Genomic DNA, 113,537 nt, shown 5'->3' with positions numbered 1-113,537 from the left:
ACTATCTCATGACACAACGTAAAGGCATTATTTTGGCCGGTGGCTCGGGCACACGCCTGTATCCGATCACCAAAGGCGTGAGTAAGCAGCTGCTGCCGGTGTACGACAAGCCGATGATCTATTACCCGCTGAGCGTCCTGATGCTTGCAGGCATTCGCGATATTTTGATCATCAATACGCCGCATGAGCAAGCGCTGTTTCAATCCTTGTTGGGTGACGGCTCTCAGTGGGGAATTAACATTCAATACGCCGTGCAACCCAGCCCGGACGGGTTGGCGCAGGCGTATTTGATCGGTCGCGATTTTGTCGATGGCAAGCCGAGTTGCCTGGTGTTGGGCGACAATATTTTTCATGGTCACGGTTTGACCGAGACGCTACGCCGCGCCGATGCGCGTGAGCAGGGTGCAACCGTCTTCGGCTATTGGGTCAACGATCCTGAGCGCTATGGCGTGGCCGAATTCGATCAGCAAGGCAAAGTCATCGATATCGCCGAAAAGCCTGAGAAGCCGCGCTCCAACTATGCGGTCACCGGTCTGTATTTCTACGATGGAAAAGCCAGCGATTATGCGGCCGCCTTGAAACCCTCGCCGCGCGGCGAGCTGGAGATTACCGATCTCAATCGCTGCTACCTCGATGCAGGCGATTTGCATCTTGAGCCCCTGGGGCGCGGGTATGCATGGCTGGATACCGGGACGCACCAGTCGCTCCACGAAGCGGCCAATTTCATCGAGACCATCCAGATGCGTCAGGGCCTGCAGGTGTGCTGCCCCGAGGAAATCGCATTTGGTCAAGGCTGGATCGATGCTGAGCAACTGGAGCGTCTGGCCGCTCCGTTGCTGAAAAATGACTATGGCAAATATTTGCACGAATTGGCTGTGCGAGGAGTCGTACCTTGAAAATCGTCGAAACGCGTTTACCAGGTTGTGTCGTCATCGAGCCGGCAGTGTTCGGCGATGAACGCGGGTACTTCTTTGAAACGTGGAATGCCGAGCGCTTCGGGCAACATGGTCTGCCGACGCGGTTCGTGCAAAGCAATGTCTCCACGTCGGCCAAAGGTGTCTTGCGTGGTCTGCATTACCAGTGGCCGCGTCCTCAGGGCAAGCTGGTCAGCGTGCTTGAGGGTGAGGTCTACGATGTGGCGGTCGATGTCCGCCATGGCTCGCCCAACTTCGGGCAGTGGGCAGCGGTGGTGTTGAGCGCAGAAAACAAGAAGCAGTTCTGGATACCGGAAGGGTTTGCGCATGGCTTCGCGGTGCTGTCAGAGCGGGCAGTGTTCAGTTACCTTTGCACCGACGTGTATGTGAAGGAGGCCGATGCCGGCGTGCGCTGGGATGATGCGGGGATTGGCATCGATTGGCCGATCAGCGATCCGTTGCTCTCTGCAAAGGACTCGGCTGCGCCGTTCCTGAGCGATGTGCCAGCCGAACGCTTGCCGGTGTATGCACCGTGACCACGCTGGTCCTAGGTGCAAATGGGCAGGTGGGTACGGAATTGCTGCGTGCGCTGGCAGTCGATGGCGCAGTACTGGCCACCACGCGTAGTGGCCAATTGCCTGACGGCAGCGCGTGCGAAACAGCAGACTTCGATGCGCCTGAGACGCTGACCGCTTTGCTGGATCGGATCACGCCATCGTGTGTGGTCAATGCCGCCGCTTACACGGCGGTGGACCGTGCCGAGCAGGATCGGGACAGCGCGACACGTGCCAACGCAACGGCGCCCGGCGTTATCGCGGCATGGTGCGCATCCAATCGCGTACCGCTCGTGCATTACTCCACCGATTATGTCTTCGACGGGCAGGGCGTAGCGCCATATCGCGAGGACGCACAGACCTCGCCGCTCGGCGTTTACGGGGAAACCAAGCTTGCCGGCGAGCAGGCCATCCGTACTTCCGGCGCGCAGCATCTGATCCTGCGTACTGCCTGGGTGTACGCCTCGCATGGCGCGAACTTCTTGCGCACGATGTTGCGGGTGGGGGCGGAGCGCGACGAGCTGCGTGTGGTGGCCGATCAGATCGGAACACCGACGCCGGCGGCATTGATCGCCGATGTCACTGCACAGCTGCTGCGTCAGCGCACGCCCGAGACATCGGGTACCTGGCATCTCACCGCGGCTGGCCAGACCAGCTGGCATGGATTTGCCGAGGCGATCTTCGAAGAGGCGGTCAGTGCCGGTCTGCTGGAGCGTGCGCCGCGTGTGGTGCCGATCACCACTGCGGACTATCCGACACCAGCGAAGCGTCCGGCGTATTCGCGGTTGTGCATCGACAAATTGCAGCGTGATTTCGGTATCGCGTTGCCCGAGTGGCGCGTTGGCTTGCAGCGTGTGATTGCCGAGTTGTCTGCGGCGAAGAAATAGTTCGATGGCATGTAGATGACGACAGCATTCGTCGCTGTCGCCTGATCTGCGAAACGCAAATAGCCGGGAATTCCCGGCTGTTTGCTTGTGCGGCGCACCTTTTTACGAGCAACCCATCACGCCCGCCCGTAGGTATCTTCGAAGCGCACGATATCGTCTTCGCCCAGATAGCTACCGGACTGCACTTCGATCAATTCCAGCGGCAGCTTGCCCGGATTGCGCAGGCGATGGGTCACGCCCAGCGGGATGTAGGTACTCTGGTTTTCGGTCAGCAGCAGGACTTCTTCGCCACGCGTCACTTCGGCAGTGCCACTCACCACGATCCAATGCTCGGCGCGGTGGTGATGCATCTGCAAGCTGAGCACCGCACCGGGTTTGACGGTGATGCGCTTGACCTGGTGGCGCTGGCCCATGTCGATGGAGTCGTAAGCGCCCCACGGACGATAGACCTTACGGTGCCAGGTGGCCTCGGAGCGGCCGGCCGTCTTGATCTGGCTGACCACGTCCTTGACCTCTTGGATACGGTCGCGGTGACCGACCAGCACGGCATCCGGCGTCTCGACGACCACCACATCCTCCAGCCCCACCATGGCGATCAGGCGTGAACCGTACGCATAGGTGTTCTGGCAATCGATTTGGATCACATCGCCATGGTGCGCGTTGCCTTGCGCATCCTGCTTGGAGACGTCCAACAGCGAGGACCACGAACCGACATCGTTCCAACCGGCATCCAATGGCACCACAACCGCGTCGGCGGTCTTTTCCATCACTGCATAGTCGATCGAATCCGACGGGCTGGCGGCGAAGGCGTCCTTGTCCAGACGGGTGAAGTCGGCGTCGCGCTTGCCGCCTTCCCACGCCTTCTGGCACGCATCGGCGATGGCCGGATGGAACTTGCGCAGTTCTTCCAGATAACGCGACGCGCGGAACAGGAACATGCCGCTGTTCCAGTAATACTCGCCGCTCGCCAGATAGCTTTGTGCGGTCGCCAGATCGGGCTTCTCGACGAAGCGCTCGACCGCGCTCACGCCAGCGCCTGCACCGGCCTTGATGTAGCCATAACCGGTTTCCGGTGCAGTCGGCTTGATACCGAAGGTGACCAGCTTGCCCTGCTCGGCAGCAGTGGCTGCCAGCGTCACTGCCGTCTGGAATGCAGCCTCATTCTGGATGACGTGATCGGAAGGCAGCACCAGCAATAGCGGATCGGCACCGTCGCGGGTCGCTTCGAGTGCGGCAACCGCAATCGCCGGCGCCGTGTTGCGCCCCTTCGGCTCCAACAGGATGGCCGATGGCTTCACGCCCAACTGTTGCAACTGCTCGGCCGCCATGAAGCGGTGCTCTTCATTGGCGACCACGATGGGGGCGTGACCTGCGACCGGAGCTGCGCGCAGCCAGGTGGACTGCAGCATGCTCTTGTCGCCGACCAGCGGCAGGAACTGCTTGGGATAGGATTCGCGCGACAGCGGCCATAGGCGCGTGCCGGAGCCGCCAGACAAAATAATGGGTAGGACGTCGCTCATGGGCGGGGGAAACTCCAAAGTGCGTCTAAGGTGGGAGAGGGGTCAATCAGCCGCGCAGCAGGTTGGAAATTTCCTGCGTACGCGTTTCCAGCAGTGCGGCATCGCCGCGCGTTTCCACGTTCAGGCGCAGCAGCGGCTCTGTGTTGGAGCTGCGCAGGTTGAAACGCCATTCGCCAAAATCGGCGCTGATGCCGTCGGTGTAGTCGAGCTCCGGCGACAGCGACGCGTAATGCTCCATTACGCGGGCAACTGATGCCTTGGCATCGGCCACCTTGAAGTTGATCTCGCCGCTGCAGGGGAATTTCTGCATGCGCGCTTCGACCAGATCGGCCAGCGAACGGCCCGACTGCGACACCAGCTCTGCGATCAGCAGCCACGGAATCATGCCGGAGTCGGCGTAGGCGAACTCACGGAAATAGTGGTGCGCGCTCATTTCGCCACCATAGACGGCGTTTTCGCTGCGCATCTTTTCCTTGATGAAGGCGTGGCCGCTCTTGCACAGCACCGGAATGCCGCCGGCTTCTTCGACCTGCTCGACCGTATTCCAGGTCAGGCGCGGGTCGTGCACGACCTTGCCGCCCGGTTGCTTGGCAAGGATGGCCTGTGCCAGAAGGCCGACCAGATAATAGCCTTCGATGAAGCGACCGGTGTGATCGAAGAAGAAGCAACGATCGAAGTCGCCGTCCCACGCGATGCCGAAATCGGCGCCATTGTCCTTGACCGCCTTGGCGGTGGCGTCGCGGTTTTCCGGCAGCAGCGGGTTGGGGATGCCGTTGGGGAAGTTGCCATCGGGTTCATGGAAGACGCGCACGAACTCGAACGGCAGATGCGGCGCGAGCAGATCGACGATCAGGCCGGCGCCGCCGTTGCCGGCATTGACCACCAGCTTGAGCGGCTTGAGCGTACTGCGGTCCACGTAGCTGAGCAGGTGCTCCAGGTACGCGGTCTTGTCGGTGCGGCTCTGCTCACTGGCAGTGGGCTCGCCCGGCGCAGCGGTATCGGCCGCGACCGTGTCGCGGATGGCGAACAGGCCGGTGTCCGAGCTGATCGGCCGGGCTTGCTCGCGGACCAGCTTCATGCCGTTGTAGTCCATCGGGTTGTGACTGGCGGTGACCATCACGCCGCCAGCGGCCTTGAGGTAATCGGTCTGGAAATAGACCTCCTCGGTGCCGCACAGGCCGATATCGATCACGTCACGGCCGCTGGCGCGCAGGCCGGCCGAAAGCGCTTCCTGCAACGCCGGGCTCGCCAGGCGCACATCGTGACCCAGGACCACGGGCCCCTGATCCAGCTGCGCCGCCAGCGCCACACCGATGCGGCGGGCCAAGTCCTCGTTGAGTTCATCCGGCACGCGGCCGCGAATGTCATAGGCCTTGAAGGCGGGTAGCGTCATGGGCAAATCCTGAAATGGGGGACACCCGAGTTTAGCGGCTGCGCCGTGTCTTGGGTGTGGCGGAATTGCGACCGGGGACAGGGAACAGTCAGCGGATAGAATGGGCGCTTCACATCAGCGGGTGAGGGCGGTGATGCGCAATGAAGTGAGCGGTGCGGCAAGCGGTAAACGCTATGCCGATGCCAAGGCAGCGCTGGAGGGGGTGTTGGCCGATGGTCAGACCCTGGCGGTGGGCGGCTTTGGGTTGTGTGGCATTCCGGAGGCATTGATTGCAGCCGTGCGCGACAGCGGGACCGGCGGGTTGACCGTGATTTCGAACAACGCTGGCGTCGACGGTTTCGGGCTTGGTCAATTATTGGCCACCCGGCAGATCCGCAAGATGATTTCGTCCTACGTGGGCGAAAACAAGGAATTCGAACGCCAATACCTGGCGGGCGAACTTGAGCTGGAGTTCAATCCGCAAGGCACCCTGGCCGAGCGTTTGCGTGCGGGTGGGGCGGGAATTCCTGCGTTTTACACTGCTACCGGCTACGGCACGATCGTGGCCGAGGGCAAGCAAACGCGCGAATTCGACGGCAAGCACTACGTGCTGGAAACCGCGCTGCACGCCGATGTAGCGCTGGTCAAGGCATGGCGCGCCGATACCGCGGGCAACCTGGTGTTCCGCAAGACCGCGCGCAATTTCAATCCGGCCTGCGCCATGGCCGGGCGCGTGTGCATCGCTGAGGTCGAGGAAATCGTGGAACTGGGCGTTATCGACCCGGATCAGGTGCATCTGCCCGGTATTTACGTGGACCGCCTGGTCCTCAACGCTACGCCGGAAAAACGCATCGAACAGCGCACCGTGCGCGGAGGACAGCAGTAATGGCCTGGACCAGAGACCAGATGGCCGCACGTGCGGCACGCGAGCTGACTGATGGCGCTTATGTGAACCTGGGTATCGGTTTGCCGACGCTGGTAGCCAACCATATCCCCGATGGTGTGGATGTCTGGCTGCAGTCGGAGAACGGTCTGCTTGGCATCGGCCCGTTTCCTACCGAAGACGACGTGGACGCAGACCTGATCAACGCAGGCAAACAGACCGTGACCGCGCGCGCCGGTGCCAGTTATTTCGGTAGCCACGATTCGTTCGCGATGATCCGTGGCGGCCACATCGACCTGGCGATTCTCGGTGCGATGCAGGTCACCGAGCGTGGCGACCTGGCCAACTGGATGGTGCCCGGCAAGATGGTCAAGGGCATGGGCGGCGCGATGGATCTGGTGGCCGGCGTCAAGCGCGTGGTGGTGTTGATGGAGCACGTCGCCAAAGACGGCAGCCACAAGATCCTGCGCGAATGCGACCTGCCGTTGACCGGTGTCGGTGTGGTGGATCGCATCATTACCGATCTCGCCGTGTTCGATGTCACTGCAGAGGGGTTGGTGTTGGTGGAGGCCGCAGAGGGTGTGGCGTTGGAGGAGTTGCGCCAGAAGACCGGCGTTGAATTCGCGACCTAACCGAAGGGCGCGATCTAGGCAGCGACTCGCTCATGGGCAGCTAGCGGCACGCACGGCGCCTCAGGGCGCCTTGCGTGCATAGCGGTAAGGCTCGGCTCTTGCAGGTTGAGGTATTCCCAACAGGTGTTCGATCGTTTCGACATGATGTCCGGAGTGGGCGACCGCAACAGCCAGGAAGCGCTCGATCGCATGAGCCAACGTGCCATCGATCTGACCCTGCTCGTTTTCAAATTCACTCGGATGCAAGTGCGCATCCAACAACGGCCGCAGCGCTTCCAGCTTGACCCAGAACATGCTGCCGGACGCGAACATGCTGTGCGCGTTTATTGCATCCGTGCCTGTGCGGACAGCGAGGTAATCGAGCGCATCGGCATTGCCGCCGATAAAGTCGGTGACCGGTAACAAGTGTTGCGCGGGCGCTACAAGGCCGAGTAGCGGATCCTGGGCGAATACACGCACGATTGCATCGACGTGCTGTGGCGCGAGCAATGCAGAGAACATTTCGCGCCGCCACGTGTCTCCGTCCTCGCGATGGGTCGATTTTTTTGTATGCAGTTTCAAGACCACCTGCACGCCTTCGTCGAGCAATTGGTTGGCAACCCGCAGGAACGGAAGAATATCGCGGCCACGATTTTCGAAGCCTTCCACCTGCGCCTGCAAGCCGCGTTGCTGCAGGCGTTGGCGAACCTGCGGCACCATCGTGATATCGGTGGTGACGACAAGCCGTGGCGATAGTCCACAGTGCGCAATTGCGTCTAGCGCTTCGTCCAGCACATCGAGGTACCAGGCGTGCAAGACCACGCAGACATCGTGTTGAGTAGATCGGGTGACGACTTCCGCGGTGTGTAACAGCGCTTGCCGTGTCGCATCCAACCATGCGTATCCAAGGCGAGTATCGGGTTCCAGTACAGCGCCCTCGGCCCACTCGTTCCATGCGTTGATGAACACCATGCGGTGCGCAGGCGTCGTACTTTTCAGACGATTCCGCACGGTAAGCATGAGCCAGTCGCGATAACGGCGCGGGGAAGCATGCAGATAGATGCGCCCCTTTCCCGAGCGCCGCGGTTCGTTGTCCCAGCCAGGGTTTACGCCGGGGTACAAGGTGTACTCGCGCAGCGGTCGCTGTTGCATGTCGCGGGCAAGCTCTCGCCAGTCGAGTACATCGCCATTGAATTGTGGATTGATCAAGCGCTGTCGGGCAGCCACTGACGGTGGTGTGCTCATGTTCGGCGGAAATTCGACGGCAGCATCGAATCCGATGTCACGGGGATCGGGCCGTTCGAAACCCTGCACATACGCAAGGTGGATCTCGCCGATTCCGTGATCGCGACACCAACCACGCCAGCGATCGGCCGTCTGTGCGGGCTCGGGCAGCAAATGGGGTCGATACACCAACAGCACCGGGCGCCCCTCGACGCGCAGGTACTTGGGATTGCGCATGTAAGTCGCGACATGCGCGATAAAGGCCAGATCGTCGTCCGCGTCGTGCGCCTGATCGATCAGGATATCGTCGCCACGGCCATCCCAGCGGCGTGCCCACTTTTCATTGGCCCAGCAGAGACAGAACGGCAGAGTGATCGTGGCATCTTCGTGCCACCGGGTGATCGGCATTTCCAGCAGGGTCTTGCCGGCGAACCAGTAGAAATAAAAACAAAAAGCGCCCAGACCGTACTCTTGTGCAAGGCGTGCTTGCTCGCGCATGACATGGGGATTGCGAAGATCGTAGAAGCCCAGATCCGCCGGTAACCTGGGTTGTTGATGGCCCTCGAACTGCGGGAGCGCCCGGCTGACGTTGCGCCATTCGGTGAAGCCCTTGCCCCACCACGCATCGTTTTCAGGAATCGGATGAAATTGCGGCAGGTAAAACGCGATCAGCTTCGCAGGAAGCGTTTCGGGCAGGGTGGCAGTGCTGTAGGGGACATAGCCAATTGCCGCTTCGTCGCTGCGAACTGCCGGCCGTCGCGAACTGCCATGGCGTACGCGGCCGCGCGCAGGTTCCGGCACCCAGCCTGCATGTTTATCCAGAAACCAGCCGCGCCAGCGGTCGCGCGTTGCGTCACTCAGCGGTATCGCACGGAATCCTGCACGCAGCAGTCCAAAGACATATGTGCGCAGGCGCGACTGCATCGGGCGACCGGGCGCACTCACAGATTCTGGTAGTTCGGGCCCGAACCACCCTCCGGTGTGACCCAGGTGATGATTTCGTACGGGTCCTTGATGTCGCAGGTCTTGCAATGCACGCAGTTGGCGGCGTTGATCTGCAGGCGTTTGCCGGAGGGGCTGGCGGTGTCTGCGACCATTTCGTAGACGTTGGCCGGGCAGAAGCGCGTGCAGGGGTTGTCGTATTCCTCCACGCAGCGGGTGGCGCACACGTCGGTGTCCAGCACCTTCAGATGCACCGGTTGGTCTTCGTCGTGCTCGGTGGCGGCGAAATACACCGCTTGCAGGCGATCGCGCGGTGCGAGGTCGCGGGTGACGTAGTCACGCTTGGGTTGCTCGTACTCGCCGAGCTTGTGCAGCGCCGACCAGTCGGGTTTGTTCTTCAGCGTCCACGGCGAGGCGCCCTTGAGCGCGGTTTCCCAGGCCGCGTTGAGCAGGCCAAACCACAGGCCCTTCTTGAAACCGGGCTTGATGTTGCGGACTTCCTTCAGCTCGGCCATTACCTCAGAGGCGCGCAATTTGGCATCGAAGCCTTGCGGCGCCAGCTGCGATTGCACCAGGTGTTCGGCAGCCAGCATGCCGCTGCGAATGGCCTGGTGTGTGCCCTTGATCTTGGGCACGTTGAGCAGGCCGGCGGTGTCGCCGATCAGCAGGGCGCCGGGCATGTCCACTTTCGGCAGCGATTGCCAGCCGCCGCTGACCAGTGCGCGTGCGCCGGCCGACAGAATGGTGCCGCCTTCCAGCAGCGGCTTGATCATCGGGTGGTTCTTCCATTGCTGGAAGGCTTCCCACGGCTGGTATGCCGGGTCGCTGTAGTCCAGCCCGCTCACGTAACCAAGCGCGATCTGGTTGTTGTCCAGGTGATACACAAAGCTGCCGCCGTAGGTGCGGTTGTCGGCTGGCCAGCCGATGGTGTGCACGATCTTGCCGGGCGTGACCCGGCCTTCGGGCACCTGCCAGAGCTCCTTGATGCCGATCGAATAACCTTGCGGGTCGCTGTCGGCGGTGAGGTCGAAGCGCTTCAGCAAACGCTTGGTCAGGTGACCACGTGCACCTTCGGCAAGCACGGTGACCTTGGCGCGAATGTCGATGCCGGCGGTGTAACCGGGCTTGTGCGCGCCGTCTTTTGCAATGCCCATGTCGCCGATACGCACGCCCACCACCTGGCCGCTGTCGTCGTGCAGCGTTTCGGCGGCGGCGAAGCCGGGGTAGATTTCGACGCCCAGCGCTTCTGCCTGCGGCGCCAGCCAGGCGCACATCGCGCCCAGGCTGACGATGAAGTTGCCATGGTTACGCATACCCGGCGGCACCACTGGAAACTTGCGCGCGCTGTCCTTGCCGAGGAACCAGAACTCGTCGTCGGTAGCCGCGACGCAAATCGGTGGCGGGTTGTTGCGCCAGCCTGGCAGCAATGCATCCAGCGGGCCGGGTTCGATCACCGCGCCGGACAGAATATGTGCACCGATGGTGCTGGATTTTTCGATCACGCAGACGCTGATGCTCGGATCGAGCTGCTTGAGCCGGATCGCGAACGACAGCCCGGCCGGACCGGCACCGACGGTGACGACGTCGTATTCCATGACGTCACGCTCGACCGCCTCTGACGCGTGTGCGCCCACTCCCGCTTCCGACATTGCTCCGCTCCCGTTGGCTCGATGGCTGGTGCGTATTTTCCGGGATTGCATGTGATGGCGGCAAATCGGCTCGATTCATCGGCCGCTGCCGGTGCGCCCCGACGCGCGCGTGCTAGCGTTTGCGCATGAAGATACGCGTTGGGCTGCCGCACGCTCGGATCCATTGGTGTCGCGGCTGGTTACAGGCCGCGGACGCCGATGCGCTGATGCAGGCCCTGCTGGACCAGGTGCAGTGGGAGGTGCATCGCATCCGCATGTTTGGGCGGGTGGTGGATTCGCCGCGTCTGAGCAGCTGGATCGGCGATCCGGACGCCAGCTATCGCTACTCGGGCACGCAATTTGCGCCGCAGCCGTGGCTGGAGGTGCTGCAGCCAGTACGCGCGCGTCTGCAGGATGAAACCGGCTGCCCGTTCAATAGCGTGCTGGTCAATCGCTACCGCAGCGGAGCCGATGCGATGGGCTGGCATAGCGACGATGAGCCGGAGCTGGGCGCGCAGCCGATGATTGCATCGCTGAGCCTGGGCGCGGCGCGGCGGTTCGCCTTCAGGCATTGCAACGATGCGGCGTTGAAGCAGACGCTGGAACTCGGTCACGGCGATCTATTGCTGATGGCCGGGGAGACCCAGCAGCACTACAAACATGCGTTGCCGCGCACTGCGCGCCCGGTGGGGGAGCGGATCAATTTGACTTTTCGACAGATTGCGGCAGGTGTGGGGCGTTAGCTGCGGCAGTTGGGTGGGGGCTGCGTATGCGGCCGCTGTGCCGGTGCTGCTGAGGTCGAGCGTGCGTTGCACGTCGCCAGACGCGCCGGGTGGGTCGGTCGCGTTGGCCCTCATCCGGCGCTGCGCGCCACCTTCTCCCGCGCGCGGGAGAAGGACAGTGCATGCGCGCTGCGGCGGTGCTGTCAGCTACGTTGTCTGTTGTCTGTTGTCTGTTGTCTGCCATCCGCCATTCGCCATCCGTTATCGGCTGCCAGCTGTCAGTGGAGACGCTTGCTCCCGGCGGCACACGGCTTGGTTGGCCTACGGTGTGCGCGGCAGGCTCTGGCTATCCTGCTGGCCGGTGACCAAGGTCCAGCCGACCAGTTCGGTGGTGACCTGTGTCATCGCCTGTTCGAATGCCGCTGCCACCGCAGCCGTGTCGGTACCGCTGGACGGGCGTGCGACCAGGAAGGTGCGCGAGGCGACCACGCGTTGATCGGCCGAATGCAGCAGCTTGGCGTTGAGCTCGATCGTGGCCGAAGGCAGCGACTGGCCGGCGTAATCGGATTCGAAGCGGCGCAGGTCGATCGCCAGCTTGTAGTCCGAGCGGATGCCGGTACCGATATGGGCCACCGCGGCGATCTTGCCGGAGTCTTCGAAGGCGCGCACCACGCTGTCTTCCAACATGTCGGTGGCTGGCTGCGCCCAGCCGGCGCCTTGATAGACCTGCAGTTCGCCAGGGGTCGGGCGCACATTGATGCGCGGGCTGTCGATGATGCGTGCGGCGCTGGGCTTGGCCACCACCAGCTGCCAGGTCACCTGTGGCCACGCCGGATTCGGCGTCACTCGCACGGTGGGCGAATAGATCGTGGCCGGCTTCTTGTCGCCGCCGGTCAGGACCGAGCAGCCACCCAGCGCCAGCAACGAGACGCACAACAGGGGACGCAACAGGCGCATGGCAGTCATTTCGGTTCGAACTCCTTGGGTGCGTCGCGGCCGAGCAGGTAGCGCGCAGGGTTGTTGTCCAGTTTGTCGCTGACCCGGCGCAGATCGCGGATCAGACCGCGCAATTCGGTCAGTGTCGGGCCGAGCTGGCCCAGCCCGTCGTTGGCGAAGCTGTTGATGGCCGCACGGTTCTCGCCAAGGATGTTGTCGGCGTTGCCGGCGGCCGAGTCCAGCTTGACCAGGGTGGCATCGAGCTTTTCCAGAATGCCTGGCAGCTGTTGCACCAGGTTCTGATCCAGCCGCTTGATGGTGCCGTTGGTGGTGGTCAGGGTGGTGTCCAGATTGCGCGCGGCATCGCGTGCGCTGACGATCAGCGCCTGCATGCCGTCGTCGCGATCGGCAATGCCGCCGCTGATCTTTTCCAGGTTCTGCAAGGTGGCCGAAATGCTGGCCACGTTCTTGTCCGAGAGCATCTGGTCCATACGCTCGACGATGCGGTTGGCGGTGTCGGTGATGTTCTGCAGCGCCGACGGGGTGGTCTGGATGATCGGCGCGTCGCTCTTGTCGATGGTGGTCAGCGCCGGCGCTTCGGGCGTGCCGCCGGAGAGCTGGATGATCGACGGGCCGGTCAGGCTGGTGATGGCCAGCTTGGCGCGGGTGTCGCTCTTGATCGGCGTGGTGGAGTTCACCCGCACGTGCGCGACCACCTGGCGCGGGTCGTTCGGCGCCAGGGTCAGCTCGGTGATCGAGCCCACCGCGATGCCGTTGTATTGCACCGGGCTGCCGACCGACAGGCCGGTCACCGCCTCGCGGAACACCACCCGGTATTGCTGCCAGGTACGGTCGGAGGAGTACTTGGCGGCCCACAGCCCGAACAGCAGCAGGGCCAGGCCGGCCACGATGGTGAAGGCGCCGATCAGGACGTAATTGGCTTTGGTTTCCATGCTCAGGCGGTCTCGGTGGAGTCGGTCTTGGCCGCGCGCGCGGCGCGGGCGCGCGGACCGTGGAAATATTCCTGGATCCAGGGGTGATCGATCTGCTCGACCTCGGCCAGCGGCGCGTTGGCGATCACCTTGCGATCGGCCAGCACCGCGATGCGGTCGCAGATGGCGTACAGCGTATCCAGGTCGTGGGTGATCAGGAACACGGTCAGGCCCAGGGCTTGCTGCAACGTGCGGATCAGGCGGTCGAAGGCGGCCGCGCCGATCGGGTCCAGCCCGGCGGTGGGTTCGTCCAGGAACAGCAGCGGCGGATCCAGCGCCAGCGCCCGCGCCAGTCCGGCACGCTTGCGCATGCCGCCGGACAGTTGCGACGGTAGCTTGTCCAGCGCATCGGCCGGCAGGCCGGCCAGCTTGATCTTCAGCAGCGCCAGCTCGAAATACCAGCGCTCGGGGAACTCGCTGTGATGTTCCTTCAACGGCACCTGCACGTTTTCGCCCACGGTCATCGACGAAAACAGCGCGCCGTCCTGGAACAGCACGCCGGTATTGCGGGTGATGTGCTGGCGGTCGGCGAACCGGCCCGAGCGCGCATCCGCGCCCAGTACCTGGATGCTGCCGGCGTCCGGCTCGCGCAGGCCCAGGATGCTGCGCATCAGCACCGACTTGCCGGTGCCCGAGCCGCCGACCACACCGAGAATCTCGCCGCGGCGTACGTCCAGATCGAGGTCTTCGTGCACGGTCTGGCTACCGAAACGGTTGGTGAGCCCGCGCACGGAAATGGCCAACTGCTCGTCGTCGGTCTCTGTGACGGGAGTGGGGAGTGGGGAGTGGGGATTGGTCACCGCACAGCTCTCCAAAATGTCAGGGCGCCAGCTGCGCTTGTGCCTTGCACGAATCCCGAATCCCGCATGTCGAATCCCGGCCGCATCACCACCCCATCTTCATGAACCACAACGCCGCAATCGCGTCGAGGATGATGACCAAGGAAATCGTCTGCACCACCGAGGAGGTCGTGCGCTCGCCAACCGATTGCGCGGTGCCGCTGACCTTCAGCCCTTCCAGACAGCCGATCAGGCCGATCACCAGCGCAAACAGCGGCGCCTTCGATAGCCCGACCAAAAAATGCCGCAGCTGGATGGTGTCGTGCATGCGCGCCAGATACATCTGCGGCGGGATATCCAGATCGAACGCGCCCACGGTGACGCCACCGGCCAGACCGGCGATCATCGCGATGAAGGTCAGCAGCGGCAGGGTGAAGATCAGCGCGAGCAGGCGCGGAATCACCAGCAGATCGATAGGGTCCAGGCCCAGGGTGCGGATGGCATCGACCTCTTCGCGCGATTTCATCGCACCGATCTGCGCGGTAAACGCGCTGGCGGTGCGCCCGGCCAGGACGATGGCGGTCAGCAGCACCGCGAACTCGCGCAGGAAAGCGATGGACACCAGCTCCACCACGTAAATCTCCGCGCCGAAGTCGCGCAGGATGGTCGAGCCCAAGAAGGCGATCACCGCGCCGACCAGATACGACAGCAGCACCACCAGCGGCACCGCATCCAGGCCGACCTGCTCCATGTGGTGCACGGTGGAGGTCAGGCGGAAGCGCCGCGGCTCGTGGATCAGCCGCGCGATCTTGACCAGGTTCTCGCCCAGAAAGCTGTTCAGCTCCAGAATGCCCTGGCCGACGCCGTGGGTAGTGCGGCCCAGACGGTCCAGCGCGGCGACGAAGCCGTAATCCCGTTTGGGCTTGGGGCGTTCGTCGTTGAGTTCCTCAATGGTGCACACCAGCGCCTGGTGCTCATCGCGGAAATCGATCGCGTCTTCCTTCAGGCCCATGCGGCTGGCGAAGCGCAGCAGCTGCAGCACGCCGGCCGAATCCAGTTGCCCGATGCCGCGTGCGTCGATACGGCGCACCCCGTCGGGCACGGCCTGCAGCAATTCTGCCTGGGGCAGGGCGGTCGCCAGGACCCAACTGCCAGCGAGGCGGAGCTGTGCCTGATCCTGCGAGTCTTGTTCGATGCGTGGAGGTTGCGGTTTGATCATGGGTGGCCTGTCCGTGGCGCCAGCATACAGGGCCGGTGTGAGCGACGGATGGGGGCGCGGCGGCAGTGGTGTGCCTGCGGCCATCAATGAGAACGCCGGCCACGCGCGCTGCGGCATACACTGACGGCCTCGCCGGACACGGCGTTTCTCCGATCCGACCTGCCACGCATGTCCGCTGCCACCGTTGTCCTCCCGTCCGCCAGCGCAACCTACGCCCAGCGCGTAGCCTTCGTGTCCGAAATTGCCGGTCGCCTGCATTCTTATGGAACCACTGCGCAGCGGCTGGAGGCGGCGGTGGTCGGGCTGTCACAGAAGCTGGGTCTGGATTGCGAGCCCTGGTCCAACCCCACCGGCATCATCCTGAGCTTCAGCGACCCGACCAAGGCGATCGGCTCCAGCGACATCACCCGGGTGATTCGCCTGGCCCCGGGCGAGAATGATCTGTACAAGCTCAGCGTGGCCGACTACGTGGCCGACAGCGTGGCCAACGGGCGCATGAGCATCGCGCAGGGCCACACCGCATTGCGCCGCCTGGACCGCGAAGTGGACCGGCGCGGCAAGACCATGCAGGTGCTGGCGTTCGGGCTGGCCGCAGCGGGTGTCGCCGGGCTGTGGAAGCTGCCATGGCTGGATATCGCCACGGCGGGGGCGATTGGCATGTCGATCGGCCTGCTCACCCAGTACACCGACAAACGCGCTGCCACCAAGGAAGCCGGCGAAGCGCTGGCCGGCTTGCTGGCCGGGGTGGTGGCGGCGCTGGTGGCCGCGTTGTTGGGGCCGCTGAACCTCAATACGGTGATCATCGCCTCGCTGGTGGTGTTGCTGCCCGGGATGTCATTGACCAATGCATTCAACGAGCTGGCCAGCCAGCACTGGGTTTCCGGCACAGCGCGCCTGGCCGGTGCGGTCACCACGGTGCTCAAGCTGACGGTGGGTGCGGTCATCGCCGTGACGCTAACCCAGCTGGTTGGGCTGCATCCCCAGGTGGCCGCGTTGCGGCCGCAGGCCGGCTGGGTGGAATGGGCGTCGTTAGTGGTGGCCGCTTATGCGTTTGCGGTGTTGTTCAAAGCCAATCGACGCGATTATTTATGGATCATGGCGGCGGCCATGTTCGGGTATGTCATTGCGCGTTATGCGGGGCATGCCTGGGGCGGCCCTGCCGGGGTATTTGCCTCGGCCATGACATTGACCGCTGCGGGAAATCTTTTCGGGCGAGTGGTCCACAAACCCGGTGCACTGATCCGCTTGCCGGGCATCATCATGCTGGTTCCAGGGAGTGTCAGTTTGCGTGGATTTTTGACCCTGGTGCAACAACAGGATGTCAGCGTGGGACAAGCTGCGCTATTGGCGGTGACCAATATCGTGATGGCATTGATGGCCGGATTGCTGTTCGGCAATCTGTTGATTCCGGCCCGCAAGAATTTATGAGCGGGGAAAACAGCGCACAATAAAAACGCCGGCATTGCCGGCGTTTTTATTGGTTTGAATCACGCGGCCTTGGACTTCTTGGTGGCGCGCTTGGTGACTGCCTTACGCGGCGAAGCCTTCTTTGCTGCAGCCTTCTTCGCACCGCCAACCTTGCTGATCAGGAAGTCTTCGACTTTCTTGCCAGCGGCGGTCAACTCTGCCAGCCAGCGCGGCTGCTTGCCACGGCCGGTCCAGGTTTCCTGGGTGTTGGCGGGGTTGCGATATTTCGGTGCCACCTTGCCCAGCTTGCGACCGGCACGCGGACCCGGCTTGCCGGCACCAGCCGGACGACCCGGGCCAGCACTGGCGGAAGCGCCAAACAATTCTTCAATGGAATAACCCTGAGCTTTTGCAGCGCGGGCCAGTTGAGCACGGACCTTGGCGATCGGCGCGCGCTTGGCAACCACGGTCTGCTGCTTCTTTGCATTTTTGATCAGGGCGCTCAACTGCTTGGCCGACAGGCCACTAAGATCGATCGACATCAACTGCTCCGGGAAATGTAGAGAGAAAGAATGCCGGTCCATGGCACCAGTGACCATCATAATGTCAGAAAACCGATGTGACAAATGCGCCGAAATGATTCGACGCTTTGTGTTCATCCATTTGAAGCCGGTACAGGTGTTTGATCAATGCCCCAGACGGGAGAATAATCCGGCTTTATCCAGGTTTTCAGCTGCATCGGCGGTACGGGCGCGATATTCAAATGTGCCGGCCGCCAATCCCCGTTCCGAGACCACAACCCGATGCGGAATGCCTAGCAGTTCCATATCGGCGAACATCGCGCCCGGGCGCAGTCCGCGGTCGTCCAGGGCCGCATCCAGGCCGGCAGTCATCAATTCGTCCAGCAGGGCCTGGGCGGCAGCGAGCACCTGCGGGTCCTGCTTGGGATTGATCACGCAGACCACCACCTGCCACGGTGCCATCGGCGCGGGCCAGATGATGCCGGCCTCGTCATGGTTTTGTTCGATCGCCGCCGCCACGATGCGCGAAATGCCGATGCCATAGCAGCCCATCTTCATCACCGCGGCCTTGCCGCCTTCGTCGATGACGGTGGCTTGCAGCGCCTGCGCGTACTGGCTGCCAAGCTGGAACACATGCCCCACCTCGATGCCGCGGGCCAGGCGCAGTTCGCCGCCATCGGCTGCGCGCTCGCCTTCGACCACGTTGCGTACATCGGCCACGGTCTCCGGTTCGGGCAGGTCGCGGCCCCAGTTGACGCCGACCAGATGCGCGCCGGACGCATTCGCACCGATCACAAAATCGGCCAGTGCCGCAACATCGCGGTCGGCCACCACGCGCACTGGGCGCGCGGTGTTCACCGGTCCCAGGAAGCCCGGCTCGCAGCCGAGGTGCTCGCGGATTTCGGTTTCATTGGCCAGGCGGTAGCCGGCCAGCCCGGGCACCTTGGCTAGCTTGATCTCGTTGACCGCGTGGTCGCCACGCACCAGCACCAGCACGAAGCCGGCCTGCGTCATCACCGCCACCGACTTGACCGTGCGCTGCAGCGCGATGCCGAGCAACTGGGCAACGTCCTCACAGGTTTTCTGGGTGGGCGTTGCCACCTGCTGCATCGCTTCGCTTGCAGGCGCGCGCGGCGCAGGCAGGGCGGCGCTGGCGGCTTCCACGTTGGCGGCGTAATCGGAGCCGGTCGAGAACGCCAGCGAGTCTTCGCCGGAGTCGGCGATGACATGGAATTCCTGTGAGGCATCGCCGCCGATGGCGCCGGAATCGGCCTGCACGGCGCGGAAATCCAGTCCCAGGCGGGTGAAGATGCGGGTGTAGGCGGCGCGCATGTTGTCGTATTCGCGCGCCATGTCGGCATCGGTGAGATGGAACGAATATGCGTCCTTCATCAGGAATTCGCGCGCGCGCATCACGCCGAAGCGCGGGCGGATTTCATCGCGGAATTTGGTCTGGATCTGGTAGAAATTCAGCGGCAGCTGCTTGTAGCTGTTGATTTCCTGACGCGCGAATTCGGCAGCCGCCTCTTCGGCGGTCGGGCTGTAGCAGAACTCCTGCTCCTTGCGGTCCTTGATCTTGAGCAACTGCCCGCCGAACTTTTCCCAACGGCCGGTGGCGTCCCACAGCTCGCGCGGCTGGATGGTGGGGAACAGCACCTCCACGGCGCCGGCGCGGTTCATTTCCTCGCGCACGATGGCTTCGACCTTGCGCAGCACGCGCAGGCCCAGCGGCGACCAGGTGTACAGCCCGGAGGCCAGCTTGCGGATCATGCCCGCGCGCAGCATCAGACGGTGGCTGACCAGCTCGGCGTCGGCCGGGGTTTCCTTGGTGGTGTGCAGGTGGAACTGGGAAAGACGCATCGGGCTTCGCTTGGGCGGAAAGCCGCTAGTTTGCCAGTCTCGCGCCCTGCCGGTCATCGTCGGGCGCGCTTCGCCAGTCGTCGCTGGCCAGGGCGGGCCGCTCTCAGGTGGCTGGCCGGCAGTGACGTGTGCGTGGCCAAAGGTGGCATACCACGCAGAAATCTATGCGGGACGGGTGATCCGAGACCAGGTCACGGGAATATGGCGCTTGCCCAGCGACTGCGTATGCGTCGGGGTCCTTATGTCGATACCGCGCTACGCAGTTCAGGCCCGTGGGCGCGGCCGCGGCTGGCAGCATGAGGCGTTGCGCGGACTCCATCCTGACACCAGGAGGGTATGTCCCCTCAGGTGATGTCGCAGCCCGGCTCAGGTGCCTGGGCGGCCCGTGGCTGCCGGCTTGCAGTAAGCCTTGACGGCGGCGTCGGCCAGGTTTCGCTGGGTGGCGCGGGTTTCCTGGTCCAATACGGCGCCAGGCTTGCCATCGGCACCGGCAGCCATGGAGACGTCTCCCTTGCCACTGAGCAATTCCAGGTTGCGGCGTGCGGTAAGGCAGTCGGCCGATTCGGGCGCGGCCGTCTCTGCTGCCGCGATGGCGGCGGTGCCGCTGCGCGCATCGATGCGGCGCGCTTCATAGCGCTGGCCGGTCGGTGGCGGGGTCTCGGTGTAGTGGGTCACGCCCTTGGCGTCCTTCCACTTATATAGCTCGGTCGCGCCGGCGGCGGCACTGACCAGCATCAACAGGGCACAAAGCCCGGACGACAGGTGCATATGGCTTCCCCTGGATGATTCCCGCTGCGATTGCAGCATCCACGGCCGGCGCTGGCAAGTGATCGGGCGCGCAGGGGGCTGAACCAGCAAGCGCGCTACCGCCGGATGGACCTCAGGCCCTACACTTGGCGGATGGATGAGATGAGACCGCCCCCGCGCTCGCGCACGATTTACCTGTTGCCGAACCTGTTCACCACCGCCGGGCTGTTTTCCGGTTTTTACGCCATCATCGCCGCCGCCAATGGGCAGTTCGTCCAGGCCGCCATGGCGGTGTTCGTGGCTGCGGTGATGGACGGGCTGGATGGCCGGGTTGCGCGCCTGACCAATACCAGTAGCGAATTCGGTGTGCAGTACGATTCGTTGGCCGATCTGGTCAGCTTCGGCATGGCCCCGGCGCTGGTGATGTATCACTGGTCGCTGTCGGCGCTGAAATACGACAGCAACGTGATGGGCCGGGTGGGTTGGTCTGCTGCGTTTCTGTATGCGGCCTGCGCGGCGCTGCGGCTGGCGCGCTTCAATACCCAGGTCGGGGTGGTCGACAAACGCTGGTTCATCGGTTTGGCCAGCCCGGCGGCGGCTGGGTTGATGATGTCGTTCGTTTGGGCCTTCGCCGACGACAGCCTGGGGTTCGATGGCGAGCAGCTGCGCTATGTGGCGCTGGCGGTCACGGTGGTGTCGGCATTGCTGATGGTCAGCCGGATCCGCTTCTGGAGCTTCAAGGGTGGTGCGCGTGGGCCGCGTGCCGACCGCGTGCCGTTCCTGGCGCTGGCAATCGCCACGGTGGTGATCGCGCTGTTGGTGATCGATCTGGCGCGCTCGTTGCTGGTGATCGGCGTGCTGTACGCCTTGTCCGGACCGCTGATGTGGCTGTGGCGACGTTGGCGGCGCGTGCCCGAGCTGCCATGAGCGCGGTTTCGTGAGCGACGCGGCGTCCGAGCCGATGTGGTCCGATCTGCAGGTGTCGTATCTGCAGGCGTTGGGGCACACCGTATATCTGGATCGCGATGCGGTCGATGCGTTGCCTGCACCTGTCGACGTTGCCGAGCGCGCAGAGATGGCCGCACCGGCGCGCGTGGAGCGTGTGCCGCAGTCTGCAACGGTGAGTGCGCCCTCCGCGCGGCGCAGCGCGCCGGCTGCACCAGCCGAAGCACCAGATGTGCCCCGCACCGCGCCAGCATCGGCGCCGCAACGACGTAGCCGTGTCGGCATGCCGGATCGTCTGCAGATGGCCTTGTTGCGCGCGTCCGGCTGCAATCCGGGCGATCCTGCGACACAGGCCTTGATGGCGTCCTGGCCGCTGGCAGAGCTGCGCGGCAATCCGAGTGCCAAGCGTGCGCTGTGGCCACAGCTGCGCGCGCTGCGGCGGCGTCGGGACCCTGCGTGAGCGCATTGAACGCGCCGCAACCCACCTCGTTGCGCGCAATGCGCGAGAGCGACTTGGATGTGGTGATGGAGATCGAGCTCCGCGCCTATCCGTTTCCGTGGACGCGCAACATCTTTCGCGACTGTCTGCAGGCCGGCTATCCCGGCTGGGTAATGGAGCAGGGCGGCCGGGTCATCGGCTATGGCGTGATCAGCATCGCCGCCGACGAGGCACACGTGCTCAACGTCTGCATCGCACCGGAAGCGCAATCGCAAGGCCACGGTCGCGTGTTGCTACGCGCGCTGATCAAGGGCGCCTGCGATCGCGGCGCGCGGCGCGCGTTTCTGGAAGTGCGCCCGTCCAATCCATCCGCGATTGCGCTGTATCACTCCGAAGGCTTCAACGAAATCGGCCGCCGCCCGCGCTACTACCCCTCCCACACCGGGCGCGAAGATGCGTTGGTGATGGCGATCGAGTTGTTCTTCGAAGGATTCTCCTGAGCGCGCGCGGTAGTCGTTGAGGATGCGCCTGGTTGCTGTTGCCGCGATACGAGCGCTTGGTTCGCTGGCTGCCGATGATGATTGTTGTGGATGACTGGTAGTGAATGCTGTCGCCAGTGTTGGCTGGCGTCTGTACGATCAGCTTACTTGTCTGGCGCGACTAACTAGTGCGCGACGCCGATGTAACCGCCGCGCCCGCTGTTGCAGTGCTGCTATCGGCCTAGAGGGCTCTGGCGATAAGTCAGCGTGGTCCGCAATGGCATGCACGCAGGTACTGGTGGAGCGCGGCCTCACAGCCGAGATGCTCTGCCCCGCGCCCTCCCCCGTGATGCGATGCCGACCCAATAGACGCCATTGCGGTGCGCTGACGAAGAGAGACTGCACTGGATGAGCGTTGGGCCACTTCCGCCGACAGATCCGATGCTTGCGCCGAGTGGTCGCATTCCCCACCTGCGCCTGGGGCGTTCGGTGCGCCATGCTTGCCTGGTGAGGTGTTTTTTTGCTCTACCGACGAGCGCGGTGAGTTCCGCAGCGAACAGTGGCGGGGATCGATTGATGGCGGGTTGAAGCATTCGCATGGGAACGCGCGGTGTCAGAACGATACTGCGCATCTGCAATCGATCCCAACGCAGTCGTGTGTCGTACTGGCAATACTCCAGCAAATCTGTTTGTCGCTTGCGCAAGACCTGGCGCGACACGTTCGTCTCCGAGGTGGCGAATGTTCCGCTATATCCGAATGGGCGATTTCTCAGGTGCTCTGATCATAAATCGCATAGCGTTTTGCCCTAAATGCCGCGGCGCGGCAATGCGTGGCAACGATTAGCGTCTCGGAAAATGCAGGCATTTGAATGGTAGTACGTATTCTCGAATGATATTTCATCAGGTTGCGATAAGAATCTTGCTGCGTTGCAGTGTCCTCGTCATGTCTCTGCGTGTCTTGATCGCAGCGTTTTGTCTCTTCTGATGTGTCTCGCAAGCGTTTGCGTGATTACGCGAGCACATCCGCAAACGGGCTAGATACAAGGGTTTTCAATGCTCCTAGTATCGGTTTCGCGGAATCGAATATTCCATGGCTGAATAGTACGTTCCGCTTCTGCTAGACCGGGGGTGCGCCGCCGCGCGGAGCATCGAAACCATTCGAGGGAGACACCAAGATGAAGTCGAAATTTTCGACAGCGGCCGCTGCGTCGCTGTTTGTCGGGTCGTTCCTGCTCGCCGGCGTTGCTTATGCCGATGCCGCGCTGGACGTTGCAACTACTGGTTGGGCGACGCAGAACGGCGGAACCAAGGGCGGCTCCAAAGCCGCGGCCGCCAACATCTACACCGTCAAGACTGCCGCCGAGTTGAAAGCTGCATTGAGCGCCAGCGTGGGGAGCAACGGGCGCATCATCAAGGTCAGCGGCATCATCGATATCAGCGAAGGCAAGCCTTACACCAAGACCTCTGACATGAAGACGCGTGCGCGTCTGGACGTGCCGACCAAGACCACGATGATCGGCATCACCAGCAATGCAGAAATCCGCGAAGGCTATTTTTATGTCAAGGCCAACGATGTCATCATCCGCAATATCACCATCGAAAATCCATGGGATCCGGAACCGGTCTGGGACCCGAATGATGGCAGTACCGGCAACTGGAATTCAGAGTACGACGGCCTGACCGTGGAAGGTGCCAGTAACGTGTGGGTGGACCATGTCACCTTTACCGATGGTCGCCGTACCGACGATCAGAACGGCACCGAAAATGGGCGCCCCAAACAGCACCACGATGGCGCGATGGACATCAAGAAGGGCGCCAATTTCGTCACTGTCTCGTATTCGGTCTTCAAGTCGCACGAGAAGAACAACCTGATCGGTTCCAGCGATAGTGCGTCCAGCATCGACAGCGGCAAGCTCAAGGTCACCATCCACAACACCTTGTTCGAAAACATTTCCGCGCGCGCCCCACGTGTGCGCTTCGGTCAGGTGCATATGTACAACAACTACCACGTCGGTAGCACCAGCAATAGCGTGTATCCGTTCTCCTACGCGCATGGGGTCGGCAAGGAATCGAAGATCTTCTCCGAGCGCAATGTGTTCGAGATCAGCGGTGTGAGCAGCTGCGACAAGATTGCCGCCGACTACGGCGGCAGCGTGTATCGCGATCAGGGCTCGCTGCTCAATGGCAAGGCGCTGTCGTGCTCGTGGAATAGCAATATCGGGTGGACGCCGCCTTACACCTACAACTTGCTCTCTGTGGATAAGGTCGCTGCAGACGTCAGGGCGAAAGCCGGCGCAGGCAAGCTGTAACTGCCGGCTCGTTGCAGCGTTTCAATCGCAGTGCCGCACAGGGCCGCACAACGCCCGCAGTGATGCGGGCGTTGTGCGTTTCGCGTACCAGCCAATCTGTGCTCGTGGCGGTCGTGGCTGTGCGTCATGCCGTTGGGCAGTTGGGCAGTTGCTTGCAAGGCCCTTGCTCTGGCGCTATCGGCGAGCATGCTGCCCGGGAGTGTTCAGGGACAACCTGGCCTCAGCATCTCAGCACACCGAAGACATCACCCGCGCACAGGTGCATCGCCAGCGATGTAGTAATCGGCGGTGCTGCGCGGCAACGGGGTGCGGCCGCGCATGCGGTCGGCGATTTTCTCGGCAATCATGATGGTGGTGGCGTTGAGGTTGCCGGTGATGATGCGCGGCATGATCGAGGCGTCGATCACCCGCAGGCCCTCCATGCCGTGCACGCGGCCCTGACCGTCCACCACCGCCATGTCGTCGGTGCCCATCGCGCAGGAGCAGGAGGGGTGATAGGCGGTCTCTGCGCGAGCGCGCACGAACGCGTCCAGCTCCGCATCGGTCTTGCAGTCCGCGCTGGGGCTGATCTCGCGGCCGCGATAAGCGTCTAGGGCCGGTTGCGCAATGATTTCGCGGGTGATGCGGATGGCATCGCGAAATTCCTGCCAGTCCTGGTCGGTGGATTGGTAGTTGAACAGGATCGACGGATGCTGGCGCGGGTCGCGCGACTTGGCGTGTACACGCCCGCGGCTGGGTGTGCGCATCGAGCCGACATGCGCTTGAAAGCCGTGCTCCTTTACCGCGTTGCTGCCGTTGTAATTGATGGCGACGGGGAGGAAGTGGTACTGGATGTTGGGCCAGTCGAATTCCTCGCGCGTGCGGATGAAACCACCGGCTTCGAACTGATTGCTGGCACCGGTGCCGGTGCCGGCGAACAGCCATTGCGCGCCAATCGCCGGTTGGTTCCACCACTGCAATGCCGGATACAAGGACACCGGCTTGGTGCACGCGTATTGGATGTAGACCTCCAGATGATCCTGCAGGTTCTGGCCGACGCCGGGCAGGTCGTGTACCAGTTGCACATCGAGTGCGCGCAACAGATCGGGCGCACCCACGCCGGAGCGTTGCAGCAGCTGCGGCGTGGCGATCGCACCCGCGCACACCAGCACTTCTCTGCGTGCATGCGCATCGATCCCGTCGCTACTGTTGCCCACCAGGTAATGCACGCCGATGGCGCGCTTGCCTGCAAACAGAATGCGGTCGGTGGTGGCATGGGTGACGATATGCAGCCCATCGCGCGGCTTGGCCATGTCCAGGTAACCGCGCGCGGTGCTGGCGCGGCGCCCGCGCGGTGTCACCGTACGGTCCATCGGTCCGAAGCCTTCCTGCTGATAGCCGTTGAGATCGTCGGTGCGCGGGTAGCCGGCCTGCACGCCGGCATCGACCATGGCATGGAACAACACGTTGTTGTCGTTTTTCGGCGTCGCCACGCTTACCGGGCCATCGCCGCCGTGATAGTCGTTGGCGCCGATGTCACGCGTCTCTGCCTTGCGGAAGTACGGCAGGACATCGCGGTAGCTCCAGTCCTCCAGGCCAGGCCGCTTGGCCCAATGGTCGAAGTCCAGTGCATTGCCGCGGATGTAGCACATGCCATTGATCAGCGATGAGCCGCCCAGGCCTTTGCCACGTCCGCACTCCATGCGCCGGTTATCCATATGCGGTTCCGGCTCGGTTTCGTAGGCCCAGTTGTAGCGACGTCCCTGCAGCGGGAACGCCAGCGCAGCCGGCATCTGCGTGCGGAAATCCAGCCGGTAATCCGGTCCGCCGGCTTCGAGCAACAGCACAGTGACGCCGGGGTCTTCGGTGAGCCGTGCGGCCAGCACATTCCCTGCCGAGCCAGCGCCGATGATGATGTAGTCGTATTCGCGTTGCATGGTGTACTCCTGATGCGAGGAAGGTGCGATGGCGATCGAGGCGCTTGGCAGAGGCGGAGGAGCGCGCCCAGTCACGTGAAGGCGGCGTCCATCTGTTTGCCGCTGTCGTGGTGCACCTCCGGCGCTTGCCTGCGCCGGCTAGCCGAGCCGCCTTCAGAACACCGACGCGTAACGTTCCAGTTCAACCTGGATCGATTTGGTGCGTGTGTAGGCTTGCAACGTCGCCAGACCGTTCTCGCGGCCCACGCCCGATTGCTTGTAGCCGCCCACTGGCATCGGTGCCGGCGACTCGCCCCAGGTGTTGATCCAGCAGATGCCAGCCTCCAGCCGATGGATCAGCCGATGCGCGCGCGCCAGATCCGGCGTGACCACGCCTGCAGCTAGCCCATACGTGGTGGCATTGGCGCGCGTGACCGCTTCGTCTTCCTCGTCATAGGTGAGCAGGCTCAAGACCGGTCCGAAGATTTCTTCGCGCACGATGGTCATTACATCGGTACAGTCGCTGAAGATGGTTGGCGCCACGTAGTAGCCCTGCGCCAGCGCACCATCGCCCAGCCGCTCGCCGCCGCACAGCAAGCGCGCGCCTTCGGCCTTGCCCTGTTCGATATGGTCCAGTACGCGCTGCATATGCGCGGCGCTGACTAACGGGCCAAAGGTGGTGCGCTCATCAAGCGGATCGCCAATGTGGATGCGCTGCACGCGTGCCAGCAGGCGCGCTTCGAATGCGTTGCGCAATGCGCGCGGCACGAACACGCGGGTGCCGTTGGTGCACACCTGGCCGGAGCTGTAGAAGTTGGCCATCATCGCGATGTCCGCGGCCAGATCCAGATCGGCGTCGGCGCAGACGATCAACGGCGACTTGCCGCCCAGCTCCATGGTCACGTCCTTCAGCGACGAACTCGATGCGCTGGCCATCACCTTGCGTCCGGTGGCGGTGCCGCCGGTGAAGCTGATCTTTTCGATCTGCGGATGTTCGGTCAGCGCAGTACCCACGCTGGCACCATCGCCGGGCAATACGTTGAACACGCCATCCGGCAGACCGGCTTCGGTAAATATCTCGGCCAATTTCAGCGCGGTAAGCGGGGTGACTTCGCTGGGCTTGAAGATCATCGCGTTACCGGCGGCCAGGGCGGGCGCGGCTTTCCACAATGCAATCTGGATGGGGTAATTCCACGCGCCGATCGCACCTACAACGCCCAGTGGCTCGTGGCGCGTGTAGAAGAAACTGCCTTCGCGCAGCGGTACCTGCACGCCCTGCAGCGCCTGCGCAACGCCAGCGTAATACTCCAATACATCGGCGCCGGTGACGACGTCGACGCTGCGTGTTTCGCTCAGCGGCTTGCCGGTATTGAGTGTTTCCAGCTCGGCCAACGCATCATTGCGCTCGCGCAGCAAGGCCACTGCACGCAACAAAATGCGCGAACGCTCTACCGTGGTCAGCGCTGCCCACTGCTGCTGACCGGTCTTTGCGCTATCGACGGCCGCATCCAGGTCGTCGGCGCCGGCGTTGTGCACGTTGGCCAGCACTTCACCGGTGGCGGGGTTGACCACTTCAAAGGTGTGGCCGCCGCGGGCGGGAACATAACGGCCGCCGATGTAGAGCAGCTGGTCGGGGAAACGTGGCATGACAAACCTCCTGTGGACGGTCGCTGCAGCGACGCACCTTTAGCGGGTGAGGTGCAGAAACTGCAGGTGACGCTCGTATTGATCGATGATGTCGTTGATGATCTGTTCGCGGCTGTAGCCGACCAAGTCGTAGTCCTGGCTGCCTTCGTACAGGTACACCTCGGCGCGGTAATAGCGCTGGTTGCGGAAGCGCTGCGCGGCAAACGATGGGGTGAGATAGCCGCGCATCACGATCTGATAGCGGAAGCCCTGCTGTTCGCCGTGGTCGACGCTGATTTCCATGTCGCTGTCGTCGATACGGCTGCTGACCTTCCAGCCTTCCTCTTGCAGCTGCGTGGTGACTGCTTCGATGGCCGGGCGCACCTGGTCGTGCATGAAGCGATACACCTCATCGCGTGCCGGGAAATGCATTGCCTGGCCTAAGCGCTGACGCCAGCCGCCGTGATGGCGCGATTGCCCGATCAACGGGCTGGGGCTGTAGAGCTGCGCGCGTTTGCGCTGCGATTCTTCGCTGAGTGCGCGCGACAGGCCCCAGGCCATCAGCAACAGCACTGCAGAGAATGGCAGCGAGGCCAGCACCACCGCCGATTTCAGCGCGTCCATGCTGCCGGCGAGCAGCAAGCCTGCAGTGACCACGGCGGTGAGTACGCCCCAGAACACGCGCAGCCAGCGCGGGCCGTCGTCGTGCGGTTCGCCGCCGTGCGAGGACAGCGTGGACAGCACCACGGTGCCGGAGTCGGCTGAGGTGACAAAGAACACGAAGCTGATTACCACTGTCACCGTGATCACCGTGCGGCTCCACGGATAGCTTTGCAGCAGCGAGTACAGCACCGTCTGTGGCGCATCGATGGCCTGTTGCGCCAACGCGCCCTGGCCATGATGAAGCAACTGATCCAGCGCGCTGTTGCCGAAGATCGACAGCCACGCCAGCGTGAAGCCGAGCGGGATCAGCAACACGCCCAATACGAATTCGCGAATGGTACGACCGCGCGAGATGCGTGCAATGAACAGACCGACGAACGGCGCCCAGCCGATCCACCAGGCCCAATAGAACACCGTCCAGTTGCCGAGCCAATCGGCACGGCCGCCATAGGCGTAGACGTCGAAACTTTTGTTGACCACGCTGCCCAGATAGTCGCCCAGGTTCTGCATCAGCGCGTTGAGCAGGTACTGCGTGGGACCGGCGAACAGCATGAACAACAACAGCGCAATCGCCAGCAGCATGTTGATGTCCGACATCCAGCGCACGCCTTTTTCGACGCCGGACACCGCCACCACAATGGCGGCGCCCATCATTGCCACGATCAGCGCGACTTGCACCCAGTGCGTATGCGGCACATCGAACAAGGTGCTCAGTCCTGCATTGAGATGCAGCACGCCAAAGCCCATGTCCGCACCGATGCCGAACACGGTAGCCACGATGCCCAGCGCATCCACGGTGTAGCCGATCGGCCCGTTGATGCGTTTGCCGATCAGCGGATACAACGCCGAGCGCAACGCCAGTGGCAGGTTGTGGCGGAAAGCGAAATACGCCAAGGCCATGGCCGCCAGCGCGAACACGCCCCAACCATGCAGGCCCCAATGCAGGAACAGCACCTGCATCGCCTGACGCGCGGACGCCTCGCCATTGCCGGTACCGCCCTGCGGCGGCTGCAGATAATGCGTCAGTGGTTCGGAAACGCAAAAGAAGAACAGCGTGATGCTGATGCCGGCGGCGAACAGCATGCCGGCCCAGGAAAGGTAGCTGAATTCCGGTTCGTCGTGATCAGCGCCGAGCTTGATGTTGCCGTGGCTGGACAAGGCTGTGGCAAGCACGAACACCAGATACAACGTCATCGCCAGCAGGTAGTACCAGCCGACATTGCGCGACGCCCAGGTCTGCGCATCCAGCAGGACACGTCCTGATTCAAGCGGAAATACCGACACCAGCAAGGCAAACGTGCAAACGACAGTGGCAGCCAGCACGAACACCGGGCGCAGGGTGCGTACCGGCAAGGTGTGTGGCGCCGTCGCACTCATGGCGACGCACTCATACAATGCGTATCACGTGCTGTGCTCCCAACGAAAAACCGCCTGCGTTATCGCACAGGCGGTGTCGAGGGGACGTCAGCGGTCGAGTTCGCCGGTGCGAACCCGTCGTCATTTTTCTGGTTATTTAACGCAGCAATTGCCGTGGTACGCGGATATCCATCCCAACCGCAAGATGATCTGAGAACGCAGCAGGAATCGCTTCGGTATGTTCGATTGCCAGGCTATCGCTGACCAGAATGTGGTCGATCGCCCGGTCCGGACGCCAGCTGGGAAAGGTGTGTACTTCGCAGCTTGGCGGTTGCAGACGGGTATGGCGATACAGCGACTGCATTTCCGGTCGATCGGCCATGCAATTGAAATCGCCCATCAGCATCGCGTTGGGATGATCGGACAATAGTTCGGCGATGAAGGCCAGCTGCGCCATGCGTGAATTGGCGCCCAGCGACAGATGCGCCACCGCCACGGCCAGGCCATCGCGGCCTTCGCCGAACTTGGCCAGCAGGATGCCGCGCCCGCCGATGCGGCCGGGCAGGGCATGGTCCTGCACTTCCACCGGTTCCAGCTTGCTTAGCAGACCGTTCGCGCTGGAAGCCACCCCACCCATGCGGCGATTGGGTTGGTGACTCCAGTAATCGAAACCGGCGCGCTCGGCCAGATAGTGGGTCTGGTTGGTGAAGCCCGAGCGCAGGCTGCCGGGGTCTGCTTCCTGCAAGCCGACGATGTCGCGTTCGCCGACCAGCTTGGCGATGCTGTCCAGGCTGGTGCGCTTGCTGCCCAGCGGCAACGCATGTGACCAGCTCCGCGTTACATAGTCGCTGTAACGGCGGGTGCTGGAGCCGGCCTGGATATTGGCGGTCAGCACCCGCAGAGTGCGCGATTCCGAAGCGTTCACGATGTTGCGTTCGCTCGACTCACTTGGCCAGCGTGGCGCGTTCGCGCGCGATCAGGTGATCGGCGATACGCAGCATGTCCGGGAAACTCTGGCCCTTGACCAGGTACTTGCCGTTGATGATCAGCGACGGCGTGCCGGTGATCTTGCTGCGGGTGGCGAACTGCTTGGCGCGGTTGGTCTTGGCCGAGACGCCGAAGCTGCTCATGGTGTCGATGAAGGTCTTCTGGTCCACGCCGTACTTGGCGTAGAACGCAGCGATGTCCTGCGCCGAATCCTTGCCGCGCTCGCCTTTGAGGGTCTGGTCGACGTGGATGGCCTTGTACAAGGCTTCGTGGGTCTTTTCCTGCACGCCCAGCGTTTCAGCGGCATAGAAGGCGCGGCCGTAGTCGTCCCACGGGCCACCGAACATCGCCGGCACGTAGACAAAATGCACGTCCGACGGCAAACCGGCCTTCCACGGCCCGATCAGCGGCTGGAACGCGTTACAGGCTGGGCAGACATAGCCGAACACTTCGGCTACTTCGATCTTGCCGGCAGCCTGCTGATAGGGCTGGCCACCGTCGATGTCCAGATAATCGGTGCCGGCGACCGGCTCCGGGCCATTCGGCGCGCGCGGGGCAGCGCTGGGCGCGGCGGGTGGCGGCGTGGTTGCGCTTTCGCCGACTGCAGGCGGGGCGGCGGGGTCTGCGGCCGGCGTAGCGGCGGCAGGCGCGGGCGCCGTTTCGGCCGCTGGGGTGGTGGCGGCAGGTGCGGTGTCGGACGAGCCGTCCTGCGCCTTGCAGGCGACCAGGATCGGCAACAGCGCCATCAGCGTCAGGGCGAAGCGGGTCTTCATCGGATTGGATCTCCAGCGTGGGGCGAGAAAAGGGCCGGACGGCCGCGGGGCGCATGATGCCACGCGCGGCCGTCGCTGGCGGTTATGCGGTTCAGCGCCTGGCCGGCGCCGCGTGCTCGCGGGCGATCAGGTAGTCGGCCACGCGCAGCATGTCCGGGTAATTGCGCGCGCCGATCAGGTAGCGGCCGTTGACGATGATGGCCGGCGTGCCGGGGATCTTGCTGCGCAGCGCGAACTCGCGTGCGGCCTTGAGCTTGGCATCCACCGCCTCACTCTTGTAGGTCTCGATGAAGCGCTGCTGCGGGATTCCGTAATTGGCGTAGAACGCGGCCAGCTCTTCCGGCGCCACGTTCTGGGTCGGCACGGTCTGCTTTTCATGGATGGCGTCGAACATGGCACGGTGGCTGCGCTTGGCCACGCCCAGGATGTCGGCGGCGAAGTAGGCACGCGCAAACGCGTCCCAGAAGCCGCCGAAGGCGGCTGGCACCGGGGTGAAGCGCACATACGAGGGCTGCTTGGCCACCCAGTCCTCCAGCACTGGCTCGAAATGCGCGCAGTGCGGGCAGGTGTAGCCGAAGACTTCGGTCACTTCGACCTTGCCGGCCAGCGGCGCGTAGGGTTGGCCGCCGTCGATCAGGGTGTAGTCCTCGCCTTCGACTGGGGCGGCTTTCTTGTCGGCGGCACAGGCCACCAACGGCAATAGGAGCAACATCAGCAGGGGCAGACGGGAAAGCAATTTCATGCGGGCTCCGTGGGGGCAGGGGAGAGCGGGAAATGACGACGCCGGTCACGGGACCGGCGTCGTGAAGCGGTGTGGCAACGGCAGGTCAGCTTACGAGCGTGCAGGCGCTCCAGCAGGCGGCTGCGCCGCTGCAGCATCGTCGGCACGATCATGCAGGCCTTGCAGATAGCTGGCCAGCGCCTGGATCTCCTGCTCGGTCAGCGGGTGCGCTACCTGCGCCATGATATTGAACAGCGCCGGATTGCGCTCCTGGGTGGTGCCGGCCTGGTATTCCTTCAAGCGACGTGCCACGTAGTCGGCGTGTTGCCCGCCCAGGCGTGGATAGGCCGGGCCCGGATTGCCACCGCCGGATGGCCCATGGCAGGCCATGCAGGCCGGCACACCGCGCGCGATGTCGCCACCGCGGTAGAGCTTCTCGCCGACCTCGTAGAACTTCATGCCCTGGTAGGGACCCTCGGCAATCGCCGCGTCGTCGGCGACACCAGCGGAGGCCTTCTGGGTAGCGAAGTAGGCGCCCAGGTCGCGCATGTCCTGCGCAGTGAGGTCCTTGACGAACGGCACCATCACCGCCGACATGCCGGTATTGCGCTCGCCGCTGGCAATCAATGCCACCTGATGCGCAACGTAGCGCTCGGTTTGCCCAGCGATACGCGGGTACATCGCCACGGCGGGATTGCCGTCCGGGCCATGGCAGGCCGCACATGCGGCGGCTTTGGTCTGGCCGGCCTTGGCATCGCCCCAGGTGGTCTTGGCCAGGTCCACCTCCAGCGGCGCAACGCGCACCGGCGGCGGATCGGGGATCGGCGTGACCGCCGATTGCGCAAACGCCACGGCCGCAATGACCGGCACAGCGAGGGCGGCGAGGACTAGCACACGAGCATGGCGCATCAGCTAAAGCTCCGTATGGACCCGGCCCGCGCGCGTTGGGTACTGGCAGTGGCAGGCGTGCTTCGATTATCGACACGCCTTTGCGCCAGGGTCAACGAACAGTGCAGCAAAACCGTCGGGCCCGAACGTGCGATCCTAGCGGGATGTCGCTCCTTATCGAACAAGCCCGCTACCACCTGTCCGCCCACAACGCCCGGCAATTGCCCGACGATGGCGGCTACGAGGTGGCCTTCGCCGGCCGCTCCAACGCCGGAAAATCCAGCGCACTCAATGCGCTGACCCGCCAGAATTCGCTTGCCCGCGTCTCCAAGACCCCTGGCCGCACCCAGCAACTGGTGTTCTTCCAGATCCAGCCCGAGCGCTATCTGGTGGATCTGCCCGGTTATGGCTACGCCAAGGTGCCGCAGGACCTGCAGGCGCATTGGCAGGCCTTCATCGACCGCTATTTCCGCACCCGCGAGGCGCTGCGCGGCCTGGTGGTGGTGATGGACATCCGCCATCCGCTGAAGGATTACGATCTGCAGATGCTCGGCTATGCCGCCGAACGCGGCCTGCCCGCCCACGGCTTGCTGACCAAGGCCGACAAGCTCGGCCGTGGCCAGCAGATGCAGACCCTGCAGAAGATCAAGAAGGAAGTGACATCGCGCTTCGGCGACAGCGTGACCGTGCAGACCTACTCCGGCGAATCGCGCCAGGGCGTGGACGAATTGCGCGGCATCGTCGGCGGTTGGCTTGGTCTGGATGTGGAAACCACCGCGGCCGAATGATGCCGTGCAACACGATTGTCAGGCACGTGTGGATGCCCAGCGCGTCGTCATCGCGGCAGACTTCGGTCTGCCATTTGCGTTTCCAGCGGAAGTGATCGGTGGGTCGCATGCGGAGCGATGCGCGGCCTGAGCATCGTGTAGGGCGAGCATTACAACGCTTGCCGTGATGATCGGACTGGGCCGGACAATGCCGGCGCTGCAGAACGCGCAGCTTGGTCAGGTTGATCCAGGTCACACCATCGCTGCGATCGATGGCGGGCATGCATCGGTGGAAATCTCATGTCCCGTGGGTGTGGCCAATCCTTTTGCGTCGGGCGGGTATAGTGCGGGCCTTGCGGTAGCTGGGGAGTATCCCCACATCGTCCCACCCCCTCACGTTTGCGAGCCTGCCCTTGTCGAGTCCCAGCCACGTTGCCGAAACGCCGATCACCGAACGCGCGGAACTGGTCCAGGTCCTTGCCTCCGGCGAGAAGCCCAGCGCGGACTGGCGGATCGGGACCGAGCACGAAAAGTTCGGCTTCCAGCTCGACGACCTGCGCGCCCCCACCTTCGGAGGTGAGCGCGGCATCCAGGCGCTGCTGACCGGGTTGACCCGTTTCGGCTGGGAACCGGTGCAGGAAAACGGCCACACCATCGCGCTGCTGCGCGATGGCGCCTCGGTGACGCTGGAGCCGGCCGGACAGCTGGAGCTCTCAGGCGCTGCGGTGGAAACCCTGCACCACACCTGCGTGGAAACCGGCACCCATCTGGACGAAGTGGCGCAGGTAGCCGGCGAGTTGCAGCTGGGGTTCCTGGGCATGGGCTTCCAGCCCAAGTGGCGGCGCGACCAGATGCCGTGGATGCCCAAGGGCCGCTACCAGATCATGAAGAACTACATGCCCAAGGTCGGCTCGCTCGGCCTGGACATGATGACGCGCACCTGCACGGTACAGGTCAATCTGGATTACGCCACCGAAGCGGACATGGTGAAGAAGTTCCGCGTCTCGCTGGCGTTGCAGCCGATCGCCACCGCGTTGTTCGCCGATTCGCCGTTCACCGAAGGCAAGCCGAACGGCTACCTGAGCTATCGCTCGCACATCTGGACCGACACCGACGCCGACCGCACCGGCATGCTGGATTTCGTGTTCGAAGACGGCTTCGGCTACGAGCGCTATGTCGATTATCTGCTCGATGTGCCGATGTATTTCTCCTACCGCGATGGCGTCTATGTCGATGCCAGCGGGCAGAGCTTCCGCGATTTCATGCAAGGCAAGTTGCCGGCATTGCCGGGCGCGTTGCCGACGCTGCGCGACTGGTCGGACCACATGACTACCGCATTCCCGGAAGTGCGCTTGAAGAAGTATCTGGAAATGCGCGGCGCCGATGCAGGCCCGTGGGATCGCCTGTGTGCATTGTCGGCGTTCTGGGTGGGCTTGTTGTATGACCAGACCGCGCTGGATGCGGCCTGGGACCTGGTCAAGGATTTCAGTCCGACCGAGCGGCACGCGCTGCGCGACGGTGTGCCCAAGCACGCTTTAGGCTTGCCGTTCCGTAATGGCACGGCGCGCGATCTGGCGGTGGAAGCAGTCGACATTGCCCGCGAAGGCTTGCGTCGCCGCGCACGCCTGAACCGCGACGGGCAGGACGAAACCGGCTTTCTGGATGTGATTGCCGAGATTGCCGAAAGCGGCGTCACGGCGGCCGAACGCAAGCTGGCGCTGTATCACGGCGCATGGAACGGCGATATCGACCGTGTGTTCCGCGAGTTTGCTTACTGAGCATGCGTTGGTAATGGCCGGTGCGCGTTGGCGCTGGCACACGTGGGTCCTCAGCGATTTGGCACCGATGCCGCTGCATTGGCGTTAGCTGATGCAGCCTGACATGCGGGCCATGGCGGGAACAGCCGTTCTTGGCTCAGCGCGGCTCCGCCCGCGCGGCGCGACAAACCGTCCTCCAACCCAATGTCAGCGTCGCTCCGGCATGCAGGGCAGTCGTACGGTCACCCGTAATCCGCCGCGAGCGCGATTATCCAGCCGTAAGTCGCCGCCGTGCGCCAGCACGATGCTGTGCGCCACTGACAACCCCAGCCCGATGCCACCAGTGTCGCGATTGCGCGAGGACTCGCCACGCACGAACGGCAGCAACAGCTGTTCGCGTTGGGTGGGATCGATGCCGGGGCCGTCGTCGTCGATCCACAGCACGCCGTCTTCGCCATCGCGCTGCAACTGCAGACGGGCGCGCTTGCCGTATTTCAAGGCGTTTTCGAGCAGATTCATCACTGCGCGGCGCAATGCCAGCGGGTCGCCGTCCAGGGTGATTTCCGGGCCGGGCAGCAGCTCGGCGTCGGCGCCGATATCGGTGGCGTTGTCGACCACGCTCTCTACCAGCAAGCGCAGATCCAGCGGTGCGCGTTCGCCGCGATGACGATCGTTCTGGATGAAGTCCAGCGCTGCGGAAATCATCGCCTTCATTTCGTCGATATCGGCCAGCGCCTTGTCGCGCAGCGGCGGCTGCAGGCCATCCAGGCGAAACGACAGCCGCGCCAGCGGTGTGCGTAGGTCGTGTGCGATCGCCGCCACCATATGCGTGCGTTCGTTGATCAGGCGGTTCAGGCGCGCCTGCATCGCGTTGAACGAATCGGCTGCGCGCACGATTTCCGGCGGGCCACTGCGTTGCAGCGCGGCGGCATCGGGGTGACGGCCCAGGCGGTCGGCGGCTTCGGCAAAGCGCTTGATCGGTGCCGACAGCGCCCGCGAAAACCACCACGCCAGCGGCACGTTGGCCAGCAGGCCGGCCAGGAACAGCAGCACCACATGGGTCTTGAACTCGCCCGAGAGGCGGCGACGCGGCGATTCCACCGTGCGCCAACGGCCGTCGGGCTGTTGCAGGGCGGCGGTGAAGCCGTCCAGTAGCGGGACGCCGGGGGTCAGGCGCTCGCTTTCCCAGGCGCCCGGCATCTCGTCCGCACGTAGCGGATTGCCGGGCAGTGCACCGGGCTGGCCGTCGCGCAGCCAGTCGTCCGCAAAGGGGGGCAGACGTTGCCCGTCAGGGCGGTCGTCGGCCACGCCATCGGCATCGGCTCCGCGCTCCTGGGTGGACCACCGCTGGGGCGGGAGCATGCCCGGCTGCGGTGCTTGGCGATCGTTGGTGTTGCGATAGAACCGCACCTGCGCTTCGGGCACATCCAGCCAATGGGCAAGCAGCATTTCGGCGAATGGATCGCGCATCTGGCCTGTCGGCGGCATGGGAGCCTGCGCCGATTCATGCACTTTCAGGGTCTGGGTGCCGGCCGGCATGCGGGTGGATAACAGCGCCACCACTTCCGGTGGATGCACCGGCGGTTCATAGACGGGGGTGCGCATCACCAGCAGGGCGATGCCCACCGCCTGGGCGGTGAGCAGGGCCACCGCCAACAACACAAAGGTCCGCGCAAAGATCGACAGTCCGCGACGTGCCGGTTTGCTCACAAGCGCGAGACGCCCGGCAACAGCATGTAGCCCTCGTTGCGTACGGTGCGAATCAACTCGGTATGGACGCGCTCATTGATCTTGCGCCGCAGGCGGCTGATCTGGCTGTCGATGGCGCGGTCGTAGACGTCGGTGTCGCGGCCGCGGGCGTAGTCCAGCAGCTGGTCGCGGCTGAGCACGCGCTGCGGGTGCTCGACGAAGGTACGCAGCAGCGCGAATTCGCCGTCGGACAGATTGATGAAGATACCGGTGGGGTCGCGCAGGTCGCGGCGCACCACGTCCAGCCGCCAGCCGGCAAATTCGTAGACATTGCCGCGCTGATCGGACTGCTCGTTACTGGCCTGGCTGCGCCGCAGCAGGGCGCGCACACGGGCCAGCAATTCGCGCGGATTGCAGGGCTTGGCCAGGTAATCGTCGGCGCCGACTTCCAGGCCGATAATGCGGTCGGTGTCGTTGCCCAGCGCGCTGAGCATGATGACCGCAGGTGAACCGCGCTCGCTGGCCAGGGCGCGCGCTGCACTCAGCCCGTCTTCTCCCGGCATCATCACGTCGAGTACGATGAGGTCCGGGCGGCGCTGCGCCATGGCGGTGCGCATCTCCGCCACGTTTTCGGCCATATCCACCTGGTAGCCGTGCGCGCTCAGAAATTCGCCGATTAGCTTGCGCAGGTCCGGGTCGTCATCAACCACGAGAACGCAGGGTTGTTGCAGGTCCATGGAGGTCATCGTCTGTGGCGCGGAGGTTGGCCCGCGCGAGGTGGTGGCTGCCGGGTACATGGTGCTCGCAATTGCAAGGCTGGGAGCACGCATCATAATGATCGAATTTGTCAACCATTGGCACACGTGTAACGCACCATGACAGAACGGGACATCGCGCAGGAAGCCACGGCATCGACACTATGCCGCTGTACGGGTGCGTGCGCGCATGACAAGGCATTTCCGATGATGCGGGTGATCAGCCGCGACAACGGCGTGGGCCTGACCCGCGACATGGTGCTGATGGCCGAAACACTGCGCGCCGGCGGCGTGCCGGTGCAGGAAGTGGGATTCACCAGTCAGCGCCTGCACGACACCGGCCGCGAGGCGCGCCTGTGGGCTAGCCGTGCGCTGTTCGGGCGGGTTCCGCTACAGATCTTTTCCGAACGCGTGTACAAGCGCTGCCTGTCGCTAGGGCAGATCAACCTGCTGGTGCCCAACCCGGAATGGTTGCTGCCCAAGTGGCTGCCGCTGCTGCCGCGCTTCGATGCGGTGCTGTGCAAGACCCATCATGCCGAGCGGATCTTCCGCAGCCTCGGGTGCGCCACCCGTTTCATCGGTTTCACCAGTCCGGATCGGTACGACGCGCGCGTGTTCCGTCAGCGCGCCTTCTTTCACTTGGCCGGGCGCAGTACCGCCAAGGGCACGCGCGTCCTGCTGGAGACCTGGCAGCGGCATCCAGAGTGGCCGCTGCTGACGGTGGTGCAGAACCCGCGCACCGCCGGCAAGCCGGTGGTGGCACCCAATATCGACCACCGCGTGGGATACCTGGAGGATGCCGAACTGCGCCGCATGCAAAACGCGCACCTGTTCCATCTGTGCCCCTCCGAGGCCGAAGGGTTCGGTCATTACCTGATGGAAGCGCTGAGCGTTGGCGCGGTGACCCTGGCCACCGACGGCGAGCCGATGAACGAGCTGATCAAGCCCGAACACGGTGTCCTAATTCCCGTGGCCGAGGTGCGTCAGCGCCGTCTGGCATCGTATTACTACGTCGACGCGGCAGGCATCGCGCAGGCAGTGGAAACCGCCCTGGCATTGCCGCAGGCGCAGCTGGATCAGTTGTCGGCCAACGCACGCGCGTTCTACCAGGCCAACGATGCAGCATTCGCTGCGCGCTTTCGCCATGCGGTGCTGGCGTCGCTGCCGGAGCATGCCGTAGATCCTGTGGCTATCGTGGCGCCGGCCACTGTCGAAAACTGACGGCGTCAGCATTCGCGCTGCCACGGTCGGATCTGCTGCAGATTTCACCGCGTCAGCCGAAGACGGTATTCCACGCAAGTTGCATCTGCGCTGCGGATGCCGGCAAGCGCCAATACACGCGTGCGCGCGGCGGCAAATCTGCAGCAAAGGAAGCTGTCAATCTCCCCTGAAAAATGCGCCACAGCCCGCGTCTGCCATCGGCATGCGGTGCGCAGATGCGTCATCCACCGCCACCGCCACTGCCAGCGCGCTGATGCGGATAAGCCACGTCAGCGGCCAGCAACGGTGCGGATAACCGGCAAGGGTCAGGTTGCGGTGGCAACTGCTCGCAGGCATCGATTGGGTCCATCCCTTGCGCGCATGCGGTGTGCGACGCGTCGGGCATGTCTGCGCAATGTAGGTGCTGCACTGCGGCTAACAGGTGGCCTGTCTGGGCCTGTTCCGTCAGCGCGCAGTGACTGCAGCGCCCCGCCTACCAATGCATGAGGGTGACCGCGCTCGCCAGAGAGACAGCCAACAGGCGGCCAGCCATAGCTTTTTCGAAAGCAATCCATATACTGCCCCCCAGTATTCTGCCGGAGTCGCCATGCCGCATTCGCCGCACGAGAAAAAGCGAGCGCTAGCACGCGTGCGCCGGTTGCGCGGGCAATGCGATGCGCTTGAGCGGGCGCTGCAGGCGGGTGCAGACTGCGCGCCTGTCTTGCAGCAGATCGCCGCGATCCGGGGTGCCGTGAATGGGCTGATGTCGCAGGTGCTCGAAGCGCATATCCGCGAAGATTTCGGACACGCCGCCGCATCCGATGCGCAACGCGCCGAGCGGGTGCAGGATCTGCTCGGCCTGGTCCGGTCCTACCTCAAATAAACCCCTCACCGGGCCGGTGCTTGCCGTGCCCGTCCTCGAACTTCATCGTCAGGAGCGTCATCCCATGAAATCCCGTGCAGCAGTCGCATTCGGACCCGGCAAGCCGCTGGAAATCGTCGAAATCGACGTCGCACCGCCGAAAGCCGGCGAAGTGCTGATCCGCATCACCCACACCGGCGTGTGCCATACCGATGCTTTCACGCTGTCTGGCGACGACCCGGAAGGCATCTTCCCGTCGGTGCTGGGGCACGAAGGCGGCGGCATCGTCGAACAGGTCGGCGAAGGCGTGACCAGCGTCAAGGTGGGCGACCACGTCATCCCGCTGTACACGGCCGAATGCCGCAAATGCAAATTCTGTCTGTCCGGCAAGACCAACCTCTGCCAGGCGGTGCGTGCCACCCAGGGCAAGGGGCTGATGCCCGATGGCACCACGCGCTTCTCCTATAACGGCGAGCCGATCTATCACTACATGGGCTGCAGCACCTTCAGCGAATACACCGTGGTGCCGGAAATCTCGCTGGCAGTGGTGAACCCGGAAGCGCCGCTGGAGAAGGTGTGCCTGCTCGGGTGCGGCGTCACCACCGGCATCGGTGCGGTGCACAACACCGCCAAGGTCAAGCCCGGCGAAAGTGTGGCCGTATTCGGCCTGGGCGGCATCGGTCTTGCGGTGATCCAGGGCGCGGTGCAGGCCAAGGCCGGACGTATCCTGGCGATCGATACCAACCCGGGCAAGTTCGATCTGGCACGCAGCATGGGCGCCACCGATTGCATCAATCCGAAGGACTACGACAAGCCGATCCAGGAGGTCATCGTCGAGTTGACCGATGGCGGCGTGGACTTCAGCTTCGAGTGCATCGGCAACGTCAACGTGATGCGTTCGGCGCTGGAGTGCTGCCACAAGGGGTGGGGCGAGAGCGTCATCATCGGCGTGGCCGGCGCAGGCCAGGAAATCAGCACCCGTCCCTTCCAGCTGGTGACCGGGCGCGTGTGGCGCGGCTCGGCTTTCGGTGGTGTCAAGGGGCGCACCCAATTGCCGGGCATGGTGGAGCAATCGATGAAGGGCGAGATCGACCTGGATCCGTTCATCACTCACACCATGCCGCTGGAAGAGATCAACGAAGCCTTCCACCTGATGCACGAAGGCAAGTCGATCCGTACCGTGATTCATTTCTGACCGTACGGCCAGGATCGGCGCGCGGCCGCTTCCGCGCACGTAGTACCCGAGACTCCGGGAGGGGCGTAATGACTACTGTGTCGATTCATCCTTCGGTAGATGGTGGTGTTGCGCGAGGCGGCGCAGACGGTTTTCAAGGCGGCACGCTTGAATGCCACTGTGCCAGTAACAAGGTGACTGTCGAGGTGTCTGCGCAGACCGCGCATAACCACGCCTGCGGTTGCAGTAAATGCTGGAAACCCGACGGCGCGAAGTTCTCCGTGGTGGCGGTGGTCCCGCGCGACAAGGTCAAGGTCACCGCACACGAAGAAAAGCTGAAGATCGTCGATGAAAGCGCGACGATCCAGCGCCATGCGTGCACCGGATGCGGCGTGCATCTGTATGGCCGGATCGAGAACAAGGATCACGCGTTCTACGGCCTGGATTTCGTGCACACCGAGTTGTCGAAGCAACAGGGCTGGTCGGCCCCCGGTTTTGCCGCGTTCGTGTCATCCATCATCGAAACAGGCACACCGCCGGAGCAGATGGATGGGGTGCGCGCGCGCCTGACCGAATTGGGGTTGTCGCCGTACGACTGCCTGTCGCCGGCGTTGATGGATGCGCTGTCCGCACATGTGGCGCGCAAGAAGGGTCTGTTGCATTGATGGTCTAGCCCTGCGGCCGGCGATCCGGCTGCAGGGTTTTCTCTTCGTAAGGAATCTTCATGGAACGTATCGAACACCGTGCCTGTTTTGGCGGTTGGCAGGATGTGTATCGGCATCAGTCGCAGACCTTGAACTGCAGCATGCAGGTGGGCGTATATCTGCCTCCCCAGGCGGCTGACGGCCCCTTGCCGGTGCTGTACTGGCTGAGCGGTTTGACCTCCACCGAGCAGAACTTCATCAGCAAGGCAGGGGCGCAGCGCTACGCCGCCGAGCATGGCGTGATCCTGGTCGCGCCCGACACCAGCCCGCGTGGCGACGATGTGGCGGATGCAGACGGCTACGACATCGGCAAGGGCGCGGGTTTCTACGTCGATGCCACGCAGGCGCCGTGGGCGGCGCATTACCGCATGTACGATTACGTGGTGAACGAATTACCGGCGTTGATCGAAGCGCACTTTGCCACCACCGGCGCGCGCGCGATCAGCGGCCACTCGATGGGCGGGCATGGCGCCTTGACCATTGCGTTGAAGAACCCGGGCCGTTACCGCAGCGTATCGGCGTTCTCGCCGATCGTGGCACCCAGCCAGGTGCCGTGGGGCGAGAAGGCGTTCGGACAGTATCTGGGCGACGATCGCGACAGCTGGAAGGCGTATGACGCCACCGCATTGATCGCGCACGCGCAGGAGCGTTTGCCGTTGTTGATCGATCAGGGTGGTGCGGATGAATTTCTGGAAAGTCAGCTGAAAACCGGACTATTCGAAGACGCTGCCAAGGCGGCGGCGTACCCGGTGAGCGTGCGGATGCAGCCCGGGTACGACCATAGCTATTACTTCATCTCCAGTTTCATTGGTGAGCACATCGCGCATCATGCCGCGGCATTGCATGGTTGATTGTGTGGTTGGACGCGTAGCGGATCGTTGTCCCTTCTCCCCCTCGGGAGAAAGTTCCTTGCAGGGGCGGATGAGGGTACGAGCGAAGCCTGGTGGAGTTTGAGTGTACGTAGGCTTCGCCCCGTACCCTTACCCCAACCCCCGCTCCGCGCCCCGGCCCGCGCTAGCAGCGCGGGCGCTCCAAGGCACGCGCGCCAGTGGCGCGCAAGCAGTGCCTTCTCGCCCCGCAGGGAGGGGGACGTACCTTTGAGCGTTTGAAAGCTCCTGCTGATTGAAGGTGGCGATCGTAGTCCCTTCTCCCCTCGGGAGAAGGTGCCCCGCAGGGGCGGATGAGGGTACGGGCGAAGCCTGGTGGAGTTTGGGTTGTACGTAGGCTTCGCCCCGTACCCTCACCCCAACCCCTCTCCGCGCCCCGGCCCGCGCTAGCAGCGCGGGCGCTCCAAGGCACGCGCGCCAGTGGCGCGCAAGCAGTGCCTTCTCGCCCCGCCGGGAGAGGGGCTCGCGTATGAAAGTTGCACCAGGCAGTAGCGGCAAGATCGCTGTTTTGCTGCAGCCGCTATTTACGGTCAGTGCAGTGCAGTGCCGTCGTTAGCGTGCCAGGTGCAGCACAAGCTTTTCGCCTCATCCGTCCAACGTCCGGCCGGCGGCTGGCACTCGCATGGCGTGAGGGGCCTATCTCTGCCGTCACTGCAATGGCTTACAGCTTGAAACAGACGCACATAGCGCCGTCGTGCGTAACGCCGCCATGCGCGATAGCACTTGCCTGCACTGCAGCTCGTGCGGACCGCATGCATGCTGCGTGTCCACGGCGCCACCCGGCTCGCGCCTGCGGCAGCGTGATGCCGGGCTTTGCGCGGCGTGTGCATCAGTCGAGCAAGCCGTCGTCCGGACAATGCCGGTCGCTTGCCGATACCGCCGGTCACGGCCCCGCACTCCAGCATCCCGCTCATGCAAAAAGCCTCCCGTGACGCTTGACATGTCTGCACCTGTCAGATATTTCTGACGCATGAAAAGTGGTGGGGCAACGACAGGAGATCGACTGCTGGAGATTCTTTCGGCGCTCGATAATCCGCACCGACTGAGGATTATTGCGGCACTGCAAACCGGTGGCCGCAACTACATCAGCAGCCTGGCACGAGAAGTGGGGATCAGCCGTCCGCTCCTGCATCTGCATTTGAACAAGCTCCAAGCCGCAGGTCTGGTGACCAGCCAACCCGAGGTGTCGCATGACGGAAAAGCGCTCAACTACTTCCAGGTGAGCGCCTTTCGATTGGAACTTTCACCTTCGGTCATTGCGGACGCAGCGACATCGCTGACCGACAAGACGGAAAAATAGGAGACGGCCTTGTCGGAGCATCTGTATCTTTTGACCATCTGCCTGCCGCTGGGCACGATCCTGCTGATTTTCGGCATGCGCTATCTTGCTGCGATCAGGCAGGCCAAGGCGCAGCTGGATCACAACCAGGCCTACCGTGAGCTGGCCGAGAAAACGCAGGTTGCCTTGAACGATATGCGTATCCGCCTCGACGGTATCGAAAGAATTCTCAAGGCCGTCGAATGATCGCGACCGAGACTGACGCCAGCGGTGCTGCAGTTTCTACCGCGTCGGGGCGGACTGCGAGCGACGTGCCGCTCTGGCGGTTGTATGGCTTGCGCGCCGGCTATCTGCTGCTCGTGGTCGGCCTGGGTGTACAGGTCTGGCCGGGTATCGTGCTGCGGCACGACAGCTGGGAACTGATGGAGGGCGTGGTGCAGTGCATGCTGGGAGCGATGGGGCTGCTGGCATTGCTTGGCCTTCGCTATCCGCTGAAAATGCTGCCGTTGCTGCTGTTTGAAATTGCATGGAAGTCGATCTGGCTTGGCGTCGTCGCCGCGCCCCGGCTGTTGCACGACCGGATGGATGTCGGTACCTGGTCCACGCTGTCGGCCTGCCTGCTGGTGGTGGTCTTTCCGGTCCTGATTCCGTGGGGGCACGTCGTCTCGACGTTCATTCGCTTGCCCGGCGACCGCTGGCGTTGACTGCTTTCTCGCTTCGCAGACCCCCCCACAACCACTGGACACTCCATGGCGTACGACATTCAAGCTCGCCCGCAGTTCTATGCGCGCGTCGCTGGCGCGCTCTATATCGCCGTCATCGTCCTGGGTGGCCTGGCAGAGGGCTATGTAGTGAACGCATTGGTAGTGCCTGGCGATGCCCAGGCCACGCTCCACGCCATCGTGCAGCATGCGCAGCTCTGGACGCTGGGGCTGGCTGCGAATCTGGTGGTGCCGCTGATCGCAGTGGTGCAGCTGTGGATCGAATACATGTTGCTGCGGCCTGCGGGGAGAGGCTTGGCGCTGTTGTTCGTGTTGTTGAATAGCGCATCGCTTGCGGTGGAGGCCGTCAGCAAGTTGTTTCAGTTGATGGTGCTGCCGTTGGCTTCCGGCAGCACGTCGGCGGCCGATCCTGCGCATGGCTTCTCGCTGGCCGCGTTGGCGTTGCTGGGACATGAGATTGGCTTCAATATCGCGCTGCTGTTTTTCGGCGCTGCCTGCCTGGTCAGTGGCGCGCTGATCTGGCGATCGCGCTATCTGCCCAGGTTCGTTGGCGGATTGATGGTGTTGGCTGGGCTCAGTTATCTGGTGGCCTCGTTCGCCGAACTGCTGGCGCCTGCATTTGCCAAGCTGATCAATCCCGGCATTCTGTTGCCGGTTCTGGTCGGCGAGACGACATTTTGTTTGTGGCTGTTGATTCGCGGAGTTGATCGGCGGCAGTGGGATGCCAGGGCTGCGCTGATGTAGACGCAATTGCCCTTCTCCCCTGGCGAGAAGGTGCTCTGCTGGGGCGGATGAGGGGGTGGGTGAAGCCTCGTGCAGTTGGAACATGCGAGTACTTCGCGTCGACCCTCACCCCAACCCCCGCTCCGCGCCCCGGCCCGCGCTAGCGGCGGGGGCGCTCCAAGGCACGCGCGCCAGTGGCGCGCAAGCAGTGCCTTCTCGCCCCGCAGGGAGGGGGCTCGCCACCGTGCATCTGAACGTTCGCGTCACGTAGGTGCGGCGATAGCGTTTTTCGAAGTCGAAGTCGAAGTCGAAGTCGGCGGCAAACGACAACGGCAACGACAAATCGAAAGTTCAAGCCAACAACCAAGCTAACGCGCCACCTGCGTCGCAAGCTTCGCCAACCGACGCATCGCGCGTTCCAGCGTTTCGCTCCATGGCTGGCCGCAGCTCAGGCGGAGATGATCTGCGTAGTCGCCACGGCTGGAGTACAGATGACCCGGCGAGGTGCCGATGCCTTCGGCCAACGCGGCTTCGAACAAGGCCTGGCCACTTCCACCATCGGGCAACTGCAGCCACAGCGATAAGCCGCCCGCCGGGTCGCCGACGCGTGTGCCCTGCGGCCAATGCCGCACGATCGCATCGCGCAGGCGCTGGCCGTTGTCGGCCAGGGTGCGGCGTAGCTTGCGCAGATGCCGTTCCAGATCGTGTTGCGCGAGATAATCGGCCAATGCCAGTTGCGGCAGGCTGGCGCTGCCAACGGTGGAAAAATACTTGGCGCGTACCAGTGCGTCGGTCCAGTCGCCGCCGAGCAGCCAGCCAACGCGCAGCCCGGGCGCCACAACCTTGGAAAACGAGCCGCAGGTGATCACGTTGTTGTGCGTGTCGAAATGCCGCAGCGGGCGTGGATGCTGACCCGACCAATCCAGCTCGCGGTAGATATCGTCTTCGATCACCACCGTGCCATGTCGGGCGCAGCTGTCGAGCAGTGCGCGCTTGGCGCTGTCGGGGGTGAGGCTGCCATTGGGATTGTTGAAGTTGGGCACCAGCACCGCTGCGCGCGCAGGCGTGCGTTGCAGCAGTGCATCCAGACGGGCGACATCGATCCCCGCGCCGGTCCGGTTGGGCACTTCCAGCACCTTCAGTCGCAAGGCGGCAACGGCTTGCAGGATGCCGTGGTAGGTGGGGGTCTCCACCAGCACCACATCGCCCGGCGTGGTCACCGTGCGCAGTGCCAGGCTGATGGCTTCCATCGCGCCGGCGGTGATCACCACTTCTTCCGCAACCACGCTGGTGGCGCAATGTGCGTAACGCTGGGTTATCTGCCGGCGTAATGCGGCGTTGCCCTGGGGCGGGGCATAGTCCAGCGCGGCAGTGCGGTGTCGACGCAACTGCCGCGCCAAGGCTGCGGCCAGCTGCGTACCGGGGAGTAATGCAGGGGCCGGCGTGGCCGTATGCAGTGGCACCAGGTCGGTACGGGCGACGGTATCGAGTACGCGCTGCAGCGCGGGGTTACCGACCATGCCGGGTTTGCGTTGCCGCGGTGCTCTGGCCGCGACCGGTGCGGTCGAGGCGATGGTGCGGACGAAGTAGCCCGAGCGTGGACGCGCCTGCACCCGTCCTTCGCGCTCAAGCTGCAGGCAGGCCTGCACGGCGGTGGCCACACTGACGCCATGGGTCGCGGCCAGCTGCCGGATCGACGGCAATCGCTCGCCCGCGCGCAGGGTGCCGTCCTCGATCCGCTGCCGCAACTGCGTCGCCAATGCCTCGTACAGCAACATGCGTCCGGCTCCATCTGTACTGGTCGATTTACAGGGTATCTGAATCTGTCATGGTCGCGCATGGCACTGCAGACTGAACGCGCCCGATGCATGCGTCGGGCCTCTGTCCTGCCTGTGAGGTCGATCGTGCCTATTGTCGATATCGTCGCTGTTGTTCTGGCTGGTGCGCATCGTCACTGCGTCTGCGCTGCGCGATCGCGCATGCAGCGTCGCGACGCGGCCGTATCGGGCAATCGCATGCATGGGCGGTGCGACAGGCAGGCCGCGTGCAACCGGAGCGTTGCATGAGCGCCGCGCTTTCCGCTGGCCTTGTATCGACCGGCGCATCGCGCCGTGCGCTCTGGCAGTTGCTGGTTGCCGAAGTGTTGATCGGGTCGGTTGGGGTCTTCGTGCACGAGAGCGGGCAGGATCCGGTAACGGCGGTGTTCTATCGCTGCCTGTTCGGTGCGTCGTTTCTCACCGTATGCGGTGTGATCGGCGGGCAGCTGCGCGGGCTGTGGCGCGAGCGTGCGTTAGTGCGCGATGCGGCGATCAGCGGTGTGCTGCTGGTGTTGAACTGGGTGGCGTTGTTCGCCGGCATGGCGCGCTCGTCGATCGGCGTGGCGACGATGGTGTATCACGTGTTTCCGTTCGTGATGCTGATCCTGGCGGCGTTGCTGCAGGGCGAGCGCACGCGGCGTGCCGATCTGGGCTGGACGCTGCTGGCGTTCGTGGGCGTGGCGTGTTCGGCCGATCCGGCGCGGCTGTGGCAGGCGGCCGACCGCGGCTATCTGCTCGGGATTGCGCTGACCCTGCTGGCGGCCTTGCTATGCGGCGCATCCTTGCTGATGTCGCGACGCATCAGTCGCGAGCGGCCGTTGGCGGTGGTCACGGTGCAGTGCTGGGTCGGGACGGTGTTGCTGGCCGGATTTTCGAGCAGTGCCGCGCTGCATCCGGGGATGCAGTGGGTGTGGCTGGTGGGCCTGGGCGTGATCCACAGCGGAATCGTGTACGTGCTGTTCTATTCGGCGTACCGGCATCTGCCTGTGGCCACGATCGCGGTGCTGGCCTTCGTGTACCCGCTGGTCACGCTGCTGCTGGATTATCTGCTGTATGGCCACGCGCTGGTGCCTGTGCAATGGCTGGGCCTGACGCTGATCGTGCTCGGCACGCTGGCGGTGAACCTCAAATGGCGCTGGCCACGCCGCGCATTGGCGCGGGCATGACCGCGCCAATGCGCATGCAGCATGGCGGCGCACACCGTCAACGCACGTCGCGCATTTCCCAGTGATGGCCGGCCAGGGCCTGCATGCGCTGTTTGAACAGGTCGCCGGGGATGCTGGTGGTGGCGACCAGGTCGACGCGCAGGTCGTCCTGCTTGCCGGTGACGGTGGCTGACGGATCGGTGACGCCCAGTGCGGGGTCCACCTCGTCCGGGTCGGCCTGGAGCTGGCGCCAGCGATCGAACCAGGCCGGATCACGCAGTGCGGCCTGCAACTGTTCGGCAAACGCCTCGGCGCCGTTGGCGGTGAAGCTCACCGATGGCGCGCTGCCGCGGGCGAGCTTGGGGTCGGGCAGGCTGATCGAGTAGCTGACAGGCATGGACACACTCCGTTGAATGACGGCGCACACTAGCCGAGGCGGGGTGAGAGCACCGTCGAAGGCCGTGTACCGTCAAGCGCTTGCTTCAGGCAGAAAAACCATGCGGTTCGGCAGCGAAGGCCACGGCCAGCGCGCCCTTGCCCACGTTGACCATGCCGGTCAGGCTCATCACGCTTTCAAACAGTTCCACGCCATGGCTCTGGCAGGCGGCCTGCAACGCGGCATAGCCGGGCAGGGCATGCAGCTCGGCCAGCTCGCCGCCATAGCCCACGCACACGGTGGGTGTCATCAGGCCCTCGCGGAGCTTGCGCACGGTGAAGCCGAACAGTTTCTCGGCCGACGGCTCGAAGCCCTTGAGCTTGGCCACCGGTTCGGTGACGCCGCGATACGCGCGCAGCACCGGCTTGATATCCAGTGCGCTGCCCAGCGCCGCGCCGATCAGGCCCACGCTGCGATCGCCCTTGGTGCGTGCGCGCGCCCGCAGGTAATACAGATCGCGCGGGATCATGTAGCCATAGGTGTACTCGGCCAGCTGCTCCAGCCGCGTGCGGATCGCCGCCACGCTCTGGCCCTGGTCGCGCAGGCGCACCGCTTCCACGGCGGTGATGCCCTGGCCGGCGAACAGGTTGAGCGTGTCGATCACCCGTAGCGCGAACGGCGAGGTGTGGCCGGCAGCCTGACGGATCGGCTTGTAGTCGTTGAGGATCGCGAAGCTGGCCTGCATGGCGTTGTCGTAGATCTGGCTGCGCAGCTTGGAGATGGTCAGGCAGAACACGTGGTCGTAGTCGATGACCAGTTGTTGCAGGAACAGATCTCGGATCTGGTTGACCGAAAACGGGGTGGTTTCCGCCTCGTGTCCACGTTCGGCCACATGCGCCTGCAGAAAGCTCAGCGTGGCTTCTTCATTGCGATGATCGGCCAGCACGGCTTCGCCGATGCGGACGCTGATCGGCAGCACGATCACGTTGTTGCGTTGGATGAAGTCCTGCGGCAGATCGCACGCACTGTCCACCACGATTCCGATACGCATCCTCGCCCCCTCCCGGCTGTTGCGTTGTCTGTCGTGCGAACGCTATCGCAAAACGGGTCTTCCGCGTAGGTCTGACGTGGAGGTTGGTTCGCAGCGTGTATCGCGTGGATGGCTCCCGGGCTGGCGCACGTGGGTGTCCCCGCCACCAAGTCACTGCGCCGGAATAGCCAGTGCACAGGCAACTGACGCCGCGTCGGCATGCCAGGACGTGGTCGATGCGCATGTGGCTGTGCACCATTCGTTACCCCGGTACGCCCTTGTCGTGATGCGATACGTGGCGCTGCGCGCCTGTCCAGGTCGCTAACTGATAGCCAGCGCACGCTCCAAGTGCAAGGTGGCGCCCGCTATCGCGCTTGGCGGGGTAGGGCTACCGGAATCGGTATAGCTCCCCTGGCGACGCCACTGCTAGGGTCCAGTCCCGATCGCCGCACGGCGGATCTCGACGGCGCTGCACAGTGCCGGCGTGCTGCATCACACGGAGCGTCAACATGCATAACCGCCCATCCAGCTCCCTTCCTCACACTGGCGCCCGGACGCCGACGCCGGTCACGCGGCGGCGCGCGGTGCGCTGGTGGACCGCGACGCTGGCTTTCGGTCTGGTAGCACTCGCCCCCGCGGCGCTCGCCGGCCCGCACAAAAATGTTTGCACCCACGATGCGTGGGTGAACAAGTTCAACGATCCAAACAACATCATCCAGGGCACTTTCAGCACCGAGAGTACGCCCGAGCTGACCGTCACCTCAGCGGGCTTTGAGGTGGTGCGCGGCAATGAGTGGGCCAAGGTCAGCGCAACCTTGGATGCGAAGTAACCGCAACCGCTGCTGTGTTGAGCCGGCCGCCATTACCGGTCGGCCTGCGTACGTTTTGTCAGGGATGGGCCTGCCGCAGCCTGCGCGCGGCCTGTTGCTGTTCGATAGCCAATCTCTGCGCAGCTCGCTGTGCACACGACAACGAAGTGGCCATATGTGTGTCGCCTGTAGCGTGGCATCGCACATCGGATGAGGCCATGGTGACCGGTCTGCATGGATGACCGCGTCTGCGCCCCGTCAGTGCGCAGACATTCGGTAGGTGACGCGCAGGCGTCGTCTTGCCGGATGCGCGAGGGTCGTTCGCCCCCTGCTCGGCGTCATGCCGATTCAGGTGGGCGTGGTTGGTCCATCCATTTTCGGAGTACATCCATGCACATGCATCGCCGTTCCCACTCGCTGCTGTTTGCCCATTGTGGTCGGTTGCCGCGCGCCGCTGCGCTGGCCTTGCTGCTGGTCGCGACCAGCGCCAGTGCCTACACCGGCCAGACCAAGGTCTATGGCACGCAGTACGCATACAACAACAATTTCAACGACGCCAATAACAACATCCAGGCCACCTTCGGCAGCGGCAGCACGCCAAGCCTGACCATCTCCTACAACCTGCCTAGCGGTAACTTGTACGGCTATCCGGCAATCTGCCGCGGTTGGCACTACACGATGAACCCGGCCCCCGATAGCTACTTTCCGCATCAGGTATCCAAGATCAACAGCCTGAGCGGGACGTTGGCGTTCACCACCAAGGGCAGCGGGCAGACCGGCGATTTCGCCTACGACCTGTTCTTTCGCACGGACGCCAGCAAGGGCAACCCGCAACTGGAAGTGATGATCTGGGGCGCCAACAATTCGTATCCGGTCGGCACCCTGACTACCGCCAACGCGATTACCTCAGGCGGCGTGACCTACGATTTGTGGGAGGGCAATAACTCGGCTGCTGGCTATTACGTATATACCTTCATTCCGCATGGCACTGCGGGCAACAGCAATGCGCTGCCGGCCAAGGGCAATGTCAACGTGGACGTCAAAGCGTTCTTGACCAAGTTGCAGGCGTTGCGCGGCGGCGGTGGCCGCTACAACAGCAGTTTGTATCTGCAGGTAGTGGAGGCCGGCTTCGAAGTCACCGGTGGGATGGGCACGGTGTCGCTGACCGGGTCGATTGCGGCCAACTAAGTGCGGCGATGATCGCATCGTCAGCTGCGATAGTGCACAGTTGACACGTGTCGGGTGCACGCTGACGTGTGTGCCTGCGTCGCGGGAATGACAGGCGAATGCCGTGTCATTTTCTTGATTGAGCCAAGTGCCATGCACCGCGCGTCATCGAGCGCGGTGCATGGCATGTAGTGATTTGGAGTGGTCAACCCGCATCGCTGTGGTGCGACGCTGATGCGAAGAACATGGCAACGGCCAAGCCTGCATGCCGATGCCACGCATCGGCAGCGCGTGCTGGCTACGGCGTGGCGGTATTGTCGGTCGCTGCTACAACGCTACCAGTTGGATGCTGTCAAACACGATTGCCGGGCTGAGGTAGCCGTTGTCCGGGGAGCCGGAGGCAATGCCGATCTCGATGCGGTTGCTGCCGGCCTGCAATGCAGCGGCGGGGATGTCCACTTCGTACAGGGTGTTGTTGCCGCGCGTCGTGCCCCGCGTAATGCCGCGTGTCTTCGGTTGCGTGGGGGCAGCAGGCGCCGGTCCGCTCCAGCGTGCATTCACGCTGATCTGCGGGCGCGCACTGCCCTGCGCCAACGACACGAAGATGCGCAGGCGATAGCCGCGTACCTCGTTGGCGGCCAGGGTGAAGTCGATCCGGCTCGGCGTGTTGATGCTGCGCCACTGTACCGCCGGAAAGTTGCTCAGGCTGCTCGACCCGACGGTGTAGGTCACCGGAGACCAGCGCATGCGCGCATCGGAAGGGTGTGCATGCGGTAACAGATCCGCGTATCTGAACCCAGCCGGCGTGCCATCGGGAATGCCGATCTGCCACTTCAGCGTGCCTGGTAAGGCGACCGCATGCAGTGTGGCTTGCGCGGTGGCGTTGGCAAACACTTCAATGTCGCGCTGTGCTACTTCCAGTTCGTTCTGGTAGAGCGTCATGCGATAGCTGCCCGGGCGCACACTTGCCACCTGATAATCGCCGTTGCCGTCGGCGGTGCCCCAGTATTGCGCCTGCGCGTTGCGCAGACCGATGACCGCTGGCTGGCCAGGTAACACGCCACTGACGTGCCCACTGACTGCGCCGCGCCCGTTTGCCGGCAAATAGCCGGCCAGACCCAGCGTGCCATCAACAAACTCGGTGTTGAGCTGGCTGCTGGACGGCGCGCTGCCATCGGTGAACAGCAGCCCATACACACCATGCAGGCCACCACGAAATGCTTCGGTCTGGGTGTGATCGGAATACATGTAGTTGTAGAGCTCATGTGTCACACGGGTCTTTTGCGTGGCGATATCCTTGAAGAAGGGGCCGCCCGCACTGTGCTCACGGTTGCCCATCAGCATGAACACTGCAACGCCCGAGCCGCCGACGCCATGCACCTGGTCGTCCATCATCCGGCGTGCGGAATAGAATTTGGAACTGGTGCGTCCATCCGGCAACAGAAAGACATCGTTGCCTTCGATCGCCGTGCCGACATTGGAATCGGGTTCTTGCTGCGCATTCGGCAACCTGGGCACATTCAAGCGGGCGACGAAGCGCAATTCGCCCACTGGTAGCAAGGTTGGCGCATACGTGGCCATGTAGATCGCGTTGCGGCCCTTGCGCACGATGTAGTACTGGATCAAATCGCCGGCCTTGGCGGACACCACGATCGTGCCGCCCACGATGCGTGCGTCCACGCTGGCGCTGCCCAGCCCCGAAGCGATGTGTGAGCCCTTTGGTTCGGTGGTCTGCAATTCGTTATTGCGATAGCACATCGACACGATATCGCCATTGTGTGCATTGACCGAAAACACCAGCTCGGCACCGCTGTCGACAATTACGCGATCGCCGCTGCGGGTGAACCCGAAGTCGGCCAATGCAGGCGCGTTGACGCCGGCATAGAGCAACAGCGCGCAGGCGAAGGTGTGCAGGCGATGACGGGGCATGGTGGTGACCTTGCGGACGCAGGACAGCGGTGCGATGCATGCGCGCGATGCTAGGCGAGCGCCGGAGACCAAGAATGTGCGCACTATTCGAAATTCCAGCAATCAAGATGGGCGTGGTTGGCCGAATGCGGGCATCGCTGACCGGTCGGTGCAGTGGGTAGTTGCGATTGTCAGGAAGAGCGCATGCACCAGAGACGCTGGCAAACCATAGGACGCATTTGTCAGGGAGACGTGGGCGGCGTCGAGCCACAGCGGTGCACGAGTGGCACATGCCGCACCGATCGCCAGCCGCTCCCATCTGGCGATGAATGCGGACGCTTCGTTGGCTGCTCTATGACAAGGCGGCACCATCGCAGGGCTCAGCGCACCCTGTCCCGTGCCGAGGCGATGTCGGCCATCCATTGGTCGCGCTTGCCGATCACGAAGCGATGTTCGTTTCCGTCGCTCAACCGCACCGCCAACGATGTCGGCGCGATCGGCAGCAGGCCGAATAGGCGCGTCCAGCAGGGCTGCACCGCCACGATCTGCCGAAACGGCACGCTCAACGATTGTGTTTGCACATTGAATGCGTGTGGCTGGAACAGCAACGCGTCGGTGGTGAGAATCAGACGCCCGCCCACCGCTTCCATCCCGCGCTGAAGATTGGCGGGTGCCTGGCGCAACACGTCGCGATCAATCGAACGCAGGCCGCCACCTTGGAAAAGCGAGCTCACGGTCGTGCAGCGGCGGTGCGGGCACATGGCATCGGCCAGGGCGAGACGCCACAGCTGCCGAGCGGTGCCAGGAGCGAAACCGAAACCATGCGATAGGCCTGATGGGCTACATCACTGCAGCGAACGTCGCCGGCGAGACGTGGTAGCACGCCATGACAGCACATCGCCTGTGTACGCCAGACTACCGCCGATCAGGTACATCAGCAGATCGTGCAGGGTGGCGGTATTGCCGAGCGCGATGTAGGCCGCGCTGCCAGGCCGCAGCTCCAGGCGATCGGCCAGGTGGGTCGCCTGTAGGCCTTCGATCAGGCACCCGATAGCCACGGCCAGCACGCAGGCCCAGCGTGGTGCGAGCGCGAGCATGCCACGCAGCCCGCAGTAGACCAGGATCACCGCCAGCACATCGCCCAGGCTGCCGCGCACCCACGGCCCGCCGAGTTTGCCGGCGCCGATCGCGATTTCGATGGCCAACACGGCGAACGTGAGCAGCAGGTAGCGGGCGCGTCCATGCATCGAAAGACGGCTCATCGCGGTTTTGCACGCGTGCGTTGGCGGCCCTGCGTATAGGTGGTGCTGAGTGGGATGCTGAGGCCACGCTGGCGATCGATGAGGGTGACCTGCACCTGCCAACGGCCCGGCGGCTCGCTCGCCTCGGCGTGGACAGTCATACCGACGTGTGCAAGGAAGACATTGCCCGGGTCACCTCCGATTGGTCCTTGCAGGCACGGTGCATCAACCGCGTTCTGCTCGGCATGTCCGGTGGGGTCGATGACCCGGATGCTGCACACCACATCGGCGCGCTGCTGCGCATCCAGGCCCGGATGAGAGATAAAGATCAGCAGAAACAGCGCATCACCGGTGCTGACATGATCCACTTCGTTGAAGTGCGGCGTGGTGTCGCTGGGCGTGTTCCACTTTGCCGCCCAGTCGGCATCCGAGGTCAGCAGCAGGCTGGCGCCGAAGCCCTGGACCATCTTGCGGCTGGGCGAATCCGCAATCGCTTCGCCCTGCTGGTTGATCCATCCCGATTGGGCAGTGGCCGACAGCGGCAGCAACAGCAGTAACGCGACCAGTGACGACAGCAGGGTAGGTGGCGGGCGCATGAGCACTCCTTGGCGAGCGCGTTCCGCTGAAATGGCAGCGGAGCCCTGAAGCAGTGTGCCGGTAGATCAACGATGAAACGCGGTGCTAACGAATGCGGCGCACACAGGGCGCGCCGCACGCGCTTACTTCAGATAGGCGCGCGGCAGCGGGCCGGCCTGCTGCATGTAGCGGTCGCGCAGCTCGCTCTGGCGTGAGCGCATCGGCATGTCACGGCCGCCCAGCCAGACCTGCTCGGCGTAGTGCGCAACATCCAGCGGGTCGCCTTCCCACAGCACCAGGTCGGCCTGCTTGCCGACCGCAATGCTGCCGATGCGATCGCCCACGCCGAAGATCTCCGCTGGCACGCGGGTCAGCCCGGCCAGGCCGGATTCCCAGGGCAAGCCATTGGCGACCGCATTGCCGGCCAGCTGGCGCAGCTTGCGTGCGTTGTGCGAGGCATCGCCGTTTTGGGTAAAGCTGACCTCCACACCGGCGGCGCGCAGACGTGCGGCGTTTTCCAGCGTTGCGCCGATCTGGTCGAAGGTCGATGGCAGATCCGCCAGCGCGTCGACCAGCACCGGGACCTTGGCCTGCGCCAGTTGTGGCGCGAGCTTCCATGCTTCGGCGCCGCCGGCAATGGCAATGCGCACCTTCTCGCGCTGCGCCCAGCGCAATAACTGGCGGATGTCGGCCGCGCGTTCCACCTGCACCACGATGCGCCCCTGGCCGGCCAGATATTTTGCCAGTACGCCGCGCCCGACCGGGGTCAGCAATGCATGTGGCGAATCGGCCGGGATGCGTCCGCGCGCTTCGGCAACAAGTTGATCGAGCAACATCCATTGCGCCGCACGCGAACTGCCGGTGAGATCGGATGCCGCTGCACCAATACGGAGAAACAGCGCATGCGGGCCCAGCGGATCCGGGCTGCCGTCCAGCCGCACGATGCCGCCCTGGCCGGCAATGAAGGCGCCGCTGGTGGTGGCGCCGAGCGCGGTGAAGCCAATGCCTTCCACACGCGCCACGGGCACCAGTACCGAATCGGGGTTGTAGGCCAGGGTGACGTCGAATTCTGGACGCATCGGTTGGTCGGCCAGCTTGACGCCGCTGTCCACCGTGCTCTCTTCGCCGGAGACTTCTTCGATGCCGATCTCGGTGATGCCGCCGAACAAGGCCGGTGTCAGCGGGCGTCCTTTCGCCTCGACCACACGGGCATCGCTAGGCGCCGTCAAGTTGCGGCCGATGGCGCGGATCACGCCGCCCTGCACCAGCACGTCGGTGTTCTGCAGCGTGCCCTGAGTGGTGGCGGTATGCACGGTAGCGCCGCGTATCAAGACCTGCTGGCCGAAGGCCGGCAATGCAAGCGTGGCCATGAGCAACGCCGCGATCGCGCGCAAACGCGGACGCACACCGGTTGCGCGGCTCATCGTGCCATCTCCTGGCCAAGCATGAAGTCCGATACTGGCTGCAGTGCGCGGTTGTGCCGGTCGTAGACCTGTGCGCCGTCGATGTACACCTGTTCGGCCAACGCATACGAACTGAAAGGGTTGCCGTTCCACATCACCACATCGCCCATCTTGCCCGGCTCCAAGGCACCGGTCTGCTGCTCGATGCCGAGCGCCTTGGCGGCGTTGCTGGTGAGCCAGCGGATGGCACGCTCGGGTGGAATCTCCATGCCGCTGCGACGCGCGTTGGCGATCACCTTGGCGGCTTCCTGGTTGAGCCGCTGGATGCCTTCTTCCGAATCCGAATGCACGATGGCGCAGCTGTTGGCCGGGCGATCGACCAGTGCGATGTTTTCCTGGATGCCGTCGAAGGCTTCCATCTTGAAGCCCCACCAATCGGCCCATAGCGCGCCGCAGACGTTTTCCTGCGCCAGGCGGTCGGCCAGCTTGTAGGCCTCCACGCCGTGATGGAAGGCCGCGATGTGGAAGCCAAATTCCTTTGAGAGATCCAGCATGGTCGCCATTTCATCGGCGCGGTAGCAGTGGATGTGCACGCGGATATCGCCGTTGATGGCGCCGGCCAAGGTGTCGAGCTTGAGATCACGCTTGCCGCCGGCATCGCCGCCGCTGTCGTTGTCGCCGCCGCTGCTCCACCAATGACGCTTCTGTGCGGTCTTCTTTTTCGGTGCGTTCTTCTGCAGATACTCGGCCGCATCGATGAACGCGGCGCGGTAGCCGGCCACGTTGCCCATGCGCGTGCCGGGGCCACCTTTCTGGCCATACACGCGTTTGGGGTTCTCGCCACAGGCCATCTTCAGGCCCCACGGCGCGCCGGGAAATTTCATGCCCTGGTAAGTGGTGGACGCCACGTTCTTGAGCGTGACGCCGCGCCCGCCGATCAGATTGGCCGAGCCCGGCAGGATCTGCAGCGAGGTGATGCCACCGGCCAGCGCGGTGCCGAAGCCGGGGTCCTGCGGCCAGATCGAATGCTCGGCCCACACGTTGGGCGTGACCGGTGCGGTCATTTCGTTGCCGTCGCTATGCGCGCTGACGCCCGGGCTGGGGTAGACGCCCAGATGCGAGTGCACATCGATGATGCCGGGCGTCACCCACTTGCCGGTGCCGTCGATGCGGCGCACATCCGCGGGCGCCTCGAGCGCCTTGCCGACAGCGGCCACCTTGCCGTCGCGAAGCAGCACGTCGGCATCGTCCAGCCGCTCGCCGGTGCCGGTCAGCACCGTGGCGTGCTGGATCAGCACCGGACCGGACGCAAGCGCTCGGTAGGTGCTGGGGTAGGGGTCTTGCACGAAGCGCGGTGCCGCAGACGCAGGCCCGCACAGCACTGCCGCGCCCAGCGCGGCGAACAGGATGGAACGCATGGATTTCCCCGGTGAAACGAAAGCGTAGGCCGCAAACCTAGCCGCCAGCGCCGTGCTTGCCAAGTGCTGAAGGTGCGGTTGCGGCTGCTTCATCACATGCAAGCGTGCATGCTGTGCCGTATTCCTCAGGGGGAGCGTCGATGATTGCCAAAACAGAGCGCAATAAGCAGGCCGATGTAGTGCTGGCTTTCTGGGAGCTGGCCGGTTCGGCCCGCTGGTTCACGCACAACGATGCGTTCGATGCCAATTTTCGCCAGCATTTCAGCGAGCAGCATTTTGCTGCTGCGCGGGGCGACTATGCGCATTGGATGGCGCGTGCCGAAGATGCGCTGGCGCTGCTGATCCTGCTCGACCAATTTCCGCGCAATGCCTTTCGCGGTAGCGCACATGCCTACGCCACCGACGGGCTGGCATTGCAGCATGCCAAGCAGGCGCTCGCCAGCGGCTTCGATCAACAGGTGTCGGCGCAATTACGCCTGTTTTTCTATCTGCCCTTCGGGCATGCCGAAGACGCCGATGAGCAGGCGCGTGCGGTGCAGCTGATCACTGCGCTGGGCGACGCCGAGAGCACCCACTCGGCGCTGGAGCATCAGCGCATTATTCAGCGCTTTGGCCGGTTTCCACACCGCAATGCGGTGCTGGGACGTGAGACCACGGCAGAAGAACAGCAGTTTCTGGATGAAGGCGGGTTTGCCGGTTGAAGACCGGCGTCGGTTAGTTGCATGCCGGCAGTTGCGGTTTGCCGTGCGGCGTCTGCAACGACAGCGCTAGCGCCGAACTAGCGTCGGCCTTGCAGTGGGTGGATGCGCGCCACGCGCAATGCCGCAACAGCGATCGCGCATGCACTAAAGAACCGATCAGCAGCCGCCCGGCAACGCTTCCGAACGCCAGGTGGGGCCTTCGCCGAGCAGTAAATAGAACCCGTAACTTTCGTAGCCGCTTTCCGACAGCACGAAATCGAGCGTGCCGTTGCCGTCGATGTCGCCGAACTGCAACAGATGCGTGCGCAGCGGCAGGTCTTCGCAATCGTCGCAGCCGCTCGCAGCGTGCCCCTTGCGGAACTGCCAGCGGCTGCCGTCATGTTCGAAGATCGCAAGCACGACGAGCACGCCGGTGGGGTTGTCCGGATTGCCGGTCTTGATCGGATGATTGGAGGTCAGCACGGCCACGCGCCGCTGCGGTTGCTGCGTATCGGTGACGATCTGCAGCGCCGCCAGATCCTGAGCGCGATCGGCATTGAACGCTGCCAGCGCCTGCGTCAGTGCCGCCGGCTTGACGCTCTTGTGCAGTTGCGCGGTCTCGCCGGCTTGGCGGAACAGCTCGGCCTGTTCGCTGGCAGTCGCCGCCCGGCCAGCAAAGCGCTTGCCGGGGTTTACGTCCACCGTCGACAGCAATGGCGAATCGGCCAACGTGGGGTTGCCCTTGATGCGCAGCTTCGCAGTGCCGCCGCACATGCTGTTGTCGTCCACCGTTAGCGCCGCAAGCCGCACGTTGCCGGCGGAAACGCCTGCATTGAAGATCTGCAGCGGCTGGCTCAGCAGCGCATTGGGCAGGGTCGATTCCTTCGCCACGCTCTTGCCGAGCCATACCGGAATGTATTCCAGCGGAGCGTCGGTCGGCTGGTTGTCGTAGGTCTGGACCAGCAGCACGGCGCGCGACGGTTCGGCTGCGTAGGCGGCCAGTGGCAGCAGTGCGGCCAGGGCGAGAGAGCGCAAGCGGGTGTGCATTGCAGCGATGTCCTTGTGCAGGTTGATCCATGAAAAAAACGGACGCTCCAAGGAGCGCCCGTTTCGGTCTGCGGTGTGCCCAAGCAGCTTGCATCTGTGCAAGTCGTGGTCGCACGGGTCACGCCAGCGCCGCACTCTACATGTGCGACTAGACGCGTGCGCGGCAGCCGCGACCCTGCAGCGACCGCCCAGTGTTGATCAGTACTTCGCCACCCCATTGTCTACTTCGTCCGACCAGGCATCGATGCCGCCGGTGACGTTGTAGACATTGGTAAAGCCCAGGCTGCGGAAATGTTCGGCCGCCTGCAGGCTGCGACCGCCGCGGTGACACAGGAATGCCAGCGGGGTGTCCTTGGGCAGCTGTTCGATCGCGGCACGCTCGTGCGCATCCAGGGTGCGGAACGGTGCGGCCACGGTGGCAAGCGCACGCTCGTCGGCCGGGCGCACGTCCACCAGGGTCAGGCTGGCGGCCTTTAGGCGGTCGTCGGCATCGCGCACCGACAGCTCCTGCACCGGCTTGGGCGCATTGGGGTTGTCGATGGCCAGGCCGCGGCCGCGGATGTCGTCCACCCAGTCGATGGTGATACCGTCGGCGCGGCGTGCGCTGGCCAGGTCGAACTGCACGCGCAGGCCGTTGGATTCGGCGGCAATGGCGTTCGGATTGGTTGGCGCTAGCTGGAAATTGGGCTGGAAATTGGCATCGATGGCCAGCGTCAGCGACGCATCCGGCGCATCGGCCAGCGCGCCCTTGAGCATCTCCACCGCAGCCGGGGTGATGGTGATCTTGGGCGGGCTGCGATCCGGCACCTGCAGGCCGAGCATGCTGCTCAGCTCGCCGCTGTCGGCCATCTGCAGGATGATGTCGCTGCCGCCGATCAGCTCGCCGTCCACGTACAGCTGCGGAATGGTCGGCCAGTCGCCATAGGCCTTGATGCCCTCGCGGATCTCCTGGTCGGCCAGTACGTTGACGTGGGCATAGTCGATGCCCAGCCCGTCCAGCACGCCGACTGCCTTGGCCGAAAAACCGCACTGCGGCATGCCGGGCTGGCCTTTCATGAAGAGCACCACGCGGCTGGATTGCAGCAGCGTATCGATACGGGAACGCAGGGCGGGATCGAGGGACATGGCAGCACTTCGGTGAGAGCGTGGAGACCGGGCATTCTACGCCGCATGGCATCATGCGGCATGACCACGCCGGAAACGCTGTATCGCATCCCCTCCCACCCCTACCGCTGGGTGGGCTTGTTCGCCCTCTCGCAGGCTGCGGTGGCGATGCTGTGGTGGCATCTGGGCTGGGTCTGGGGGCTGCCGGCGCTGCTGCTGTCGCATGCGCTGTTCGTGGTGCCGGTGTTCCTGCCGCGCGCGCGCCTGTATGCGCCGGTGCTGGCACGGCTACCCGGCCGCGTGCCGCATGTGTGGCTGACCATCGACGATGGCCCGTCCGACGACACTCCGGCCATCCTCGACCTGTTGGATGCTTGCGATGCCAAGGCCACCTTCTTCGTGGTCGGCGCGCGTGCCGAGCAGCGGCCGGAACTGGTGCGCGAGATCGTGCGCCGCGGGCACGGCATCGGCAACCACAGTCATACCCATCCGCAGGCGTGGTTCTGGGCGCTGGGGCCGCGCCGCATGGCGCAGGAAATCGGTCAGGCGCAGCGCGTGCTGGCCTGCATCACCGGCCAGGCGCCACGGCTGTACCGCTCGGTGGTGGGCATGACCAACCCCTTCGTCGCCTCGCCTCTGCGCGCGCACGGGCTGACTCGCGTGGCCTGGAGCGCGCGCGGTTTCGACGGCGTGCATTGCGAGCCGGAGACCACCATCGCGCGCATCGTGCGCGACCTGCAGCCCGGCGCCATCGTGCTGCTGCACGAAGGTGCTGCGCACGGCCATAACCTCACCATCCTGCGGGGCGTGCTGGAGGCGATGCAGGCGCGCGGATTGGTGGGGCGGCGGCCGGATTAAGCGCGACCAGGACAACGACCGTGCTCACTGCAATGCGGGCGCAATCAGTGTCGGGGCTGCATGTACCGCCTGTACACGGCAATTCCTTCGCCCCTGCCATCTCTAATCGACGAGTGCTCGCTACGGGTAGCCGTCGTTCGTAGCGCATTGCTCAGCGCGGCTCGGCCACGATCAGCCAGTTGTTGAACGGCGTGTTGCCATACAGCGGCGCGAACGTGGCGTGCAGACCGGCCGCCTCCAGATGCGCTTGCAGACTGTCACGGGTGGGATAGCTGCGCGGCATGCGCTGCATCCAGCCGCTCAGATGCGCCAGCACGTCGGTGACGCGGCTGGTACGGCCGCGGCGGCTGGCATCGCCCAGCGCGCTGCGGATCACCAGCTTCGCACCGGGCGTGAGCATCTGCGCCACGCTGCGTAACAGACTGGCCTGCATGTCCGACTGCAGATACTGCAGCACATCCAGAATGGTGACGCTGCCCTGATGCTGCGGCCACGCCACACTCAGATCGACCACTTCGAACTTGGTGTTGCCCAGGTCGGACCGCTGCGCGATGTGCTGCGCGCGGCGGATCTTGGACGCATCCACATCCACGCCGTGATACGCCAGCGCCTGACCATCGGCGCGCAGCGCATGGGCAAGCAGGCCGAGCCCGCAGCCCAGATCCAGCACCGGCGCAGTGGTCTTGCGCAGCTCGGCCAGTACACCCGGATACAACGGGTCGGTGCGCAGCTTGGCCTGCGTGTAGTAGTAGTCGTAGCGGTTACCCAGCGGATGCGGCGGCAGAAACGCGCTTGCAATCTTCAATGCCTGCGCGCGGCTCATCGGTTGGGTGGCAGTGCTGTGCAATGTCGTTCCTTGGCAATCAGGCGTGGTGCGCGGCTAGCTTAGGGCCTGTCGGGCTGATTGGGGTAGGGCCGAATCATGTTTTTAAGCGGCGTAGCCGTATTCGAAGGGGCGCTCTTTTTCGACATCGCACGCGGCGAGGTGGTGCTGCGGCGGGTGTACCGACGAACGCGCGATTGCCAGCCGCATCTAGCATCAGCGAAGCAGCTGACATGACGTGCCATACGTTGTGCCGCAGATGCAGGGTCAGAGATTCGTATGCAAAGGCACAACGCAGATGTGCGCCAAACAGTGCTGGGATCTAGACAGTCGTGTCCAGGGATCCCACAGCGCCCAGCGCATCACGTGCCGCCGGCAACGCCAATGCGGTCCAACGCGCATACATCTCGCCGGAGGGGTGCAGGCCGTCGTCCACCAGCATGTCCGCCGCATCGCCGCCATCGCGGCTGGTGGCCGTGATGTCGACAAAGCGCACGCCGTGCGCGCTGCAACGGTCGGCAGCGATCGCGTTGAAGGCATCGATCTGTGCGCCGATCAGCGCGGCATCGCCGCCTTGTGCACGCGCAAACGGAGTCAGGCCCCAATCGGGAATCGACAGCACGAACACGCGTGCGGGATGGCCTTGCGCAAAGGTCATTGCACGCAGCAGCAGCGCATCGAATTGCTGGCGGTACTCATCCAGCGCGCGCCCGCGGTATTGGTTGTTGACGCCGATCAGCAGGCTCACCAATTCGAACGGGCCTTGCGGTGCAGCGGCGTCGATACCGGCCTGCAACTCGTCGGTGGTCCAGCCGGTGGTGGCGATGATCTGCGGCGGCGCCACGCTCCAGCCGTAAGCACGCAACCCATCCGCCAATTGCATCGGCCAGCGCTGGGCAGGCGCGACGCCTTCGCCGATGGTGTACGAATCGCCGAGCGCCAGATAGCGCAGCGGCATGCCAAGCGCCGCCATCACGCCACGCTGCGCGACTTGAGCGGAACCACCTTGGTGACCGCTTCGGCGCGGCGTGCCAATGCGCGGTCGATGCGGGCGAATACATCGCGCATCACGCTGGCTTCCGGCATCAAGGTCACGCGGAAGTGATGACGGTACGGCACGTTGAAACTGGAGCCTGGGACGACCAGCACACCTTCTTCATTCATCAGGTCGAGTGCGAACGCGTGATCGTCGAAGTTGCGCGCCGCCGCACCCACCACCGCCGGGAACGCGTACAGCGCACCGGCCGGTGCCACCAGCGACAGATGCTCGCTGGCCGCGCAGGCCTCGATCACCGCGCGGCGGGTTTCATACAAACGACCACCGGGAGCGCACAACGCCGAAATGGTGTCCGGCCCGTTCACCGCCGCATCGATGGCGTACTGGCCCGGCACGTTGGCGCACAGGCGCAGCGCGCCGAGCAGGTCCATCGCGTTGCGCAGGTCGTTGATGCGTGCCTGATCGCCCGACAGCAGTGCCCAGCCCACCCGCCAACCGCAGGCGCGATGCACCTTGCTCAGGCCACTGAAGGTGATGCACGGGTGCGCACCAGCCAGCGGTGCCACCGGCACGAAGGCGGCGGCGTCGTAGAGCACCTGGTCGTAGATCTCATCGACCATCAGCAGCAGATTGTGCTTGGTGGCGATCGCCACGATGCGCTCCAGCAGCTCGCGCGAATAACTGGCGCCGCTGGGGTTGTTCGGATTGATCAGCACGATGGCGCGGGTGCGCGAGGACACCAGCGTCTCGATCTCCACCGGGTCCGGCTGGAAGCCATTCTCCGGCGCGCAGCGGTAATACACCGGGCGGCCGTCGTTGAGAATGGTCGCCGCCGACCACAGTGGGTAGTCGGGCGAGGGCACCAGCACTTCGTCGCCGGGGTTGAGCAGCGCACGCAGCGACAGGTCGATCAGCTCGCTGACGCCGTTGCCGATGAAGATGCGGTCTGGATGCGCATCCGGATGCTGGCGCCGCGCATACGCCTTGGCGACCGCTTCGCGCGCTTCCGGCAGGCCTTGCTGATGGGTATACGGATCGGTGCGGCCCATGTCGTCGGCGATCGCACGCTGCAGATGCTCCGGGGCACGGAACCCGAACGCACCGGGGTTACCGATATTGAGCTTGATCAGCTTGCGGCCCTGCGCCTCCAACTCCCGCGCTCGTCTGGCCAGTTCGCCCCGGATTTCGTAGCGGACTTCGGACAGACGCTCACGAATCGCGAGCGGCTTTTGCGGGGCAGTGGACATGCGACGGGCCGGTGGTAGGCGTGAGGCTTGGCATGGTATCGGAAATATGACAGGCGGATATGCTTGCATCGGCAACGATGTCAATAGGGGCATGTGAGCCGCGTGGCAGGACCGGATTGCACAAGCCGCTGCGGCCGGCCAGCTAGAATCGCCCCATGAGCAACGCATCCCCTGATTACCCCACCCTCCAATCCATCGGCTGGCCCTGGCCCGGGCCGCCCGAAGAGGCGGCTTGGCAGGCGGTGTTCGCCGCGCATCCGCAGGCGATGCCGGCGCGGGTGGTGGAACAGCACCGCACCGGCTATGTGGTGGCCGATACGCCGGAGGCCAGTCTCAAGGCCGAGTCGCTGCCGGAGTGGCAGCGGCCGCGGTTCCCGAGCCATGAGCGGGCGGCGGTGGGCGATTGGGTGTTGATGGAGGGCAAGCGCATTGTGGCGTTGCTGGCGCGGCGCACCTCGATCAAGCGCGGGGCGGCCGGCGAGCATTACCACCAGCAGGTGATTGCGGCCAATATCGATACGGTGTTCATCGTGTGCGGGCTGGATGCGGACTTCAATCCGCGCCGCATCGAGCGCTATCTGCTGTTGGTAGGCGGTGGCGGTGCGCAGCCGGTGGTGGTGCTGACCAAGGCCGATCAGACCGAGTACGCCGAGGACGCATTGGCGGTGCTGGAGGAACTGGAAGCGCAGAACATCCCGCTGCGTGCGGTCAATGCCAAGGATCCGGAAAGCGTGGCGGCGTTGCGGCCGTGGCTGGGCGATGGCCGTACCGCGGTGCTGGTGGGCTCGTCCGGTGCCGGCAAGTCGACGCTGACCAATACCTTGCTCGGCACGCAGAGGATGAAGACCAATGCGGTGCGCGAGAACGATTCGCGCGGTCGGCATACCACCACCCACCGTGCGTTGATTCCGTTGCCGTCCGGTGCCTGCCTGATCGATACGCCCGGCATGCGCGAGCTCAAACCGACCGGCGAAGAGGATCTTGCTGAAGGCGGTTTTTCGGATGTGGAGGCGTTGGCGGCACAGTGCCGCTTCAACGACTGTGCGCATATCGCCGAGCCCGGCTGTGCGGTGCGGGCAGCAATCGAGGCCGGCGAGCTGGATCCGGAGCGGGTGGCCAATTACATGAAGCTGCGCGTGGAAGTGACCGCTGCGGCCGAAAAGCTCGCCATCCGCGTCGCCCAGAACGCCCGTGGCAAGGGCTCGGGCAAGCGGCCGGCCAGCGTCGATCGTTCCGGACGGCGCTGATGCCAGCGCGCAAGGGGCCGCCGGACATCGTCCACCACGCGGCGCTGGATGCGCGCCTGGTCAAGGCCGTGCGCGGTGTGCGCCTGCTCGCCCTGGCGAGTTGGCCGCGCTCGCTGCAGGAGCCGTTTCTGCAGAGTGTGGCGCGCGGGCAGCCGGAATTGCCGCAGGTCGATTACCCAACGCTGGAGTTCGGCGACACCCGGCGCGAACTGGCCGCCATCGCCAAGGACGCCGATCCGCATCATCCGCTGGGCGCGTACCTGATCGATTCGGCGCATAGCTGGAGTCTTGCGGCCGGTTTGCTGGAATCGTTGGGCACCCGCGCGGTCAGCGATTACTCGGCGCAGTTGTTCGGCGTGCCCGACGATCCGATGCCGGGCAACGGGCCAAGCACGCGCGAAGCAGCACGGCATTTCATCCAGATCGCGCAGGAACTGGATCGCGAGCTGATGGCGCCGGAAGAGCAGGTGCCGGTGTCGGCGACGGCATTGCGCATGCAGTTGCAGAACGACCTGGATGCGTTCTTCGAAGGGCGCGTGATCACCGTCGTGCTCGACCCGGATCTGCTCGCCAAGGCGGCTGCCGGCGCGCACCGTATCCGCTTGCGCACCGGTGCGACGTTCAGCGATTACGACCGCGCGCAGTTGTTCCATCACGAAGCGCTGGTGCATTCGCTGACTGCGCTCAACGGGCGCGCGCAGGTACATCTGCCTAGCCTGGGAATTTCCTCGCCGCGCACGACCGCCACGCAGGAGGGCTTGGCCACATTCGCCGAGCAGATCACCGGCAGCATCGATATCGAACGCATGAAGCGCATCAGCCTGCGCATCGAAGCGATTGCGATGGCGCGCTCGGGTGCGGATTTCATCGAGGTCTTCCGCTATTTCACCGCAGGCGGGCAGAGCGCTGCAGAAAGTTTTTCATCGGCGCAGCGCGTGTTCCGCGGCGTGCCGACCAGTGGGGGCGGCGCCTTCACCAAGGACACCGTGTATCTGCGTGGCCTGGTGGCGGTGCATACCTTCTTCCGCCACTCATTGCAGCGCGACCAGCTGCAGCTCTGCCGCTACCTGTTCGCCGGCAAGATGGCGCTTGGCGATGTGGCGCGCTTTGCACCGTTGTTCGACAGCGGCGTCCTGGTCGCCCCACGCTGGCTGCCGCCGTGGGTGAGCCGCGTCAGCGGGCTGGCCGGCATGCTGGCGTTCTCGTTGTTCGCCAACCGCATCCGCATGGACCAGCTGCAGCCGCCGGCAATGAATGTGTGAGGCAAGCCGCGGCGCGCAGCTTCACCGCATCGCGACGAAACTAATTCATTTATGAATAAATTAGGTGCTCGCCACGTGCTCTACACGAGGCTGCAACGGACTGAATTGCACACTGGCCGCCTTGCCCAATCGGGCCACGACACGAGGCAACGCGATGAAAGTTCTAATGGTGCTGACGTCCCACGACCAGCTCGGCGATACGGGTAAGAAGACCGGCTTCTGGCTGGAAGAATTCGCTGCGCCGTATTATGTGTTCAAGGATGCGGGTGCGGACATCACCCTGGTCTCGCCCAAGGGTGGCCAGCCGCCGCTGGACCCCAAGAGCGACGAACCCGACGCGCAGACCGACGCCACCAAGCGCTTCAAGCAGGACCCGGATGCGCAGAAGGCGCTGGGAAGCACGCACCGCCTGGCCGACATCAACGCTGGCGATTTCGATGTGCTGTTCTACCCGGGCGGTCACGGCCCGCTGTGGGATCTGGCCGAAGATGCGGATTCCATCGCGCTGATCGAAGCATTCGCCAAGGCCAACAAGCCGCACGGCCTGGTTTGCCATGCACCGGGCGCGCTGCGTCGGGTCAAGGGCAGCGACGGCAAGCCGCTGGTCAGTGGCCGCCGCGTCACCGGCTTCACCAATGGCGAAGAAGAGGGCGTGGGCCTGACCAAGATCGTGCCGTTCCTGGTTGAAGACGTGCTGACCGAACTCGGCGGCAAGTACGAAAAGGGCGCGGATTGGGGCGTGCACGTGGTCACCGACGGCACCCTGGTCACGGGCCAGAACCCGGCTTCGTCGGAGAAGACCGCAGAAACCTTGCTCGAATTGGCGAAGCGCTGATCTTGCAGGGCTACTGATCCTGCAAACGTTCCTTCCATGAGCGAGCCAAGCCCGGCACGCACGCCACTGGCGCGCGTGCCGGGATGCGGAGCGGTGATTGGGGTGAGGTGCGATTTAGAGCAGCTAACAAAACTACTGCGCAGCCGCCAGGCGGGCGCGGCCGGTGCTCGGAATCGGCATGTACCACTCACTCGTACACTCGGGTTCCTGCGCGCCGTCCGCGCCCACCTGACGGCTGCTCGCTACGTTTTGTTAGCCGCTCTTACCAGACACCGCCGCAAATTACCGCCACCCAGCACCAGGTGCACGCATTAGAGCGTGTTATGTACTTTGAGGTGAGTGCGAAGCGTGCTGTGGCGCGTCGAGACAAGGCGTGCGCTGCGGCCCAGGTGGCCGCCTGGGTAAGGCGCGCAACGCGGTATCGGCGCGCCACAGCGCGCTTCCCGGAGGGTTGGCCGTCAGCGGCACGGAGCAGGCGCCGCGCGGCTTGCCTTGGCGCCCGCTCCGTGCCGCTGACGGCCAACGCATCTCATCTCAAAGTGCTTCACACGCTCTAGGCACCGCGCTGCAACCAACGCACGCCGTAAGCCGGAAGCACAAGCGATACGCCATCACGCGATGCCGCGTTATCCGCATCATCGCCGATCGCCAACAGCTTCCATCCATCACCGATCGCCGCAAGCTCCACCTCAAGCGACTGATCGCTGAAGTTATGCACTGCGACAAAGCGGTCACCACGCGTCAACGCGAACAGGCGGGGATCATTCAGCGCGACGCTGCCCAGTGCCTGGTCTGCAGCCAACGCGTCTAACGCGGCACGCTGCTGGATCAATCCACGCAAACGGCGGTACACCGTGCCGCTCAAGCTCTGTGCATCGTGCCGTTGCGCAGCAAGCTGCCAATCCATCGCCGGCCGATGCAACCAACGGCCTTCATGCTGGCGATGGGGATCGTCGCGGTAGCCGGGGTCATTGACCATCGCCAATTCGTCGCCCATGTAGATCAGCGGCACACCTGGCATGGCAAGCGCGATGGCATACAGCAGCACCAGCCGATTCACCGCAACCGCCAACGCCGCCGCATCGCCTGCCTCCTGCGCGGCCTGGATGCCTGCCAGTGCCGCTGCCATGCCGTTGGTGCCATGCACGCCGTCGCCGCTGCTCTGGAAACTCTCGCCGCGCGCGTAGCTGCCCGGCACGTCATTGGCATAGAAACGTGCCACATGACGCAGCGAAAACGGCGGTTGCGCCGTACTGCCCGAGGCTTCGTGCTGCAGCACATTCCAGCCGATATCGTCGTGGCAACGCACATAACTCAGCCATGCACAATCACGCGGCAACGGCGGGCTGTGCGCAATGACGTTGTGCAGGATATCGCCGCGTTGCAATGCCAGTGCCGACCATCCGGCCGCCATCAACGTGCTGTGGTACGCCAGATGGCATTCGTGGCCTTGGTCCGCGCCGCTGCCGAAATACGGCGGCAGTTGCGTCATCGGCACGATCGCCTCGGCCTTCATGACCACTGCCGGGGCGATGATATCGGTGACCGCGCGCAACGCCACCAGCAAGGTGTGCGCCTCGGGCTGGTTCATGCAATCGGTGCCGGTGCGCTTCCACAGATAGGCAGTGGAATCCAGGCGGAATGCTTCCACGCCCAGATTGGCCAGCCGCAACATCGCCAGCGCCATGTCGCCGAAGACGGCAGGATTGCTCCAGTTCAAATCCCATTGATACGGATAGAACGTGGTCCACATCCACTGCCCGGTATCGTCCACCCAGGTGAAGTTGCCGGGCGCAGTGTGCGGAAACACCTGCCCCAAGCTACTTTCGTACTGGTCGGGCAGGGTGCGGTCGGCAAAGTGATGGTAGTAATCCAGATAACGTGCATCGCCGGCGCGCGCGGCCAGTGCCCAGGCGTGATCGTCGGCGGTGTGGTTGAGCACGAAGTCCGCGCACAGGCTGATGTCAGCCTCGCGCAGGCGGCTGGTGAGTGCGACCAGATCGTCGTTGGTGCCCAGCGTGGGCTCCACTTGGCCGTAATCGCTGACCGCAAAGCCGCCATCATTGTCGCCGGCCCGTGCGCGCAGGAAGGGCAGCAGATGCAGATAACGCACCCCGAGTTCCTGCAGATACGGCACGCGCTCGGCCACGCCTTGCAGCGTGCCGGCAAAGCGGTCTGCGTAAGCGCTGTAGCCAAGCATGTGCTGCGCACCGAACCAGCCGGCGTGTCGTGTGCTGTCGAGCGTTTGCAACGCTTGCGGGCGTTGCCGGGCGAGATCGCCCAGCGCGCCCAGCCACTGCGTCAACCACGTCGCATAGTCGGTACGCTGGCCATACAGCGTCTGCAAGGCAACCAGTAAACGCGGTGCGTGCTGGTCGTAGCGCGCCATCACAATTGCGGCGCGTTGCGGATCCAGCGGCGCGGCGAAGGCCGCGCGCAGTGCAGTGGAATCGATCGGGGAGGTGCTCATTGGAAGCCGCCGGGCAGGACCCGGCGCGGGGTCCTTAGAAGTCGTAACGCAGGCTGATGCTGGTGGTGCGGCCGGCAATCGAACGCGCGCGGATGATGCCATTGGCCGGAATGGTCGCTTCTTCGGCTTCGGTCAGGCCAAAGGTGTTGAACAGGTTGTTGACGTTGAGTGCGACAGTGAGTGCATCGGTCACGCGGTAGTCGCCGAACAGGTTCACCTGCGTGTAGCCGGGCATCTTCAACTGATTGGAATCCTGCGTGTAGGCATCGGTGGTGCCGATCAGGTTCACGCCAAACAGGTAGTGATCGCCGCGATAGCTGGGTGTCAGCTGCCACACCACATCGGCCTGCCGACGCGGCACATTGCCGGTGTTTTCCGGGGTGATCTGGTCCCGCGCGATTTCTGCATCGGTCCAGGTCAGGCCACCGTTGACGGTGAAACCTTGGTAGCGGTAGCTGGCTTCCAGCTCCACACCATGCGCTTGGTAGCTGCGGTTGAAGAAACGCTGGCTGGTGATTTCGAAGTTTTGTTCCTGGGTGCGTGCAGAGAACGCGGTGGCGAACAGGCTCAGCCCGTCGCGGCGCCATTTCAGGCCGGCCTCGGCCTGGCGCACCACGTTGACGCCTTCATTGGAAGACACCGACCCGTCGTCGCGGACCACGCCGAACAACAGCCGGTCTGCGTTGGCGCGTGCGCCGCGGCTGATGCGTGCAAAGGCACCCAGGTCGTCGTTGATCAAGTAATTGCCGCCCAACGAGTACGACAAGTAGTTCCAGTCGTATTTCACCGGACGCGAGTTGGCGGTGTCGACGGTGGATACGCGTTGTTCCACCGGCTGGATCACGCCATCGCCGTTGACATCCAGATTCTGCGCGATGGCAGTGCCGTTGTAGCTGCCGCGCGCATCGCCCATGTCGTAACGCAGGCTGCCGTCGACGCTGAACTTGCCGCTGTCGAAGGTGAGCGCAACATAGGGGGCGTTGACGTCGTAACGCACGTCGTAGCTGCGGGTGACACAGCAGTCGCCCCAGAACGGCGTGCCGTACGCGTACAGGCCGCCACGCGACAGCGAAGTGCCGTTGGCGTCGACGACATTGAGCAGGCGCGACTCGCGGCCCAGGCTCTGCACGTACGAATCCCAGGTCCAGTCCATGTCGATGGTCTGGCGCGAGGTGTAATAGCCCATGCGCAGATTCAACGTGCGGCCATCGCCACCGAATTCGCGCGAGACGCTCAGGTCGTTGACCACGTTGCCCAGGTCGTTGATCGCCACGTTGAACAAGTGCGTGCGCACGGCCAATCCGGAGTAGGCCTGGCCAACCTGCGGGCCGGTGGCCTGGATCAGTTGCGCGCCGCTGCCACCAATGGCGGCCGCCAACGTCGCAGCGTCGCTGACTTCGACCGGGAAGGGGCTGACGAAGCGGCCACTGTTGTCGGCGATGCGGAATTTCTCGCTCAGGTTCCAGCCATTGCCGAGGTCGAACCAGGCTTCGGCGCCCAGCGTGCGCGAGATGGGATGCATGCCATCGCTGAGGTTGGTGCTGCGTGGCCCGTTGTTGCCGTCCAGGCCGATGTCGCTGCGGAAATTCGGGCTGTACAAGGTGTCGCGGCCGGGATCGAAGCCGGGCAGGCGGCCCAGGTCGGGGGAGCCGTCGCTGCCGCGCACCGAGGTTGGCACTGGCAGGTAGCCGGCGGCGCGGTCGTTGAGGTATTTGCCGTACAAGCGGACATACCCGTTGTCGAACAGGCGGGTCAGGTTGGCCTTGAGCTGGCCACCCTTGTCGGTGCCGTAGCCGGCGTCGCGAATGCCGTCGCCCTGGCGAAAGAAGCCGCCGATATTGAACTGCCACTGCTCGGCGAACGGTGCGCCGTAATCGAAATCGATGCGGGTGTTGTCGTAGTCCAGACCGCGGCTCACGCCGACGCTGCCGCCTGCAGTGTCACCGGTCTTGCTGATGAAGTTGATGATGCCGCCGGGCGCATTGCTGGTGAAGGTGGACGCCGAACCGCCGCGGATGGCCTCGATGCGGTCCAGGGTGAAATCCGAGCGCAGGAAAATGTCGGAGTTGCCGAAGGCGATATCGCCGAACTCCATGACCGGCAGGCCGTCTTCCTGCAGCTGCAGGAACTTGGCGCCACCGGAGGCCACCGGCAAGCCGCGCACGGCGATGTTGGCATTGCCTTCGCCACCGCTGGATTCGGAGCGAATGCCGGGAATGTTGCGGAAGATTTCTGCGGTACTGCGTGGCGCCGATTGTTCGATCGCCTCGGCGCCGACGGTGCTGACCGAGACGCTGGATTTCAGCTTGGTGGTGGCGGTGGAGGTGCCGGTGACGAACACCGAATCCAGGTTGACCGCGGCGCTGTCGGCAGCCGGCGGCGTGGCCGGCGCAGCGGCGGCGGTGTCCTGGGCCAGCGCGGCAGGCGCGCACAGGCAGGAAACGACCGCACAGGCCAGGGCATGCAGGCGCAGGGTGTGCAAGGTGGACATTGCGATTCTCTCTCTCACGGATGGTGGTGTGCCGACGCCTGCATCGTCCCCTCCCAGGGAGTGGCCGTGTGGCCTGCAGTGCGAGCGCAGTAATACGCTGCACTACAATCGATTGCAATCTTGCAGTGCAACATGTGGACCGAGTGAATAAGCCAAAGACATAAAGTGCGTCGATGTGTTGCGGCGCAGCGTTACAATCGATTGCAATGCCGGCAGGGTACAGTGCGCTGCGGCCACTGGGAGCCGCACCGATGCCCAGGGCTCTGCATGTCGTCGACCGTTCCTCCGCTCTCTTTCGCGCGCATCCTGGCGCTCAATGCCGGATTTTTCGGCGTGCAGTACAGCTTTGGGCTGCAGCAGAGCAACATGAGCCCGATCTACAACTATCTGGGCGCCGACCACGCCAACCTGCCGTACCTGTGGCTGGCCGGGCCGATCACCGGCCTGGTGCTGCAGCCGTTCGTGGGAGCCTGGAGCGACCGCTCGGTCACGCGTTGGGGCCGGCGCATGCCGTACATGGTGCTGGGCGCGCTGGTATGCAGCCTGTGCCTGCTGGCGATGCCATTCAGTACCGCGCTGTGGATGGCGGTGTGCCTGCTGTGGATGCTGGATGCAGCCAACAACGTGGCCATGGAGCCTTACCGTGCGCTGGTGAGCGACGTGCTGGCACCGCCGCAGCGGCCGCTGGGCTATCTCACCCAAAGCGCGTTTACCGGCCTGGCGCAGACGTTGGCCTACCTCACGCCGCCGCTGCTGGTATGGATGGGCATGAATCAGGACGCCGCCAATGCGCACCATATTCCTTACGTCACCATCGCCGCGTTCGTGATCGGCGCGGGTTTTTCCGCTGCATCGATTCTGCTCACGGCGCGCAGTGTGCGCGAGCCGGCGATCCCGCCAGCGGAGATCGCACGCATGCGCCAGACCGGCGCTGGCCTGGGAGCAACCGTGCGCGAAATCGGCAGCGCGTTGCGCCAGATGCCACCGACCATGCGCCAGTTGGCGCCGGTGATGCTGTTCCAGTGGTACGGGATCTTTTGCTATTGGCAGTACATCGTGCTGTCGCTGTCGACCACGTTGTTCGGCACCACCGACGCCACCTCGCATGGTTTCCGCGAGGCCGGCCTGGTCAATGGGCAGATCGGCGGTTTCTACAATTTCGTCGCGTTCCTGGCGGCATTTGCGATGGTGCCGGTGGTGCGCCGCTTCGGCCCCAAGTACACGCATGCGGCCTGCCTGGTCGCCGCCGGCATCGGCATGTGGCTGCTGCCGGGGATCGAGAGCCGTTGGCTGATGTTGCTGCCAATGATCGGCATCGGCCTGGCCTGGGCCAGCATGATGGGCAACCCCTACCTGATGCTGGCCGACAGCATCCCGCCCGAGCGCACTGGCGTGTACATGGGCTTGTTCAACCTGTTCATCGTGCTGCCGATGCTGATCCAGATCGTCACCTTGCCGCTGTATTACGACCGCCTGCTGCACGGCGACCCGCGCAACGTGATCCGCCTGGCCGGCGGGCTGATGCTGGCAGCCGCAGTGGCGATGCTGTGCGTGCGCTTGCGTAAGCCCAAGGCAGTGTTGGCGTAGCCGTTCGGCGCGTCGTCGTCGGTGCCGACGACGAGGACGTCGTCAGTCGAGAGACAGACGTGCCACGCCCAGATGCACGCTCTTACGACCCCCCAATTCCGACTGCCCAATCCCGCTTCACGCCGACTCGCGCACCACCAGCTTCACCGGCATCTCGACCGATTGCACCGGCTCGCCGGCAATCAGCGCCAGCAGGCGGTCCACCAGGAGCCGCGCGGCCAGACCCAGATCTTGCTGCACGGTGGTCAATGGCGGCTGGCTGTAGGCAGCCAGCGGGATATCGTCGAAGCCCACCAGCGAGATGTCCTGCGGTACGCGGTGGCCGGCCTCGACCAGTGCGCGGATCGCGCCCACGGCGATCACGTCCGAGGCAGCAAACAAGCCATCGGGCGGATCGGCCTTCTTGAGCATCGCGCGGGTGAGGCGGTAAGCATCTTCGCTGACGAAATGGCTGCGCGCGTGCAGCCGCGTATCGAATTCCAGCCCGTGCCGTTCCAGCGCGTGGCGGTAGCCGGCAAAGCGCGGCGCCACCTCGGGCAACTGGTCATCGCCGAGGAAGGCGATGCGCTGGCGGCCGCTGGCGATGAGATGTTCGGTCGCCAGCACGCCGCCCTGGAAATTGTCGCTGCCCACGCTGATGTACGACTGCCCATCGATCCGGCTGCCCCACACCGCCATCGGCAGGCCGTCGCGTGCGGCCGCATCCAGCGCGGCATGTTCGGAACTTTGCCCGAGCACGATGACGCCGTCGGAGCGGCTGCCGCGCGCAAGTTGTTCCACCCAGCCGTCCTGATGCCGGTCCAGTTTGGAGAGCAGCATGCTGTAGCCGCGCCCGGTGAGTTCTTCTGCCAGTAGCGCCAGCATGGTCATCAGGAACGGGTCCGAGAGCGGCTGATCCAGCGCATGCATCATCGGTACCGCCACGCTCACCGTGTTGGAGCGTTTGGCGCGCAGGCTGCGTGCCACCGGGTCGACCTGGTAGCCGGCATCGGCAGCAATCTGCTTGATGTAGGCACGCGTGCGTTCTGCCACGACCGGGCTGCCTGCCAGGGCGCGCGACACGGTGGACTCGGACACGCCTGCCATGCGGGCAATGTCGGCCATCTGCGGGCGGGCAGTGAGCGTGGTGCGTTCTGAAGGTTTGGCCATGGCAGCGCGCTGCGGAAAAGCCAGAGTGTAATCAGTTCGCACTAGAGGCGGGTTGTTCGCGCGGTGGCGGCCGCTTGCGCGCAGCTGCGCGTGGGTGCTGCGGCTTGATGCGCGCCCTGGGTCTGCAGGCACGCCGGCTGCGCAAGTCCGGCACGCGTTGATGCGCGCGTGACGTGGCATGCGTGGCACATGACGTCACTGCATGGCAGCAATTGCGCAGCCGTGCCGGCAGCTCAGCCCATGTAGAGCCCGCCATTGACCGCGTAATCGGCGCCGGTGACATAGGCAGCCTCATCAGACGCAAGCCAGGCACACAGGCCGGCAACTTCGATGGGTTTGCCGAGCCGGCGCACCGGCACCGAGGTGGCCAGGCGATCGAGCACATCCGGGGGAAAGCTGCTGATCGAGGCGCTGGCGATATAGCCCGGCGAGATGGTGTTGACGGTGACCCCGCGCGAGGCGACCTCTTGCGCCAACGCGCGACTGAAGCCGTGCATCGCCGCCTTGGCAGTGGCGAAATTGATCTGCCCGATCTGGCCCTTGTGCGCGCTGACCGAGCCGATGTTGACGATGCGTCCCCAGCTGCGCGACGTCATGCCATCGACCACCTGCTTGGTGATGTTGAACAAAGAGTGCAGGTTGCTGGCGATCACCGCATTCCAATCGTCGCGTGTCATCTGCCGAAACAAGGTGTCGCGGCTGCCGCCGGCATTGTTCACCAGCACATCGATCTCGCCGACTTCGGCCTTGACCTTGGCGAACGCGGCGACGGTGGACTCCCAATCGGCAGCATTGCCTTCGGAGGCCACGAAATCGAAGCCCAGCTCGCGCTGCTCGCGCAACCACGCCGCCTTGCGCGGCGAATTGGGCCCGCAACCGGCAACCACGGTATGCCCGCTGCGCGCCAGTTTCTGGCAGATCGCGGTGCCGACACTGCCCATGCCACTGGTGACGTATGCGATGCGGAGAGTCATTGGGTGTAACTCCTTCGGAGTTGGGGATTCGGGATTGGGGATAACGGGGTTTGCAAGAGCGGGCATCGGTATTGGCTTTTGCGAATCTCCAATCCCGAATGCCAAATCCCGGAAGCTGTCAGCGCGCCAACGGAAACAAGCCAAACAACAATCCGCCGGCCAGCATCAACATCGAAATCAGCACCGCCCACTTGAGCGTGAAGCGTTGATGGTCGGCAAAGTCGACCTTGGCCAAACCGACCAGCAGATAGGTCGATGGCACCAAGGGGCTGAGCAGGTGCACCGGCTGGCCGGCGAGCGAAGCGCGGGCCATTTCCACCGGGGTGATGCCGTAGTGGCCTGCGGCTTCGGACAGGATCGGCAGCACGCCGAAATAGAATGCGTCGTTAGACATGAAGAACGTAAACGGCATGCTGACGATCGCCGTGATCACCGCCAGATAGGGGCCCCAGCTGTCGGGAATGACAGCCAGAAAACTGCGCGACATCGCTTCGACCATGCCGGTGTTGGACAAGATGCCGGTGAAGATACCCGCGGCGAAAATCAGCGATACCACCGACAACACGTTGCCGGCGTGATTGACCAAGCGGCGGCGCTGCTCGGCCAGATTCGGGTAATTGATCATCAGTGCCAGCGCGAAGCCGATCATGAACAACACCGGCATCGGCAGCACGCCCTTCACCAGCGCGCCCATCAAGGCCAACGTCAACAGCAGATTCACCCACAGCAACTTCGGCCGCTTCATGTCCTCGGTGTCTTCAACGCGCGGCAGGGCGTCGTTGTCTTCGGGGATGCTGGTGTCCAGCCAGTTGCCGTCGGCCGGCAGGCGCACCACGCCCAGGCGGCGCCGTTCGCGCATGCCCAGATACCAGGCCAGCGTGAGGATGCCGGCGATTGCCAACACCATGGCCGGCACCAACGGCACGAACACATCGGCAGGATCCACATGCAACGCCGTCGCGGCGCGGGCGGTCGGGCCGCCCCATGGGGTCAGGTTCATCACGCCGCTGGACAGGATGGTCACGCAGGTCAGGTTGAGCGCGTTCATGCCCAGGCGCTGGTACAGCGGCAACATCGCAGAGACGGTGATCATGTACGTGGTGGAGCCGTCGCCGTCGAGCGAGATCAGCAGCGCCAGGATCGCCGTGCCCATCACGATCTTGAGCGGGTCGCCCTTGACCAGACGCAGGATGCGGCCGACCAATGGGTCGAACAGCCCGGCATCGATCATCACCCCGAAATACAGGATGGCGAACATCAGCATCACGCCGGTGGGCGCGATCTTCTTGATGCCCTCGAGCATCATCTCGTTGATGCCGGTGCCGAAGCCGCCCAGCAGCGCGAACACGATCGGCACCGTGATCAGAGCCACCAGCGGCGACAGCCGCTTGCTCATGATCAAGTACATGAAGGTGATCACCATTCCGAAACCGAGCGCGGTCAGCATGCGGGCGAATCCTTTGAGGCGTACAGCAGGGGGAGAGTGAAGCGCATCGCCACACAGGGTGTGCAGCGATGACCAGGCAGGCGTGCGGTTGCTACTGCACGCACGCTACTTGGCGCAGACAACGCGTTGCGCGTGATCGCACCAGTGCGCGCGAACGACGTGCGCACATCAATATTTCTGATGACCGGTGCGATGCAGCTGCACATCAGAAATCGTATTGAAAGCGGCCGGTGACCGCCCGCGTGTGATCGACCACTGCGTCGGAGAGACGATTTCGGTTGTGGCTGTCGATCAGGTTGAGCATCACGCGCAGGTTAGGTTTGAAATACCAGTTGCCGCCCAGCGTCCACGACTGCGTGCTGGCATTCATGAAGTCTGGTTGCCCATCCAGATGCTGGTCGCCGCGCATGTAGTCGTAGCGCAGTGCCAGCTCGAACGCACCGGAGGGGCGGTTGGGGGTGGCGATGCGGCTGAAGCGGCCGGTCTTGCGGTCGTAACCGCGCGATTCGCCGGTGACGAACCAGCTGACCAACCCGTAGCTGGCCAGCACCTTGGCATGCTGCGCGCCGTCGTCGAGCAGGCCGCCACTGAATTCGCTCTGCCACGACCATGGGCCGAGCACTTCGGCATATTCCAGTGACCATTTGTCGAAATCGGTATCGCGGCCATCGGCAAAGCGCGCCAGGGTGATGCGGCTGTTGTTGGCCAGATCGTTTTCCGGACGCGGGCGGATCAGCAGCGATGCCGCGCCACCACTACCGGGATGCGAATAGCGCTCGTGCGCCAGCGACAGACCTAGGTGACGCAAGCGCGCCTCGCCCATGTCCGGTGCATAGGTCAGACGCGTACCGAGCGCACCGCCCTTGGTCGACGAATTGTCGATGCTTTCCAGGCTGTAGGCCGACGTGGACCAGGTTGCATCCGGGCGATTGGCCTGCCACGAAATGGCTTTGCGGTAGATCGGCGCCAGCGTGGTCGAGGCGTAGCCGCGTTCCAGAAACGGGCCGTAGTTGGAGCCGGTGCGATCGTCCAGCGAGAAGTACTGCTTGAACTGGCCAACGGTCAGCGTGCCGGCCGAAAATTTCTTGGCGATATAGACATCGCGTGCCAGGATGCCGCGGCTACCGGCTTCGTACTGCAGGCCGGCGAAATCTGCCTCGGCCTTGTAATTGAACCCGTAGAACTTGCCGGACACATCCAGCCACACGCGGCGGAACTGGGTGTCGTTGCGTTCGGGCGCACCGCGGTCGTCATTGCCGAATACGGTGAAGTCCCAATGCACACGCCCGCCGATTTCGGCAGTGACCGGGCTGGCTTCATCGGCTGCATATGCCGTTGGTGCCAGGCAGATCGCCGCGCAGGCGCCGAAGGCACGCAGACGCAAAGTGTCGTTGCTCACAGACCCTCCCAGGTACATGTGTGAATCACGTTGACGATGCACCGCACAACCGCCGCGGCGCGTTGGCAGCAGCCTATTCCTGGGAAGCTGTCATGGACCTGTCGTGGCTTGAGAATGGGGAGTCGGGAATGGGGAATCGCAAGAGCGTTAAGAGCTTTTATCCGCGAGGACTGTTACCTTCCGGCCGCGGCCAACCGCTGTTCCGATTCCCCATCCCCCATTCACCATTCCCCGCCTCATGCGCCTGCTCCTAGTCGAAGACAACGCCGATCTCGCCGATGCCATCGTGCGGCGCATGCGCCGTAGCGGGCATGCGGTGGATTGGCAGGCCGATGGGTTGGCGGCGGCGAGTGTGTTGCGGTATCAAAGCTTTGATCTGGTGGTGCTGGATATCGGGTTGCCCAAGCTCGATGGGTTGCGGGTGCTGGCCGGCATGCGCGAGCGGGGCGACACCACGCCGGTGTTGATGTTGACCGCACGCGATGGCATCGAAGACCGCGTGCAGGCGCTGGATGTCGGTGCGGACGACTACCTGGGCAAGCCGTTCGACTTTCGCGAGTTCGAGGCGCGTTGCCGCGTGTTGCTGCGGCGTAATCGCGGCCAGGCCAGCGAGGTGGTGCAGATCGGCGGCTTCGTGTTCGACAACGCCGCGCACACGCTGATGCTGGACGGCGTGCCGATCGAGCTACCCAATCGCGAATATCGCCTGTTCGAAATCCTGATCGGTCGCCTCGGGCAAGTGGTCGGCAAGGACGAGATCGGCAACGGCTTGTTCGGCTTCGACGACGATGCCGGCCCCAATGCGATCGAGCTGTATGTCGGGCGGCTGCGACGCAAACTGGCCGCGGCACCGTTGCGCATCGTGACCGTGCGTGGCGCCGGCTACAAACTCGAAGAAGCCGACCCACATGCGCCGATGGAGCCAGGCATCGATGGCTGAGCCGCTGACGGTGGCACCGTCGATCCGGCGCACCTTGCTGCTGTATCTAGGCAGCCTGTCGCTGCTGGGTGCGGTGGTGCTGTTCTTTGCCGCGCGCGACTACGGCGAGCGCGCGGCCAATCGCTCCTACGATCATCTGCTGGTGTCCTCGGCCTTGTCGATCATCGACAGCGTGGCGTTGGTCGGCGGCGATTGGCAGGTGGATTTGCCATACGCGTCGCTGGATCTGCTCGGCATGGCGCCGGAAGACCGCGTCTTCTATCGCGTGTTCGACGCGCAGGGCCGCACCATCACCGGCGAGGACACGCTGCCGCTGCCGCCGCGCTCGCCGCGCGACGAGCGGCCGCTGTTGTTCGATGCGCAGTACAGCGGCGAACCGGTGCGCTTTGCGGTGGTGATGCATCGGGTGGCGTCGGCGTCGGAGCAGGGTGAGGTACGCGTGCAGGTGGGCCAGACCCGGCGCGCACGCGATGCCGTGGCACGCGATGTGGTGCTCAACGCCTTGGTCGCGATCGGGGTGCTGTCGCTGCTGGCACTGGGCCTGGTGTGGCTGGGCGTGTACCGCGCGTTGCGGCCGTTGCAGCGCATCGAAGGCGATCTGTCGCGGCGCGAACCCTCCGACCTCAAACCGCTCAACGTGCCGGCACCGCAAGAAATGCAGTTGATGGTGACTGCCCTCAACCGTTTCATGGCGCGGCTATCGACCAGCAATGAAACCCTGCGCGCGTTCATGGCCGAGGCCGCGCACCAGATGCGCACGCCTTTGGCGGCTTTGCGTGCGCAGGCGCAGCTGGCGATGGACGACGACGACCCGCGCGAGATGCAACGCAGCCTGGTGGCGATCGAGCGCAATGCTAGCCACATGAGCCGGCTGCTCAACCAATTGCTCAGCGATGCCAGCGTGATCCATCGCTCCAACCTGCAGCGCTTTGCCACCGTGGACCTGGCCGAAGTGTTGCATCAGGCCCTGTACGAAGCGCTGCCGCGCAACGAGGGCGCGCCGCGCGTGCAACTGGCGATCGACCCGCAGCCGGCGCTGCTGCGTGGCGATGCCTTGCTATTGCGCGAGGCGCTGAAAAACCTGATCGACAATGCTTGCAAATATGGCGCCTGTGCACCGCTGCAAGTGGCGCTCACCAGCGACGGCAACCATCACGTGCTGACCATCGCCGATCACGGCCCGGGCATTCCGGCTGCCGAAGCCGAGCGCGTCTTCGAGCGTTTCGTCCGTGGGCCGGATGCGCCTGCCGGCGGCGCCGGGCTGGGGCTGGCCATCGTCAAGCGCGTGGTGGAAGCGCATGGCGGGCGGATCGATCTGGCCAACCGTATCGGCGGCGGCTTGATCGCGTCGCTGCATTTTCCCGGAGGAACTGCGTGATGCGGCTGATCTGGATGCTGGTATTGCTTCTAATCCATGGCATCGCCTGCGCAGAGCCCGGCGAGGTGCGTCGCTTCCCTGCACAGGGCCCCGTGCGTGTGCAGTTGCGCGTGCAGGGCTCCACCGATCTGGAAGTCTTCGGTGCAGTCATTCAGGACTACCAACGTCTGCATCCCGGTACCGAGGTGATCTACGAAGACGTCATTGCCTGGGATATCTACGATCACTACGTGCACCCTGCCCGGAATGCGATCAAGGCAGACATGCTGATCAGCGCCAGCATGGATCTGCAGACCAAGCTGGTGAACGATGGTCACGCGCTGGCGCATCGGTCCGCACAGACCGAAGCATTGCCGGCATGGGCGCAATGGCGCCATGAAGTCTTCGGCATCAGCTACGAACCGGTTGCCATCGTCTACAACACCCGCAAGCTGGATGCCACCCGCGTGCCGCACACGCGCCGGCAATTGCTGGCGTTGTTGCGCGCGCCCGATGCACCGCTGCGTGGCAAGGTGGGCACCTACGATGTCGAACGCAGCGGCGTGGGGTATCTGTTCGCCACCCAGGACGGGCAGGTGGGCAGCATCGCCGGTGCGTTGCTGGCTGCGTTGGGGGCCAACCGGGTTGCGTTGGAAGAGCGCACCGGCACCTTGCTCGACCGCGTCAGCCGTGGCGAGTTGCTGCTGGCCTACAACGTGCTCGGCTCCTACGCGCAGGCCCGCATCGATGCCGGCGCGCCGCTGGGCATCGTGCAGCCGCAGGACTACACGTTGGTGGCGCTACGCACCGCGGTGATCCCCAAGACTGCGCCGCATGCGCTGGAGGCGCGCAGATTTCTCGACTATCTTCTCTCGCCGCGCGGCCAGCAGGTGCTTTCGCGTGAGGCGCGGCTGATGCCGATCCTGCCGGCCGCCGGTGGCCGCGGCGGTTCGGCGCAACCACCGTTCCGCCCGATCCCGCTCGGCCCCGGTCTGCTGGTGTATCTGGACAAACTCAAACGCCGCCAGTTTCTGGATGCCTGGCGTGCGAGCACGCAGCCGCCGCGTTAGAGCGTGTTATGTACTTTGAGGTGAGTGCGAAGCGTGCTGTGGCGCGTCGAGACAAGGCGTGCGCTGCGGCCCAGGCTGGCCGCCTGGACAAGGCGCGCAACGCGTTATCGGCGCGCCACAGGGTGCTTCCCGGAGGGTTGGCCGTCAGCGGCACGGAGCGCGCGCTGCGCGGCTTGCCTTGGCGCCAGCCAAGCCGGCGCCATGCAGCACCCGCTCCGCACCGCTGACGGCCAACGCATCTCATCTCAACGTGCATAACACGCGAGGGCAAGGCATCGGCGGCGGCCATGTGCCAGACTTGGCGCATGGCCGATCTCACCATTCTCGTCGCCGACGACCACCCGCTGTTTCGCGCTGCCGTGATCCATGTGCTGCAGCAGACCTTGCCGCATGCCAATGTGGTGGAGGCTTCCAGCGCTGCCACCTTGAGCGCGATGTTGCGTTCGCACCCGCAGGCAGAGTTGGTGCTGCTGGATCTGGCCATGCCGGGCGCTCGCGGTTTTTCGGCGCTGTTGCATGTGCGTGGCGAGCACCCGGACATCCCGGTGGTGGTGATCTCCTCCAACGATCATCCGCGGGTGATCCGGCGTGCGCAGCAGTTTGGTGCGGCCGGTTTCATTCCCAAATCCACCCCGGCCGAATCGATCGGCGCCGCAGTGGCGAGTGTCCTGGAGGGCGGTACCTGGTTCCCGCCAATGACCGCCGAGCGCTCCGAGGCGGATGCGCAACTGGCCTCCAAACTCGCTCAGCTCACGCCGCAACAGTTCCGTGTGTTGCTGAGCCTGGCCGATGGCCTGCTCAACAAGCAGATCGCACACGAACTGGGCCTGGCCGAGAACACCGTCAAGGTGCACGTGACCGCAATCCTGAAAAAGCTCGACTGCTACAGCCGCACCCAGGCTGCGGTATTGGTCAAGGCGCTGGAGCCGGAAGGCGAGGGTTGATCCAGGGTTGGAGCGATTGGTTGCTGTGCATTGCGGCCTGCAGCCCGCACCACACACAACGGATGCCGGGAGTACGGCCGCGCATTAAGAGCGGCTATCAATCCTGGCGAACAGTATTTTTTAGAGCAGCCAACGAAACGACTGCGCGCACCGCCAGGCGGGCGCGGCCGGCGCTCGGAATCGGCATGGACCGCTCGCACGCTGCGGTTCTGAGCGCGCCGTCCACGCCCGCCTGACGACTGCTCGCTACATGTTGGTAGCCGCTCTTAGTCGCTCTACGCCGGCGGCTGCCGATAGAACACCATGCCGCCGTGATGCAGCTCGTCGTCGTTGACGAAGCGTCCATCGGCGGTGAATCCGGTGTCGTCCCAATACGCGATGTGATTGCCGGTGATCGCGTAACGGCCTTGGTAGGCGCTTTGGCGTGTGCCGCGGGCTTCGTCGTAGCGGCCGTTCGGCAGTAATTCCTGCCGAATCCGTCCGTCGCCGGTGACCCACATGCCGAGATAGGGATGCGCGTGCATGGGATGTCCTGGTTGCTGTGGCGATACGGTGGTAGGGGCGCTGGAGGGCTGCGCAGCTGCCACGGCCGGACAGGCGAGCGCCGAGCCTGCGCCAAGCGCCACCGCAACGGCGGCTTTCATCGGCATGTCGCTCATGGGCTGGCCCTGCGTTGCATTTGGCGGTAGCCACGCTGCAGCAGGGCGTCGTAGGCGGGCAGGTCGAGGAACGCATTGACCTCGACCGCCTTGCCATCGCGCATCCGCATGATCCATGCGTAGCGATTGCGATAGCTGCCGCCATCGCGCAGCGTGGCTGCGCCTTCCCATTGCACGATGACGTGCTCGCCATCGGCCCAGACGCGTTGCTGCACTGGCCGCAGTGGCGCGGCCAGGCGCTCGGTCAGCGGCCGCACCGCGGTGTCGACCAACGCGTCGCGACCACGCAAGGTGCCGGCACTCGGGCCAGAGCCTTCGATGGTCCACACCACGTCGGGCGACAGCAGTGTCTCGAAGATGCCGCTGCCGCCGGCCTGCCACTGCGCAAACGCCGCTTCGACGATACGCGTGTTGCAGGCGGGCACCGGTTGCTCTGCACAGGTGTCTGTGGATGCAGTGTCTTTCGGTATGGCGCCGGCGTTGCCTGTGAACGATGCGGTCACAAGCAGCGCTGCCGCCGCGATGGCTGAGGGTCTGGTCATGAGGACTCCGAGGGAATCAGGTGCGCAGCTGCACGTGATGGGTGCCGTAGATCAACTGCTGCGCCATCGGCCTGCCGATGAAGCGTTCTGGGAAAATCGGCGGCACTGCGCTGACGGCATCCAGGCGCGCGATCTGGTCGTCGCTGAGCACGATCTCCAGCGCACCGAAGTTGTCTTCGGCCTGTTGCAACGTGCGTGCGCCCATCACCGGCGAAACCACGGCCGGGTTGCGCAGGGTCCAGGCCAGCGCCACCTGCGAGCGCGACGCGCCCAGTTCATCGGCGACCGCTCCGACCACCTCGGCAATCTCCAGCGAGCGCGCAGTGAGATGCCCGGTCGAGGCGATCACGCCCTTGCGGCTGCGCGACACCTCCGCCGCATTGTCGTCGGAGAGATCGGCGTGGCTGTACTTGCCGGTGAGGATGCCCCCACCCAACGGCGACCACGGCAATACACCCAGGCCGAGTTCGCGCGCCATCGGCAGCAGCTCATGTTCGACGCTGCGCTCGACCAGGCTGTACTCGATCTGCAGCGCCACCAGCGGCGACCAGCCGCGCAGATCGGCCAGGGTCTGCAATTGCGCCACGCGCCAGGCCGGCGTATTGCAGATGCCCAGGTAGAGCACCTTGCCCGATTGCACCAGATGCTCCAGCCCACGCATCACTTCGTCCGGTGCGGTGGTGAAATCCCAGGCGTGCAAATACAGCAGGTCGATCCGGTCGGTGGCGAGCTGGCGCAGGCTGGTTTCCACCGAGCGGATCAGGTTCAGGCGATGATTGCCGCCGGAATTGATATTGTCCGCATCGCGCGCCATGGTGAATTTGGTGGCCAGCACGAAGCGTTCGCGACGGTCCTTGAGCAACTCGCCGAGGATGCGTTCGGAGCCGCCGTTGGTGTAGTTCACCGCAGTGTCGATGAAATTGCCGCCGCGATCGGCGTAGGCATCGAAGATGCGCTGGGCTTCGCCCGCGTCGGCGCCCCAGCCCCATGCTTCACCGAAGGTCATGGTGCCCAGCGCCAGTGGGCAGACGCGCAGGCCGGAGCGGCCGAGCAGGCGGTAGTGGTCCAGTGAGCGTGGCTGATGCATGCGTGATGTCTCCCGTTAGTGGCGTGGTGCGTGTTGCCAGCCACTGTGCCGCGGCGCGGGGAGGGAGCGTGAGCCTGGTTATCCGGCATCCTTGCCTGATCGTCCGAATGGTCGATGCAGCGCCATCGCACAAGGCAGTGCCTTGCAGGGTGTGGCGCTGCGTCGCGTTCGATGTCAGTGGCGGCGCTTGCCAAGTCACACGCACGCACGACACCCGCATGCAATGACGCTCTCAGCGCCACACGCGGCGCAGCAGGCAAGGGTCTATGCTAGTGCGACCGCCATCGACCACTGAAGCTGCGGCATCGTGACCATCAAATTCGACCTCAACGATCTGCAGGCGTTCCGTGCGGTTGCCGAGAACGGCAGCTTTCGCCGCGCTGCCGAACGTATTCGCATCACGCAGCCGGCGCTGAGTCGCAGGATCGACAAGCTCGAGTCGGCGTTGAACGTCAAGCTGTTCGAGCGCACCACGCGCAAGGTCTCGCTCACCACCGTCGGCCAGGCGTTCATGCCCCAGGTCGAGCGCATGCTCGACGATCTGGATATGGCGCTGATGAGCATTGGCGATGCAGGCTCCAGCAGGATGGGCACGGTGACCGTAGCCTGTGTGCCATCGGCGGCGTACTACTTCATGCCCCAGGCGATCCACGGGCTGCATCAGCTGTTTCCGAAGATCCGCATCAGGCTGTTCGATGGCAGCGCCAGTCACGTCAGTGCGGCAGTGGCCTCCGGCGAAGCGGATTTCGGCGTCAGCTTCAGTGGCAACCTGGCGCCGGAGGTCGAGTTCGAACCGTTGCTGCAAGAGCGCTATGTGATTGCCTGCCGCCAAGACCATCCCTTGTCCGGGCGCGCACAGGTCAGCTGGCAGGAAGCGTACGGTTACGACTACATCACGCTCGACAAGACATCGGGCAATCGTCTGGTGCTGGATCGGGCGCTGTCTGCATTCACGCCGGACAAGCCGAGCATCTGCGAGACCCGGCATGTCACCACGTTGCTGGGATTGGTGGAGGCCGGCGTCGGCATTGCCGCCGTGCCGTCGATCGCAATGCCGTCCGGCCCGCATCCGGTGCTGGCGACGGTGCCGCTGGTCGAGCCAGAGGTGTCGCGCAACGTGGGAATCCTCAAACGTCGCGGACGTACGCTGACACCTACCGCGCTGGAACTGGCGGAACTGGTGCGACGGATGCCCGCACGCTCAGGGTGAGACCGGGTCCAGACCAGTCACGCGCGCAACTGCCTGCGCATCACCCGACTGCAGGTACGCAAGCAGGCGCTTGGCCGCCTCCGGATGCTCCGCGTTGACCGGAACACCCGCCGCATAGCGCGTGATCGACTGCAGCGGTTCGGGAATCTTGCCGACAAAATCCACGCCTGCCACCGGAAGCAGTTCGGCCACCTGCTGAAAGCCGAGCTGATAGCTGCCATCGGCTACCACCGTGCCCACCGGGATGCGCGGGATCTTCTTGCTCTTGGCCATCATCGGGCCTTCGATATGCAACTGCTTGAACAGCGTGGTCTCGATGTAGACGCCGCTGGCGCTGTCGGAGTAGGCCACCGAATCGGCGTGCAGCAACGTCTGTTTGAAGTGGTCGACGCTGTCGATCTGCGGTTTGGGTGCACCGCTGCGCACCACCATGCCGATTCTGGAGTCGGCCAGTTCCACCCGCGATGCCGGGTCTACCAGGCCTGTGTCGATCAGCTTCTGCAGCGCGCTACCGACCATGATCACCACATCGGCATGCTCCCCATGGGCGAGCCGGTTGGGAATCGCTTGTGGCGTCTCGCCCATTGAAGGACCGAGCAGCGTGGTGACCTTCACCCCGGTCTGCTTGGTGTATTGCGGCGCCAGGCGATCGAAGGCGGCCGTGAAACCGCCGGAGGTCATCACGGTCAACTCCTGTGCGCCCGCCGCTGTGGACAGCAAAACCGTTGCAATGATCGCAGCCAACCATTTTTTCCACCTGCTCCGCATCATTTCGTCGCTCCTGCCGCAGAATCCAGGCCGGTCGCCGTCGCTGGATTGCCTTGGCGGCGATACAGAAACAGCGTGGCCCCCAGCGCGCACACCGACGCGAACATCAGCCAGTAACCAGGCGCTGCCTTGTCGCCAGTGACATGGATCAGCCAAGTGGACATCACCGGCGTAAAGCCGCCAAACACGGCGGTCGCCAGGCTGTAGGCGAGCGAGAAGCCTGCCACCCGCACATGTGCCGGCATGAGTTCGGTGAGTGCGGGAATCATGGCGCCGTTGTAGATGCCATAGAGGAAGGACAGCCACAGCAACGCCTGCAACATATGCGCAAAGCTCGGTGCGGCGGCAAGGAACGCGAGCACCGGGTAGGCAGTCAGCAGGCACACCACCGCCATGGTCACCAGCAGCGGCTTGCGACCGATGCGGTCGCTGAGCGCGCCGCCGATGGGGAGCCAAATGAAATTGGACACGCCCACCAGCAGTGTCACGATCAACGCATCACCGGTGCTGAGTTTGAGCACACTCTTGCCAAACGTCGGTGCGTACACGGTGATCAGATAGAACGCGGTCGTCGTCAGCGCGACCATCAAGCCGCCGGCGATCACGATGCTGGCATTGTTCGCCAGCCCACGCATCACCTGCTTCATCGTGACCGGCTGCCGGCGCTGCGCAAACTCCGCAGTCTCTTCCAGGCTTCGCCGCAGCAAGAAGATGAAAGGGATGATGACGCAACCGATGGCAAAGGGAATCCGCCAGCCCCATTGCGCCAGATCCTGCGACGCCATGAGCTGATTGAGCGCAAACCCGATCGCGGCCGCAGCGACGATGGCAAGCTGCTGGCTGGCCGATTGCCAACTGGCATAGAAGCCGCGCCGACCCGGCGTCGCCATCTCAGCCAGATAGACCGACACGCCGCCCATTTCGGCACCGGCCGAGAATCCTTGCAGCAAGCGGCCGAGCAGCACCAGTGCCGGGGCCCACAAACCAATGCTGGCGTAGCCTGGCACCAGCACGATCAGGACGGTACCGCTGGCCATGATCGCCAAGGTGACGATCAAGCCTTTGCGACGTCCGACATCGTCGATGTAGGCGCCCAGGATCACCGCACCCAACGGCCGCATCAAGAAGCCCGCACCAAACACGGCGAACGTCATCATCAACGAAGCGAATTCGTTGCTCGCCGGGAAGAACGCTGCGGCGATCTGCGTTGCGTAGAAACCGAATAGGAAAAAGTCGAACTGCTCGAGGAAGTTGCCCGAGGTCACCCTCAGCACCATCCCAAGTTTCGACTGCTGTGTTGCCTCAATGCGGGAAGTCTGCATCAATCGCCCTCCACGATAGGTATGCACGTACGTATGACATCTGAGGCACCCGATTCTGGTGGAGATGGTCGATGTTGATAATTGCTGCTTTCTCATCGACTGATGTGGTTTGAACATCAGTCGTGCTGAAGCAGTGCTAGCGCTCAGTCGCCTTGCTACCACGGGCACGGTGCACGTGCTGGCTGCGGCTGGAGTTTCTGCCGGGGATGGCGATTGATCGGTCTACGTTATTGCCGCAGGCGCTCCATCGTTTTGACGACACGCCGATCACCCCTGATCGGTGCATGCGCTGCCGGGGTCGTTCAAGTGCGGCCAGGCATCTAGCGCGGGCCGTCGCGCCTATCCGCGCCGCATCAGCATCTGCGTCACCAGCGCACGCAGGGCAGGCGGACGTACCGGTTTGGACAGAAAGCCCCAGCCCAGGTCCAGTGCATGCTCGCGCAGGACGGGGTCGGGTTCTGCGGTGACCAGGATCACGCGCGGTTCGCGTTGCCAGCGCTGTACCAGTTGCGGCAGCAGCATGGGACCGTAATGCGTGCCCATGCGCACATCCAGCAGCAGCAATTCCGGTACCTCATCCGCATTGGCAGCGTTCACTGCCTCATCCGGGCCGCCGGCAAAATCCACGCGGCATTCCCAGCGTTCCAGCAGGGTGCGGGTGGCCTCGCACACCAGTGGCTCATCGTCCACGCACCACACGCGGCAGCCATGCAGGATGGGGTCGTTGCCGTGTTCTGCCGTCGTGGCGGGCGCTGGCAGGTGGCGTGCGATTGCAGCGCGTTCGCCCAGCGGCACGGTCACCGAAAACACGCTGCCACTGCCCAGTGTGGAGCGCAGCCCGATGCGATGGCCGAGCAGGCGGCCGATGCGCTCGACGATGGCCAGTCCCAGTCCCGCACCGCGGTCGTTGGCAACACCGTCATCCAGGCGGCGGAATTCTTCGAAAATTTCGTGCTGCAAGGCATCCGGAATGCCAGGACCCTGGTCGTGCACCTCGATGCGCAGCCAGCCGCCGCGGCGACGGCAGCCGATCAGTACGCGTCCGCGCGGCGTGTAGCGGATGGCGTTGGAGAGAAAGTTCTGCAGGATGCGGCGCAGCAGGTTTTCATCGCTCAACACCACCGCCGAGGTGGGTACCGATTCCAGCACCAGCCCGCGATCTTCGGCCAGGATGCCGAATTCGCGCGCCAAGGTGTCCAGCAAGGGTGCCAGCGCAAAGTCGCGCACCTGGGTCTTCAGGCTGCCGGCTTCCAGGCGCGAGATGTCGAGCAAACTGTTGAGGATGGCGTCCTGCGCTGCCAGCGCTCCGTCGATGTTGTCGACCACGCGCGCGCTGCCAGCCTCGCGCACTTGCCCACGTAACACCGAGACGAACATGCGCGCAGCGTTGAGCGGCTGCAGCAGGTCGTGCACCGCCGAGGCGACGAAGCGGGTTTTGTAGCGGTTGGCGCTTTCGGCCTCGCGCTTGGCCGCCGCCAGATCGCGGGTACGTTCGGCCACGCGGTGTTCCAGCGCGTCGGCCAGCGAGCGCAGTTCGCGTGCGGCGTTCTTGTAGCTGGTGATGTCGGCGTAACTGGTGACAAAGCCGCCATCGGGCAGCGGGTTGCCACGGATTTCCAGCACGGTGCCGTCTTCTTTTTCGCTCTCGCGCATATGCGGTTTGCCGCTGCGCAAGTGATTCAGGCGCCGCTCGATCGCCGCTTCGATCGGTCCTGGCCCCAGCAAGCCGCGGCGTGCATTGAAGCGGAACAGGTCTTCGATCGGGCGGCCGATCTTCAGCAGCTCCTGCGGGAAACGGAACAGTTCCACATAGCGCGAATTCCACGCCACCAGGTTGAGCGCCTCGTCGATCACCACCACGCCTTGCGGCAGATGTTCCAGGCTGCGGCTCAGGCCGGCATTGGCCTGCTGGGCGGCGGTAACCACGCCGTCCTGCGCGGTGCGCAGTTCTTCGGCGTGTTGCTGCAACAGGGTTTCCAGTTCGTGCCGGCTACGCTGGCGCAACGCCGACAGCCGCCGCCGTTGCTGCACGAACAACCACAGCAAGGCCAGCGCCAGCCATGCGCCGGCGGCGGCAATCGCCGCGGCGCGGCCGGCAGCGGCGCTGGCGCGGGTGTCGTGCAGCAGGTGCAGGCGCCAGCCGCTTTCGGGCACTTCCAGGGTCTGCCACAGCACCTGCGCGCCGAGCGGCGGGTCGCGGATGTCGGCCAGCACGCCGCCGTAGCCGGTCTGCTCGATCAGTCGGCGCCGGAGCGGCAGCAACTCCTGATCGGCGTACTGGCGGGTGCTCTGCAGTTCGCGGCGATCGCGGTCGCTGAGCGGGGCCAGCATGCGGTAGCGCCATTCCGGCCGGCTGGACAGAAACACCACATCGTGTGCGTCCGATGCCAGCACGATATCCGGGGTCTGCAGCCACTCGCGTTCCAGCGCAGCCAGCACAATCTTGATCACCACCACGCCCTGCACCTGGCCGGCGCCGTCGACAATGGCCTGCGACAGGAAATAGCCTGGCTCGCTGGTGGTCATGCCGATGCCGTAGAAGCTGCCGCTGCCGGTGGCCAAAGCCTGCTGGTAATACGGGCGGAAGGCGTAATCCACGCCAACGTTGCTGCGCGGCGCCCGCCAGTTGCTGGCCGCCAGCGCCACGCCATCGCGGTTGATCAAGGTCAGCGTGGACGATTGGGTAACGTTGTTGGCGCGTTCGAGCTTGCGATTGAGCGCATCCACCTGTGCCGGCGACAGTGGGCCGGACACGGCGGCACGTAGCTCCGGGTCCAACGCCAGAATCTGCGGCAACGTGCGATAGCGGTCGATGCGCTGCTGCAGCGCCTGCGCGTACAGGCGCAGCTGGCGGCGCACAGTGGCGCTTTCATCGTGCAGCGCGCTTTGTTCGACGAAGCGCCCGGCCGCGACCATGGCCACCACCATGCCGCCCAGCACGATGGACAGGGTGAGCAGCAGACGGCGGCGTTGCGATGCGTACATGGCTGCAAGTATGGCGGTGTGCCGGCGGATCGCGCAGCCATCACTGAGAGCGGCTAACAAAACACCTGTGCGCATCGCCAGCTGGGCGCGGCCGGTGCTCGGTACGGCATGTGCCACTCGGAGACTGCGGTTCTGAGCGCGCGGTCCACGCCCGCCTGACGGCTGCTGGCGACGTTTTGTTGGTCGCCCTCATCGCAGGTTGGACCAGCGCCCAAAACGACCACGGCCGCACCCGTGATGGATGCGGCCGTGGCAAAAGGCTGTTGCGAATCGCTACAGAGCGCGCCGGAGCGAATCGCCGGCGTGCTGCAGGGCCTCAGTGTTGCTTAGAACTGCACCTGCGCACGCAGCTCCATCACGTGCGGGGTTGCATGCACGCCGTTGCGCGAGGAATCCACCCAGCTGTAGTTGGCCTGGAACTTGAAGTGGCTGGTGAGGTACCAGTTGGCGCCGATGGTGGTGTCGTGCTGACGGCCGCCATGGACGTTGTTGTCTTCCAGGTTCAGGTGGCTGTAGCGGGCAGTCAATTCGATCGCGCCGTAGTCGTGCGTCGGCTTGATGTTGCCCGGCACGCCGCCCGCATAGCTGCGCGACTCGCCGGTCAGCGACCAGGTGCCGTAGATGTACTGGCCCTGGGCGATGAAGTGCGGCTGGTTCGCGTTGCGCGCCACTTCGGCACGCAGCGCTTCGCTCTGCAGCGAGAACGGGCCGTGGATCCAGACTCCTTCCAGGCCGGTACGGATCACGTGGTCCACATCGAGGATGGTGCCGGTGTCGATCAGCCGCACGTCGGTCAGGCCCGCCTCCGGGCGCGCCCGCAGACGCACGCGCGGGCTGAAGGACACGCCGCGGCCGTCGGTGTAGCCACGCGGGTTTTCGATCGCGCCGGCAAAGCCCAGGTGCACAACGTCGCCTTCGCTCTTGAACGGGGTCCACACCGCATGCACGGCCTGGGTGGTGCCGGGGTTGTCGCCCTGCAGGTCCTTGCCGCCGTAGGCGCCGGCCTGCAGCAGGTATTGCTGGCGCTCCAGCGTCCATTCCACGCCGGTACGCCGGCCCTCGAACACTGCCTGGCTCGGCAGACCCAGTTCCATGAAGCTGCCGGCGCGGGAGCTCTGCACCGCTTCCAGGCCCACCGGCACCTTGATGTAGCCCAGGCGCACGCGGCCGTAATCCTGGCCGAACAGGGCCTTGGTCTCGAACCGGTAGAACACGTCCAGCCACAGCTTGGACTCGAAGTCGTAGTACACCATGGCGTCGTAGACGCCTTTCTTCTTGATGGTGGCGCCGAATTCCTTGCGGCGGAAGTCGTTGCGGTCTTCCAGGCGGTCGTCGCCGGAGAAGTTGTTGTCGTCGTAGGCGTAGTTGCCGGTCAGACCCAGCTCGGTGCCGTCACCGAAGGTGTACTTGGTCGGCCAGTTTTCGATCGAGGTGGCTGCATTGGCAGCGGCGGGGACGATGGCGGCAGCCACCGCGAGGACAAGTAGATTGAGGCGCATAGGTATGGTCTTCGGCAATGAGAGGGGCCGGGCGTCCTGCCATGGCGGTCGCAATGAATGTCTTCAGCAAGCGCGCAGGGTCCGGGCGACGGCAGCACAGAAACGGTGTCTGCGTTAAACGGAATTAACGGCCGGCGGCGGCGCGGCTGAAGTGTAAGCCGACGTTCAGCCGCTGGACATGGGGTAGTACCAATGGGCTATCGGCCCGGGCTGTGACGTATGGCCAGAATGCGTGCAACGGGTACCTGCTCAGGCACCCCCTCTCGTCCCTCGGAGTGGTGTCATGCACATCAGCAAGCCTGCCGGCCCCGTGCCGGCATCCGTCCCCTTCTATCGCCAGCTGTATTTTCAGGTGGTGGTGGCGATCGTACTGGGTGCCCTGCTGGGCCATTTCGAGCCCGCCTTCGCCGAAAGCCTCAAGCCGCTGGGCGACGCCTTCATCAAGCTGGTGAAGATGATCATCGCCCCGGTGATCTTTCTGACCATCGTCACCGGCATCGCCGGCATGACCCACCTCAAGACGGTGGGCCGGGTGTTCGGCAAGGCGATGGCCTACTTCCTGTTCTTCTCCACCTTGGCCCTGGTGGTCGGTCTGGTCGTCGCCCATGTGGTGCAACCCGGCGCCGGCATGAACATCAACCCGGCCGATCTGGACCAGAGCGCGGTCAAGAGCTATGTCGAGAAGTCGCACGACCTGACCCTGGTCGGCTTCCTGATGGACATCATCCCCAACTCGCTGATCGGCGCCTTCACCGGCGATCAGGTCGTCAACGGCAAGCTGACCGGGCCGAACATCCTGCAGGTGCTGTTTGTGGCGGTGCTGTTCGGTGTGTCGCTGGCGTTGGTGGGCGAGCGCGGCAAGCCGGTGCTGAACCTGCTGGAAGCGCTGATCGCCCCGGTGTTCAAGCTGGTGCACATCCTGATGCGTGCCGCGCCGATCGGTGCGTTCGGCGCGATCGCCTTCACCATCGGCAAGTACGGCGTCGAGTCGCTGGTCAATCTGGCCTGGTTGGTGGGGTCGTTTTACCTAACCTCCTTGTTGTTCGTGCTGGTGATTCTGGGGGTGGTGTGTCGGCTGTGCGGGTTTTCGGTGCTCAAGCTGATTCGCTATCTGAAGGCCGAACTGCTGCTGGTGCTGGGCACGTCCTCGTCGGAGTCGGCATTGCCGTCGCTGATGGAGAAGATGGAAAAAGCCGGTTGCGAGAAGTCGGTGGTGGGCCTGGTGGTGCCGACCGGGTACTCGTTCAATCTGGACGGCACCAACATCTATATGACGCTGGCGGCGCTGTTCATCGCCCAGGCGACCAATACCGAGCTGACCCTGGGCCATCAGATCGCACTGCTGGCAGTGGCGATGCTCAGCTCCAAGGGAGCAGCCGGCGTCACCGGTGCCGGCTTCATTACCCTGGCCGCCACGCTGGCGGTGGTGCCTGAGGTGCCGGTAGCCGGCATGGCGCTGATCCTGGGCGTGGACCGTTTCATGAGCGAATGTCGTTCGTTGACCAACTTCATCGGCAATGCGGTGGCCACTGTGGTGGTCTCGCGCTGGGAAAACGCCTTGGACCGTGACCGCCTCAAGCTCGTCCTGGACGGCGGCGAACCGCCGCTGCTGGCTCCTGTCGGCGAACCCGGCGTGGCGCCTGCCACCCTGCGTTGATGTTCCTACGGCCCTGTCTTCCGTCGGTATTGCCGGCGGGAGACAGGGCCGTTCTGCTTTGGCCTGCACCTGGGCTGCGCCGCCCGCCGCGCCGCCGCATGCGATCTCCCTGCCGCGCTGACAGCTGCGCGACAGGCCCTTGTTCAGGCAGGAGGGTAGAATTCAGTTCTCCTGCGCCTTCGAGACACACACAGCCGATGTCCACCGACGACTTCAAACAGGCCGCCCTCGACTACCACCGCCAGCAGCCGGCCGGCAAGATCAAGGTCACCGCGACCAAGCCGATGCTGACCCAGCGCGATCTGTCGCTGGCGTATTCGCCGGGCGTGGCCTTCGCCTGCGAGGCGATCGTCGAAGAACCCACCCAGGCCAGCGAGCTCACCGCGCGCGGCAATCTGGTGGCGGTCATCACCAACGGCACCGCCGTGCTGGGCCTGGGCAACATCGGCCCGCTGGCGTCCAAGCCGGTGATGGAAGGCAAGGGCGTGCTGTTCCAGAAGTTCGCCGGCATCGACGTGTTCGATATCGAAATCAACGAGAACGACCCGGACAAGCTGGTCGACATCATCGCCAGCCTGGAGCCGACCTTCGGCGGCATCAACCTGGAAGACATCAAGGCGCCGGAGTGCTTCATCGTCGAGCGCAAGCTGCGCGAGCGCATGAACATCCCGGTGTTCCATGACGACCAGCACGGCACCGCGATCATCGTCGGCGCCGCGGTGCTCAACGCGCTGGTGGTCACCGGCAAGAAGATCGAAGAGGTCAAGCTGGCCACCACCGGCATGGGCGCGGCGGGCATTTCCTGCGTCAACATGCTGGTTTCGCTGGGCCTGAAGCCGGAGAACATCCTGGCGCTGGACCGCGATGGTGTGATCCACACCGGCCGCACCGACCTGGATCCGGACAAACAACGTTACGCACGCGATACCGACAAGCGCACCCTCGCCGAAATCGTTGAAGGTGCCGATATCTTCCTGGGCCTGTCGGCGGCCGGCATCCTCAAGCCGGAGATGGTCGCCAGCATGGCGCGCCAGCCGGTGATCTTCGCGCTGGCCAATCCCAACCCGGAGATCACCCCGGAAGCGGCCAAGGCGGTGCGCCCGGATTGCATCATCGGCACCGGCCGTTCGGACTACCCGAACCAGATCAACAACGTGTTGTGCTTCCCGTACCTGTTCCGCGGCGCGCTGGATGTGGGCGCCACCGGCATCAACGAGGAGATGAAGATTGCCTGTGTGAAGGCGATCGCGGCGATGGCGCGGCGTGAGGCCTCCGACCTGGGTGCGGCCTACGGCGGCGAGACCCCGAGCTTCGGCCCGGAATACCTGATTCCGCGTCCGCTCGACCCGCGCCTGCTGGTGGAGCTGTCTTCGGCAGTTGCACAGGCGGCGATGGATTCGGGCGTGGCCACGCGCCCGATCACCGACATGGAGGCCTACCGCGACAAGCTCGGTCAGTTCGTCTACCGCACCAGCCTGATGATGAAGCCGGTCTACGACCGCGCGCGTGCCGACAAACAGCGCGTGGTGTATGCCGAAGGCGAAGAGGAAGTGGTGCTGCGCGCAGTGCAGAGCGTGGTCGACGAAGGCCTGGCGTTCCCGATCCTGATCGGCCGCCCGGACGTGATCGAAGCGCGTATCGAACGCATGGGGCTGCGCCTGACCGCCGGGGTGGACTTCGAGATCACCAATATTCTCGACGACCCCCGCTTCAACGATTACTGGCAGTACTACCACGCGCTGACCGAGCGTCGCGGCGTGACCGTCACCGCGGCCAAGGAACTGATGCGCTCGCGTCCGACCCTGATCGCCGCGGTCATGGTGGCGCGCGGCGAAGCCGACGCGATGCTGTCCGGCGTGGTCGGCCGCTTCCACAAGAAGCTGGGCTATGCGCGCAGCGTGATCCCGCTGGAACCGCGGGTGAGCTCCACCTCGGCGATGACGGGTGTGATCAACCAGCTCGGTGTGTTCTTCTTCCTGGACACGCACGTGCAGGAAGACCCCACCGTCGAGCAGGTGGTCGAAGCCACGCTGCAGGCCGCGTACCGTCTCAAGCTGTTCGGCATCGAGCCCAACATCGCGTTGCTGTCGCACTCCAACTTCGGCAGCCACGACTCGCGCGACGCGCTGAAGATGCGCCAGGTGCGCGAAGCGCTGCTCAAGCGCAAGCCCGAGCTCAACATCGACGGCGAAATGCAGGGCGACACCGCCTGGGACGAGGCGCTGCGCAAGCAGATCATGCCCAACAGCACGCTCAAGGGCCGCGCCAACCTGTTCGTGCTGCCGAACCTGGAAGCGGCCAACATCGCCTACAACCTGGTGCGCGTGTTCACCGACGGCGTGGCGATCGGTCCGATCCTGATGGGCATCTCCAAGCCGGTGCATATCCTCACCACCAGCGCCACCTCGCGCCGCGTGATGAACATGACCGCCATCGCGGCGGTGGACGCACAGATCCGCAGGCAGCGCGACGCGGAGAAAGCGGCAGCCGATAAGGCCGGCGAATGAGATGTCTGGTCGCTGGAAGCAGCGACCAGAAACGCGTCTTCAAGCCGCTGCTCGCCATCGCAACACTGACCGCCACGGGGCACTGACCACCTCGTGGCAATGCTCAAAGCCCCTCTCCCCTCGGGGCGAGAAGGCACGGTTTGCGTGCCATTGGCGCGCGTGCCTGGGAGCGCCCCCCGCTGCGAGCGCGAGGGGAGGCAGCGCGGGTTTTGGGGGGAGGGCAGGGCCCAGCCCCGGTATCGAATCAGCGCTGGCATAAAAAGCTGAAGCCGAAAGCACGGATTCAACGCAAGCAACAATGCTTGCCGATCAGATGTCAGCGAAAACCAAACGCACTAAAAGCGCCCGGCTTCATCGCGTCTGCGGCACATCGCTCAGTAACTCGATTTCTGCCAGTTCCGCACGCGCCGGCATCTTCAGTCGCAGCCGATACTCCGCATACGCACCAGGGGTTTTTATCCGGAATGGACGCGTCTGCAGCGGCCACTGAAACCGCTCGTCGCTGCGTTGATCGATGATCTTCCAGGCACCGCCCGCAGTGCGTGCTTCCAGTGTCCATGCACAAGCGCCAATCGCCGCAGTGCCACTGGTCAAGGTATACAGCGTCGGTGTGCCGTTCTGGAGTCCACTCAACGTGATGGTGGACGCACGCGACACCGCTACCACCGTCCCCGCATCGTCGTCATGCAATGCTGCTGCATCGCCACCATCGTCCAGCGCAACGCGCGCATCCGTCCCAAGCAGATCGGCCAACGGGGTAGGGCGTTTCCCCGGCGCGGTCAACGACGGCGGCACATCGTCCGCTCCGCTGCCCCAGCGCGAGGGCGTGGGCCCCATTTCGAAGTCCAGCGTCGCACCCTTGGCAATCGCCGCATGCGGCAACCAGGTCTTGCGCCACGGTGTGCCATTGAGCCTGAGCGATTGCACATACACATTCTGCGGCGAATTCTGTGGCGCATTGACGGTCAGCATGCCGCCGCCAGGCAAGCGCACGCGCGCCTGTTTGAACAATGGAGAGCCGATCACGTACTCCGGTGCGCCCATGCGCAGCGGATACAACCCCAGCGCGGCGAATAGGTACCACGCCGACATCTCGCCATTGTCTTCGTCGCCGGCATAGCCTTGGCCGATCTCGCTACCCAGATACAGGCGGGCCAGGATCTCGCGGGTAATGCGCTGTGTTTTCCACGGTTGCCCGGCATACAAATACATCCACGGAATATGGTGCGCAGTCTGATTGCTATGCGCGTACATCCCCATGCGCACATCGCGCGCTTCGGTCATCTCGTGAATCGTATTGCCATACGAGCCTGCAAACTGCGCTTGGGCAGTCTCGGGCGTGGCGAAAAACGTGTCCAGTTTTGCGGCCAATGCTGCGCGGCCACCATAGAGCGCAGCAAGACCTTCGCCATCGTGCGGCGCAGTGAACGCAAACGTCCACCCGCTGGATTCGGTGTAATCGTTGCCCCACACGCGTGGATCGTACTGTGCCGCATCCACGCGCCACGTCCCATCGGGTTTGCGACCCTGGAAGAAGCCGATCGCCGGATCGAACAGTACCGCATACCCCGCCGCGCGGTGGCGAAAATACAGCGCCTCGGTCGCATACCGCTCGCGCGCTGCCGCCGTGGTCGTCTGGCGGGATAACGCCTCAGCCATATTGGCGATGCCGAAGTCGTTGAGCGCACCTTCCATCGACCACGACATGCCTTCGTGTGTATCGGTATCGGTGTAGCCGCGGAAGGTCGAGCGCGCCATACCCTTGCGCCCGACATGCCGGTCCGGTGCAACGACCGTGGCGTTTTTCAGCGCAGCGGCGTAGGCCTCGGCAGGGTCGAAGCCTTGCACACCTTTTCGCCATGCGTCAGCAAACGCCACATCGGAGCTGGTACCCACCATCAGGTCTGCATAGCCTGGCGATGACCATCGCGCGATCCATCCGCCCGCCCGCGATTGCTCTATAAACCCCTGCACCAAGGTGCCGGCATCGTCGGGCGCGAAGAGTGCATACGCCGGCCACGCCGTACGAAAGGTATCCCACAGCCCGTTGTTGACGTACACCCGGCCATCGCGGACCGGTGCGAAGCTGCGCACCGCGCTGCCGTCGATATTGTCGTCCGACCAGCTGTTCTGGCTGGCGTAGCGCCAATCCGGCGCACTCGCAGTGCCCACGTTTTCATGCGCTGAGTTCGGATACAGGTACAGCCGGTACAGGTTGGAATACAGCGTGGTTTTCTGATCGGCAGTGGCATCGGGCACCTCGAAGCGCCCCAGTAATGCATCCCAGGCATCCTGCGCGCGCGCGGTGACCTGCTCGAAATTCGCGTCTGCTGCAATCTCCAGTTCCAGATTGTGCTTGGCCTGATCCACCGACATCAGCGAGGTGGCGATGCGCATCTGCACCTGTCGCGTGCTGCCAGCATCGAACTTGATCCAACCGGTCGGGCGGCCAGTGTCGAGCAGGCCGCTGCTGTGCCAGGGCGCATCGAAGCTGGCATAGATGTACATGCGCGTCGCACCCGTCGACAAACCACTGCGCACATCGGTGTAACCGGAGAGTGTCTGGGTTGCCGCATCCAGTTGCAGCCCCCCGCGCGCATCCACGTTGTCGAACAGCAGATTGGCATCGCCCCGCGCCGGGAAGCGAAAGCGAAACAGCGCCGCGTGATCGGTCGGTGCGATTTCGGCATGAATGCCGTTGTCCAGCTGCACGGCATAGCGATAGGGGCGGGCCTGTTCGTCGTCATGCGAAAACCCCAGCGCCCGCTTGCTGCGATCGGCTTCCGGCACGCCGGCAGTGAGCGAAGGCATCACCTGAAACGTCTGCCGGTCGCCCATCCACGGACTGGGTTGATGGCTCAGCGATAGCGCCTGCAGGCGCGGGCGATTGTCGGCACCGTTGTGTTCGTTCCAGCGATACAGCCAGGTCAGCGTCCCCGCATCGGTCACCGGCGTCCAGAAGTTGAAGCCATGCGGCAGCGCCGTCGCAGGAAAAGTATTGCCGCGCGAAAACGTGCCATTGGATTGCGTGCCGCGCGTGGTCAACACCCAATCTGATGGCGGCCCCGGCGTTGTCGGCGGCACCTCGGCAATGGCGATATCGTCGATCCAACCGGCCGCGCTGGCGCCCGCAGGCGGCGCCACCTCCAGCTCGATCGCACGCACGCGGCGCCCGCGCAGCCCGGCCACCTCGCCCAGCCGCACCTGCTTGCGCGCCCACTGCTGCGGGTACAAGGTCTTCGATTGCCCCTGCGCCCGCGCGCCCGTCGCCACGCCATGCTGGTCCTGCGCCGACGTGCCGGACAACCGCGTGCCATCGTCGAAGACCAGATCCAGCGATACGTAGGTCGAGGCAACATGATCGGCGCCGACGCTTTCCGGTAGCACCAGCCACGACAGCGTTGTGTCCGCACCGACCGCGATGTCGGTGTCGAACAGGCGGATGCGGTGGTGTGCGCCGCCAAGGCTGTAGCGCAAGGCGTGGGCGCCGCTATAGCCGGCCTCCGGCTTGGCGGCGAAGGGGGCGTTGGGGCCGGTGCCGACAGCCACAGTCAGGTGCTGCGCCGCGTCCGTGGTGGGCGCGGGCTCTCCTGGCTCAAACGAGGTGGAGAACGCCGGTGGCGTGCCTGCCCGGGCCATCTGCGGCGTCGAAACGAGGAGCGACGCAAGCAGGCTGGCGTGTGCAATGACGGATCGAATCACGTTAGGCGGGTCCTGAACGATGGTGCCGCGACGGGCGGGTGCGGCGGGAGCGGGATGGATGCATGTCAACTGTGGCGTTCGTGCCATCACCGACGACAAGGCGCCCCGATGCTGGTCAAAGATGCCCGGACAGGCAAGCGAGCCGGGCCGGATCCCTGTGCGCGCCGCTGCGATCGGCGCCGCTGCCTTGGATGCGCTTGAGCAAGGTCGTGTCCTGCAGCAATTCCGTCCTTGCGCTGCGCTGTCGGACATGGTCCCGGTGCGATGTGTCGGGAGTGGTCACGGATCGGGTTTTGTCTGACTATCCAGGAGTCGACGATCAAGGCAAATGACAGGGAGCAGGCACAATGAAGTGGTCGATGGGTGTCAGGAGCGCCGTGGTAACGGCCTGCATGCTGCTGTCGGGTTGTGCGAGTGACGATTGGGCGACGGCGGACGCTTCGTCTCCGCCTGCCGATTGCCTGGTGGGCAACGACGGTGGCCCGGTGGCGCCGGCTGGCGCAACGGGTGTGCGCAGCCAGCACGATTCGCGCTGCGATCCCGCCCGGCGAGCGGAGTCCACCGGCATGCGCGCCGATCCGATCAAGCCGAACTTCGGCAAGCGGAACGAGTGAGGCGCCAAGCGGCGTGCTGCGGCACCGATCGGCGCCGCAGCCGCTCTTGCAACGGCCAGCGCTGCTAGAATGCTGGCCGTTCCCCACCGCTTGCGATGTACGCCATGAGCCAGACCGCCACCGCGCCCGCCAATGCGCAAACGCGTTACACCGTGCACCGCGGCGACCTGCCGCTGAGCTGCCCGACGCCGCAGATGGCGCTGTGGAACTCGCATCCGCGGGTGTACCTGCCGATCGAGGACGAACCCAACGGCGAAGCCAAGTGCCCGTATTGCGGCGCGCTGTTCGTTCTCGCCGATTGATCCTGGCCGGATGCACCGCCTGACCGTGGTGCAACTGCTGCCGGCGCTGCAGTCCGGCGGCGTCGAGCGCTCCACGTTGGAAATCGCTGCCGCCCTGGTGCGCGCCGGTCATCGCGCCGTGGTTGTGTCGGCCGGCGGCCGCCTGGTGCAGCCGTTGCTGGATGTGGGTGGCGAACATCTCACCCTGGATATCGGTCGCAAGTCGCTGCTGACGCTGCGGCATGTGGCTGGTTTGCGCCGCTTGTTCGCCGAACTCGGGGCCGACATCGTGCACGCACGGTCGCGGCTGCCGGCCTGGCTGGGGTGGTACGCGCTGCGCGGGATGCCCGAGGCGACGCGGCCGCGCCTGGTCACCACCGTGCACGGGCTCAATTCGCCCAGCCGCTACAGCGCGGTGATGACCTACGGCGAGCGGGTGATTTGCGTGTCGCAGACGGTGCGCGATTACGTATGCACGCACTACCCGCAGACCGATCCCGCGCGCCTGCGCACCATTCCGCGCGGGGTGGATATCGCACAGTTCCCGCGCCGGTTGCGGCCGGACCGCCATGCACGCGCGTGGGCGCAGACCCTGCTGCCTGGCCTGCCTGCCGATGCCTCGCTGCTGTTGCTGCCGGGACGCGGTACACGCCTGAAGGGGCACGCCGACGGTCTGCAACTGCTCGCCGATGTCCGTGCTGCCGGCGTGCCGGCGTTCTTGTGGTTGCCCGGCGCGCGCGAGCCGGGGCGCGAGGCCTATGTGCGCGAGCTGGAAGCCGAGGCCGCGAGATTGGGGGTGGCCGACGCAGTCGCCTTCACCGAGCCCACTGCCCGTATCGCCGAAGCGTATGCCGCCAGCGACCTGGTGCTGCAACTCTCGCGCAAGCCGGAAGCTTTCGGCCGCACTGTAGTGGAGGCGCTGTCGGTCGGCCGCCCGGTGCTCGGCTGGGCGCACGGCGGTGTCGGCGAATTGCTCGCCGAATTGCAACCCAGTGGCGCGGTCGCCGCCTTCGATGCCCAAGCCTTGCGTACACAGGCGCTGCACTTGCTGCAGCACGCGCCGACAGCGCCGGGCGTCCTCCCCTACACGTTGCAGGCCATGCAGATGGGCACCTTGAAGGTCTATGACGAACTCCGCCGCTGAGAGCCTCCCGCAGGCGCCCGTGTTGACCCCCGATGTCGGCCGCTGGGCGCCGCTGTGGGTAGTTCTGTTCGTGGCGCTATGGCCGACGCCCGGCTTGGCGGAAACGGTATTGTCGCTCGGTGCGTTGCTTGCGGCGTACCGCTTGCTGCACACGCGCTTTCGGGGCGGCACGCGCCTGCTCAGCGGTGCGGCCTGGGCGCTGACCAGCGTGCTGTTCTTTGCATACTGGCTGCCGCAGATGTTGTCTGCCTTCGACGCGATGGATGCCGGCCGCGCGCTGCGCAAGTCGGCCACCGACCTGCGCTATCTGCCTTTCATGTGGCTGTGCGCGATCGCGGTTGCGAATGCGCAGCGTCGCCGTCGCACCTTTACCGGGCTGGCGGTGATCGGCGCGGTGTGGACGCTGGATGCGCTGTTGCAGGCCGCGTTCGGCAGCAGCCCGTTGTTCTTCGGGATCGATCAGATCAAACAACTGATCAGCGGCCATGGCATGTGTACGGCCCAGGAGCTGGCGCTGGTGGATCGGCTGAGCGGCGTACTGGGTCCCTGCAATCTGAAATTCGGGCAGACCCTGGCTAGCCTGTCGCCGTTTTTGTTGCTGGCGTTGGGGCGGCGTCAGGCCTGGACCTGGGCGGTCGGTGCGGCGGCGGTCGGCATCGTGTTGGTCTTGGCAGGCTCGCGCGCGTCGTGGATGACCTATGGCGTGATCGTGCTGCTGTCGGGTTGGCAACTGCTGGGCGGGCGTCGCTTGCTGGCCGTGGCAGTGGCCGGCGCGCTGTTGGCCATTGCGGTGGTGGCGGTGGCGCCGCAGGCGCGCGAGCGCATCCAGCGCACGGCGCTGGCATTCGGTAATGGCGAACAAGGCGTGGATCAGGCCTTGTCCGGGCGTGCCCAGATCTGGGGTGCGGCGTTGTGCATGATCCGCGCGCATCCGCTCAACGGCGTGGGCGTGCGCGAATTTCGACAGGCGTATCCGGCCTGCAATCCGGCGCCTGCACAGGCGTCGGCCTGGGGCGATGGCCCGGCCTTCCACGCGCATCAGATCGTGCTGGAAATCCTGGCCGAGACCGGTGTGATCGGCTTGCTGCTGTGGCTGGCCGGCGCGGCGCAGGCGTGGCGCGCGTGGCGCTATTCGAGTGTGGCCGCACGCGAGCAGGCGCGGCCAGCGATGATCGCGCTGGTGGCCACGGTCTTTCCGCTCAACACGCATCTGGCGTTCTATTCCAGCTTCTGGGGCGCACTGAGCCTGATGTTGGCCGGGCTGTATGCCGGCGCCTTGCTCAACGATGACGCCGATCAGCCGCCGCCGCGCTGACCCGCCTCACATCCTTGCGCTGCTGCACGCAGCGCATGCGTGAGACCCGCCGACATCAGCGATAGAATTCGCTGCGCCCGCCCGGCTGGCGCTTGAAGCGGCGATGGATCCACAGGTACTGGTCCGGCGCCTCGCGCACCATGTCCTCGATCGCCGCATTGACCTGCGTGGTATCGGCGATCACATCGTCGGAGGGGATGTCTGCCAGCGGCGGTGCGATCTTGAGGATGTAGCGGCCACCTTCGCGCCGATGGAAGTACGGCACCACCGCGCAGCCGGTCAGCCGCGCCAATTGGTGGGTGGCGGTGATGGTGGAGGCCGGATGCCCGAAGAAGGGCACGAACACGGTGTCCTTGCCGCGCATGTCCTGATCCGGCGCGTACCACAGGAAACCGCCGCGCTTGAGGTGCTTGATGGTGGCGCGCAGATCCTCGTTGGCGAACATGTGCGTGGCATAGCGCAAGCGTCCACGCTTGACTGCCCACTCGAACACCGGGTTGCGATGCCTACGGTACATGCCGGCCAATGGCACGTGGTCGCACAACAGCCGCCCGCACATTTCCAGTGTCATGAAGTGGCCAGACACCAGCAGTACGCCGCGCTTTTGTTCCTGCAACTGCTGCAGATGCTCCAGTCCTTCGATCTGCACGCCTGGGCGAATCGCATCAATGCTGCCCCACCAGGCACGCGCGAACTCGAACAGGCCCACACCCAGTGCGTCGAAGCTGTCGCGCAATAGCCGTGCTCGCCACGCGTCGTCCTGCTCGGGGAAGCACAGTGTGAGGTTGACCTCGGCCGCGCGCCGACGCGTGCCGGCCAGGCGCATCGCAATCCAACCCACGCCGCGGCCTAGTGCACGCTGCAGGGTCCACGGCAGGCGCCCGGCCGCCACCATTACTGCCAGGCCCAGATACATCGGCCAGTGCTTGGGGTTGCGCAGGGAGGGGCGGACGGCGACGTTGGCGGACTCGGACATGCGCCAATTCTAAGGGATTGCGCCCAGCGGGCAGCGTGCACATGCGCACGCGCGGAGGCTCCCGTATCCTGCACCGATGCGGAAAGACCCGATCGAATGGCTGTTGCGCGGGCTGTACTCGGCGCTGCTCTACCTGTTGCTGCCGGTCACGGTGTACCACCTGGTGTGGCGCGGTTTCCGTGTGCGCGAATACTTCAATCGCTGGAACGAGCGTTACGCGTCCTACACGCACGCTTGCGGGCGTCCGCGGGTGTGGGTGCATGCGGTGTCGGTGGGCGAGGTCAATGCGGCCGCGCCGCTGGTCAATGCGCTACGTGCGCAGCGCCCGGATATCCGCTGGGTCATCACGACCATCACCCCGACCGGTTCCGAGCGGGTGCGCGCGGTGTGGGGCGATGCGGTGGACCATGTGTATCTGCCGTACGACGTGCCGGGCAGCGTGGGGCGGTTTCTCGAACACTTCCGCCCGCGTCTGGCATTGATCCTGGAAACCGAGCTATGGCCGAACATGCTGTTCGGTTGTCGCGACCGCCAGATTCCGGTGTACATCCTCAACGCGCGGCTGTCGGCGCGTTCGCTGCGTGGCTATCGGCTGCTGGCACCGTTGATCAGTCGCGCGCTGCAAACCGTCACCTGCGTGGCTGCGCAGTCGCAGGACGATGCCGAGCGGTTCATCACGCTGGGCGCCCGTCCAGATCAGGTGATCGCGCTGGGCAATCTCAAATTCGATATCGCCGCGCCGGCGCAATTGCAGGCACTGGTCGCGCAATTCCGCATGCACGTGCCGGCCACGCGCCCAGTGTGGATCGCCGCCAGCACGCACGAAGGCGAAGAAGCCGTCGTTGCCGACATCCACGCACGTTTGCTGCTGCAATTTCCGGAGTTGCTGCTGTTGTGGGCACCGCGCCATCCCGAGCGCTTTCCCAAGGTCGAGGCATTGGCACGCGAGCGCGGTTGGCGCGTTGCCACGCGCAAGGCACAGCAATGGCCACAGGCAAGCGACAAGGTCTTCGTCATCGATACCCTGGGCGAGCTGATGAGCTTCTATGCGTGCGCGCAGGTGGCCTTCGTCGGCGGCAGTCTGCAGCCGATCGGCGGACACAATCTGCTCGAACCGGCGGCGGTCGGCACGCCGGCAGTCACCGGCCCGCATCTGCACAATTTCTCGGAGATTTCGCGGCGCATGCGCGAGGCCGATGCGGTGACCATCTGCGAAGATGCCGATAGCGTGTATCACGATCTTGCGCGCCTGCTCGGCGACCCTGCCCAGCGCGAGGCGATGGCCACCGCAGGCCTGGCACTGGTCGCCAACGGCAAGGGCGCAGTGGCCCGCACGCTGGTACAGATCGCCCCGGATCTGCCGCCGGTGGCCAGCGAGGGCGCTGCGGCGTGAGGTGGTCGTGGTCAGTGCGTTGCTGACCACATTGCGATCTCGCTGATGCTTGTCGCCAGATTGCAGCGGTCATTGCACTAGCAGTGAGAGTGTGCGCCGGTGACTGCTGCGAGCTTGGTTGCATCGCCTTATCTGGCAGCCAACGTCGTAGCGGCCGCTGTCGCCGCACGAAACGTCCCTGCAGCAGTCGCCACAAAAGACGCGCATGCGACCGCACCGCGCACAAAAAAGCGGGCCTGGGCCCGCCTTTTTCATGTGCATCCAGCTGGCCTTACTGCAGTGAACCACTGCCCTGCAGCTTGGACTCGGCATCCTGCGACAGCAGGCGATTCACATCCTGCAAGTCGGTGATGTCGAGCTTGCCGATGGCCTGGCCCAGCAGCAGACGGTTCTGCAGGAAGTTGTAACGCGACTGCGCGTAGTTCAGCTGCGCCTGGAACAGCGTGCGCTGGTTCTGCACCACGTCCAGCACGGTACGCGTACCCACTTCCAGACCCACCTGCGAGGCGTCGTAGGCGGCTTGCGCCGACACCACCGCCAGACGGCGGGCTTCCACTTCGCTGATACCGGCAACAACAGTCTGGTAGGCATTGCGGGTGTTGCGATCCAGCGCGCGCTTCTGCTGCTCGTAGGTGTCCTGCTGGATGTCGCGCTGCGACAGTGCCTGACGCACGGCCGACTGGGTTGCACCGCCCGAGAAGATCGGAATCGATAGCGTGATGCCGATGGAATCGGTATCGATGTTGCGGCCTGCGGTGGTGAAGTTGCCTGCCGCCTCATCGACCGTTCCCTGACCACCCCAGCTGTTGCTGCGGCCGACATTGGCACCCAGGCTCAGAGTGGGCAAATGGCCAGCACGCGCGGCACTGACCTGCGCCTCGGCGGCACTGACCTGCAACTGCTGCGCCTTCAACGCAGGGTTATCGGCAATGGCGGTGGCGACCAACTGATCGACATTGCTGTAGGCGGCCGGTACTTCCGGGCGGAACTCTTCCGGCAGTGCGCGCAAGCCGACCACGGGCTGGCCGGTGAGTTCGGTCAGTGCCTGGTAGTAATCCTTCAACGTGTTGCGGGCATTGATGGTGTCGGCGCGCGCCTGGTCGTACTGAGCGCGGGCTTCGTGCACGTCGGTAATCGGTGCCAGGCCCACTTCCAGACGCTTGTCGGCGTAGTCGAACTGTTTCTTTGCTGCCGCTTCGTTGGTCTCGGCTGCCGCCAGCGACTCGATACCCACCAGCACCTGGAAATACGCCGCCGAGGTACGGGTGATCAGATCGTTGTTGGCCGATGCCAGGGTGAAATCTGCAGCCTTGGCCACTTCGCGCTGCGCACGCAGGTTGGAGAACTGCGCCCAATTGAAAATGGTCTGGCTGCCCTGAATCGCGTACTGGCGCTGTTTGGTCGTGGAGCGTCCATCGACACCCTCCAGCTCACGATGTGACTGGGTGTAGCCGGCGCTGCCGTCCAGCTGCGGCAGCAAGGCCGCACGCGCCTGTACCTGGCCTTCCCGATTCACCAGGCGCGTGGACTCGGCCACGGCCAGCTGCGGATCGCCGTTGCGGGCCATTTCGTAGACCTGCAGCAGGTCGGTGGCGTGCGCAGCCATGGGAGACAGGGCGGCAGCCAGGGCCAGGACGAGGGATCGGCGGATCATCGGGGAAGCTTCCTTGGGAATCAGAATTGGAATCGGGGCGTCGGTGCGGCGCCCTGGAGATAGGCGAGGTCGGTTTCGAATAACGACTCGATGCGCGGGGCGTTGACGTCGCCACGGACCAGCACCGCTTCCATCACTGGTTCGTGACCGCGCACGACGAACAGCCGGCCGTTCGGGCGCAACCACTGCAGCCACTGCACGGGGAGTGTATCGACCGCGCCGGTCACGCAGATGGCATCGAAGCGACGCTCGCTCTGCCAGCCGAACACGTCGGCGGTTTCGATACGGACATTGCTGCCCAGGCCGGTACGGTCCAGATTGGCGCGCGCGGCGGCCGCCAGTGCCGGGTCGATCTCCAGGCTGACGACTTCACGCGCGAGCGCGGCCAGGCAGGCGGTGGCGAAGCCGCTGCCAGCGCCCACTTCCAGCACGTCTTCGCCCGGCTGCAGATCCAGCGCCTGCAACATGCGGCCTTCGACGACCGGCTTCATCATCTTGTGACCGGCCGACAGCGGAATTTCCACGTCGACATAGGCCAGCGTCTTGTATGCCTCCGGCACAAAGGCTTCGCGCGGCAGGCGCGCCAGCACGTCGAGTACGCGCAGGTCCAGCACGTCCCACGGCCGGATCTGCTGCTCGACCATCTTTTCGCGGGCCTGGGTGAAATCGATCGTCATGGTGCGGTTATCCAACGCGGTGGGGCAAACATTTTACCGGTGCGCGAGGCACCTGGCGCATCTAGCATCGCCGCGCGCTGCCATCCGGCGCAGTGCCGGAAGTCATCGCCACCAAAGGCCGGGGGCCCTCAGCGCGGCGCATATGCCCTCAAAAAGAAGTCCACGCTGGTGTCGATGTGCGCATCCACCTGCGCGCGGGTGGGCTGGCCGTGCAGGCCGCACATCATCAAGGCGTACAGCTCGCCCTTGAGCAGGCAGAAGAATTGCGACGCGGCGCGCGCGACGTCCGGAATCTCCAACTGGCCGTCGGCCACCCGCGCGGACAGGAAATCCGCCAGCGCCCGCTGCGTGCGCTTAGGGCCCGCATCCCAGAACATCTCGCGTATATGCACGTCGCCGGTACCGGGCGCCATCATCATGCGGTGGGTGGAGATAGCCGATTCGGTGCTGACCATGGCAAAGAACGCATGGGCGATCTCGGTGAGCTGGTCGCGCACTGCGCCCTTGGGGGCATGGTCGAACAGGTCGTCCGGCATCATGTGCTGGCATTGCGCGCGGATCGCCTCGGAAAACAGGCTCTCCTTGTCGCCGAAGTGGCTGTACACGGTCAGTTTGGAGACGCCCGCCTGCGCAGCGATCCCATCCATGCTGACCCCTGCATAGCCCTGTTCCATGAACATGGTGCGGGCGGCACCCAGGATGGCGGCACGCTTTCCAAGGTCCTTGGGACGGCCAGGGCCGTTGCTCTTGGCTTTGGAGTTGAGGGGGGGCGAGCTGGACATGCCGTCAATACTAGACCATCGGGTTCTATATTTATACTCGGCACCGACGCGCTACGTTAACGATTCGGTCTCTGGCTCCCGTGTCATGGAGCTCCCGGCAGCTGTCAGGGATCCACCGAAGGCAGCGGAAAAACCCCGGTGATAGATTTGCGGCAGACCTGCCAGTGCATACCGGCAGGTATCTCGAGCGAACACGGACGGGGGGACGGGGAGCGTGGGAAGGGTCGGTCCGCATGCGCATACACGCTGCGTTCGCAGCACGTGCGTGCGGCGGATCGGGCGCGCGTTGTTGTGGCTGCTGGCGTGCTGCGCAGTGCTCGGCGCCTGGCCAGCCGGCGCGCAGGCGCTCAAACACACGGCATACCACACGGTCACGCGCTGGACCATGGACGATGGCCTGCCGCACAACCTGGTGCACGCCGTGGCCCAGGGCGAAGACGGGCTGATCTGGCTGGGCACCTGGGAAGGCGTGGCGCGCTTCAATGGGCGCGACTTCACCGTGTACGACCGCCAGAACACTCCCGGCGTCGAGCTGGGCGGAGTGTTCGTGGTGGCACGCGACAGCACCGGCGGCATGCTGTTCGGTACCGCGTTCGACGGCGTCTACCACTATCAGGACGGCCACTGGCAGCAGCTGGGCGGCGCCTCGGCGCGGCATCTGGCGGTGAGCGCCTTGCTGCGGCGTGCCGATGGCGCGTTGTGGGTGGGCACGCCGCAGACGCTGTACCGCATCGAGGGCGACGGGCGGGTGGTCGATATCGGTCGCCAGGCCGGGTTGCCGCGTGCGCGGATCACGGCGTTGTCCGCAGACGAGGGCGGCGACCTGTGGGTTGGTACCGAGGTCGGTCTGTATCGTCTGCCGCGCGATGACGGCCAGGCTGCGGCCTGGGGCAGGGTGCACGGGATGCGCGACGCGCCGGTGCGGCGGCTGGCCAGCGACCGTCAGGGCGGCCTGTTGGTCGCCGGCGACGATGGCGTGTGGTGGTGGAGCCGTGGCGGCGGCCTGCAGCGTTTCCGCCAGGGCCAGCGCGTGGATTCAGTGCTGCTCGACCGCCGCGGGCACCTGTGGATGAGTCTGTCTTCGGGAATGCTGGTGGTACACAGCGGCCCCGACGACCCGGACGAGCAGATCGCCATTTCCGGCGTCGCCAGCCCGGCGCTGCTGGAAGACGCCGAAGGCCTGATCTGGGTCGGCAGCACGCACGGGCTGTTCCGGGTTGCCGAAGGCGCCGCACACGGCGTCACCCACGACGAAGGCCTGAGTTCGGACTACGTGCGCTGTGTGCTGCAGACCGGCAACGGCACCGTGTGGGTGGGCAATGCCGTTGGCCTGGATCGTTGGCGCGACGGCACCATCAGCCGCGTGTCGTTGTCGCCCAGCGACGGTGGGCGCGTGCTTGAGCAGTCGGTGCTGGCGCTGGCCGATGCCGGTGATGGCGGCGTGTGGGCCGGCACCTACAGCCAGGGCGTGGTACGTCTGGACGCGCAAGGCCACGTGCTGGTGCGCATCGGCGCGGCCGATGGCCTGCCGTCGATGTCGGTGCGTGCGGTGCTGCCGGATGGCGACGACCTGTGGATCGGCAGCACGGCCGGGCTGGTGCGCTGGCGCAATGGCAAGGCGCGCCGCTACACCGCCGCCGACGGTGTGCCGGACGGCTCGGTGCATGGGTTATACCGCGATGCGCAGGGCATCGTGTGGATCGGCACCGATCGTGGCATGACCGCGCTGTCGCCGGACGGCAGCACGCGCGCCTGGCTTGGCGAGCAGGATTTTCCCGGCCAGAACGCGTTCGACTTCCTGCGCGATGCCGCCGGCGATGTGTGGATCGCCAGCGATCGCGGCTTGCTGCGTCTGCGCGGTGACAGCTTCCGTGTCTACGACCACCGGTTCGGGCTGCCACGCGACAAGCTGTTTCGGGTGATCGACGACGGCCGTGGCTATTTTTGGTTGTCGAGCAACCACGGCGTGTTCCGCATCGCACGCAAGAACTTCGACCAGATCGACGCGGGCACGCGCGAACAATTGAGCGTGGAAGTGGTCGACCGCAGCGACGGTATGCCGAGCAACCAGGGCAACGGCAGCAGCGCACCTGCTGGTTGGTTGACCCAGTCCGGGCAGTTGCTGTTTCCCACCGCTGCAGGCCTGGGCGTGATTGACCCGACACGGGTGGGTACCTTGCAAGGCCATCGCGTGCCGATCGTGTTCGAGCGCCTGCTGGTCGATGGCATGGTGCAACCGCTGAGTGGCACGCATCGGTTCGGTGCACAGACCCGGCGTCTTGCAATTGGCTATGCCGGGCTGAATTTCCGTGGCCCGGACAAGGTGCGGTATCGCTACCGACTGGAAGGCTTCGATCCGGATTGGGTGGATGCTGACAGCACCAGCGAAGCGGTCTACACCAATCTGCCGCCGGGTCGCTTCCGCTTCCGCGTGCAGGCGATGTCGCTGCCGGTGGATTGGCGGCAAAGCGATTTGTTGGGCGAAGCCAGCCTGGTTATCGCGCTGGCGCCGCCGTGGTGGCGCCGGGGCGAAGTGATCGGCCTGGGCATTCTTGGCCTGGCCAGCGTGGTCTACGGGTTGTATCTGTGGCGGACCGCCAGTTATCGCCGGCGTCAGCGCCAGCTCA

At 64.5% G+C, this 113,537-nt stretch carries 95 protein-coding genes, 3 other RNA genes and 1 pseudogene (1 of these 99 running past the window's edge); 47 read left to right on the top strand and 52 right to left on the bottom strand.

The genetic code is table 11. The features are described from left to right. The first annotated feature begins 8 nt into the window (after positions 1–8). Genes rfbA through rfbD form a run of 3 tightly spaced genes read left to right on the top strand, consistent with a single transcriptional unit; the run spans position 9 to position 2,355 of the window. Positions 9–896 carry a glucose-1-phosphate thymidylyltransferase RfbA gene (gene rfbA / locus XpruCFBP8353_RS04790; RefSeq protein WP_101362134.1) on the top strand — a complete coding sequence of 296 codons (888 nt, stop codon included), beginning with the start codon at positions 9–11 and terminating at the stop codon, positions 894–896. Beyond that, on the top strand, positions 893–1,450 hold the full coding sequence (gene rfbC, locus XpruCFBP8353_RS04785; protein WP_101362133.1) for a dTDP-4-dehydrorhamnose 3,5-epimerase: 558 nt from the start codon (positions 893–895) through the stop codon (positions 1,448–1,450). Before rfbA ends, rfbC begins: the two co-directional genes overlap by 4 nt. Next, on the top strand, positions 1,447–2,355 hold the full coding sequence (gene rfbD / locus XpruCFBP8353_RS04780; protein ID WP_101362132.1) for a dTDP-4-dehydrorhamnose reductase: 909 nt from the start codon (positions 1,447–1,449) through the stop codon (positions 2,353–2,355). The genes rfbC and rfbD overlap by 4 nt, the downstream gene beginning before the upstream one ends. A 116-nt stretch (positions 2,356–2,471) precedes the next feature. On the opposite strand, the gene XpruCFBP8353_RS04775 is transcribed toward rfbD, so the two are convergent. Beyond that, the gene (locus XpruCFBP8353_RS04775; protein WP_101362131.1) at positions 2,472–3,875 is read right to left on the bottom strand and encodes a mannose-1-phosphate guanylyltransferase/mannose-6-phosphate isomerase; all 1,404 of its coding nucleotides are present in this window, start codon (positions 3,873–3,875) and stop codon (positions 2,472–2,474) included. 46 nt (positions 3,876–3,921) lie between these two features. Then, positions 3,922–5,268 (bottom strand): phosphohexomutase domain-containing protein, encoded by a 1,347-nt coding sequence (locus tag XpruCFBP8353_RS04770; protein ID WP_101362130.1) that lies wholly within the window; start codon positions 5,266–5,268, stop codon positions 3,922–3,924. 133 nt (positions 5,269–5,401) lie between these two features. Here XpruCFBP8353_RS04770 and XpruCFBP8353_RS04765 point away from each other — a divergent pair, with 133 nt between their 5' ends. Further along, positions 5,402–6,133: a CoA transferase subunit A gene (locus XpruCFBP8353_RS04765; RefSeq protein ID WP_101362129.1), complete on the top strand. Its 732-nt coding sequence runs from the start codon at positions 5,402–5,404 to the stop codon at positions 6,131–6,133. Further along, positions 6,133–6,762 (top strand): CoA transferase subunit B, encoded by a 630-nt coding sequence (locus XpruCFBP8353_RS04760; RefSeq protein ID WP_101362128.1) that lies wholly within the window; start codon positions 6,133–6,135, stop codon positions 6,760–6,762. The genes XpruCFBP8353_RS04765 and XpruCFBP8353_RS04760 overlap by 1 nt, the downstream gene beginning before the upstream one ends. Before the next feature lie 60 nt (positions 6,763–6,822). On the opposite strand, the gene XpruCFBP8353_RS04755 is transcribed toward XpruCFBP8353_RS04760, so the two are convergent. Next, the gene (locus XpruCFBP8353_RS04755; RefSeq protein ID WP_101362127.1) at positions 6,823–8,910 is read right to left on the bottom strand and encodes a glycoside hydrolase family 99-like domain-containing protein; all 2,088 of its coding nucleotides are present in this window, start codon (positions 8,908–8,910) and stop codon (positions 6,823–6,825) included. Then, positions 8,907–10,556 carry an electron transfer flavoprotein-ubiquinone oxidoreductase gene (locus tag XpruCFBP8353_RS04750; RefSeq protein ID WP_101362126.1) on the bottom strand — a complete coding sequence of 550 codons (1,650 nt, stop codon included), beginning with the start codon at positions 10,554–10,556 and terminating at the stop codon, positions 8,907–8,909. The genes XpruCFBP8353_RS04755 and XpruCFBP8353_RS04750 overlap by 4 nt, the downstream gene beginning before the upstream one ends. 125 nt (positions 10,557–10,681) lie before the next feature. Here XpruCFBP8353_RS04750 and XpruCFBP8353_RS04745 point away from each other — a divergent pair, with 125 nt between their 5' ends. Continuing rightward, entirely contained in the window at positions 10,682–11,278 is a 597-nt protein-coding gene (locus tag XpruCFBP8353_RS04745) for an alpha-ketoglutarate-dependent dioxygenase AlkB family protein (protein WP_162300943.1), read from the top strand. A 300-nt stretch (positions 11,279–11,578) separates the two neighbouring features. Here the strand turns inward: XpruCFBP8353_RS04745 and XpruCFBP8353_RS04740 are convergent, their stop codons facing one another. The 4 genes from XpruCFBP8353_RS04740 to XpruCFBP8353_RS04725 form a co-directional block, all read right to left on the bottom strand. Then, positions 11,579–12,223: an ABC-type transport auxiliary lipoprotein family protein gene (locus tag XpruCFBP8353_RS04740; RefSeq protein ID WP_101362124.1), complete on the bottom strand. Its 645-nt coding sequence runs from the start codon at positions 12,221–12,223 to the stop codon at positions 11,579–11,581. Further along, positions 12,220–13,146 (bottom strand): MlaD family protein, encoded by a 927-nt coding sequence (locus tag XpruCFBP8353_RS04735; RefSeq protein ID WP_019300849.1) that lies wholly within the window; start codon positions 13,144–13,146, stop codon positions 12,220–12,222. Before XpruCFBP8353_RS04735 ends, XpruCFBP8353_RS04740 begins: the two co-directional genes overlap by 4 nt. A 2-nt stretch (positions 13,147–13,148) precedes the next feature. Continuing rightward, the gene (locus XpruCFBP8353_RS04730; RefSeq protein WP_101362482.1) at positions 13,149–13,985 is read right to left on the bottom strand and encodes an ABC transporter ATP-binding protein; all 837 of its coding nucleotides are present in this window, start codon (positions 13,983–13,985) and stop codon (positions 13,149–13,151) included. Positions 13,986–14,070: 85 nt separating this feature from the next. Then, complete coding sequence (locus tag XpruCFBP8353_RS04725; protein ID WP_207759574.1) at positions 14,071–15,300, bottom strand: ABC transporter permease; 1,230 nt, start codon at positions 15,298–15,300, stop codon at positions 14,071–14,073. A gap of 51 nt (positions 15,301–15,351) precedes the next feature. On the opposite strand from XpruCFBP8353_RS04725, the gene XpruCFBP8353_RS04720 reads away from it, so the two are divergent. Next, positions 15,352–16,611, top strand: a complete 1,260-nt coding sequence (locus XpruCFBP8353_RS04720; RefSeq protein WP_101362122.1) for a threonine/serine exporter family protein — start codon at positions 15,352–15,354, stop codon at positions 16,609–16,611. A gap of 59 nt (positions 16,612–16,670) precedes the next feature. On the opposite strand, the gene XpruCFBP8353_RS04715 is transcribed toward XpruCFBP8353_RS04720, so the two are convergent. From XpruCFBP8353_RS04715 to XpruCFBP8353_RS04705, 3 genes are all read right to left on the bottom strand, one after another. Further along, positions 16,671–17,132 carry an H-NS histone family protein gene (locus tag XpruCFBP8353_RS04715; protein WP_101362121.1) on the bottom strand — a complete coding sequence of 154 codons (462 nt, stop codon included), beginning with the start codon at positions 17,130–17,132 and terminating at the stop codon, positions 16,671–16,673. Positions 17,133–17,276: 144 nt separating this feature from the next. Next, positions 17,277–18,971 carry a proline--tRNA ligase gene (locus tag XpruCFBP8353_RS04710; RefSeq protein ID WP_101362120.1) on the bottom strand — a complete coding sequence of 565 codons (1,695 nt, stop codon included), beginning with the start codon at positions 18,969–18,971 and terminating at the stop codon, positions 17,277–17,279. A gap of 366 nt (positions 18,972–19,337) precedes the next feature. Then, entirely contained in the window at positions 19,338–19,739 is a 402-nt protein-coding gene (locus XpruCFBP8353_RS04705; RefSeq protein ID WP_101362119.1) for a DUF4124 domain-containing protein, read from the bottom strand. Between the two features lie 132 nt (positions 19,740–19,871). Between XpruCFBP8353_RS04705 and pssA the strand changes: the two genes are divergently transcribed. The 4 genes from pssA to XpruCFBP8353_RS04685 all read left to right on the top strand — a co-directional run bounded on the left by pssA (position 19,872) and on the right by XpruCFBP8353_RS04685 (position 23,890). Continuing rightward, a complete protein-coding gene (gene pssA, locus XpruCFBP8353_RS04700; RefSeq protein WP_101362118.1) occupies positions 19,872–20,645 on the top strand; it encodes a CDP-diacylglycerol--serine O-phosphatidyltransferase in 774 nt (257 codons plus the stop codon). Positions 20,646–20,679: 34 nt separating this feature from the next. Continuing rightward, complete coding sequence (locus XpruCFBP8353_RS04695) at positions 20,680–21,123, top strand: alanine acetyltransferase (RefSeq protein ID WP_207759595.1); 444 nt, start codon at positions 20,680–20,682, stop codon at positions 21,121–21,123. Next, complete coding sequence (rimI, locus tag XpruCFBP8353_RS04690; protein ID WP_162300942.1) at positions 21,120–21,602, top strand: ribosomal protein S18-alanine N-acetyltransferase; 483 nt, start codon at positions 21,120–21,122, stop codon at positions 21,600–21,602. The genes XpruCFBP8353_RS04695 and rimI overlap by 4 nt, the downstream gene beginning before the upstream one ends. 1,154 nt (positions 21,603–22,756) lie before the next feature. Next, positions 22,757–23,890 (top strand): pectate lyase family protein, encoded by a 1,134-nt coding sequence (locus tag XpruCFBP8353_RS04685; RefSeq protein ID WP_101362116.1) that lies wholly within the window; start codon positions 22,757–22,759, stop codon positions 23,888–23,890. Between the two features lie 245 nt (positions 23,891–24,135). On the opposite strand, the gene betA is transcribed toward XpruCFBP8353_RS04685, so the two are convergent. From betA to XpruCFBP8353_RS04650, 7 genes are all read right to left on the bottom strand, one after another. Continuing rightward, on the bottom strand, positions 24,136–25,806 hold the full coding sequence (gene betA / locus XpruCFBP8353_RS04680) for a choline dehydrogenase (protein ID WP_101362115.1): 1,671 nt from the start codon (positions 25,804–25,806) through the stop codon (positions 24,136–24,138). A gap of 153 nt (positions 25,807–25,959) precedes the next feature. Further along, the gene (betB, locus tag XpruCFBP8353_RS04675; protein ID WP_101362114.1) at positions 25,960–27,432 is read right to left on the bottom strand and encodes a betaine-aldehyde dehydrogenase; all 1,473 of its coding nucleotides are present in this window, start codon (positions 27,430–27,432) and stop codon (positions 25,960–25,962) included. A 39-nt stretch (positions 27,433–27,471) separates the two neighbouring features. Beyond that, a complete protein-coding gene (gene betT, locus XpruCFBP8353_RS04670) occupies positions 27,472–29,451 on the bottom strand; it encodes a choline BCCT transporter BetT (RefSeq protein WP_101362113.1) in 1,980 nt (659 codons plus the stop codon). A gap of 136 nt (positions 29,452–29,587) precedes the next feature. Next, a complete protein-coding gene (locus XpruCFBP8353_RS04665; RefSeq protein ID WP_101362112.1) occupies positions 29,588–30,325 on the bottom strand; it encodes an endonuclease/exonuclease/phosphatase family protein in 738 nt (245 codons plus the stop codon). 49 nt (positions 30,326–30,374) lie between these two features. Next, positions 30,375–31,190, bottom strand: a complete 816-nt coding sequence (locus XpruCFBP8353_RS04660) for a thiol:disulfide interchange protein DsbA/DsbL (RefSeq protein WP_101362111.1) — start codon at positions 31,188–31,190, stop codon at positions 30,375–30,377. A 91-nt stretch (positions 31,191–31,281) separates the two neighbouring features. After that, positions 31,282–31,932 (bottom strand): thiol:disulfide interchange protein DsbA/DsbL, encoded by a 651-nt coding sequence (locus tag XpruCFBP8353_RS04655; RefSeq protein ID WP_101362110.1) that lies wholly within the window; start codon positions 31,930–31,932, stop codon positions 31,282–31,284. 90 nt (positions 31,933–32,022) lie between these two features. Next, on the bottom strand, positions 32,023–32,820 hold the full coding sequence (locus XpruCFBP8353_RS04650; RefSeq protein WP_162300941.1) for a c-type cytochrome: 798 nt from the start codon (positions 32,818–32,820) through the stop codon (positions 32,023–32,025). A 143-nt stretch (positions 32,821–32,963) separates the two neighbouring features. On the opposite strand from XpruCFBP8353_RS04650, the gene yihA reads away from it, so the two are divergent. After that, the gene (yihA, locus tag XpruCFBP8353_RS04645) at positions 32,964–33,587 is read left to right on the top strand and encodes a ribosome biogenesis GTP-binding protein YihA/YsxC (RefSeq protein ID WP_101362109.1); all 624 of its coding nucleotides are present in this window, start codon (positions 32,964–32,966) and stop codon (positions 33,585–33,587) included. Between the two features lie 392 nt (positions 33,588–33,979). After that, positions 33,980–35,344, top strand: a complete 1,365-nt coding sequence (locus tag XpruCFBP8353_RS04640; protein ID WP_101362108.1) for a glutamate--cysteine ligase — start codon at positions 33,980–33,982, stop codon at positions 35,342–35,344. A 186-nt stretch (positions 35,345–35,530) separates the two neighbouring features. Here the strand turns inward: XpruCFBP8353_RS04640 and XpruCFBP8353_RS04635 are convergent, their stop codons facing one another. Together XpruCFBP8353_RS04635 and XpruCFBP8353_RS04630 are read right to left on the bottom strand one after the other, a co-directional pair. After that, positions 35,531–37,033, bottom strand: a complete 1,503-nt coding sequence (locus tag XpruCFBP8353_RS04635) for an ATP-binding protein (RefSeq protein WP_101362107.1) — start codon at positions 37,031–37,033, stop codon at positions 35,531–35,533. After that, entirely contained in the window at positions 37,030–37,749 is a 720-nt protein-coding gene (locus XpruCFBP8353_RS04630) for a response regulator (RefSeq protein WP_101362106.1), read from the bottom strand. Before XpruCFBP8353_RS04630 ends, XpruCFBP8353_RS04635 begins: the two co-directional genes overlap by 4 nt. Positions 37,750–37,887: 138 nt before the next feature. Here XpruCFBP8353_RS04630 and XpruCFBP8353_RS04625 point away from each other — a divergent pair, with 138 nt between their 5' ends. From XpruCFBP8353_RS04625 to XpruCFBP8353_RS04580, 9 genes are all read left to right on the top strand, one after another. After that, entirely contained in the window at positions 37,888–38,988 is a 1,101-nt protein-coding gene (locus XpruCFBP8353_RS04625) for a glycosyltransferase (RefSeq protein ID WP_101362105.1), read from the top strand. 586 nt (positions 38,989–39,574) lie between these two features. Further along, on the top strand, positions 39,575–39,850 hold the full coding sequence (locus XpruCFBP8353_RS04615; RefSeq protein ID WP_005911021.1) for a metal/formaldehyde-sensitive transcriptional repressor: 276 nt from the start codon (positions 39,575–39,577) through the stop codon (positions 39,848–39,850). 64 nt (positions 39,851–39,914) lie between these two features. Continuing rightward, complete coding sequence (locus XpruCFBP8353_RS04610) at positions 39,915–41,024, top strand: S-(hydroxymethyl)glutathione dehydrogenase/class III alcohol dehydrogenase (protein WP_101362103.1); 1,110 nt, start codon at positions 39,915–39,917, stop codon at positions 41,022–41,024. Positions 41,025–41,092: 68 nt separating this feature from the next. Continuing rightward, a complete protein-coding gene (gene gfa / locus XpruCFBP8353_RS04605) occupies positions 41,093–41,668 on the top strand; it encodes an S-(hydroxymethyl)glutathione synthase (RefSeq protein ID WP_101362102.1) in 576 nt (191 codons plus the stop codon). Between the two features lie 59 nt (positions 41,669–41,727). Next, on the top strand, positions 41,728–42,558 hold the full coding sequence (fghA, locus tag XpruCFBP8353_RS04600; RefSeq protein WP_101362101.1) for an S-formylglutathione hydrolase: 831 nt from the start codon (positions 41,728–41,730) through the stop codon (positions 42,556–42,558). A 1,006-nt stretch (positions 42,559–43,564) separates the two neighbouring features. Then, positions 43,565–43,894 carry an ArsR/SmtB family transcription factor gene (locus XpruCFBP8353_RS04595; RefSeq protein WP_101362100.1) on the top strand — a complete coding sequence of 110 codons (330 nt, stop codon included), beginning with the start codon at positions 43,565–43,567 and terminating at the stop codon, positions 43,892–43,894. A 9-nt stretch (positions 43,895–43,903) separates the two neighbouring features. Then, positions 43,904–44,119, top strand: a complete 216-nt coding sequence (locus XpruCFBP8353_RS04590; protein WP_101362099.1) for a hypothetical protein — start codon at positions 43,904–43,906, stop codon at positions 44,117–44,119. Beyond that, positions 44,116–44,577: a hypothetical protein gene (locus tag XpruCFBP8353_RS04585; RefSeq protein WP_207759573.1), complete on the top strand. Its 462-nt coding sequence runs from the start codon at positions 44,116–44,118 to the stop codon at positions 44,575–44,577. Before XpruCFBP8353_RS04590 ends, XpruCFBP8353_RS04585 begins: the two co-directional genes overlap by 4 nt. A 45-nt stretch (positions 44,578–44,622) precedes the next feature. Continuing rightward, positions 44,623–45,339, top strand: coding sequence for a DUF4386 domain-containing protein (locus XpruCFBP8353_RS04580; RefSeq protein ID WP_101362098.1), 717 nt, complete (start codon positions 44,623–44,625; stop codon positions 45,337–45,339). Positions 45,340–45,686: 347 nt separating this feature from the next. On the opposite strand, the gene XpruCFBP8353_RS04575 is transcribed toward XpruCFBP8353_RS04580, so the two are convergent. Continuing rightward, complete coding sequence (locus tag XpruCFBP8353_RS04575) at positions 45,687–47,096, bottom strand: aminotransferase-like domain-containing protein (protein ID WP_101362097.1); 1,410 nt, start codon at positions 47,094–47,096, stop codon at positions 45,687–45,689. Positions 47,097–47,380: 284 nt separating this feature from the next. Between XpruCFBP8353_RS04575 and XpruCFBP8353_RS04570 the strand changes: the two genes are divergently transcribed. Continuing rightward, positions 47,381–48,301 (top strand): DMT family transporter, encoded by a 921-nt coding sequence (locus XpruCFBP8353_RS04570; protein ID WP_101362096.1) that lies wholly within the window; start codon positions 47,381–47,383, stop codon positions 48,299–48,301. Positions 48,302–48,338: 37 nt separating this feature from the next. On the opposite strand, the gene XpruCFBP8353_RS04565 is transcribed toward XpruCFBP8353_RS04570, so the two are convergent. Further along, positions 48,339–48,677 (bottom strand): hypothetical protein, encoded by a 339-nt coding sequence (locus XpruCFBP8353_RS04565; RefSeq protein ID WP_162300940.1) that lies wholly within the window; start codon positions 48,675–48,677, stop codon positions 48,339–48,341. Positions 48,678–48,762: 85 nt separating this feature from the next. Continuing rightward, positions 48,763–49,707: a DegV family protein gene (locus XpruCFBP8353_RS04560; RefSeq protein ID WP_101362094.1), complete on the bottom strand. Its 945-nt coding sequence runs from the start codon at positions 49,705–49,707 to the stop codon at positions 48,763–48,765. Positions 49,708–50,195: 488 nt separating this feature from the next. Between XpruCFBP8353_RS04560 and XpruCFBP8353_RS04555 the strand changes: the two are divergent. Together XpruCFBP8353_RS04555 and XpruCFBP8353_RS04540 are read left to right on the top strand one after the other, a co-directional pair. Continuing rightward, a pseudogene (locus XpruCFBP8353_RS04555) lies at positions 50,196–50,447 on the top strand (cellulase S); the annotation flags it as partial. Positions 50,448–50,891: 444 nt separating this feature from the next. Further along, complete coding sequence (locus XpruCFBP8353_RS04540) at positions 50,892–51,683, top strand: GH12 family glycosyl hydrolase domain-containing protein (protein ID WP_243391058.1); 792 nt, start codon at positions 50,892–50,894, stop codon at positions 51,681–51,683. Between the two features lie 306 nt (positions 51,684–51,989). Here the strand turns inward: XpruCFBP8353_RS04540 and XpruCFBP8353_RS04535 are convergent, their stop codons facing one another. The 6 genes from XpruCFBP8353_RS04535 to XpruCFBP8353_RS04510 form a co-directional block, all read right to left on the bottom strand. Beyond that, on the bottom strand, positions 51,990–53,591 hold the full coding sequence (locus XpruCFBP8353_RS04535; protein ID WP_101362477.1) for a rhamnogalacturonan lyase B N-terminal domain-containing protein: 1,602 nt from the start codon (positions 53,589–53,591) through the stop codon (positions 51,990–51,992). A gap of 359 nt (positions 53,592–53,950) precedes the next feature. Beyond that, entirely contained in the window at positions 53,951–54,277 is a 327-nt protein-coding gene (locus XpruCFBP8353_RS04530) for a hypothetical protein (RefSeq protein ID WP_165786149.1), read from the bottom strand. 138 nt (positions 54,278–54,415) lie between these two features. After that, a complete protein-coding gene (locus XpruCFBP8353_RS04525; RefSeq protein WP_101362092.1) occupies positions 54,416–54,832 on the bottom strand; it encodes a ribosomal maturation YjgA family protein in 417 nt (138 codons plus the stop codon). Continuing rightward, positions 54,829–55,407 carry a hypothetical protein gene (locus tag XpruCFBP8353_RS04520; protein WP_101362091.1) on the bottom strand — a complete coding sequence of 193 codons (579 nt, stop codon included), beginning with the start codon at positions 55,405–55,407 and terminating at the stop codon, positions 54,829–54,831. Before XpruCFBP8353_RS04520 ends, XpruCFBP8353_RS04525 begins: the two co-directional genes overlap by 4 nt. A 123-nt stretch (positions 55,408–55,530) precedes the next feature. Further along, positions 55,531–56,811, bottom strand: coding sequence for an amidohydrolase family protein (locus tag XpruCFBP8353_RS04515; RefSeq protein WP_101362090.1), 1,281 nt, complete (start codon positions 56,809–56,811; stop codon positions 55,531–55,533). Beyond that, the gene (locus XpruCFBP8353_RS04510) at positions 56,808–58,208 is read right to left on the bottom strand and encodes an amidohydrolase (protein WP_101362089.1); all 1,401 of its coding nucleotides are present in this window, start codon (positions 58,206–58,208) and stop codon (positions 56,808–56,810) included. The genes XpruCFBP8353_RS04515 and XpruCFBP8353_RS04510 overlap by 4 nt, the downstream gene beginning before the upstream one ends. Before the next feature lie 140 nt (positions 58,209–58,348). Here XpruCFBP8353_RS04510 and XpruCFBP8353_RS04505 point away from each other — a divergent pair, with 140 nt between their 5' ends. Continuing rightward, on the top strand, positions 58,349–58,909 hold the full coding sequence (locus tag XpruCFBP8353_RS04505; RefSeq protein ID WP_101362088.1) for a DUF924 family protein: 561 nt from the start codon (positions 58,349–58,351) through the stop codon (positions 58,907–58,909). 156 nt (positions 58,910–59,065) lie between these two features. Here the strand turns inward: XpruCFBP8353_RS04505 and XpruCFBP8353_RS04500 are convergent, their stop codons facing one another. Beyond that, positions 59,066–59,935, bottom strand: coding sequence for a hypothetical protein (locus XpruCFBP8353_RS04500; protein ID WP_101362476.1), 870 nt, complete (start codon positions 59,933–59,935; stop codon positions 59,066–59,068). Between the two features lie 198 nt (positions 59,936–60,133). After that, the gene (grxD, locus tag XpruCFBP8353_RS04495) at positions 60,134–61,060 is read right to left on the bottom strand and encodes a Grx4 family monothiol glutaredoxin (protein ID WP_101362087.1); all 927 of its coding nucleotides are present in this window, start codon (positions 61,058–61,060) and stop codon (positions 60,134–60,136) included. 45 nt (positions 61,061–61,105) lie between these two features. Here grxD and XpruCFBP8353_RS04490 point away from each other — a divergent pair, with 45 nt between their 5' ends. Continuing rightward, positions 61,106–61,897, top strand: coding sequence for a polysaccharide deacetylase family protein (locus XpruCFBP8353_RS04490; protein WP_207759572.1), 792 nt, complete (start codon positions 61,106–61,108; stop codon positions 61,895–61,897). 151 nt (positions 61,898–62,048) lie between these two features. Here the strand turns inward: XpruCFBP8353_RS04490 and XpruCFBP8353_RS04485 are convergent, their stop codons facing one another. From XpruCFBP8353_RS04485 to XpruCFBP8353_RS04475, 3 genes are all read right to left on the bottom strand, one after another. Continuing rightward, on the bottom strand, positions 62,049–62,720 hold the full coding sequence (locus XpruCFBP8353_RS04485) for a class I SAM-dependent methyltransferase (protein ID WP_101362085.1): 672 nt from the start codon (positions 62,718–62,720) through the stop codon (positions 62,049–62,051). 322 nt (positions 62,721–63,042) lie between these two features. Further along, complete coding sequence (locus XpruCFBP8353_RS04480) at positions 63,043–63,693, bottom strand: SGNH/GDSL hydrolase family protein (protein WP_101362084.1); 651 nt, start codon at positions 63,691–63,693, stop codon at positions 63,043–63,045. Then, positions 63,693–64,964, bottom strand: a complete 1,272-nt coding sequence (locus XpruCFBP8353_RS04475) for a pyridoxal phosphate-dependent aminotransferase (protein ID WP_101362083.1) — start codon at positions 64,962–64,964, stop codon at positions 63,693–63,695. The genes XpruCFBP8353_RS04480 and XpruCFBP8353_RS04475 overlap by 1 nt, the downstream gene beginning before the upstream one ends. A 155-nt stretch (positions 64,965–65,119) precedes the next feature. On the opposite strand from XpruCFBP8353_RS04475, the gene rsgA reads away from it, so the two are divergent. From rsgA to XpruCFBP8353_RS04455, 4 genes are all read left to right on the top strand, one after another. Then, positions 65,120–66,211 (top strand): ribosome small subunit-dependent GTPase A, encoded by a 1,092-nt coding sequence (rsgA, locus tag XpruCFBP8353_RS04470; RefSeq protein WP_101362082.1) that lies wholly within the window; start codon positions 65,120–65,122, stop codon positions 66,209–66,211. Beyond that, positions 66,211–67,473: a flavohemoglobin expression-modulating QEGLA motif protein gene (locus XpruCFBP8353_RS04465; RefSeq protein WP_101362081.1), complete on the top strand. Its 1,263-nt coding sequence runs from the start codon at positions 66,211–66,213 to the stop codon at positions 67,471–67,473. Before rsgA ends, XpruCFBP8353_RS04465 begins: the two co-directional genes overlap by 1 nt. Positions 67,474–67,627: 154 nt before the next feature. Then, on the top strand, positions 67,628–68,308 hold the full coding sequence (locus tag XpruCFBP8353_RS04460; RefSeq protein WP_101362080.1) for a type 1 glutamine amidotransferase domain-containing protein: 681 nt from the start codon (positions 67,628–67,630) through the stop codon (positions 68,306–68,308). A gap of 178 nt (positions 68,309–68,486) precedes the next feature. Further along, positions 68,487–68,566: non-coding RNA, sX9 sRNA (locus XpruCFBP8353_RS04455), on the top strand. Between the two features lie 295 nt (positions 68,567–68,861). Here the strand turns inward: XpruCFBP8353_RS04455 and XpruCFBP8353_RS04445 are convergent. Both XpruCFBP8353_RS04445 and XpruCFBP8353_RS04440 read right to left on the bottom strand, forming a co-directional pair. Beyond that, entirely contained in the window at positions 68,862–70,778 is a 1,917-nt protein-coding gene (locus XpruCFBP8353_RS04445; RefSeq protein ID WP_101362079.1) for an alpha-amylase family protein, read from the bottom strand. Between the two features lie 34 nt (positions 70,779–70,812). Further along, positions 70,813–73,269: a TonB-dependent receptor domain-containing protein gene (locus tag XpruCFBP8353_RS04440; protein WP_162300939.1), complete on the bottom strand. Its 2,457-nt coding sequence runs from the start codon at positions 73,267–73,269 to the stop codon at positions 70,813–70,815. Between the two features lie 267 nt (positions 73,270–73,536). Between XpruCFBP8353_RS04440 and XpruCFBP8353_RS04435 the strand changes: the two genes are divergently transcribed. After that, a complete protein-coding gene (locus XpruCFBP8353_RS04435; protein ID WP_101362077.1) occupies positions 73,537–74,856 on the top strand; it encodes an MFS transporter in 1,320 nt (439 codons plus the stop codon). Between the two features lie 117 nt (positions 74,857–74,973). On the opposite strand, the gene XpruCFBP8353_RS04430 is transcribed toward XpruCFBP8353_RS04435, so the two are convergent. The 4 genes from XpruCFBP8353_RS04430 to XpruCFBP8353_RS04410 form a co-directional block, all read right to left on the bottom strand. Then, the gene (locus XpruCFBP8353_RS04430; RefSeq protein WP_101362076.1) at positions 74,974–76,005 is read right to left on the bottom strand and encodes a LacI family DNA-binding transcriptional regulator; all 1,032 of its coding nucleotides are present in this window, start codon (positions 76,003–76,005) and stop codon (positions 74,974–74,976) included. Between the two features lie 233 nt (positions 76,006–76,238). Further along, positions 76,239–76,979, bottom strand: a complete 741-nt coding sequence (gene phbB, locus XpruCFBP8353_RS04425) for an acetoacetyl-CoA reductase (protein WP_101362075.1) — start codon at positions 76,977–76,979, stop codon at positions 76,239–76,241. Between the two features lie 118 nt (positions 76,980–77,097). After that, positions 77,098–78,426, bottom strand: a complete 1,329-nt coding sequence (locus XpruCFBP8353_RS04420; protein ID WP_101362074.1) for a CitMHS family transporter — start codon at positions 78,424–78,426, stop codon at positions 77,098–77,100. A gap of 205 nt (positions 78,427–78,631) precedes the next feature. Beyond that, positions 78,632–79,825, bottom strand: a complete 1,194-nt coding sequence (locus XpruCFBP8353_RS04410) for an OprO/OprP family phosphate-selective porin (RefSeq protein ID WP_101362072.1) — start codon at positions 79,823–79,825, stop codon at positions 78,632–78,634. Positions 79,826–80,063: 238 nt separating this feature from the next. On the opposite strand from XpruCFBP8353_RS04410, the gene XpruCFBP8353_RS04405 reads away from it, so the two are divergent. The 5 genes from XpruCFBP8353_RS04405 to XpruCFBP8353_RS04385 all read left to right on the top strand — a co-directional run bounded on the left by XpruCFBP8353_RS04405 (position 80,064) and on the right by XpruCFBP8353_RS04385 (position 84,398). Further along, positions 80,064–80,765 carry a response regulator transcription factor gene (locus tag XpruCFBP8353_RS04405; RefSeq protein ID WP_101362071.1) on the top strand — a complete coding sequence of 234 codons (702 nt, stop codon included), beginning with the start codon at positions 80,064–80,066 and terminating at the stop codon, positions 80,763–80,765. Continuing rightward, the gene (locus tag XpruCFBP8353_RS04400) at positions 80,758–82,143 is read left to right on the top strand and encodes a sensor histidine kinase (protein WP_101362070.1); all 1,386 of its coding nucleotides are present in this window, start codon (positions 80,758–80,760) and stop codon (positions 82,141–82,143) included. The genes XpruCFBP8353_RS04405 and XpruCFBP8353_RS04400 overlap by 8 nt, the downstream gene beginning before the upstream one ends. After that, a complete protein-coding gene (locus XpruCFBP8353_RS04395; protein ID WP_101362069.1) occupies positions 82,143–83,192 on the top strand; it encodes an ABC transporter substrate-binding protein in 1,050 nt (349 codons plus the stop codon). Before XpruCFBP8353_RS04400 ends, XpruCFBP8353_RS04395 begins: the two co-directional genes overlap by 1 nt. A gap of 305 nt (positions 83,193–83,497) precedes the next feature. Then, a complete protein-coding gene (locus XpruCFBP8353_RS04390; protein ID WP_101362068.1) occupies positions 83,498–84,136 on the top strand; it encodes a response regulator transcription factor in 639 nt (212 codons plus the stop codon). 185 nt (positions 84,137–84,321) lie between these two features. Continuing rightward, a non-coding RNA gene (locus XpruCFBP8353_RS04385) (sX9 sRNA) lies at positions 84,322–84,398 on the top strand. A gap of 13 nt (positions 84,399–84,411) precedes the next feature. Here the strand turns inward: XpruCFBP8353_RS04385 and XpruCFBP8353_RS04380 are convergent. Genes XpruCFBP8353_RS04380 through XpruCFBP8353_RS04370 form a run of 3 tightly spaced genes read right to left on the bottom strand, consistent with a single transcriptional unit; the run spans position 84,412 to position 86,424 of the window. Then, positions 84,412–84,780 (bottom strand): Atu4866 domain-containing protein, encoded by a 369-nt coding sequence (locus tag XpruCFBP8353_RS04380; protein WP_101362475.1) that lies wholly within the window; start codon positions 84,778–84,780, stop codon positions 84,412–84,414. Positions 84,781–84,791: 11 nt separating this feature from the next. Beyond that, the gene (locus tag XpruCFBP8353_RS04375; protein WP_101362067.1) at positions 84,792–85,337 is read right to left on the bottom strand and encodes a nuclear transport factor 2 family protein; all 546 of its coding nucleotides are present in this window, start codon (positions 85,335–85,337) and stop codon (positions 84,792–84,794) included. 16 nt (positions 85,338–85,353) lie between these two features. After that, entirely contained in the window at positions 85,354–86,424 is a 1,071-nt protein-coding gene (locus tag XpruCFBP8353_RS04370) for an aldo/keto reductase (RefSeq protein ID WP_101362066.1), read from the bottom strand. Positions 86,425–86,731: 307 nt separating this feature from the next. On the opposite strand from XpruCFBP8353_RS04370, the gene XpruCFBP8353_RS04365 reads away from it, so the two are divergent. After that, the gene (locus XpruCFBP8353_RS04365; protein WP_101362065.1) at positions 86,732–87,634 is read left to right on the top strand and encodes a LysR family transcriptional regulator; all 903 of its coding nucleotides are present in this window, start codon (positions 86,732–86,734) and stop codon (positions 87,632–87,634) included. Here the strand turns inward: XpruCFBP8353_RS04365 and XpruCFBP8353_RS04360 are convergent. From XpruCFBP8353_RS04360 to XpruCFBP8353_RS04350, 3 genes are all read right to left on the bottom strand, one after another. After that, positions 87,626–88,405, bottom strand: a complete 780-nt coding sequence (locus XpruCFBP8353_RS04360; RefSeq protein ID WP_101362064.1) for a substrate-binding domain-containing protein — start codon at positions 88,403–88,405, stop codon at positions 87,626–87,628. The two genes, XpruCFBP8353_RS04365 and XpruCFBP8353_RS04360, sit on opposite strands and share 9 nt — an antisense overlap. Beyond that, on the bottom strand, positions 88,402–89,751 hold the full coding sequence (gene tcuC, locus XpruCFBP8353_RS04355; protein WP_101362063.1) for an MFS transporter: 1,350 nt from the start codon (positions 89,749–89,751) through the stop codon (positions 88,402–88,404). The genes XpruCFBP8353_RS04360 and tcuC overlap by 4 nt, the downstream gene beginning before the upstream one ends. A 312-nt stretch (positions 89,752–90,063) precedes the next feature. Further along, positions 90,064–92,709 carry a hybrid sensor histidine kinase/response regulator gene (locus XpruCFBP8353_RS04350; protein ID WP_101362062.1) on the bottom strand — a complete coding sequence of 882 codons (2,646 nt, stop codon included), beginning with the start codon at positions 92,707–92,709 and terminating at the stop codon, positions 90,064–90,066. A gap of 108 nt (positions 92,710–92,817) precedes the next feature. Between XpruCFBP8353_RS04350 and XpruCFBP8353_RS04345 the strand changes: the two genes are divergently transcribed. Further along, a non-coding RNA gene (locus XpruCFBP8353_RS04345) (sX9 sRNA) lies at positions 92,818–92,894 on the top strand. Positions 92,895–93,035: 141 nt separating this feature from the next. Here the strand turns inward: XpruCFBP8353_RS04345 and XpruCFBP8353_RS04340 are convergent. Beyond that, the gene (locus XpruCFBP8353_RS04340; protein WP_101362061.1) at positions 93,036–94,208 is read right to left on the bottom strand and encodes an OprO/OprP family phosphate-selective porin; all 1,173 of its coding nucleotides are present in this window, start codon (positions 94,206–94,208) and stop codon (positions 93,036–93,038) included. A gap of 283 nt (positions 94,209–94,491) precedes the next feature. On the opposite strand from XpruCFBP8353_RS04340, the gene XpruCFBP8353_RS04335 reads away from it, so the two are divergent. Together XpruCFBP8353_RS04335 and XpruCFBP8353_RS04330 are read left to right on the top strand one after the other, a co-directional pair. Further along, positions 94,492–95,865, top strand: a complete 1,374-nt coding sequence (locus XpruCFBP8353_RS04335; RefSeq protein WP_101362060.1) for a dicarboxylate/amino acid:cation symporter — start codon at positions 94,492–94,494, stop codon at positions 95,863–95,865. Between the two features lie 197 nt (positions 95,866–96,062). Further along, the gene (locus tag XpruCFBP8353_RS04330; RefSeq protein ID WP_101362059.1) at positions 96,063–98,372 is read left to right on the top strand and encodes an NADP-dependent malic enzyme; all 2,310 of its coding nucleotides are present in this window, start codon (positions 96,063–96,065) and stop codon (positions 98,370–98,372) included. A gap of 351 nt (positions 98,373–98,723) precedes the next feature. Here the strand turns inward: XpruCFBP8353_RS04330 and XpruCFBP8353_RS04325 are convergent, their stop codons facing one another. Further along, positions 98,724–102,011: a GH92 family glycosyl hydrolase gene (locus XpruCFBP8353_RS04325; RefSeq protein WP_243391041.1), complete on the bottom strand. Its 3,288-nt coding sequence runs from the start codon at positions 102,009–102,011 to the stop codon at positions 98,724–98,726. A gap of 410 nt (positions 102,012–102,421) precedes the next feature. On the opposite strand from XpruCFBP8353_RS04325, the gene XpruCFBP8353_RS23330 reads away from it, so the two are divergent. From XpruCFBP8353_RS23330 to XpruCFBP8353_RS04310, 4 genes are all read left to right on the top strand, one after another. Beyond that, a complete protein-coding gene (locus XpruCFBP8353_RS23330) occupies positions 102,422–102,688 on the top strand; it encodes a hypothetical protein (RefSeq protein ID WP_133125617.1) in 267 nt (88 codons plus the stop codon). Between the two features lie 104 nt (positions 102,689–102,792). After that, entirely contained in the window at positions 102,793–102,990 is a 198-nt protein-coding gene (locus XpruCFBP8353_RS04320; protein ID WP_010364353.1) for a zinc-finger domain-containing protein, read from the top strand. Positions 102,991–103,000: 10 nt separating this feature from the next. Then, positions 103,001–104,113 carry a glycosyltransferase gene (locus tag XpruCFBP8353_RS04315; RefSeq protein ID WP_101362058.1) on the top strand — a complete coding sequence of 371 codons (1,113 nt, stop codon included), beginning with the start codon at positions 103,001–103,003 and terminating at the stop codon, positions 104,111–104,113. Then, entirely contained in the window at positions 104,094–105,428 is a 1,335-nt protein-coding gene (locus XpruCFBP8353_RS04310; protein ID WP_101362057.1) for an O-antigen ligase family protein, read from the top strand. The genes XpruCFBP8353_RS04315 and XpruCFBP8353_RS04310 overlap by 20 nt, the downstream gene beginning before the upstream one ends. Positions 105,429–105,483: 55 nt before the next feature. Here XpruCFBP8353_RS04310 and XpruCFBP8353_RS04305 read toward each other — a convergent pair whose 3' ends face one another. After that, positions 105,484–106,404, bottom strand: a complete 921-nt coding sequence (locus XpruCFBP8353_RS04305) for an LpxL/LpxP family Kdo(2)-lipid IV(A) lauroyl/palmitoleoyl acyltransferase (protein WP_101362056.1) — start codon at positions 106,402–106,404, stop codon at positions 105,484–105,486. A gap of 76 nt (positions 106,405–106,480) precedes the next feature. Between XpruCFBP8353_RS04305 and waaA the strand changes: the two genes are divergently transcribed. Then, a complete protein-coding gene (waaA, locus tag XpruCFBP8353_RS04300) occupies positions 106,481–107,797 on the top strand; it encodes a lipid IV(A) 3-deoxy-D-manno-octulosonic acid transferase (protein WP_101362055.1) in 1,317 nt (438 codons plus the stop codon). 271 nt (positions 107,798–108,068) lie between these two features. On the opposite strand, the gene XpruCFBP8353_RS04295 is transcribed toward waaA, so the two are convergent. From XpruCFBP8353_RS04295 to XpruCFBP8353_RS04285, 3 genes are all read right to left on the bottom strand, one after another. Continuing rightward, complete coding sequence (locus XpruCFBP8353_RS04295) at positions 108,069–109,451, bottom strand: TolC family outer membrane protein (RefSeq protein ID WP_101362054.1); 1,383 nt, start codon at positions 109,449–109,451, stop codon at positions 108,069–108,071. A 20-nt stretch (positions 109,452–109,471) separates the two neighbouring features. Continuing rightward, a complete protein-coding gene (locus XpruCFBP8353_RS04290) occupies positions 109,472–110,128 on the bottom strand; it encodes a protein-L-isoaspartate O-methyltransferase family protein (protein WP_101362053.1) in 657 nt (218 codons plus the stop codon). Positions 110,129–110,256: 128 nt separating this feature from the next. Beyond that, on the bottom strand, positions 110,257–110,910 hold the full coding sequence (locus XpruCFBP8353_RS04285) for a TetR/AcrR family transcriptional regulator (protein ID WP_101362052.1): 654 nt from the start codon (positions 110,908–110,910) through the stop codon (positions 110,257–110,259). Positions 110,911–111,124: 214 nt separating this feature from the next. On the opposite strand from XpruCFBP8353_RS04285, the gene XpruCFBP8353_RS04280 reads away from it, so the two are divergent. Continuing rightward, a protein-coding gene (locus XpruCFBP8353_RS04280; protein WP_101362051.1) for a ligand-binding sensor domain-containing diguanylate cyclase crosses the window boundary here: on the top strand, positions 111,125–113,537 show its 5' portion. 590 nt of this gene lie beyond the right edge of the window; 2,413 of the gene's 3,003 nt are visible here — the first part of the coding sequence; it begins with the start codon at positions 111,125–111,127; its stop codon lies off the right edge, out of view.

This window comes from Xanthomonas prunicola (assembly GCF_002846205.1).
GTDB lineage: Bacteria > Pseudomonadota > Gammaproteobacteria > Xanthomonadales > Xanthomonadaceae > Xanthomonas > Xanthomonas prunicola.
Note: the sequence above shows the minus strand (reverse complement) of the source record. Positions and strands in the feature narration are given on the sequence as shown.

Bases quoted from the DNA above. Each gene is read 5' to 3' on its own strand.
- XpruCFBP8353_RS04750 (WP_101362126.1), bottom strand. From the start codon at position 10,556: ATGTCGGAAGCGGGAGTGGGCGCACACGCGTCAGAGGCGGTCGAGCGT.
- XpruCFBP8353_RS04315 (WP_101362058.1), top strand. From the start codon at position 103,001: ATGCACCGCCTGACCGTGGTGCAACTGCTGCCGGCGCTGCAGTCCGGC.
- XpruCFBP8353_RS04360 (WP_101362064.1), bottom strand. From the start codon at position 88,405: ATGATGCGGAGCAGGTGGAAAAAATGGTTGGCTGCGATCATTGCAACG.
- XpruCFBP8353_RS04510 (WP_101362089.1), bottom strand. From the start codon at position 58,208: ATGCGTTCCATCCTGTTCGCCGCGCTGGGCGCGGCAGTGCTGTGCGGG.
- XpruCFBP8353_RS04370 (WP_101362066.1), bottom strand. From the start codon at position 86,424: ATGCATCAGCCACGCTCACTGGACCACTACCGCCTGCTCGGCCGCTCC.
- XpruCFBP8353_RS04585 (WP_207759573.1), top strand. From the start codon at position 44,116: ATGATCGCGACCGAGACTGACGCCAGCGGTGCTGCAGTTTCTACCGCG.
- XpruCFBP8353_RS04285 (WP_101362052.1), bottom strand. From the start codon at position 110,910: ATGTCCAGCTCGCCCCCCCTCAACTCCAAAGCCAAGAGCAACGGCCCT.
- XpruCFBP8353_RS04330 (WP_101362059.1), top strand. From the start codon at position 96,063: ATGTCCACCGACGACTTCAAACAGGCCGCCCTCGACTACCACCGCCAG.
- XpruCFBP8353_RS04610 (WP_101362103.1), top strand. From the start codon at position 39,915: ATGAAATCCCGTGCAGCAGTCGCATTCGGACCCGGCAAGCCGCTGGAA.
- XpruCFBP8353_RS04695 (WP_207759595.1), top strand. From the start codon at position 20,680: ATGTGGTCCGATCTGCAGGTGTCGTATCTGCAGGCGTTGGGGCACACC.
- XpruCFBP8353_RS04660 (WP_101362111.1), bottom strand. From the start codon at position 31,190: ATGAAGACCCGCTTCGCCCTGACGCTGATGGCGCTGTTGCCGATCCTG.
- gfa (WP_101362102.1), top strand. From the start codon at position 41,093: ATGACTACTGTGTCGATTCATCCTTCGGTAGATGGTGGTGTTGCGCGA.
- XpruCFBP8353_RS04435 (WP_101362077.1), top strand. From the start codon at position 73,537: ATGTCGTCGACCGTTCCTCCGCTCTCTTTCGCGCGCATCCTGGCGCTC.
- XpruCFBP8353_RS04560 (WP_101362094.1), bottom strand. From the start codon at position 49,707: ATGCGTATCGGAATCGTGGTGGACAGTGCGTGCGATCTGCCGCAGGAC.
- XpruCFBP8353_RS04325 (WP_243391041.1), bottom strand. From the start codon at position 102,011: ATGGCCCGGGCAGGCACGCCACCGGCGTTCTCCACCTCGTTTGAGCCA.
- XpruCFBP8353_RS04335 (WP_101362060.1), top strand. From the start codon at position 94,492: ATGCACATCAGCAAGCCTGCCGGCCCCGTGCCGGCATCCGTCCCCTTC.
- XpruCFBP8353_RS04540 (WP_243391058.1), top strand. From the start codon at position 50,892: ATGCATCGCCGTTCCCACTCGCTGCTGTTTGCCCATTGTGGTCGGTTG.
- XpruCFBP8353_RS04720 (WP_101362122.1), top strand. From the start codon at position 15,352: ATGTCCGCTGCCACCGTTGTCCTCCCGTCCGCCAGCGCAACCTACGCC.
- XpruCFBP8353_RS04595 (WP_101362100.1), top strand. From the start codon at position 43,565: ATGAAAAGTGGTGGGGCAACGACAGGAGATCGACTGCTGGAGATTCTT.
- XpruCFBP8353_RS04310 (WP_101362057.1), top strand. From the start codon at position 104,094: ATGACGAACTCCGCCGCTGAGAGCCTCCCGCAGGCGCCCGTGTTGACC.
- XpruCFBP8353_RS04740 (WP_101362124.1), bottom strand. From the start codon at position 12,223: ATGACTGCCATGCGCCTGTTGCGTCCCCTGTTGTGCGTCTCGTTGCTG.
- XpruCFBP8353_RS04520 (WP_101362091.1), bottom strand. From the start codon at position 55,407: ATGCGCCCGCCACCTACCCTGCTGTCGTCACTGGTCGCGTTACTGCTG.
- XpruCFBP8353_RS04630 (WP_101362106.1), bottom strand. From the start codon at position 37,749: ATGGACCTGCAACAACCCTGCGTTCTCGTGGTTGATGACGACCCGGAC.
- XpruCFBP8353_RS04625 (WP_101362105.1), top strand. From the start codon at position 37,888: ATGACAGAACGGGACATCGCGCAGGAAGCCACGGCATCGACACTATGC.
- XpruCFBP8353_RS04380 (WP_101362475.1), bottom strand. From the start codon at position 84,780: ATGAAAGCCGCCGTTGCGGTGGCGCTTGGCGCAGGCTCGGCGCTCGCC.
- XpruCFBP8353_RS04525 (WP_101362092.1), bottom strand. From the start codon at position 54,832: ATGAGCCGTCTTTCGATGCATGGACGCGCCCGCTACCTGCTGCTCACG.
- grxD (WP_101362087.1), bottom strand. From the start codon at position 61,060: ATGTCCCTCGATCCCGCCCTGCGTTCCCGTATCGATACGCTGCTGCAA.
- XpruCFBP8353_RS04570 (WP_101362096.1), top strand. From the start codon at position 47,381: ATGAGCGCCGCGCTTTCCGCTGGCCTTGTATCGACCGGCGCATCGCGC.
- XpruCFBP8353_RS04650 (WP_162300941.1), bottom strand. From the start codon at position 32,820: ATGCGCCATGCTCGTGTGCTAGTCCTCGCCGCCCTCGCTGTGCCGGTC.
- XpruCFBP8353_RS04475 (WP_101362083.1), bottom strand. From the start codon at position 64,964: ATGTCCACTGCCCCGCAAAAGCCGCTCGCGATTCGTGAGCGTCTGTCC.
- XpruCFBP8353_RS04405 (WP_101362071.1), top strand. From the start codon at position 80,064: ATGCGCCTGCTCCTAGTCGAAGACAACGCCGATCTCGCCGATGCCATC.
- XpruCFBP8353_RS04685 (WP_101362116.1), top strand. From the start codon at position 22,757: ATGAAGTCGAAATTTTCGACAGCGGCCGCTGCGTCGCTGTTTGTCGGG.
- XpruCFBP8353_RS04480 (WP_101362084.1), bottom strand. From the start codon at position 63,693: ATGGCGGCGCTTGGCATGCCGCTGCGCTATCTGGCGCTCGGCGATTCG.
- XpruCFBP8353_RS04765 (WP_101362129.1), top strand. From the start codon at position 5,402: ATGCGCAATGAAGTGAGCGGTGCGGCAAGCGGTAAACGCTATGCCGAT.
- XpruCFBP8353_RS23330 (WP_133125617.1), top strand. From the start codon at position 102,422: ATGAAGTGGTCGATGGGTGTCAGGAGCGCCGTGGTAACGGCCTGCATG.
- XpruCFBP8353_RS04400 (WP_101362070.1), top strand. From the start codon at position 80,758: ATGGCTGAGCCGCTGACGGTGGCACCGTCGATCCGGCGCACCTTGCTG.
- rsgA (WP_101362082.1), top strand. From the start codon at position 65,120: ATGAGCAACGCATCCCCTGATTACCCCACCCTCCAATCCATCGGCTGG.
- XpruCFBP8353_RS04565 (WP_162300940.1), bottom strand. From the start codon at position 48,677: ATGCCTGTCAGCTACTCGATCAGCCTGCCCGACCCCAAGCTCGCCCGC.
- XpruCFBP8353_RS04440 (WP_162300939.1), bottom strand. From the start codon at position 73,269: ATGTCCACCTTGCACACCCTGCGCCTGCATGCCCTGGCCTGTGCGGTC.
- XpruCFBP8353_RS04575 (WP_101362097.1), bottom strand. From the start codon at position 47,096: ATGTTGCTGTACGAGGCATTGGCGACGCAGTTGCGGCAGCGGATCGAG.
- XpruCFBP8353_RS04420 (WP_101362074.1), bottom strand. From the start codon at position 78,426: ATGCTGACCGCGCTCGGTTTCGGAATGGTGATCACCTTCATGTACTTG.
- XpruCFBP8353_RS04705 (WP_101362119.1), bottom strand. From the start codon at position 19,739: ATGCACCTGTCGTCCGGGCTTTGTGCCCTGTTGATGCTGGTCAGTGCC.
- betB (WP_101362114.1), bottom strand. From the start codon at position 27,432: ATGCCACGTTTCCCCGACCAGCTGCTCTACATCGGCGGCCGTTATGTT.
- XpruCFBP8353_RS04485 (WP_101362085.1), bottom strand. From the start codon at position 62,720: ATGAGCCGCGCGCAGGCATTGAAGATTGCAAGCGCGTTTCTGCCGCCG.
- XpruCFBP8353_RS04770 (WP_101362130.1), bottom strand. From the start codon at position 5,268: ATGACGCTACCCGCCTTCAAGGCCTATGACATTCGCGGCCGCGTGCCG.
- pssA (WP_101362118.1), top strand. From the start codon at position 19,872: ATGGATGAGATGAGACCGCCCCCGCGCTCGCGCACGATTTACCTGTTG.
- XpruCFBP8353_RS04580 (WP_101362098.1), top strand. From the start codon at position 44,623: ATGGCGTACGACATTCAAGCTCGCCCGCAGTTCTATGCGCGCGTCGCT.
- XpruCFBP8353_RS04295 (WP_101362054.1), bottom strand. From the start codon at position 109,451: ATGATCCGCCGATCCCTCGTCCTGGCCCTGGCTGCCGCCCTGTCTCCC.
- XpruCFBP8353_RS04340 (WP_101362061.1), bottom strand. From the start codon at position 94,208: ATGCGCCTCAATCTACTTGTCCTCGCGGTGGCTGCCGCCATCGTCCCC.
- XpruCFBP8353_RS04320 (WP_010364353.1), top strand. From the start codon at position 102,793: ATGAGCCAGACCGCCACCGCGCCCGCCAATGCGCAAACGCGTTACACC.
- XpruCFBP8353_RS04745 (WP_162300943.1), top strand. From the start codon at position 10,682: ATGAAGATACGCGTTGGGCTGCCGCACGCTCGGATCCATTGGTGTCGC.
- XpruCFBP8353_RS04390 (WP_101362068.1), top strand. From the start codon at position 83,498: ATGGCCGATCTCACCATTCTCGTCGCCGACGACCACCCGCTGTTTCGC.
- XpruCFBP8353_RS04290 (WP_101362053.1), bottom strand. From the start codon at position 110,128: ATGACGATCGATTTCACCCAGGCCCGCGAAAAGATGGTCGAGCAGCAG.
- XpruCFBP8353_RS04395 (WP_101362069.1), top strand. From the start codon at position 82,143: ATGCGGCTGATCTGGATGCTGGTATTGCTTCTAATCCATGGCATCGCC.
- XpruCFBP8353_RS04460 (WP_101362080.1), top strand. From the start codon at position 67,628: ATGAAAGTTCTAATGGTGCTGACGTCCCACGACCAGCTCGGCGATACG.
- XpruCFBP8353_RS04760 (WP_101362128.1), top strand. From the start codon at position 6,133: ATGGCCTGGACCAGAGACCAGATGGCCGCACGTGCGGCACGCGAGCTG.
- rfbA (WP_101362134.1), top strand. From the start codon at position 9: ATGACACAACGTAAAGGCATTATTTTGGCCGGTGGCTCGGGCACACGC.
- XpruCFBP8353_RS04375 (WP_101362067.1), bottom strand. From the start codon at position 85,337: ATGACCAGACCCTCAGCCATCGCGGCGGCAGCGCTGCTTGTGACCGCA.
- betT (WP_101362113.1), bottom strand. From the start codon at position 29,451: ATGAGTGCGACGGCGCCACACACCTTGCCGGTACGCACCCTGCGCCCG.
- XpruCFBP8353_RS04350 (WP_101362062.1), bottom strand. From the start codon at position 92,709: ATGTACGCATCGCAACGCCGCCGTCTGCTGCTCACCCTGTCCATCGTG.
- XpruCFBP8353_RS04725 (WP_207759574.1), bottom strand. From the start codon at position 15,300: ATGCCGCAGCGCGCGTGGCCGGCGTTCTCATTGATGGCCGCAGGCACA.
- XpruCFBP8353_RS04430 (WP_101362076.1), bottom strand. From the start codon at position 76,005: ATGGCCAAACCTTCAGAACGCACCACGCTCACTGCCCGCCCGCAGATG.
- XpruCFBP8353_RS04655 (WP_101362110.1), bottom strand. From the start codon at position 31,932: ATGAAATTGCTTTCCCGTCTGCCCCTGCTGATGTTGCTCCTATTGCCG.
- XpruCFBP8353_RS04500 (WP_101362476.1), bottom strand. From the start codon at position 59,935: ATGCACACCCGCTTGCGCTCTCTCGCCCTGGCCGCACTGCTGCCACTG.
- fghA (WP_101362101.1), top strand. From the start codon at position 41,728: ATGGAACGTATCGAACACCGTGCCTGTTTTGGCGGTTGGCAGGATGTG.
- XpruCFBP8353_RS04535 (WP_101362477.1), bottom strand. From the start codon at position 53,591: ATGCCCCGTCATCGCCTGCACACCTTCGCCTGCGCGCTGTTGCTCTAT.
- XpruCFBP8353_RS04490 (WP_207759572.1), top strand. From the start codon at position 61,106: ATGGCATCATGCGGCATGACCACGCCGGAAACGCTGTATCGCATCCCC.
- phbB (WP_101362075.1), bottom strand. From the start codon at position 76,979: ATGACTCTCCGCATCGCATACGTCACCAGTGGCATGGGCAGTGTCGGC.
- XpruCFBP8353_RS04710 (WP_101362120.1), bottom strand. From the start codon at position 18,971: ATGCGTCTTTCCCAGTTCCACCTGCACACCACCAAGGAAACCCCGGCC.
- yihA (WP_101362109.1), top strand. From the start codon at position 32,964: ATGTCGCTCCTTATCGAACAAGCCCGCTACCACCTGTCCGCCCACAAC.
- XpruCFBP8353_RS04505 (WP_101362088.1), top strand. From the start codon at position 58,349: ATGATTGCCAAAACAGAGCGCAATAAGCAGGCCGATGTAGTGCTGGCT.
- XpruCFBP8353_RS04715 (WP_101362121.1), bottom strand. From the start codon at position 17,132: ATGTCGATCGATCTTAGTGGCCTGTCGGCCAAGCAGTTGAGCGCCCTG.
- XpruCFBP8353_RS04445 (WP_101362079.1), bottom strand. From the start codon at position 70,778: ATGAGCACCTCCCCGATCGATTCCACTGCACTGCGCGCGGCCTTCGCC.
- betA (WP_101362115.1), bottom strand. From the start codon at position 25,806: ATGCAACGCGAATACGACTACATCATCATCGGCGCTGGCTCGGCAGGG.
- waaA (WP_101362055.1), top strand. From the start codon at position 106,481: ATGCGGAAAGACCCGATCGAATGGCTGTTGCGCGGGCTGTACTCGGCG.
- XpruCFBP8353_RS04465 (WP_101362081.1), top strand. From the start codon at position 66,211: ATGCCAGCGCGCAAGGGGCCGCCGGACATCGTCCACCACGCGGCGCTG.
- XpruCFBP8353_RS04775 (WP_101362131.1), bottom strand. From the start codon at position 3,875: ATGAGCGACGTCCTACCCATTATTTTGTCTGGCGGCTCCGGCACGCGC.
- XpruCFBP8353_RS04515 (WP_101362090.1), bottom strand. From the start codon at position 56,811: ATGAGCCGCGCAACCGGTGTGCGTCCGCGTTTGCGCGCGATCGCGGCG.
- XpruCFBP8353_RS04615 (WP_005911021.1), top strand. From the start codon at position 39,575: ATGCCGCATTCGCCGCACGAGAAAAAGCGAGCGCTAGCACGCGTGCGC.
- XpruCFBP8353_RS04305 (WP_101362056.1), bottom strand. From the start codon at position 106,404: ATGTCCGAGTCCGCCAACGTCGCCGTCCGCCCCTCCCTGCGCAACCCC.
- XpruCFBP8353_RS04735 (WP_019300849.1), bottom strand. From the start codon at position 13,146: ATGGAAACCAAAGCCAATTACGTCCTGATCGGCGCCTTCACCATCGTG.